Here is an 87,585-nt window from a genome sequence, read left to right on the forward strand (position 1 = left end):
TGGCGGGCCTGCCCAAGGCGCCGGCCTACTACTCGCCCCGCCGCTACCCCGAGGCCGCCCGCAAGCGGCGCAGCTACGTGCTCGGGCGGATGGCGGCGGCCGGCTTCATCAGCGAGGGGGAGGCGAAGATCGCAGACGCGATCCCCATCCACGTCGCGCCCCTGCCGCCGCCGCAGGCCGGCGCCTCCTACCTGGAGGAGGTGCGCCGGCAGCTGATCGAGGTCCTGGGCGAGGAGGCGCTCCTCGAGGGTGGCCTGGAGATCCACCTGGCGATGAACGCCCGGATGCAGCAGGCCGCCGAGGACGGAGTGCGTGACGCCCTCCACGCCGTCGACCGCCGCCAGGGCTTCCGCGGCCCCCTCGTCCGCGTCTCGGCCGAGACCCGGGCGACGCTCGAGGAGAGCTTCGCCGAGGAGCTCCAGCGCCGCCGCGAGCGCGGCCAGCGGATGGAGCCCTGGATCTGGAACCTCGAGGAGCTGGCCCGCTGGGACGCCGGCGGCGAGACCCCTCCCCCCTTCGAGCTCACCCTCCCCGAGCCCGGCGAGCTGGTGGCCGGGCTGGTGATCGAGCTGCCCGACGAGAAGACCGCGCGGATCTCCCTCGGCTCCGGGAGCGGTACGGTCCGCCTCGAGGACCTGCGCTGGGCCCGCCCCTTCGACCTCGAGAAGGACACCGAGGCGCCCACGCGGATCAGCCAGGTGCTCGCCCCCCTCGACGTGGTCTGGGTGCGGCTGGACGCGGAGGCGCCCGCGACCCCGGGCGAGGACTCCACCGAGATCGCCCTGCACCTCTCGCAGCTGCCGGAGGTGCAGGGCGCCCTGGTGGCCATCGACCCCCGCACCCGGGGCGTGGTGGCGATGGTGGGGGGCTACGACGCCACCCGGGACGCCTTCAACCGGGCCACCCAGGCCCGGCGGCAGCCCGGCTCCTCCTTCAAGCCCTTCGTCTACGGCGCCGCCATCGACACCGGCCTCTTCACCGCCGCCTCCCGGGTGCTGGACGCCCCGGAGGTCTTCCACGATCCCTGGACCGGCAAGGTCTGGAAGCCCCAGAACTACTCCCTGCGCTTCGACGGCGAGATGTCCCTTCGCCAGGCGCTGGCGCGCTCGAAGAACATCGTGGCCGTGCGCCTCATCGACAAGGTCGGCGTGGACACGGTCGTGGACTTCGCCCGGCGCGCCGGGATCGAGAGCAAGCTGCCCCGGGTGCTGCCCCTGGCCCTCGGCGCCGGCGAGGTGACCCCCCTGGAGCACGTCAACGCCTTCACCACCCTGGCGGCGATGGGCGTCCACGACCAGCCCCGGATGGTGCTGGAGGTGAAGAACCGCAACAAGGAGGTGATCCACCGCAGCGAGGCGCGGCCCGAGACCACCCTGCGGCCGGCGGTCACCTTCGTCCTCGCCGACCTGATGACCTCGGTGATGAAGGAGGGCACGGGGAAGCGGCTGAACCGGCTGGGCCGCACGGTGGCGGCCAAGACCGGCACCGCCAACGATCAGCGCGACGCCTGGTTCGTGGGCTTCACGCCGCAGATGGTCTGCGGCACCTGGGTGGGCTTCGACGTGCCGAAGATCCTCGGTCAGAACGAGTACGGCTCGAAGGCCGCCGGGCCGGCCTGGCTCGACTTCATGAAGGTGGCCCTCGAGGGCGAGCCCATCGACTGGTTCGATCCGCCGGAGGGCATCCGCTACCTGCGGGTCGACCCCGAGAGCGGCCTGCTCGCCCACCCCGACGGGCTGGGCGTCTTCGAGCCCTTCGTCGCCGGCACCGAGCCCCTCGAGACGGCCCCGCCGCCCGACACGCTCCTCTCCGAGGATTTCCTCACCCTCGATCCGCGGGGTATTCCGTGAAGGTGCGCTGCAGACTCCGAGCGATCGTCGCGCTGGCGGCCCTTCTCCTTCTCTCCCTGGCTCCGGCGCTCGCTCGCGCGGCGCGGGAGTCCACCCCGATCTCCGCGATCGATCGGCTGGTGGACGACTTCGGGGCTCGGCTGGACGAGGCCCTGCCGGCCGTGGAACCCCGGAACCTCGCGCTGGTCTTCCGGGCCCGGGGCCCCGAGGACGGCCCCGCGGCGGGCGGCGAGCTCGGGCGCGTGGTCGAGGCCGCCCTGCCCGCCGCGCTTCGTGGCGCTGCCGGGATCACCCACGTCCACCTGCTCCCCCCTTCGGACCACGAGACCCACCTGCGCCAGGCCGCGCGGGCGGGCGCCACCCACCTCCTGGAGGTCAGCCTGCACCTGGTGGGCAGCGAGCTGCTCCTCACCGGTGAGCTCGCCCCGACCTGGGAGAACCTCTGGACCGGCGAGATCGTCGGCGAGACCACCACCTTCAGCGTGCGGACCCGGGCCGACCGCGCCGCCCTCCTCCTGGCCCGGGCAGCCACCGCCGCCGCCCCGAGCAGCACCCACCTGCGCCTCGTGCCCCTCGGCGAGCTCCCCGGTGAGGTCGTGGCCCTCTCCATCGGCGACGCCCGGGGGGACGGACAGCAGCTCCTGGCGGCCCTCGATCTGGAGGCGGTCACGCTCCACCGCCTCCACGACGGGCGCCTGGAGGAGCTCGCCCGCCACGAGCTCTCGGATCGGGGGCGGGCCCTCGTCCGCCCGCGCTCCCCGACCGGCGGCGTGGCCATCGCCAAGGTGGCCTTCGCCCCGGCCCTCACCTTCCGGCACGAGCGCCACAGCGCCGGCGCCGTCCTGCGCTTCAAGCGAGGCCGCCTGGAGCACCTGGCGGAGGCCCAGGACGTGCCCCTCTCCGCCACCGACGAGCTGCTCCTCTTCGGGGAGCTCGTCCCCGGCCAGAGCCGCTTCGGCCCCCGCCTGCGCCTCCAGGGCCCGGGGATGGTGGCCAACCTCGAGGTGGGCGGCGAGCTCCTCGAGGCCGCGCTCTCCCCGGCGGGAGACGAGCTGATGATCCTGCGCCCCGACCACACCCTCGAGCGCTTCGCCCTGCGCCGGGACAAGAGCAGCGCCCGCCTCGAGCGCCTGCCGCTGCGCGCGCCCCCCGCGGGCCTCGGCCTGGCGATCGCCGACCTCGACGGGGACGGCAGCCCCGAGCGCATCGCCTCGGCGGCCGAGCCCCCGGGCCTCGAGGATCGCCTGCAGATCGCCGAGCTCGCCGGCGAGGTGCGCGAGCTGCGCCCGATCCCCGGCGCCGTGCGCTGCGCCGCCACCGGGGACCTCGACGCCGACGGCCGCGACGACGTGGTGGTGGCGTCGATCCTGGGCGGCACCACCTACCTCTACCTGCTCACGGGGGCCCCATGAGCCACCGGACGAAGCTCGCCGCGCTCCTCTCCCTCACCCTCGGGTTGCTCGCGCCGGGCGCGGCCGGGGCCGCCGTGCGGCCGACCACCGGCGGGACCCTGCGCCTGGCCGTGCAGACGCCGGGGGCCACCGCCCCCGAGGCGCGGAGCCTCCCGGGGCGGATCCGCGCCAGCCTGGACGAGTGCACCCTCGGCGACCTCCTCGCCGGGCCGCCCCAGGTGGACGAGGAGGAGGACCGCCTCATCCTGCTGCTGGAGGAGGGGCTGGTCTTCCAGGACGGCAGCAAGCTCGACGCGGCGGCGGTGGTGGAGAGCCTCTCGGCCCACGCCCGGGGCAGCGGCGGCGTGGAGGCCTGGCGCCTGCTGGTGCTCGCCGGCGCGGCCGAGCGCATGAGCGGCGCCGAGGGCGAGCTGGGCCTGAAGGCCATCGGCGCGCGCCGCCTGGAGCTGCGCCTCTCCTGGCCCCTGGGCGCCGGCGCGGTGGAGCTCCTCTCCCACCCCGGCCTGCCCCTGCGCAGCAAGGGGGGCGCCCCCTGCGGCCCCTTCCAGGCGCGAGAGGGCGGCCGGGACGGAGTGCTGGTGCCCTTCGATCGCCACCCCCGGGGGCGCCCCTACTTCGACCGGGTCCAGCTCTTCTCGACCCGGGAGGGAAGCCGCCAGGGCAAGGCCGACCTGCGCCTCGAGGCCTCGGTCGACACCCCCCGGGAGCTCCCGCTGACGACCCGCAGCCTGACCTTCCTCCAGGTGAACGCCTCCCCCGCCCTCCGGGAGCAGATCGACGGCTCCCTCGATCGGAAGGCCATCGTCCGCTACCTGGTCGGCGGCCGGGCCCGGCAGGTCTCCACCCTGCTGCCGGACGCGCCGCCGGGCGCCTCCCGCAGCAGCGGTGAGGCGCCGCCCCGCCGCGCCCTCACCCTGGCCTTCGACGGGGAGGACCCCGTCCACCGCCGGATCGCCGAGCGGATCCAGGTGCGCCTCCACGACGGGGGCCTCGAGGTCGCCCTCCAGCCCCTCCCGGCGCGGGAGCGCGGCGCGCTGCTCACCGGCGCCACCGAGCTGGCCCTGATCACCCTCCCCGGCCTCCCCCGGGATCCGGCCCGGGGCCTGGCCGCGGTCAGCCACGCCGTCCTCGGCGCCCGGGCCGCCCAGGAGGTCCTCGAGACCGCCGCCGCCGCCGAGCGGGCGGGCGGCGGGCTGGGGGCGGCCCTCGGCGAGCTCGAGGCCCGGCTGCCGGTCGTCTTCCTCTACGGGGAGGACGAGGTGGTCTGGATCGGAGATTCCCTGCAGGGCGCCGAGCCCTCGGGTACCCTACCCTTCGATCCCGGCGACCTCTGGCGCTGGGAGTCCTCGACCCGCTGACCTCCCTGGGCCCACGAGAAGCCTTGAAGCTCCGAACCCGCCTCTCCCTCGCCTTCACCCTCCTCTCGCTGATCCCCACCGCGGTGGTCGGCTGGGCGGCGCTGCGGACCGTGCAGCGCAGCTTCGGGACGATGACGGCCCAGCGCCTCGGGGAGGCCGAGGCCGCCGCCGGCGCCGCGCTCGAGGATCAGCGGCGCGAGCTTCGCCTGCGCGCCCGGGCCTTCGCCACCGACTCCCCGGCGGTGCACCGGGCGGCGAAGGATCTCTACCTGGGGCAGGCCGAGCTGCCGGCCCTCCTGCCCCTGGCCGAGAGCCTGATGAGCGGCACCGGGCTGACCGCCCTCTACCTCCTCGACGCCGAGGGGAGCGTCGTCTCCTCCGGCCACCTGCCCGGCCGCTTCGGCTACCCGGAGCCCGAGCTCCTCGCCCTGGCCCGGGCCGGCGCCGGCGCCGGCGAGGGGACCACCTTCCAGATCCGGGAGATCGAGGTGAGGCGCGGCGGCCGGATCGAGACGGTGGTCGCCGCCCTGGTCGGCGCCCCGGTCCTGCCCTTCCCCCGCTCCGAGCCCTCCCTCCACGTGGTGGTGGGACGGGCCATCGACGACGGCCTCGCCGAGCGCCTGCGAGAGGTCAGCGGCGCCTCGGTGCGGATCGTCGACGCCGGGGGCCGCACCCTGGGCTCGGCGCTGCAGCCGAGCGAGAAGCCCATCGGCCCGGACTGGCTCGACACCCTGGTGGAGGCCGCCGGCGGCGCGGGCGGCGCCCGCCTGCGCAGCATCGAGGTGCGCGACGGCCGGGGTGAGATCGTGGAGGTCCAGCTGCGGATCGGCACCGCCCTGCTGGCGCAGGCCCGGGGGAGGATCCTCCTGGGCGTGCTCGTCGCCGCCTTCCTGGTCCTCATCGCCTCGGTGCTGCTGGGCGGCGCGGTCTCGGCGCGGATCACCCGCCCGGTGACGGCGCTGGCCGAGTCCGCCGAGGCCCTCGGCCGGGGTGAGTACGACCGGCCCACGAGCATCGACGCCTCGGGGGAGGTGAAGGCGCTGGTCGAGGCCTTCGAGGCCATGCGCCTGGAGATCCGCGCCTCCCACGACCGCATCGCCGCTGCGGAGCGGGTCGCGGCCTGGCAGGAGATCGCCCGGCGCCTCGCCCATGAGATCAAGAACCCCCTGACCCCCATCTCGATGGCCATCGAGACCCTGCGCCGGGCGAGGGAGAAGAACCACGCGGCCTTCGACGAGATCTTCGACGAGAGCAGCGCGGCCATCCTGGAGGAGGTCGCGGCGCTGCGGCGGATCGTGGACGAGTTCGCCCGCTTCGCCCGCCTGCCGGCGCCACAGCCCCAGCCGACCACGGTCCGGGAGCTCTTCGAGACCACCACCGGCCTCTTCCCCGAGGCCCCCGAGGGCATCGTCATCGCCACCGAGATCCCGGAGGCCCTCCCCCCCCTGGAGATCGACCGGGGCCAGCTCCAGCAGGTGCTGCTGAACCTGGTGAAGAACGCCCTCGAGGCCCTCCAGGGCCGCGACGACGGCAAGATGGGCGGGCGGGTGCGCCTGCGGGCCGAGGCCGTCACCCAAGGCGTCGCGCTGCGGGTCGAGGACGACGGGCCGGGCATCCCCGAGGAGAGCCTGGCCGACGTCTTCACCCCCTACTTCACCACCAAGGAGAGCGGCACCGGGCTGGGGCTCGCGATCTGCCACCGGATCGCCACGGAGCATGGCGGGCACCTGGCCGTGGAGAGCGAGGTGGGCTCGGGCACGACCTTCGTGCTCACGCTGCCCGTGGCGGAGTCGTGATCGGCTTCGAGCTGTGAGCTGCGAGCCATGAGCCTGGCCGAAGCCGGGAGTCCATTCCGGCACTTCCTTCGACGGTGGATCGGTCTCAGGAAGTGGACCGAGCACGGCAAAGCTCGCAGCTCATAGCTCGCAGCTCGTAGCTCGTAGCCCAAAAAGAAAGCGACCCCACCGAGCAAGCTCGACGGGGTCGCTTCTACAGCTCGCTAGCTACTGGTTTCAGAAGCTGGCGCAGGCCGCCGCCACCTCGGTGGTGGTGTCGGCCGTGACGGTCTGATTTGCGGCCACCGCGGTCAGAACGACCTGGAAGACGTCGTCGTCGGTCTCGTTGGTGCAAGCCGCGTCGGCGTTGATGTCCACGTAGATGTCGACGGTGTAGTCGCCGCCATCGGGGAGGATGTCGTTCCAGGTGAAGGCGAAGGGACCGGCGCCGACACCGATGGTATCGGTGCCGGAGGCGATCTCTGTGCCCGCGGCGTCACGCACGGAGGCGTAGACCATGTCGCCGTTGGTGCCGTTGGTGTTGCTGCCGTCGACGGTCAGGTTCCACATCTGGGTGGCGACGCAGAAGCCGAGGCTGACGTCGCAGACGCCCGGGCCGCAGTCGGCGTCGGTGGTGCAGCCCGCCACGCAGCGGTCCTCACCCATGGGGCCGGCGCCGGCCTCGCAGGTGCCGTGCCAGCAGTCGGTGCCGGCGGCGCAGGTGGCCTCGCACTGGCCGGTGGGGCCGTTGCAGAGGTAGGTGCCGCGCTCGCAGAAGCCGACGGCCGGAGCCGCCGCGGCGTTCGCCACGCAGGCCAGGCCGCCGCCGCACTCGAGGTCCGAGTCGCAGGGGGAGGCGCAGCCACCGGCGGTGGCGGGGTTACCGCCAGCGTCGAGGACGTTGATGGAGCCGGCCCAGTAGACCTGACCGCTGTTGCAGTACTGGTTGACCTCGGCGACGCCGCTCAGCGGCATCACGCAGGTGTTGGTGGCCAGATCGCAGCGCTCCTGGCGGGTCACGCCCTGGGAGATCGTCTGGACCGGGCAGTCGGCGTCGACCTGGCAGTAGCCGCAGTCGGCGTTGGTCTCGCAGCCCATGAAGCAGAAGGCGCCGGCCGAGTCGTAGAGGCAGAGGTCCATGGCGTCGCCGGTGAGGAACTCGAGGCGCGAGCAGGCGCCGCCCACGGTCGCGGCGTTGCAGTCGGCGTCGGCGGTGCAGCCCTCGTAGCAGATGAGCGCCACGTCGGTGCCGAGGTTCAGCTCCATGCAGTCGCGGGCGCCGCAGGGGGCCGGGGTGTCGGCGCAGGAGTTGCCCTCGACCACGTTGTAGTTCATGCAGGCGTTGAAGGTCGCCACGTCGCCGGAGACGAAGGCCACCTCGGCCGGATCGCAGAACTGGCCGGCGTCGCAGTCGGCGTCGACGGTGCAGCCGTTGTAGCAGATGAAGACGTCGGTCCCGCCGATGTTCACCGAGGTGCTGTCGGCCATGTTGGTGCCGGCGCAGCCCGCGGCGGAGGCGGCGATGAAGAAGGCGTCGTAGTTGCTCTCGATCTGCGGCGAGGGGGCGCAGGTCGCGGTGCCGTCGGCGTTGGTGAGGGTCTGGCAGGCGTTGACGTCGGCCGGATCGCAGTCGGTCATGCAGCCGGTCAGGCCGATGCCGAGGCCCTGGCAGGTCTCACCGGCGTCGCAGGCCAGCACGGTGTTGCCGGTGGCGTCGAAGGGATCGAGGCCGAGGTGGCAGGAGAGGGACATGCACATGGCGCCGCCGGAGAAGTCCACGCAGGCGGAGCCGGCCTCGCACTGATCGGCGACGTCCGGATCGCAGGGGGCGCCGTTGGCGCGGCAGCCGGTGGTGCACTCGGACTGGTCGAAGATCGGGAAGCAGTAGTCGGCCGGCGCGCCCGAGGAGCTGATGCACTGCTGGTCGGTCGGGCAGTCGCCGATGTTGACGTCGCAGGCGTCCACGCACACCCCGTCGCAGAAGGAGCCGGTGGGGCACTCGGAGTCGCTGTTGCATCCCTTGGTGCAGTAGCCGCCGCGGATGCCGTAGCGGGCCTCGTCGAAGCACTCGAGGCCAGCGCCCACGGCGCAGTCGCTGTTCACGGTGCAGGGAGAGCCCGTCTCACCCGCGATGGGCAGGCGGATGATGCACTCGCCGGTGGTCTCGTCGCAGTTCTCGTTGAACTCGGGGCAGCCGTCGGTGATGCAGGCGGCCTCGCAGGAGGGCGGATCGGCGAGCTGGTTGCAGTTGAAGTCCACCGGGCAGCCGTCGGGCTGGGTGGTGTCGTTGGTGCAGACCTTCTGCACGCAGGCGCCGGTGCCCGCGCCGGCCTGGCACTGGGTCTCGTCGCAGGTGGTCCGGGGGTCCGGGCAGGTGGCCGCGGTGCAGCACACGCCGGTGCACTCACCGGTGGCGGGATCGCAGGTCATGCCGCCCTGGCAGGGGGTGGTCCGGGCCAGGCAGAGGTCGGCGATGTCCTCGCACTCGTTAGTGTCCAAGTTGCAGGTCTGGTTGGTGCCGCAGTCGGCGTTGGCTTCGCACTCCTTACCCGGACAGCCAGACAGGACGACGACCGCGAAGAGCGCGATCGTGGCCTGGAAGAACGTGGTGAACCTCATTTGAACCCCTCCTTCAGGGTGTGTTGAGCGGGCCCCGCCGTAGGGGTGCCCTCGAAGACTCCGAAAAACCGATTCGTTTGGGTGCGGGGAAGCCCGCGGCCCCGAGCCAGTCGGGGATCCGCGGGCCTTTTACCCCAATTGCGGCCAGATCTGTACGGATCCGGCCGCTACTGTCACTGGGTCGCGTATCCCAGCTGGCCGAGGAAGTCCAAGGCCATGCGGAGGAAGGACTCCTCCGACCTCAGCTTGGACTCCACGCGGTCCGTGAGCTCGAGCAGGCACTCGTCGTCGGCGCCCGGATCCGCGGGGTCGATCCCGTAGACCTTGCCGCAGACCTGGTTGGCGGCGGCGAAGCCGGCCGGGGCGCCGCCGTTGCTGGCGTAGCCACGGTAGGTCTCCAGCTTGGCTGCCAGGTCCGCGGCCTTGGCGACGACCGGCCAGAACACCGAGCGCTGATCCCCGGTCTGGGGCACGACGTAGGTCATGTCGAGGTCGGGGCTGGTGAAGGCGATGAGGTCGCCGTTCGCCACGCCGTCGTCGATGGCCTGCTGGTCGCGGGGGGAGGGCCGACCGTAGGCGTAGAGCTGCACGTAGGCCGGGAAGGTGGCGTCGAAGAAGACCGAGAAGTCGAGGAGCGCGTAGAGCAGCGCGTAGATCCGGACGTTGATCGAGCCGCCCGCGTCCATGTACTCGCCCTGGTAGCGCTGATCGTAGGGGATCGGCGAGCCGGCCAGCATCTCGAGGCCCGGGAAGTCGGCGGTGTCGGAGCCGAAGAAGCCGCCCTGCCAGTAGTCGCGGAACTCGACATCCGAGACGCTGACCACGTTGGTGTCCGGATCGACGTCGACGCCCCGGATGACGGGCCCGTAGGAGCTCATGTCCTCGGCCACCATGCCGGTGAAGAGGGTGAGCAGCTCGTCCTGGAAGCCGTCGTAGTAGTTGACCGGGAAGGTCTCGTCGTTCGCCGAGGGCTGACCCCAGTCACGGGTGGTCAGGGCCTCGATGGCGAAGAGCTTGTCGAAGAAGTTGCCGATCCGGGCGTAGCGGTAGATCTCGCCGTAGTAGCCCTGCTCGAAGCGCGAGTAGAGGTGCTTGCCGATGCCCACGGGCACGTAGAGGTCGGCCCAGGACTCGGGGGTCTCGGTGTAGGCGCCCTCGTAGAAGACATCGGAGGGATCCCACTTGATGTAGGTGCCGACGTCCGGGGTCGCCAGGACCTTGGCGAAGAAGTTCATACCCATCCGCGACGCCAGGAAGGTGTCGAGGAAGCCGCCGTTGCCGATGTTCTCGGCGAAGCCGTCCTTGTAGTAGTAGCCGTAGAGCAGCGACTGGTAGAGCTTGCCGATGGGGAAGAAGTAGGAGCCCCAGATCCGGCGGTAGTGGTAGTAGGGCTGGAAGGTGTCGCCCTTGTAGCGCCGGAAGTTGTTGAAGATGTAGGAGCGCTCGTAGCTCTCCACGAGGTTCTCCACCAACTCCTGGGCCGACTTGCCCTCGTCGTAGACGTTGCAGAAGGGCCGGTCGTCCCGCCGCTCGTCCGAGCAGAAGTGGTAGTCGGCGTAGATCTTGGTGCTCGGGGAGTTCTTCTGCTTGATCTTCATCTCGTCGTAGATCGAGGAGCAGACGCCGAGGTAGTGCGGCTCACCGCCGACCTCGCCGTTGACGACCACCGGGTTGCCGACCTCGGAGTCTCCCAGGTTGGCGCGGCACTTCTGGGGCACCGAGACGTGACCGGCGGCCGGGCACTCGGAGGAGTCCATGCAGCGCTCGCCGCCGAGGTAGTAGTCGACGTCGACGCGGTTCAGGCGGCGGAACTGGAAGTTGGCCCAGCCGCCGGCGGCGGCGACCTCGGCCGGATCGAAGTCGCTCTCGGTGTTCGAGTAGAGCTCGACCTTGTTGGCATAGCCGAACTTGAGGGCGGCGTGATCGTAGCGGCCGATGCCGAGCACGTCGTTGTAATAGAAGTGCCGGGAGTAATCCATGATGGAGCTGGTCATGTGCATGTCGATGCCAGCCCGCTCCTGCTCCAGCTTCCGGGCCTTGTGATCGGCCTCGTAGACCGCGAGCTCGGCGCCATCGAGGATGTTGTCGCCGTTGGCGTCGTAGGTCGAGGTGATGCCGTCGCCGGTCTGGTTGATCGAGCCGAACTCGATGTCCGGGAAGATCTCCTGGATCTTCCAGTAGTCCTCCGGGTAGTTCTCCTCATCGAAGGAGCCCTGGAAGTTGTGGCGCAGGCCGACGGTGTGGCCGACCTCGTGGGCCTCCACGCCGCGGAAGGTCTGGCGGAGGATGAAGTCCACCACGGTGCGGCGGTTGGGGGTGATGTTCTGCGCGGTGAGGCTCTCCTCGGCCCACTCGATCAGGCGGTCGAGAGCGGCGTCGCTGAAGATGGCCTCGGCCTCGGCCCGCAGGACGTTGTTCTTCATCCAGAACGTGTTCCACTCCTGGGCGTGGCGCTCGAACTTCGAGGAGTCACGCAGGGGGGAGACGCGCTTCAGGACGTCCTCGGAGAGCTCCACGTCCGGCGCGAAGCCGTGGAAGGTGAGCATCTCGGGGGTGATGAGGGCCTTCTCCATCGGGGTGCCGATGAGCCTGGCGCGGCGCTCGGCGTCGCGGGGCATCATCAGCTGCATCTCCTCGAGCTTGTTCTTCCGCTCGAGCTCCTGGAAGGAGAGGTTGGCGTTGCGAGTCTTGTCGAGGAGACCCTGCTTGGCCGCTTTGAGCACGGCCTCCATGCCCTCGAGGCCCACCTGCGGGATCCGCGGCGGGAGCATCTGGTGCTCCATGTTCTCGTAGTACTCGCGGATGTCCTCGCCGGTCATGACCTCGATCTCGGTCACGTTGCCCTTGGAGAGGTCGTAGAGGTCGCCGAGGAAGCCGCTCATCCGGCGCAGGGAGCCGCCGTAGAAGTTGGCGTTGGCCGCGATGATCTCGCCGGTCTCGGGATCGGCGAAGGAGGGGCCGTAGCCCAGCGGGGAGCCGCCGACCTCCTTGTCGTGGTTGTACATGAAGGAGTAGCGCAGGTCGCCGATGTCCTGGCAGGCGCGCTCGCCCGAGACGCCGCAGTTGTACTCGATCGGGGCGGCCTGGAAGACGACGGCGTCGTCGGCGTCGGCGCGGCCGAGGCTGCGCAGCACGTCGCGGTAGGCCTCGTTCCAGTCGTTGGCGACCACGTCGTAGAGGTCGTCGTTGATGTAGTCGATGCAGGCCTCACCGGTGGCCAGGCAGGCCTGGGTCGAGGGGAGCCGCTCGGTCGGGATGTAGTAGTAGGTGATCGGCTTGATCGTCCACTGATCGGCCGGGCGCTCGGAACCGTCCGCGTTGTAGCGGTTCTCGAAGATGTTCCAGATGGAGGCGTAGTAGTCGAGGTAGTCGGTGATGCCGCGCTCGGGGTCGAGGACCTCGCGCTCGATGCGGAAGAAGCCGAACCTCTCGAAGCTCTTGTCCTCGTGGGGCACCGGCTTGAACTCGCTCGGGGCCTTCTTGAGGAAGGAGCGGCGGTAGGTGATCTGCTGACCGCCGCCGAAGGCGATGGTCGGGTAAGAGGTGCAGTTGGTGTTGGGATCGCCGAAGAGCCAGGGGCCGATGTTGATGCTCACGACCTCACGGTTGATCACGTCGATGTAGTCGAAGCCGTTGGTGTCGCTGAGGTACTCGATGCGATCCCAGCCATAGGCGTTGCACCACTCACCGACCTGGGTGCAGAACTCGGCGCCGTCGAACTCCTCCTGGAAGTCCTCGTACCAATCCTGGGCCTGCATGTCGGCCTCGGTGCCGCGCACGGCGACGTAGAACTGGTCGGGGTCGCCCGGGTTGGTCGGGAAGTAGGTCACCGGGCTGGTGATGATGCTTCCGTCCATCTTGCAGAACTCGGAGAACATCCAGTTGAAGCCGCCGACGTAGTTGGAGGACCAGTCGACCCGGATCCACTCACGCTCCCACCAGGGACGCTCCATGGCCTCGTAGAGGACGGGCATCTCCTCGCCGGTCACCGAGTTGTACTGCTTCCACACGTCGAAGTGCTTCTCGATCCGGTAGGCCGCCACGGGCTCACCGAGGAAGTTCTCGCGGGAGTCGGCGAACTCGCTGTCCCGCACGAACTCGTGGGTGCGGAAGGCGTAGAGGTAGTCCTGCTCGATGACCCAGCGGATCTTCTCCATCTCACCGGCCTCACCGGGGAAGGTGAAGCCCGCCTCGTAGGGCGAGTCGATGACCGTGGACAGCATGTACCAGTCGTCATCGGTCTCGAGGGCCGACTTCTTGAACTTCATCGGCTGGGTGGTGTCGCGCAGAGGCTGGTAGACGCTGCAGCCGGCGCCGAAGGCGGCGAGGGCCAGCAGGGTGATGAGAGACCGCTTCATGGTGTCCTCCGAAGAGAGGTTGGGATCGAGCGAAGATCTAGAAAGAGTAGGAGACGTCGAGGCTCATCGCGGCGAAGCGAGAGTCGAAGACCATGCCGACCCCGTGGGAGAAGTCGACGATGGCGAGGGTCTGTCCGTCGGTCCGCCAGGGGCGGGCGTTGGAGAAGGTGAGTCCGGCGGAGAGGCCCTCGATGGGCGTGGTGTAGGTGCCGGAGAGGCTGAAGCCGAAGCTCTCACGCCGGTTGGTGGGATCGCCCAGCAGGGTGCTGGTGTACTGATCAGCCTTCGTCGAGGCGAAGGAGCGCGCGGCGTTCCACATGAAGGAGGCGGAGAGGGAGAGCTCCTCGAGGGGCGAGTAGTTCGCAGAGACCGAGTTGGAGATCGCCCAGGCATTGGCGTAGCCACCGATGCAGTAGAGGGGGTCACCCCGGTCCTCGGCACAGTCGGAGGAGCGCGGCGTGGCGTCCACCGGGAAGAAGCGGTTGAAGCCCAGCCCGTAGGAGAGGCCGACCGGGCCCACCTTGCGGGAGAGGCCCACCCGGGCGCCCAGGGTCGGGCCGCGGCCCACCTTCAGGGTGCCCATCCCGAGGGACTGGGAGAAGGAGACGCCGCCGTTCAGGTTCAGCCCGGTGAAGTCCTCGTCATTGTAGAGGGAGGCATGGTTCAGGCCCAGGCTGATCGCCCCGAGGTCCGCCCGCACGCCGTCGTTGGGGGTGCCGTCCAGGGTGTAGCGCATCCCGACGCTGGCCGAGGCGACCACCTTGTCGATCACCTTGTAGGTGCCGCTGGCGGCGAGGGAGCCGTCGGAGTAGGAGATGGCGTCGTCGGTCTGGAGGCCCCAGCCGAAGGAGTGGCTGATCGTGGCCGACCAGGGCTTCGCGGGCGCCTCCGGCTCGGCCGAGGCGGTCTCGGCGGCCTCGCCCTCGGCGGCGGGCGGCACGTCCACGGTGGCCTCGATGGTCTCGACGGCGACGGCCTCGCCCTCGCTCGTCTCGGAGGCCGCGGCGGCGGCGCCCTCGATCGGAGCTGGCTCGGCGGCGCCCTCGGCGGAGGGGATCTCCGGCGTCTCCTCCGGCTCGGCCTCAGCTTCCGCGTCCGCGTCCGCGTCAGCCTCCGCCTCGGCCTCGGCCTCCGCGGGCGCCGCCTCGGGGGCGGACGCCGCCTCCGGGGCGGGTGCCTCCTCGGCGGGAGTGGCCTCGGCCTCGGCGGCCTCGCCCTCGGCGAGGAGGGGCGCCGGCAGGGCGGTCAAGACCAGGAATGCGGACAGAACGACTCCGAGGGGACGCAGCATCGCCTCGTACCTCCATTAAAGGGGCGGCGGGAGCGGGTGTGTGTAGCGAATGCCGTGCCAGTGATCAAGCTCACAGGAGCCAGGTAAGGTCCGAACCCGGGAAAGCCCAAGAGCCCGGCAACTCTCGGGAATCTCCGCGGCCTCCCCGAGCGCGGATCCTCCGGCCAGCGCCGGGACTCCCGCAGGGCAGGGATCGTCCAGAGACTGTGCAGCCGCGCCAGCGCGCTGCCAGCCTCCGCGTCAGTTCGCTAACGGCCGAAACCGCCGCAGGATCAGGAGTTATCCGGCCCCTGGTCGTCGCTCGAGGGGGCGGGCCCCTCGGGCTGCGCGAGGCCCAGGGCCAGCAGGCCCGCGACGACCTCGCGGGGGAGGCACTCGCCCTCGAAGGCGGCGAAGCCGTCCTCGCAGTCGCTGCGGGAGCCGTCGCCCGTGATCTCCGGCGCGGGATCGGGCGAGGTGCCCGAGACCAGGCCCCGGCGATCGTCGGCGGCGTTCGGGTCGAGGGGCTCGTCCACCCCACCCCCGCGATCGCCCTTGTCGCGCGGATCGGAGCCGAGGTGATCGGTCGGGTCGCCGTCCACGACGACCCGGTCGCGCAGGCCCGCGCCGAAGATGGCGAGGAGGAGGTCACCGGCCCCCGCCTCTGCGCCCTCGTCGATCTCGGCGTTGCGCTCGTCGATGGCCTCGGCGATCAGCGCCGCGCCCGTCGGATCGTCCATGCCGCAGCCGGAGCCGAAGCCGAGGAGTACCGCTAAAAACGGGGCCAGGAAGGCCCTCGAGGCCGGGGGAGTCGTTCGTCTTTCAGATGCCACCGGTGAGCTCCTTCAGACGGGGATCCGCGTTGACGATCTGGGAGAGGCGGGAGCGCTTCATGCCGAGCAGGCGCGCCGCCTCGGAGATGTTGCCGTCCGCCTCGGCGAGGGCCTGCTCGATGCAGGTGCGCTCGACCTCGGCCTTCAGCTCCTTCAGGGAGAGGCCACGGGCCTTCACCTCGCCGAAGAAGTCGACGGGACCACCGCCGCTCGTGACGGCGGGCGCCGCGCTCGGGGAGGCGGGCGAGAGCTCGACGCCGGCGGCGCCGAGGGCGGCGAGGAGGTCGGGGTGGTGCTCCAGCGCGGCGAGATCGATGGTCTCGCCCTCGGCGAAGAGCGCCAGGCTGCGGACCACGTTCTCGAGCTCCCGGATGTTGCCGGGCCAGGGATGGGCGCTGATCGCGTTCATGACCTCTGGAGCCACCTGAAGGACGGGCTCACCTCTCTCGCGGGCCAGCTTTTGCAGGAAGTGGGCCACCAGCGCCGGGAGGTCCCCGCTGCGCTCCCGCAGGGAGGGGAGCTCGAGCATCGCGCCCTTGAGGCGGTAGTAGAGATCCTCGCGGAACTCGCCCCGGGCCATCATGCCCTCGAGATCCCGGTGGGTGGCGCAGACCAGCCGCACGTCCACGGTGATCGTCTCGGTGCCGCCCACCCGCTGCAGCTCTCCGCTCTGGAGCACCCGCAGGAGGGCCACCTGGGCCTTGGGGGAGATGTCGCCGATCTCGTCGAGGAAGAGGGTGCCGCCGTGGGCCTGCTCGAAGCGGCCCTTGCGCTGGCGCACCGCGCCGGTGAAGGCGCCCTTCTCGTGCCCGAAGAGCTCGGAGAGGAGCAGCTCCTCGTGCATCGCGGCGCAGTTCATCTTCACGAAGGGGCCCTGCGCCCGCGCGGAGTGGCGGTGCATCAGGTCGGCGATCAGCTCCTTGCCGGTGCCCGACTCGCCGCGCACCAGCACCGTGGTCTCGGCGCCCGCCAGGCGGTGCGCCAGCTCGACGACGCGGCGCAGGCGGGGATCGCCGCCGACGATGCGAGGATCGCTGCGGCCCCCGGGCTCGCTCGCGGCGGCGGGGCGGCGACCACGATCGAGGGAGAGGGCCTCCCGCAGGCGCTCGGGGGTGATCTCCCGGCCCACCAGGGCGTCCTGCAGGCCCCGCCAGCGGGGCTGCCCGAGGAAGAGGGTCCGGTGGCTCACCGGCACCTCGAGGGCGAGCGCGTCGAGGAGCTCCCGGGCCCGGCCGTAGGCGGTCGAGGCGGCCTCGTCCTGGCCGAGGAGGGACTTCAGGCGGCCCTCCAGGAAGTAGAGCTCCACCGGGCCGTCGGGCTCGGGGTGGGAGAGGAGGGCGTCCTTCGCCCGGGCCAGGGCCCGGATGGCGTCCTCGATGCCCCCTTCCGCGGCGAGGGCCACCTCGGCCACGCGCAGGGCCCAGGCGGAGGTGAGGCCGGGCAGCCGGCGCTCCGCGAGGAGCGCCTCGACCTCGGAGAGGAGCTTGCGGGCGGCGGCGAGATCGCCGGTGCGCTGCAGCTCTCCCGCCAGGGAGAGGCGGGCCTCCGCCGCGTAGCGCGGGGCGGAGATCCGGTCGAAGCCCTCGATGGCGGCGTCGTAGGCCTCGCGGGCCGGGCGGCTCTCACCGGCGGCGCGGGCGGCGTCGCCGCGGACCACCTCGGCGTAGGCCAGCAGGTAGGCGTCCCCGGCGCGCTCGGCGCTCGCGTGGGCGTGCTCGGCCAGGCCCCGGGCCCGCTCGACGTCCCCGAGGAAGGCGTAGAGGTTGCCGAGGTTCGCGGCGACCCGGGCGATCTGCCCGAGGCTCCCGATGCGGGTGAAGGCGGTGAGCGCCCGGTGGTAGTGCTCGAGGGCCGCCTCGTAGGCGCCGCGCTCGTGGTGGAGCGAGGCGATGTTCTGCAGGGCGAAGGCCTCCCGCGAGCGATCGGCGGGCCCGAGCTTCGAGGCCAGGGAGGCCTCGTAGTGGGCCAGCGCCGCCGGACGATCGCCGGCCCGCTGGGCGGTGACACCGAGGTTGTTGAGGGCCTTGGCCCGCTCCCCCGCCAGGTCCGCGGCCTCGGCCTCCCGGGCGTTCTGCCCGAAGGCAGCCTCGGCCGCCTCGTAGGCGGCGCGGTGCAGGTGCACCTTGCCCAGGGTGTTGCGCAGCCCGAGGCGGGCGACGATCGGCCCCTCGAGGGCCAGGCCCCCGGCCGCGACGGTCTGGGCCTCGTCGAGCTCACCCAGGAGCCAGTGGGCCTCGGCGAGGTGAGCGTGCAGCTCCAGGCCATCGGGATCGCCGGCGGCGAGGGCCCGGCGGCAGACCCCGCGGGCCGCGGCCCCGCGCCCGAGGCGCAGGCAGAGCGCGGCGGCCTTCAGGCGGCGAGGCGCTCCCTCGAGGCCGCCGAGGCGAGCGCGCCCGAGGGCGCGCAGGGCGGCCGCGTAGGCGCCGCGCGCCTCGTGCAGCTCGACCAGGAGGCCGAAGAGCTCGCCCTGCCCAGCGCGAGCCTCGCGCGGCAGGGCCTGCACCACCCGCTCCAGGAGGGAGGCGGCGCGGTGCCAGTCGAGGCGGGTGTGGAGCTCGCGGGCGGCGTCGAGGGCGAAGCTCGCCGCGGCGCCGGCCTCGCCGGCGGCCACCAGGTGCTCGGCGATCTCCTCGCTGGCGTCGGAGTCCGCCTCCCGCAGCGCCCGGGCGAGCTCGTGATGGAGGGCCGGCAGCTCGTCCTCGCCGAGGGTGCCGATCAGCTCCTCGCGGGTGCGCTCGAGGCCAAGGGAGACCTCGCGCAGCGGCGCGCGGCCGAGCTGGGGCGCGAGGGCGGCGGGCAGCGCCTGGAGGAGGCGCTCCACCTCGGCGCGCGGCTCGCCGGCGGCCGAGGCCAGCAGGTCCAGGGAGAGGGGGCGTCCGGCCAGGGCGAGGAGCGAGAGGATCCGCCGGACCTCGGGCTCGAGGCGCGCGATCCGCGCGCCGCCCAGCGAGTGGATCCCCGCACCCTCACCGAGGCGGGCGAGGGCGTCGTCGATGCGCTCCGGGACACCGCCGGTGGCCTCCAGGAGCGAGGCGAGGACCTCGCCGCGCTGCAGGTAGGCGCGCAGATCCTCGAGGTCGAGGCCCCCGAGGGGGTAGCGCTCGAGGGGCAGCCCGGCGAGGAGCGCGTCGAGCGCACCGGCGCCGGCGATCCCCTCGCCCGTGCTGCGGGCCAGCAGCCAGAGGCCCCGGGGGACGGCCGAGAGGTCCCGGGCCGCGTGGGTGCTCCCGGGCGCGACCAGGGTGGCCAGGAGGTAGCGCAGCAGATCGAGAGAGGCGGCGTCAGCCTGCTCGAGCTCGTCGATCACCACCAGCGGCGCGCGCTCGCGGCCGATCAGGAGGACGAGCTCGGCGGCCGCCTCGAAGGCGGCGAGGCGGCGGGCGCTGGCGTCGGTACCGCTCGCAGCCGGCGCGCGCTGGGGTGCGCCCGGCAGCAGGGGCGCGAGCGCCTCCTCGAGCGCCTTGCGCAGCGCCGGGGAGACGCCCAGCTCGGAGAGGGAGGCCAGCATCGCGGGCAGCGCCTCGGCGAAGAGGCCGAAGGGGCCGTCGCCCGCCCGCCCACGCAGCAGGTAGTGCGGCAGGACCTCTGCCTCGGTCTGCGCCACGAGCGCGGAGAGCAGGTGGCTCTTCCCGATCCCGGGCGCGCCCTCGAGCACGCAGAGGCCGACGGTCGCGCCGAGGCGGCGGCTGGAGAGGAAGCGCTCCGTCAGCGCGACGAGATCCCTCTCGCGCCCACCCCGCACCTCTTTCACCGTCTCTCTGCTGTGCATCGAACGCCTACAACCTCTTCGCAGAAACGGACGCTCCACCCGGTGCCGTGGCTCCCCGGACGCCTCGCGCTGGAATGTAGGAGATCCGGAGGCGATCCAGCAAGGCCGGACTTGCCCCCGCTGAGGGAGAGCCTGGGCCCTAAACCCCTGGAATCAGGGGAAACAGGATCCCAGGCCGGCCCGTTGTAAGGACCGCCGGGCGCCCCGGAGGCGCCCCTACTTGACCGGAGTGGCCTTCAGGGCGGCCTTGCCGGCCTTCACGTAGACCTGGAAGCGGACCGAGCGCGCGCCGTGCTTTCCCTTGATCGCGTCCCGGTTCTTGCGCAGCTTGGCGGCGAACTTGTCGAAGGTCAGGCCGTCGGCGCCCTCGCCGCACTGGCGGCGGGTGGCCACGAAGTCCTGGAAGACCTGCTTGAAGTGCTCCTCGTCCGGGTCTCGCGCGGCGCCGCCCTGGGCGCGAGCGGTCGCGGCGAGCAGGGCGTCGGGGACCTTGGCGACCACGGTGGCGTCGGGGCCCTCGTGGCCGTCGTCCATGCCGTCCTCGCCGTAGGCCGCGGCGAAGGGATCGGCCGCCGCCTGGGCGAAGGGATCGGGCGCCGCCGCCGGGGCCGGAGCCGAGGACGCGGAGGCCGCGGCCTGCTCCTGGGCGGCGAGGTCGTTGAGGTTCACCACCCGGGTCGAGTCCGAGAAGTAGTCGCCCTGATCCGCGGAGGACTCCATCTCCGTGGCGAAGGGATCGTCGCTGGCGGGCGCGGGCGCGGCCGGAGGCGGCGCGGGCGGCGTGTAGGCCGCCGGGGCGGCGGCCGGGGCGGGATCGGCGAAGGGATCGAAGCCCCCGGGGTCCGCGGCGGCGGCCGGCGCCGCGGGAGGCGCAGCCGCGGGCGCGGAGAAGGGATCGAAGCCGCCGTCCGCCGGGGGCGGCGCGGGCGGATCGAGGGAGGCGGCCGGCGCGGGCGCGTCGGAGAAGGGGTCGAAGCCACCGGCGTCGGGCGCCCCGCCTGCCCCCGGGAAATCGCCCGGCATGATCGGCGCGATCTCATCGTCCCCGCCGAACGCGGCCGCCGGAGCGGGAGCGTCACCGAAGCCGAAGTCGTCGTGGTCCGCCTCGGGCGTCTCGGCCGGGTGATCGCCGAGCACGCTGCCGATGTCCGCGTCGCGGTGGACCATCACCTGATCGGCCAGCCCCGGGGCGCGGCTCGCCGCCCCCTCGAGCGCGGCGTTGATCGCCTCGGCCACCGGCCGGAAGGCGCGGGAGTAGCGGCGCGGCTCCAGGCGATGGGCGGTGTCACCCGAGACCGAGCGCTCGATGTCGGCCACCAGGCGCTTCGCCCACTTGCCGCCGGCACCCGAGGCGACGAAGAAGGCCCAGATCAGGGAGAGGGCCAGGAGGCCGCCGGCGCCGCCCATCCAGTAGAGGGCGATCTCGTCGAAGGCGGCCACCGAGTCGTGCACGCTCACGGTGGCGATCAGCACCGCGTCGGCGACGCCGGGGAGCGGCACCTTGCGGGCGTAGCCCTCCGGAACGGTGAGGCCGACCACCTGCACCAGGTAGGGCATGATCAGCAGCTGATCGCTCTCCCCCCATGGCACGGCGTCGTCGGGGCTGGCGCTCTTCGTGGCGAGGGCGACCGCGCCGGCGTCGTTGAGCTCGCCGGAGGAGGCCACGATGGCCTGCCCCCGGGCGACGGTCACCTCGACCCCGACCTGCGAGCGCAGCGCGGTGAGGAGGCCGGCGTCCACCGGGAAGAAGAGGGTGATCGCGCCGAGGGGCTCGCCGCCGTCTGCTGCGACCGGCGCGGAGGCCACGGCCAGCACGTTGCCCTCGCCCACCGGGTACATCGTCGAGCGGGCATCCCCGGCGTGCACCGCGGTGAGCCAGGCGAAGTCCTCGGTGCTCGCGCCCTCCTCCACGCTCTCGCCCACCCGGGCCCGGCTCGCGCCGCTGGGCGTGGAGAGCACCACCTCCAGCGCCGGACGGACGCCGGCCGGGAGGATGACCTCGGCGATCGCCTCCTGGGCGCGGGTGACGTTGGAGGTCGGCGGGTTGCCGGCGAGGCGGCGCGCGGCCTGGATGGCCTCGAGGACCGCCGGGTCCCGGGCGAGGGTGCGGGCATAGTCGAGCTCGGCGGCCTGCCGCTGGGTCTGGGCCTGAGCCAGCCTCACCACGGCTCGCTCCAGTCTCGCCGAGGAGCCCCGCTCGAGGTCGGCCAGGAAGAACTTCGCCGTGAAGGCGAAGAGCGCCCCGATCAGAACGACCGCCAGGAGCGAGTAGATCCAGAACTTGAGCTTGATCATCGATGCACCGTCGCCGCGGACCCCGTGTGAAAGGATCGACGGAACCAGGGTCTTCGTTCCGCCCCCATCATCGCGCCCCATGGTAGCGCACAGGCCGCTTCAGGAAAAAGAACCCGTTCCGCCACGGCGCCAGGAGAAGCGGCCCCGGGGCTCGCCCACCGCGCTCCCGGGTGCTGTCGAATCCCGGACACGAAGGGGTGTTCCCGGACCCTCACCTCGGAGGACGCCGGCCGGGAGAGACCCCGGGAAGAGCCTCCTTTCGGGCGGCTCGCGTGCTCGCCGGCCGCGCGCGGGGACCTGGCACGAGATGTGATCTCTCCTCCCTCCAGATCCGATCGCCTCCGCCCGCCCCTCACCCACGAGAGAGAGGAGAACCCTCCATGACCCGCTCCGACTTCCTCACCTGCGAGACCTGGGAGACCACCCTGCTGCTCGGCCGCGTCGCCGAGGCCGCCAGCCGCGACGCGGCCGCCCTGGGGGTCCCGACCGAGTCCCTGATCTTCAACGGAGACGACGAGGCCGAGGGCAACCCCTGGCTGCGGCATCGCCTCTCGAGCTTCGAGCGCTGATCAGCTCATCGGCGACTCGAGGAGACGCTCCACCGTCTTCTCGATCCGCCGGGCGCGGGTCTCGGGGCGCTTGGCCTCCTCGATCCACTCGACGTACTCGCGCTGGTGCGAGAAGGCTAGGCGCTCGAAGGCCTTGCGCGCCGCGTCGGCGTCCGCGAGCGCTCGCTGCAGATCCTCGGGGACCTCGACCTTCTCCGGCTGCCGGGCGATCTGCAGGACCACCTTGACGTTGCTCCCCACCGAGACGCCGGCGAGGCGCTGCAGCTCGGGGGGCACCATCATGAAGTGGCCGCCGTCGTCGGTCGGGAAGACGCTGGTGTCGATGGGGAAGGTGTTCAGGGTCCCGGTGACGGGCACCCGGCCCTTGTGGCCAAGGGCATCACTCGCCTCAGCGGGCAAATCGAGGCAGAGTTGCTGACGACGACGGACCAACTCTGCCTTGAAACGAACGAGCGGCATGCTCCCTCCGAACGACTGGACTTCTGATCTCCGGCACCGGCCAGATTCGGGGACTCTACCCCAACTGGACCGGAAAATGGGGCCCAGAGCCTTTTTTCGCCATGGACCGAGCGCCCTCCTCCTGACCCTGTTGGCGGGGTGCAGCCTCCACACCACCCCGCCGGGCGTCCCGGAGCCGACGCTCCAGCGGGAGGCGGAGGAGCTGGACCTCCTGATCGTCAGCGGCGGAGAGGGTGAGGCGGCGACCTTGCTGGTCGGCAGCGGCGGCGAGGTGGCGGCGATCGACGGCGGCCCCCTGGGGGGCCCCCTGGCCGTGCTCCTCGATCTCTGCCAGCGCTGGGGAGCCTGCGAGCCGGACCACGTGATCGCCACCCCCGCCCCACCCCGGGGCTCCCCGGGGCTGCTCTTCCTCCTGGCCGGCGAGGATCGCCAGCCGGGGACCGACGACGATCGAGTGCCGGCCGGCGCGCGCCTGGAGATCGACTCGGAGCGCCCCTGCCCGGCCCTCGCCTGCCATGCCCTGCGGGACCTGCTCGGCCCCGAGCGGGCCGCGCGAGACGGCGACACCCTCCTGCTGGGCGAGGGCCACCGCCTGCGCCTCACCCTCGAGGGCCCCTCCCCTCGCCTCTCGATCTGGCGCGGCGGCGAGGCTTCCCGGGTCGAGGCGGGCGCCCTCCTCTGGGGACCCGCGCCCTGCCGCCTGCCCGCCGGCAGCGAGGGTTGGGCCTTCGCCGACCTCACCCGCTGCCCGGGCGGCACGCTGGAGCTGGAGGCCCCCGATCGGGCCCCGCCCCTGGTCGTGCTGAGCCGTGGCGCGGGGGACTGCGAGGCCCTCGAGCGGGACCACGACCTCCTGCAGGCCGCGGGCAGCCGGGTGCTGGTGGTGGGCGAGCCGGCCGAGGGCGCCCGCTGCCGCCTGCCCGGCCCCCGGGTCGGCCGTCACCTGATCCTCCGGGTCGGCGGCGGGGAGGCCCGCCCCTTGCGCCTCGAGCCCGACGGCGCCCTCCGGCCCCTGCCCACGCCCCCCTCCCCCTGACCCTCCCCCGCGCGGCGAGCCCGGGGGTAGGATGGGCGCGCCGGGCGCTGCACGCCCGAGCGGGAGGAGGCAGACGATGGGAAGCAAGCCCCTTAAGATCGCGCTCTCGACCGGTGGGGGCGACGCCCCCGGCCTCAACGCCGTGATCCGGGCGGTGGTGCTCGCGGCCGACAGCCGCAGCTGGGACGTCTACGGGATCCGCAACGGCTACGAGGGGCTGCTCGACACCGACGAGATCGTGCGGCTCACCCCCGAGACCGTCTTCGGCATCCACCCCCTCGGCGGGACGATCCTGGGCACCACCAACCGGGGCAACCCCTTCGAGTTCCCGGTCGAGAACATGGCCGGCGAGGTCGAGGTCCGCGATCTCTCGGCGAGGGTGATGGAGAACTTCCGGCGGCTGCGCTTCGACGCCTTCATCGCGGTGGGCGGAGACGGCTCCCTCGGCATCGCCCAGCGCTTCGGTGAGCTGGGGATGCCGGTGATCGGCGTGCCCAAGACGATCGACAACGACCTCTCGGGCACGACGGTGACCTTCGGCCTGGACACCGCCTGCGTCACCGCCACCGAGGCCCTCGACAAGCTGATCACCACCGCCCGCTCCCACGAGCGGGTCTTCGTGGTGGAGGCCATGGGCCGCTACGCCGGCTGGATCGCGCTCGAGAGCGGGATCGCCGGCGGGGCCGACGCCATCCTGATCCCCGAGATCCCGTACGACATCCAGAAGGTCGCCGACAAGATCCTGGACATCGACGTCAACGGGAAGAAGTTCGCCATCGTCGTGGTCGCCGAGGGCGCGAAGCCCATCGGTGGCGAGAGGGTGATCAAGGGCGGCGCCGAGGGCGGCCGGCAGGAGGTCGTGCTCGGCGGCATCGCCGAGCGGATCGCCCGGCAGCTCGCGGAGCTGACCAAGAAGGACACCCGCCACCTCGTCCTCGGTCACCTCCAGCGCGGGGGCTCGCCCACCCGCTTCGACCGCCTGCTCGGCACCCGCTTCGGGGCCGCCGCCATCCGCTTCATCGAGGAGGGCCGCTTCGGCAACATGGTCGCCCTCGATCCCCCGGAGGTGAAGGCCGTCCCCCTCACCGAGGCGATCTCGCGGATGAAGAGCGTGCCGCTGGATGGGGATACCATCCAGACCGCGCGCGACCTCTCGATCTGCCTGGGCGACTGAGGGCCTCTCTCGGCCCCCGAGGAAAGGCCGTGTACGTGCACGTGCACGTACACGAGCACGGCTTTTCCTCTGGCTACCGGGTGCGGACCCCGGTCCCGAAGGCCAGCACCTCGATCCCCGCCGTCCCCTTCCCATCGGACCGGGACGAGGCGAGGCGCGAGGTCTCGAGGCGGACGTTGATCACGGCGTCGTAGCCCGCCGCCTGCGCCTCCTGCTTCAGCCGCAGGATCGCCTCCCGGCGCGCCCGCTGCATCAGGGACTCGTAGGCGTCGATCCGCCCACCGACGATCCCGATCAGCCCGGCGACGATCCGCTTGAAGTAGTCGATCGAGATCACGACGCTCCCGGAGAGCAGCTCACCCCCGGTCGCCTCGCCGAAGGAGGCCGGCAGGCGCTTCAGGGTGATGGCGGGCAGGTGCCGCAGCCTCACCTCGCCCACGTTCAGCTCCCGGAGGTGCCGGCGCTCCTGGGCCGAGCCGACCAGCCAGCCGATCAGCAGCAGGGCGACGAAGCTCCCGACCTGCAAGAGGAAGCCGATGAGGTTCTCCATGATCAGCCGTCCGCCAGCTTCACGGCCGTGCCGTAGGCGAAGAGCTCGGCGGCCCCCTGCGCCACCGAGGAGGTCGAGAAGCGCACGTTGATGACGGCGTGGGCGCCGAGGGACAGGGCCTCGGCCTTCATCCGCTCCAGCGCCTCGACGCGGGCCTCCTGGAGCAGCTCGGTGTAGCCCACGAGCTCACCCCCGACGAGGTTCTTGAGGCCGGCCATGATGTCCCGCCCGATGTGCTTGGCCCGGACGGTGCTGCCGGTGACGATTCCCAGGTGCTCGGTGATCGAGCGGCCGGGGACCTCTTCCACGTTGGTGATGATCATCTCTTCGGGGTCTCCTTGCCGGGGCGGGGCCCCGGGCTGTGGTAGAAAGACGGGAGTGGGCGACGCCTGGGGGGCTAGCCATCTGACGGGAACCACACTCCCCTGAGTTTCTGGGTGTGGAGGACACCTCGGTGATCGGCATCGACTTCGGAACCAGCACCACGGAGGTCGCCGTCGTCGTCGACGGCCAGCCGGTGCTGCTGCCCGGCCCCCGGGAGGACCGCGTGATCCCCTCGATCGTGGCCTACCCCCCGGCGGGCAGGACCATCGTCGGCAGCGAGGCCGAGGCCCGCTGGAGGATCGACCTCGAGAACACCATCCACTCGGTCAAGCGCATCGTCGGCCGCCGCTGGTTCGACCAGGAGGTCGCCGAGTTCCGGTCGACCTGCGGCTACGCCCTCGAACGGGGGCAGAACCACGAGATCCTCATCGACTGCCGGGGCGGGAAGCTCACCCCGACGACGGTGGCCACCACCCTCCTCGAGCGCATCCTCGGCACGATGAACCTGCCGGTGGACGTGCCCGTCACCCTCGGCGTGCCGCCCTCCTTCGGCTCCGACCAGCGCCTGGCCCTGGTGGAGATCGCCAACGCCGCCGGCCTGGAGCGGGTGACCACCATGGACGAGCCCTACCTGGCCGTCCTCCCCTACCTGCGCCGGGAGGAGCAGCAGAAGAAGGTCGCGGTCTTCGACCTCGGCGGCGGCACCTTCGACCTCGCCGTCCTCGATGTCCGCGGCCGGGTGCACCGCCTGCTGGCCTGTGACGGAGATCCCTACCTCGGCGGCAACGACATCGATCTGGGGATGGCCGACTGGGTCCGCAGCCAGGTGCTGGTGCAGAAGCACTGGGATCTGCGCTCCCGCCCGGAGAGCTGGACCGCCCTGATCGGGGTCTGCCGGGAGGCCAAGAAGCGCCTCTCCGTGCTGCCGCAGACCACGATCTCCCTGGGGCTGGTGGACCCGGTGGTGGCCGACGTGACCGTCCCCATCTCCCGGCACGACCTCAACCCCACCCTGCACGAGGCCATGGGGCGCTGCTTCGCGATCTGCGACCACGTGCTGCGCGAGGCGGGCCTGCGGGCCAGCGACATCGACGAGGTGGTGCTGGCCGGCGGGTCCACCTACCTGCCGCAGGTGCGGGAGGCGGTGGCGACCTACTTCGGAGCGCCGCCCCGCAGCGAGCTACCCGCCGACCACCTGGTCGCGATGGGCGCCGCGCTGGCCTCCGCCGCGCGCGACTCGAGGGGACGCTAGCCCGCTTCTGGCGGAAGCGCTCAGGCCGCGCAGCACTTCTTGTACTTCTTGCCGCTCCCGCAGGGGCAGGGATCGTTCCGGCCGATCTTGGGACCCTCGCGCCGGATGGGCTTGGGCTTCACCGCGTCGCCGTCGAGGAAGTACCACCCGTCCTCGAGCTTCACGAAGGTGGAGAGCTCGTGGTGGGTCATGCTCTGGCCGTCGATCGAGTAGCGGGCGATGAACTCGAGCTCGGCGCGCTCGCCGCCCTCGTCCATCTGGCTGTCGACGATCTCGAAGCCCTCCCACTCGGCCTTCTTCGCCCACTGCTTGGTGGCCTCGAGATCCACGTCCTCGGAGGTCTCGGGGGCGTTGCTCGTCAGGATGTACTGGGTCTCGTTGGTCGCGTAGGCCGTGTAGCGCGCCCGCATCACCGCCTCGGGCGTCGGGGGCTTCTTCTTTCCCTTGATGTAGGGCTTGCAGCAATCGGCCAGGGGTTGTCCGGACCCACAGGGGCAATTCACGTCGTCAGACCTCCGGGAGGGTTGAAGGCGCGCATCCTAGTGGTGGGACGAGGGCGAGGCAAACTCGCTGGGGTGCTTCCCGCTTGCTATGCTGACCGGGACTCTGCCAGCGAAGGCGAAGATGCAACCAGGGGGTAGCCACAGCAACGGCCCGGACGCGGCCGCGAGCCTACGGGCCCGCCTGCGCACGGCCCTCGAGCCCACCGTCTGGGCCGTGGGCGGAGGCAAGGGGGGGGTCGGCAAGACCCTCTTCAGCGTGAACCTCGCGGTGGCGATGGCCCGGCGGGGAGAGCGGGTGGTCCTGGTGGACGCCGATCTGGGGGGGGCGAACTGCCACACCGTCCTGGGGCTCGCGAGCCCGCAGCGCTGCCTGGCCGACTTCATCTCGCGGAAGGTCGAGCGCCTGGACGAGGTGCTGGTACCGACGACCATCCCCAACCTCTGGCTGGCCAGCGGCTCCCGGGGGCTGGAGGCGGCGAACCCCCGGCACGTCCAGAAGCTGAAGCTCCTGCGCCACGTGCGGCAGCTGGACGTCGATCACGTCCTGATGGACCTGGGCGCGGGCTCGGCCTTCAACGTCCTGGACTTCTTCCTGGCCGCCGACGAGCGCATCGTCGTGGTGGCGCCCGAGCCCACCTCGATCGAGAACGCCTACCACTTCCTGAAGTCGGCCTTCTATCGCTCCCTGCGGGACACGGCGAAGAAGGGGCAGCGCAAGACCCTGATCCAGAACCTCCTCGAGGAGCGGATGAAGCGGGGCATCCGCTCGCCCCGGGCCCTGGTCGCGGCGGTGACCGAGGTCGACGCCGAGGCCGGCGAGGTGCTGGCCGAGCGGGTCCAGCGCTTCAGCGCTCACCTCGTGGTGAACCAGGCCCGCCGGGCCGAGCACCAGCGCCTGGGCGCCGAGATGGAGCTGGCCTGCCAGGAGTACTTCGGGGCGCGCATCACCCACCTCGCCACCCTGCCCCGGGAGGACGAGGTCCTCGACGCCATCGCCGAGCGGGCGGTGGTCTACGAGCGCTCCCCCAACGCCGACTTCTCCCGCGCCATCCGGGGCCTGGCCGAGCACCTGGGATCCCGAGAGCCGTGAGCCAGCCCACTCCCCGCGAAGAGGCCCTGCGCCTCCTGGGCCTCGATCCCGAGACCGAGCCGGACACCCGCGAGATCGATCGCGCCTACCACGGGCGGGTCGCGGTCTACCGGGAGGGCGCGCTGGCCAGCTACGCCCTGATGGACGAGAGCGAGCGCCGCGAGCGCCTCGCGCAGGTGGAGGCGGCCTACAAGCTCCTCTCCGAGCCGGAGCGGGAGGCCTTCAGCGAGGCCCTCCCGCCGACCTCGAAGCCCCCGCCCTACGACCCCGCGTCTCCGGGGGCTTCCCTGAAGCGGGTGCGCGAGCACCTGCGCCTGACCCTCGACGACTGCGCCGGCCGCACCCGGATCATGCGGGCCCACCTCGAGTCCCTCGAGGAGGAGCGCTGGGAGAGCCTGCCCCCGGCGGCCTACGTCCGGGGCTTCGCCCTCCAGTACGCCAAGAGCCTGGGCATCACCGAGGCCGAGGCGCTGGCCAACGAGCTGGTGGCCCGCAGCAAGACCGCGGACTGACCCCCGGAACGAAGACGCCCGCCCCCACCTCGTGCAGTGAGGTGAGGACGGGCGGAGATACTACAGGGTCAACCTTTCCGATCAGTCCACGCCGCGGCGCAGGTAGGTCGGGATGTCGAACTCGTCCTCGACCTCGGAGACCTCACCGCCGGTGGCGGCCGGGGAGCCGTAGGCCCCGACCCGGGACTGCTGGGCCCGGACGTAGGCCGGCACGTCGGTGTCGGCCTCGGAGGGCGCGGGGGCCGGCGGCGCGATGGCCGAGGCGGCCCGGGGGTCGATGGTCGCGGGCTTGGTGGCCGGCGCGGGTGCCGGCGGGCTGCGCCGCGAGATCGACGAGGTGTGGCGATCGATCGGCCGCACGGTGGCGGTGACCGGAGCCCGGCGGGTGGCGGTCCGCCCCGCGGAGGCGCCCGGGGTGACCCGCTGCACGCGGCGCTCGTCCTCGGGGGAGAAGCCGGTGGCGATGACGGTGATCTTCATCTCGTCACCCATCCGCTCCTCGATCACCGAGCCGAAGATGATGTGGCAGTCCTCGTCGGCCGCCTCCTGCACGGTGTAGAGGGCCTCGTTCACCTCGTGCAGGGTCAGGCCCGGCCCGGCGGTGATGTTGATGAGGATGCCGCGGGCGCCCTCGATGCTGACCTCCTCGAGGAGCGGCGAGTTGATGGCCTGGTAGGCCGCCTCGTTCGCCCGATCGGGTCCGATCCCGTAGCCCGAGCCCATCAGCGCCATGCCCTGCGCGCTCATGATGGTCTTCACGTCGGCGAAGTCGACGTTGACCAGGCCGGTCGTGGTGATCAGATCGGAGATGCCCTGCACCGCGTTGTAGAGGACCTCGTCGGCCTTCTTGAACGCGTCGAGGAGCGTCGTGCTCTCGTCCGCGATGGAGAGGAGGCGCTGGTTGGGGATGGTGATCAGCGTGTCCACCGCCTCCTTCAGCTCGAGGATGCCCTCCTCCGCCTGGCGCCGGCGCCGCTTCCCCTCGAAGGCGAAGGGCTTGGTCACCACGCCGACCGTCAGCGCGCCGGCCGACTTCGCGATGTCCGCGATGATCGGCGCCGCGCCGGTGCCCGTGCCACCACCCATGCCGGCGGTGACGAAGACCATGTCCGCGCCGGCCAGGCTGTCGGCCAGCTGCTCCTTGTCCTCGAGGGCCGAGGAGCGCCCCACCTCGGGGTTCGCCCCGGCGCCGAGGCCGCGGGTGGTGGTCTCGCCCAGCTGGATCTTGATGGACGCCCGGTTGTTCCGCAGCGCCTGCAGATCGGTGTTGGCGGCGATGAAGTCCACCCCGTCGAGGCCACCCTCGATCATGGTGTTCACCGCGTTCCCGCCACCGCCGCCGACGCCAACGACCTTCAGCCTCGCTCCACTGTCGTTTCTACGCTCGAATTCCAACATTGTTTCTTTCTCCCTTTCGCTTCATCCGCTCTCGCGTCTGCGTGTCCCCTCTCGGGGCGGAGTTGTTCCCTAGAAAAAATCGGCCAGCCACGCGCGCATCCGCCCGCGAACCTTGCCGTAGACGTTCTCGTCCCTCACCCGGAAGTGCTTCGCATCCTGGTGCTGGGCGCCGTAGAGGACGAGCCCGACGCCGGTGGCGTACATGGGGCTCCTCACCACGTCGACCAGGCCGCTGATGCCTCGGGGCGTACCCCGTCGCACCGGCAAGCTGGTCACGTCCTCGGCGAGCTCCACCATGCCCTCGAGCAGGGTCGAGCCACCCGTGATCACCAGCCCGCTGGCGAGCAGCTCCTCGTAGCCGGACTTCTGGATCTCCCGGTGGACGAGCATGAAGATCTCCTCCACCCGCGGCTCGATGATCTCGCAGAGGATCTGCCGCGAGAGCACCCGGGGAGAGCGTCCGCCCACGCTGGGCACCTCGATGGTCTCCTCTCGGTCGACCATCGACGCCATCGCGCAGCCGTACTTCAGCTTGATCTTCTCGGCCTCGTGGGTCGGCGTCCGCAGGCCCACCGCGATGTCGTTGGTGAGGTGGTGGCCGCCCACCGCCAGCACGCTGGTGTGGACGATGGCCCCCTCCGAGAAGATGGCCAGGTCGGTCGTGCCACCGCCGATGTCGATCAGCGCGACGCCCAGCTCCTTCTCGTCCTCGGTGAGGACCGACTCGCTGGAGGCCAGCTGCTCGAGCACGATGTCGGCGACGTTGAGGCCCGTCCGGTTGGCGCACTTCACGATGTTCTGGGCCGAGGAGACCGCACCGGTGACGATGTGGACCTGCGCCTCGAGGCGCACGCCGCTCATCCCGATGGGCTCCCGGATGCCGTCCTGCTCGTCGACGATGTACTCCTGCGGCAGGATGTGGATGACCTCTCGATCCAGCGGGATCGCGATGGCCTTCGCCGCGTCGATCACCCGCTCCACGTCCGGCTGCCGGATCTCCTTGTCCTTCACCGCGACCACACCGTGGCTGTTGAAGCCCTTGATGTGACCACCAGCGATGCCTGCATAGACCGTCGAGATCTCGCAGCCGGCCATGAGCTCGGCTTCCTCGATGGCTCTCTTGATCGAGGCCACGGTGGACTCGATGTTGATGACCACGCCCTTGCGTAGTCCCTTGGAGGGGTGACTGCCGATGCCGATGATGTCGATACCGCTCTCGGTGACCTCACCGACGATCGCGCAGATCTTGGTCGTGCCGATGTCGAGACCGACGATCAGCTCTCCTTTCTTCGCCATGTATCCTCCCTCACGACCTTCGAGGCACTGCTTCGACTCCGGCTTTGGATCTCTCCCCACCGGGGTCCGGGGCTCTCACCCCACCTGTTCAGCCGCTACGGAAATTGTGGGTGCCGCTTCTATTCCACCCGCGCCACCACCCACTGTGGGCGCGTGTGACCTTCCACAAAGACCTCCCTTGGCGCCTCTCCCCTCTCGGAGAGAAGCAGGAGGAGATGATCGAGGCGCTTCATCCGCGCCCCGAGCTCGTTCCGGCCGAGGTGCGCCACCAGCGGCGGCGCAGCGTCGGACTCGGCGAGGGTGAGGCTGGTCCCGCGGACGGGATCCCGGTGGATCTCCGCCAGGGGCCGCCGGCCCTCGATCTCGTTCCAGGCCGCGAGCACGGCGAGGGCCTGCCGGAGCGGCTCTCGCAGCTCGGCGGCGCTCGCCTCGGTGTCGAGGCCGGTGATCACCGGCAGGCCCCGTGGGTCGCTGCCGGGATCGAAGTTCTTGAAGATCGTCCCCTCCCCGTCGACGAGGTAGAGGCCCCCCTGCACCGCGATGGCCTTCGCCACGTGCTCCTCGACCTCGATCGAGAGGCCCGCGGGCCAGTCCTTCCGGACGTGGGCGTGCCGGATCCAGGGGTGGCTCTCGAGGCGCGCCTCGATCTCGTCACCGTCGATCCGCCACAGGTTCGTGCCCGGGCGGATGCGGGCGAGGTCGGCCAGCTGGTCGAGCCGGGCCCGGTGGTTGCCGGCGAAGCGCACGTCCCGCACGGCGAGGTGAGGCGTGGAGGTCAGCCAGAGGTAGCCGGCGATGACCCCCCCGAAGGTGAGGGTGACCACCGTGAGGGCGGCCAGGAGGCGCGCCGCCGAGAGGACGACGGCGCGGAACACACCACGGCGCCTGGCCTTCTTGACCTCGGCCGGCTGCACTCGCCGGTTGCCGGTGCTGGTGCGCGCCATCAGCCCTCGCGCTCCTTCTCCAGGCCCGCCCCCAGGAGGAGGCGCTCGCAGAGCTCCGCGAAGGAGATGCCACGGCCGGCGGCGATCTTGGGGACCAGGCTGGTGCCGGTCATCCCGGGCAGGGTGTTGAGCTCGAGGAGCTGGGGGACGTCGTCCTCGGGCACGATGAAATCCGAGCGGGTGACGCCCTTGCAGCCCAGCGCCACGTGCGCCCGTCGGGCGAAGCCGTGGACGGCCTGCGCCACCTCCTCGGAGAGGGGCGCGGGCACGAGGTACTGGGTGCCGCTCTGCTTGTCGTACTTGGCGGTGTAGTCGTACCACTCCCGGGCGGGGCGGATCTCGACGGTGCCCAGCGCCTCGCCGTCGAGGACGGCCACCGAGATCTCGCGGCCGGCCACGAAGCGCTCGATGAGAAGGTCGCCGGGGAAGGCAGCGGCGGCCTCGAGAGCGGCGGCGAGCTCACCCTCGCTCTTGACGATGGTGATCCCCACGCTCGAGCCCTCGCAGTCGGGCTTCACCACGCAGGGCAGGGGCAGCTCGAGATCCTCGGGGCCGAAGCCCGCGATCTCGGAGGCGAGGACGACCTGGTACTCGGCGGTGGGGAGGCCCGAGGCGTGGAAGACCCGCTTCGAGGCGACCTTGGACATCGCCAGCGCCGAGGCGAGCACGCCGGAGCCGGTGTAGGGCAGGCCGAGGCACTCGAGGAGGCCCTGCACGCAGCCGTCCTCACCCCAGCGCCCGTGGAGGGCGTTGAAGACCGCGAGAGGCTCGAGGCGGGTGAGCTGCCCGGCGAGATCCTCCCGGGCGTCGACCCGCTCGACGGTATAGCCCAGCGACTCGAGCGCGGCGGCGCAGGCCTCGCCGGTGTTGAGGGAGACCTCTCGCTCGGAGGAGTCCCCTCCGAGGAGGACGGCGACCTTGCCCGCCTTCAGTGCCTCTGCGTTCGCGACCACTAGAACTCTCCGAGCAAGCGGACCTCGAGCTCGAGGCCGATGCCGCTGCGGGCTCGCACCTCGCGCCGGCAGAGCTCGATGAGCTTCAGCACCTGCGCCGAGGTGGCCTTGCCACGGTTGATGATGAAGTTGGCGTGGACCTCGCTGACCTGGGCGTCGCCGACGGTGCGCCCCTTGAGGCCCGCCTCCTCGATGAGGCGCCCCGCGTAGTCCCCGGGGGGGTTCTTGAAGACCGAGCCGGCGCTCCGGCCGCGGGGCTGGGTGCGGCGGCGGCGGCCGAGCTCTTCCTCGGCCTCGGCCTGGGCCGCCGCGACCTCCTCGGGGCCGGCCCGGTGGAAGGCGAGGGTCACCGAGGTGACGATCCCGCCCGGCGGCAGGGTGGCCTCGCGGTAGGCGAAGCGCAGGTCGGCGGCGGGGATGGTCAGCAGCCCCTCGGGGTGCGCCACCTGGGCGTGGACCACGACGTCGACCATCTCGCCGAGGCGGGTGCCGGCGTTCATCTGGAGGGCCCCGCCGAGGGAGCCCGGGATGCCGATGAGGAACTCGGGGCCGACCACCCCCTCCTCGCGGGCGAAGCGCCGCACCTCGCCGGTGGGCGTGCCCGCGGGGAAGGTGACCTCGAGCGTGTCCTTGCCCCGGTGGCGAACGACGCGCTCACCGAACTCGGGAGAGAGGTGGAGGGTGAGGCCGCGGATGCCGCCGTCGCCGACCAGCAGGTTCGAGCCGCCCCCGACCACCGTGTAGGGGATGCGCTCCCGGCGGATCACCGAGAGGACCTCGACGAGGGTCTCCGGGCCGTCCGGCTCGTAGAAGAGGTCGGCGGGGCCGCCCACCCCGAGGGTGGTCCGCCGCGCCATGGGCTCGGCCCAGGAGAGCTTGCCCCGGGCCACCGCCTCGATGGCCCCGGCCCAGGGGGGGCGCTCGGAGATCGCGGTCCGGCCGCGCACCTTGCTCGCCGCGTTCATGCCTCTTCCTCCGTGCCAGCCCCGGCGCCCACGGCGCGCAGGGTCTCCAGCAGAGCCTCGCTGAGCTTCCAGACGTCACCGGCCCCGAAGCAGATCACCAGGTCACCCTCCGCGAGCTCGGGCGCCAGCCGCTCGCAGACCGCGTCGAAGCTCGGGGCGAAGCGGGCGTCGTGGTGGCCGTGCCGGGAGATCGCCCGGGTGAGGAGCTCGGCGTCGATCCCCTCGAGGGGGGCCTCGCCGGCCTCGTAGATCGGCGTGAGCAGCACGGTGTCCGCGTCGTTGAAGGCGCGGGTGAACTCCTCCCAGCAGTCACGGGTGCGGGTGTAGCGGTGGGGTTGGAAGACCGCGATGAGGCGCCGGTCCATCGCCTTGCGGGCGCCGTCGAGCACGGCCGCGATCTCGGCGGGGTGGTGACCGTAGTCGTCGACCACGGTCACGCCGCCCACCTCGCCCCGGACGGTGAAGCGCCGCTGCACGCCCCCGAAGGAGGCGAGGGCCTCGCGGCTCACCGTGGCCGGCACCCCCATCTCGTCGGCGATCGCCAGGCTGGCCAGGGCGTTGAGGACGTTGTGCTGCCCGACCATGGGCAGGGAGAACTCGCCGTAGTGCTCGCCACGGTGGACGACCTCGAAGTGGGTCGTCAGCCCCTCGGGCCGCACCGCCCGGGCGTGCCAGTCGGCCTGCGAGGAGAAGCCGTAGGTGGTGAAGCGCTTCTCCACCTGCGGCAGCAGCGCCTGGATCACGGGGTGATCGAGGCAGAGCACCGCCAGGCCGTAGAAGGGCAGGCGGTTGATGAAGGTGAGGAAGGCCTCGTGGAGCGCCTCGAGGGTGCCGTAGTGCTCCATGTGCTCGGGGTCGATGTTCGTGACCACCGCCAGGGCCGGCGCATAGAAGAGGAAGGAGCCGTCGGACTCGTCGGCCTCGGCGACGAGGTAGTCGCCCTGCCCGAGGCGGGCGTTGGTCCCCAGGGTGTTGATCTTGCCGCCGACCACCACCGTGGGATCGAGGCCCCCGGCCTGGAGGAGGTGCGCGACCAGGGAGGTGGTCGTGGTCTTGCCGTGGGAGCCGGCGATGGCGACGCCGTACTTCAGGCGCATCAGCTCGGCCAGCATCTCGGCCCGGGGGATCACGGGGATCGCCGCCTCGCGAGCGGCGACCACCTCGGGGTTGGTGGCCGGCACCGCCGAGGAGACCACGACCACGTCGGCCCCCTCGATGTGCCCGGCCTCGTGCCCGAGGTGGGTGCGGGCGCCGAGGGCGTGGAGGCGCCCGGTGACCTCGGAGGCCCGCAGGTCGGAGCCCGAGACCCGGTAGCCGAGGTTGAGGAGCAGCTCGGCGATGCCGCTCATGCCGATGCCGCCGATGCCCACGAAGTGGATCTGGCTCGCCTTGCCCCGGAACATCGTCATGACTTCGACTCCTTCCGGGCGCGCTCGTCGGCCTCGCGGTTCTCGCGCTCGAAGCCGCCGTCCGCCATCCAGAGCTCGACGCAGGTGTCGGCGATCTCCCGGGCGGCCTCGGGGTGACCGAGGAGCCCCGCGGCCGTCTCCATCTTCTTGAGGCGCTCCGGATCGGAGAGCAGCTCCAGGATCTCCCGGGCGAGGCGCTCGGGGGTGAGTTCGCCCTCGGGCAGCAGCACCGCCGCGCCCTTGTCGGAGAGCGCCCGGGCATTCAGCGTCTGGTGATCGTCGGTCGCGAAGGGGAAGGGCACGAGGATCGCGGCCCGCCGGCAGATGGTCAGCTCCGCGATGGTGGTCGCGCCCGCCCGGCAGACGACCACCAGCGAGCCGGCGTAGGCGCCGGACATGTCGTGGATGAAGTCCTGCACCTCGACGACCGCCGGGCTGCCGGCCGCCTCGTAGGCCGCCCTCACCTCGTCCACCGCATTCTTGCCGGTCTGGTGGATCACCCGAAGGGTCGGGATGGACTCGGCGATGATCGGCACCGCGCCGACCACGGCCTCGTTGAGGGCCCGCGCCCCCTGGGAGCCACCGAAGACCAGCACCTGGGGCCGCTCGCGGTCGCGGTGCGGCGCTGGCCGCAGGAAGTTCTCCATCAGGGCCTGGCGGATGGGGTTGCCGGTGATGATCACCTTGGAGGCCCGGAAGAAGGGGATGGCCTCCTCGAAGGAGAGGAAGACCCGCCGGGCGAACTTGCCCACCGTGCGGGTGGTGAAGCCCGGCAGGGCGTTCTGCTCCTGCACCACCACCGGGATCCGCCGCAGCCAGGCGGCCAGCGCCACCGGTCCGCTGGCGTAGCCGCCCACGGCGACCACCACCCCCGGCCGGTAGCGGCGCAGGATCTTCCAGGACTGCCAGATCGCCTTGGGCACCTGCAGGAGGCTGCCCAGGAAGGAGGCGAGCCCCACCCGCTTCAACCCCTGGACCTCGATGAACTCGATCGGGAAGCCGGCCCGGGGGACCGCGTCCTTCTCGATGCCCCGGCGGGTGCCGACGAAGAGCACGTCGTTCTCGCTGTGCCGGGTCATGAACTCCTCGGCCAGGGCGATGCCCGGGAAGAGGTGTCCGCCCGTGCCGCCGCCGGCGATGACGATCCGCAGGGTCATCGGCGCACCCCCGGGCTCGGACGCAGGAAGCCGCCCTCCTCGGCCGAGAGGCCGAGGAGCACCCCGGCCATGGCCAGGGAGATGACGAGGCTGCTGCCGCCGTAGGAGAGGAAGGGAAGGGCCAGGCCCTTGGTGGGCAGGAGCCCCATGGCCACGGCCATGTTGAGCACGGCCTGCAGGGCCAGCAGGGTGGTCAGCCCCAGGGCGAGGTAGGCGCCGAAGCGGGTCTCGGCCCGGTAGGCGGCCCGCAGGCCCCGCCAGACGATCAGCCCGAAGAGGAGGAGCACGGCCACGACGCCGAGCAGGCCCAGCTCCTCACCCAGGATCGAGAAGATGAAGTCGGTGTGGGCCTCGGGCAGGAAGAAGAGCTTCTGTCTTCCGTCGCCCAGGCCCAGGCCGGTGACGCCCCCGGCCCCGATGGAGATCAGGGACTCGGCCACCTGGTAGCCGGCGTCGTCGCGGGTGGCCCAGGGATCGAGGAAGGCCAGCACCCGCCGCATCCGGTACGGGGTGGCGACCACGAGGTAGACCGCCGCGGGCACGGCCATCATCGCCGCGAGGCCGAGGTAGCGCATCCGGGTGCCGGCGAGGAAGAGGAGCACGCCCACCACGAAGGAGAGGGTGACGGCGGTGCCGAAGTCGGGCTGCATCAGGATCAGGAGGATCGGGATGCCGGCGAGGAGCCCGGGGCCCAGGAAGCCGCCGCCGAGGGAGCGCACCTTGTCGTCCCCCTTTCGGGAGAGGGTCCAGGCCAGGTAGAGGACCACGGCCGGCTTGGCCACCTCGGAGGGCTGGAAGGAGAGCACGCCCAGCCGCACCCAGCGGGTGGCGCCGTTGGCGGTGACGCCGATCCCCGGCAGGAAGACCAGGCAGAGCAGCGCGATGGCGACGAGGAGGGCGAGGGGTGCCAGGTGCCGCAGGCGCTCGCTGCCGAGCTGGATGCAGGCCAGCATGGCCATCAGGCCGATGCCCGCGGCGCCCAGCTGCGCGAGGAGGTAGCGCAGCGGCTCGCCGGTGCGGTGCTCCGCCGCGACCGCGCTGGCGGAGTAGACCATCACCAGCCCGATGCCGGTGAGGAGCAGGAACGCCCAGAGGAGGACGGGATCGACGCGGCGGGTGCTCATGGGAGGGCCTCCACCAGCTCGCGGAAGCGCTGACCCCGGACCTCGTAGTTCGGGAACTGATCGTAGGAGGCGCAGGCCGGGGAGAGCAGGACGGTCTCCCCCGCGCCCGAGAGCTCGCGGGCTCGCTCCACCGCCGCCTCGAGGGTGCCGACGATCTCCGCCGGGCCGTGGGTCACCTCGCGCAGGGCCTCGACCAGGGCAGGCCCCTCCTCGCCGATGCCGAGCACCGCCTTGAGGCGCCCGCGCCCGGCCGCCGCCAGGGGGGCGTAGGAGGCGCCCTTGCCCCGCCCGCCGGCCACGAGGATCACGCCCGCGGCGAAGGCCGAGAGGCCGGTGACGGCGCTGTCGACGTTGGTGGCCTTGGAGTCGTTCACCCACTCCACGCCGCCGTGCGTGCGGACGGACTCGAGGCGGTGGGGCAGCCCGCCGAAGCGCTGCAGGCCCAGCTCGATCGCGCCGGGGCGCAGGCCCATCAGGCGCCCGGCCAGCACCGCCGCGGCGGCGTTGGCCTCGTTGTGGGGTCCGCGCAGGGCGGGGTTCTCCAGCCGGTAGCGCTCGACGGCGCCGTCCCCGGCCTGGAAGACCACCCTGCCCTCCTCGATCGAGGCGCTGGCGGGGCGGCCGGCCCCGTGGACGAAGAGGTGGGTGGCGCAGGGCGCCGCCTCCGCCATGGCGGCGGTGTGGGCGTCGTCGCCGTTCAGCACGAGGGCGTCGCCCGCCTCGGCGCTGCAGCGCTCGAAGATGCGGGCCTTGGCCGCCGCGTAGCCCTCCATGTCGCCGTGACGATCGAGGTGATCGGGCGTCAGGTTGAGGACCACCGCCACCCTCGGATGGAAGTGCCGGACGGTCTCGAGCTGGAAGCTGGAGACCTCCAGGACGATGGCGTCGAAGCGCTGCCCGCAGAGGGTGGCCTCGCTGGCCGGCCGGCCGAGGTTGCCACCGACGAAGACCTTCTGGCCGGCCGCGGTGAAGAGCTCCCCGAGGAGGGCCGTGGTCGTCGACTTGCCGTTGGTCCCCGTGAGGGCGACCACCGGCGTGCCGGTGAAGAAGGAGGCCGCCAGCTCGAGCTCGCCGAGGATGGGCACGCCGGCCTCGCCGGCGGCGCGAAGCTCGGGGATGCCCGAGGGGACGCCGGGAGAGACGACGATCAGATCCGCCTGCCGGAAGTCCTCGACCTCGTGCCGGCCGAGGACGAGCTCGACCGCCGCCAGCGCCGGATCGGCGGGCGCGTCGCTCTCTCTCGCGTCGGTCGCCTTCACGCTGGCGCCCTCGCGCAGGCAGAGCTTCGCCGCAGCCTGGCCGGAGCGGCCCCAGCCGACCACCAGCACCTTCAGGCCCTCGAGGGCGTAGGGCGGCCCGTAGTGGAGGGTCGTCGTCACCGCAGCTTCAACCCCGCGAGCGCGATCAGCGCGAACATGATGGAGATGACCCAGGCCCGGACGATGATCTTGGGCTCCTGCCACCCCTTGAGCTCGAAGTGGTGGTGGATGGGCGCCATCCGGAAGACCCGCTTGCCGGTGAGCTTGAAGGAGCCCACCTGCACGATCACCGAGAGGGCCTCGAGCAGGAAGAGGCCGTGGACGATGGCGCTCACCAGCTCGTTCTTGGTGAGGATGGCCAGCGTGCCCAGCCCGCCGCCGAGGGCCAGGGAGCCCACGTCGCCCATGAAGACCGAGGCGGGATAGGTGTTGTACCAGAGGAAGCCGATGCCAGCGCCGGCCAGGGCCGCGCAGTAGACCGAGAGCTCGGAGGCGCCGTCGATGTGCGGGATGTAGAGGTACTCGGCGAGGTTGAAGCCCGAGAGCACGGTGCCCGCGACGTAGGCCAGCACCAGCCAGGTCATGGCGGCGACGATCGAGGGGCCGATGGCCAGGCCGTCGAGGCCGTCGGTGAGGTTCGTGCCGTTGGCGGTGCCGACGATCACCCCGAGGGCGAGGAAGGGGTAGAGCCAGCCGAGGTCCGGGTTGAAGAGGTGCGTGCCGACGAAGGGCAACGCCACGTGGGTGTCGATCCCGTAGCCGACCAGCACCCAGGGGAACTCGGAGACCACCGTCAGATCGAGGTCGGTGTTGAAGATCAGGAGGAAGAGCCCGGCGAGGCCGAACTCCAGCGCCAGCCGCATCTTCCCCGAGAGGCCCTTGGACTTGTTGCGGAACTTGGTCCAGTCGTCGAGGAAGCCGATGACCCCGAAGGAGAAGGTCACCATCACCACCGTCCAGACCAGCCGCGAGCGGAGGTCGGCCCAGAGCAGGGTCCCCAGGAGGAGGGAGATGAGGATGAGCACGCCGCCCATCGAGGGGGTGCCCTGCTTCTCCTGGTGCGACTCGGGGGTGTCCTCGCGGACCGTGTCCTTGCCGTGCTGAGCGACCCGCAGCTGCCGGATGAACCAGGGGCCCAGGAAGAGGGAGACCATCAGGGCGGTGAGGCCGGCCATGGTGATCCGGAAGGAGGGGTAGCGCAGGACGTTCAGGAGCGGCCAGGCGTCCACGTAGGGGTAGAGGAGGTTGTAGATCATGCGCTCACCTCCTCCTCGAGCAGCGCGACGATGCGCTCCATCCGCATCCCGCGGCTCCCCTTGACCAGGACCACGTCGCCCTCTCGCGCCGCGCCGAGCGCGGCGGCGGCCTCCGCGGGCTCCTCGGTGTGTTGGCAGGCCTCGAGCCCGCCCTCCCGGGCGGCCGCGGCGGTGGAGGCCGAGAGGGGACCGAAGGCGACCAGCCCCTCCAGCCCGGCCCGGGCGGCGAGCGCGCCCAGCTCACGGTGGTGGGCCTCGGCGTGCGGGCCCAGCTCGAGCATGTCGCCGAGGGCGGCGAAGACCCGACCCCCGCCGCCGGGCGTGAGCGCGGCCAGCGCGGTGGCGGTCTGGAGGGCGGCGCCCATCGAGACGAGGTTCGCGTTGTAGCAGTCGTCCAGCAGGATGGCCCCGCCGCGGGTGGTGGTCCGTCGCAGCCGGCGCCCCACCGGCTCGACCGCGCCGAGCGCCACCGCCGCAGCGGCGAGGTCGGCGCCGAGCGCCCGGGCCACGGCCAGGGCGGCGCAGGCGTTGAGGGCGTTGTGGCTGCCGAGGAGGCCGAGCTCGAAGGTGAGGGTCTCGGCGCCGCCGACGCGGACGGTCACCCGCTGGCGGCCGCCGGCGAGGGTCTCCACCTCCAGGAGGCGCAGGTCGGCGTCCGCGGCCCGGCCGAAGGTCTGGAGCGCGAGCCCGCGCGTCCGCGCGGCCTCCCGGGCCAGGGGCAGGAGCAGGGCGTCGTCGGCGTTGGCGAGGGCCACCGCGCCTGCGGGCAGGCCCTGGTAGAGCTCGGCCTTGGCCCGGGCCACGCCCTCGAGGCTGCCGAGCCCCTCGAGGTGCACGCCCGCGGCGTTGGTGACCAGGCCCAGGGTGGGCTCGGCGATCTCGGTGAGCCGGGCGATCTCCCCGGGCGCGTTCATCCCCATCTCCACGACCGAGAAGGCGTGCGCCTCGCCGAGGGAGAAGAGGGTGAGGGGGACGCCGATGAGGTTGTTGAGGTTGCCGGTGGTGGCGTGCCCCGCCCCCAGGCTGGCGCCGAGGGCGGCCGCCGTGAGGGCCCGGGTGGTTGTCTTGCCGTTGCTGCCGGTGATGGCCACCAGGGGGAGGCCGGCGAAGCGCCGCCGGTGGTGGCGGGCCAGGTCACCCAGCGCCCGCTCGGTGTCGGGGACGAGGAAGAGGGAGAGGGCGGAGGGGGCGTCGGCGAGCTTCGGGTGCCCCGCGCGCACCACGGCGCCGGTGGCGCCCCCTTGCGCGGCCGTCGCGAGGAAGTCGTGACCGTCGAAGCGCTCGCCCTCGAGGGCGACGAAGAGCTGGCCTTCCGAGAGGCTGCGGGTGTCGGTGGAGACCGCGGCGAAGGTCGCGGGCGCAGCGCTGCCCTCGCCCGCCCGGTGGCTGGCCCCGGTGGCGTCGATCACCTCGCTCGTCGTGAAACCGTCTCGCTTCAATCCGTTGCTTCCTGTTGCACCCCTGGGTGTCATCTCCTCGTTCGACTGCATGTGCACTTCGCGTTCCGGGCCCGGGATCTCGCGGATCCGCCCGGATCTTCAGCCCTCCGCGCCTCCTCCGCGTGTCCCCGGCGCCACAGGGCTGCGGCTCTCGGGGGCCACGGTGAGGAGGGCCGAGGCCGCCACCTTCGCGTCGTCGAAGGGGAGCTTCCGGTCTCCGATCAGCTGATAGGTCTCGTGCCCCTTGCCGGCGATGAGCAGGACGTCGCCCGGCCCGGCCAGGCCCGCGGCCTGCTCGATGGCGCGGCGGCGGTCGGCCTCGACCTGGTGCTCGCAGCCGACCGGCAGGCCCGGCAGGATCTCGGCGATGATCGCCTCGGGGTCCTCGCTGCGGGGGTTGTCGGAGGTGACGACCACCCGGTCGGCGCGCGCGGCGGCGGCGGCCATGAGGGGGCGCTTGCCCCGGTCCCGGTCGCCGCCGCAGCCGAAGACCACCACGATCCGGGCGGAGGGCGGCGAGAGGAGGCGCAGCCCCTCGATGACGCGGAGGAGGGCGTCGTCGGTGTGGGCGTAGTCGACGAAGGTGTGGCGGGGCGCGGTGCCGGCCCGGGGGTCGGCGACCCGCTGCAGGCGCCCGGGCGGGCCGGGGAACGCGGCGATGCCCTCGCGGATCTGCTCGCCGCTGATCCCCAGGGCCTCGGCGGTGGCGGCGGCCGAGAGGAGGTTGGCGAGGTTGTGGCGGCCGACCATCTCGGAGCGGATCGGCAGGGCGCCCGTGCGCGGCAGGTGGAGGGTGGCGCGGATGCCCTCGAGGCCGAGGCGGATCTCGGAGGCGAAGGCCGCCGCGCCCTCGGCGGGCTCGTCGGTCGCGCTGGTGCCGACGGGCTCGAGCCCGCGCTCGGCGAGCTCGGTGTGGAGGCGGCGGCCCCACTCACCGTCGAGGGAGACGACGGCGGCGGCCCCCGGCTCCAGGTGCTCGTGGAAGAGCCGCGCCTTGGCCTGGAAGTAGCTCTCGAGATCCGGGTGGTAGTCGAGGTGATCGCGGGAGAGGCCGGTGAAGACCGCGGCCCGGAAGCGGCAGCCCTCGACCCGGCGCTGATCCAGGGCGTGGGAGGAGACCTCGAGCACGGCCAGCTCGGTGCCCGCCTCGACCATCTCGGCCAGGAGGGGCTGGAGGATCTCGGGCCCCGGGGTGGTGTGGGTCGCGGGGCGCTCGATCCCGGCGAAGCGGAAGGCGACCGTCCCGACCAGCCCGCTGGGCCGACCCGCGGCCCGGGCGATGGACTCGAGGATCCAGCTGACCGTGGTCTTGCCGTTGGTGCCGGTGATGCCCACCAGGGGCAGGCGCTCGGCGGGGCGGCCCGCCAGGTTCGCCGCGGCCTCGGCCAGCGCCGCCCGGCCGTCCTCGACCCGCAGCACCGCGACCCCCTCGGCCTGATCGGGGGAGAGGGCCGGCGCCGCCTCCTCCCGCTCGAGGGCGAGGAGGGTGGCGCCGCGGGCGAGGGCGTCGGCGAGGAAGTCGTGGCCGTCGGCCTGGCTGCCGGGGACCGCGAAGAAGCCCACGCCGGGGCCGGCGGCCCGCGAGTCGGTGGTCACCTTCCCGATCTCCAGGCCAGCGAGGACGGAGCCCTCCGCCCCGGCCAGCCGCCGGTGCTCGATTCCCTGCATGAGATCGGGGAGCAGCACGTCAGCCTCGGGGTGCAAGCACGAGCTCCACGGGGGTGCCCGGTCCGGCCACGGTGCCCGGAAGGGGGTTCTGGTTCAGGACGATGCCCGAGCCGCTGGGGCGCGGCTCGAGCTTGCGCTCGGCCAGGAGGTCGATGGCCCGCAGCAGATCCATCCCCCGGGCGTCGGGCACGAGGGTCTTGCCCTCGGGCGGCGCGACCAGGCCCATGGGCAGGAGCGCGGTCATGGTCTCGGGGGCCTCCTCGGCGGGCTCCGGGGCGGCCTCGGCCACCGCCGGGAGGGGCTCGGTGGCCGGCACGCCGAGGTAGCGCAGGCTGTCCTCGGCGATCTCGCGGAAGGCCGGGCCGGCGACGACGCCGCCGTACTTCACGCCCTGCGGCTCGTCGATGACCACCAGGATGGTCAGGCGCGGCGCCTTCGAGGGGACGAAGCCGACGAAGGAGCCCACCCGGGCGTCGGGGGAGTAGCCGCCGATCAGGGGGTCGGGCTTCTGGGAGGTGCCGGTCTTGCCCGCGACCGTGAAGCCGGGCACCGCGGCCCGCGGGCCGGTGCCGCCGGGCCGGGCGACGTCCTCCATCATCCGGGTCAGGGCCTGGGTGGTGGCCTCGGAGAAGACCCGGCGCTCGAGGCGCGGGCCGCTCTCGATGACCTCGCCGTCGGCGGTCTCGATCCGCGAGACCAGGTAGGGCCGGAAGTAGTTGCCGCCGTTGGCGACCACCGAGGCCGCCGTCACCACCTGCAGGGGGGTGACCGCCGGGCCCTGGCCGAAGGACATGGTCGCCAGCTCGACCGGGCCGATCTTCCCGCGCTGGAACATGATGCCGGTCTGCTCGCCGGGGAGCTCGATCCCGCTGCGCCGGCCGAAGCCGAGGGACTCGAGGGTGTCGAGGAGGCGGTCGGGCCCGAGCATCGCGCCGATCTTCGCCGCGCCGATGTTCGAGGAGGTCGAGAGGATCTCGGAGACGGTGAGGGTCTTCTCGGGGTGGCTGTCGTGGATCGTCCGGCCGGCGAGCCGCATCGCCCCGCCCTCGGTGTCGATGACCGTGCGCGGTCCCACCAGGCCCGCCTCGAGGGCCGCGCCGAGGGTGAAGATCTTGAAGGTGGAGCCCGGCTCGTAGACGTCGGTGATGGTCCGGTTCCGGCGGCTGTCGCGGCTCGAGGCGCCGGCGTCGTTGGGGTTGTAGGTGGGGTAGCTGGCCATCGCCAGGAGCGCGCCGGTCTGCGGATCCATCACCAGGGCCATGCCCGCCTTGGCCTCGGCCTCCTTCACCGCCCGCTGCAGCGCCCGCTCGGTGATCCACTGGATGGTGCGATCGAGGGTGAGGGTCACCCTGCCGACCGAGGCGGTGGCCTCGTCGAAGGGATCGTCCTGGAGCAGGCGGCGGCCCCGGGCGTCCCGCAGCGCCGAGGCCGAGGCGCGCTGGCCGCGGAGGCGCCCGTCGAGGGAGAGCTCGAGCCCCTCGAGGCCCTTGCCGTCGATCCCGACGAAGCCCAGGACCTGCGCGGCCAGCTCCCGGTGAGGCGCGAAGCGCCGCGACTCGCCGACCAGGCGAACGCCCGGCAGCCCGAGGGCCTCGACGGCGCGGGCCTCGGCCGGCGGGATGCGCCGCTTCACCCAGGAGAAGTAGCGCCCCTTCGAGAGGCGCGCCTCGACCCGGGAGGGATCGAGGTGGAGCGCCCGGGCCAGCTGGCGGGCCGCGGCCGGGAGGTCGGGGAGCTTGCTCGGATCGACCGCCACCGACTCGACGTCCACCGAGAGGGCGAGGGCCTCGCCGTTGCGATCCTCGATCCGGGCACGCTGGTTCTGGACCACGACCTCGCGCAGCGTCTGGCTGCGCGCCATCTCGGAGAGGCGCTCGTGCTGGAGGACCTGCAGGTCCACCGCCCGCCAGGCCAGGGCGATCAGGCCGAGGCTCAGCACGACCCCCACGATCGCGACCCTCGCCCGCATCCAGGAGAGGGCCACCCGGTTGTCGGCCTTCTTCCGCCCGTCCCTGGAGCGGCTCTTCCCGGCGGGCCTAGCCATCCCCTCGGGCCTCGACGGCCGCCGGGGTGTCGCGGCGGGCGACCTTGGTGGGCGCGTTCGCCGGCTCGCGCACGACGGTGACCTCGCTGGCGCCCGGGGCGCGCATGCCCAGCTCCTGGCGGGCGATGCGCTCGATCCGGGCCGGCGCCTCGAGGGTCGCGACCTCCAGGTGCAGGCGCTCGTTCTCTCGCTGGAGGACCCGCTGCTCGCTGGTGGCCTGGGAGATGGCGTAGCCGATCCGCAGCCCCTCGATCCGCAGCCAGGTGTGGAAGAGGCCGGCCGCCGAGAAGGAGGCGACGATGAGGATCGCCGCGATCACCGGCAGGAGCTCGATGCGGCGCCGGGGCTCAGACATCGCTCACCTCCAGCCACTCGAGGGCGCGCAGGTGGGCCGAGCGGGCCCGGGGGTTGCGGGCGATCTCGTCCGCGTCGGGCTCGAGGCCCTTGCGGGTGAGCAGGCGGCCGCGGGCGACCTTGCCGCAGGCGCAGACCGGGAAGTCGGGGGGGCAGGTGCAGCCCCGGGCCAGCTCCCGCAGGGCCTGCTTCACCGGCCGGTCCTCGAGGGAGTGGAAGGAGAGGAAGGCCGCCCGCCCGCCGGTGCGCAGCACCGAGGGGAGGCTCGCCAGGAGGGCCTCGAGCTCGGCGAGCTCGTCGTTGACCCAGATCCGCAGGGCCTGGAAGGTGCGGGTGGCCGGGTGGATCCGGCGGCCCCGCTTGCCCCCGGAGCGCCCGGGGGGCACGAGGCCGGCGACGAGCTCGGCGAGGCGCCGGGTGCCGGTGAGCTCACCCTCCTCGAGGGCGGCGAGGATGGCCCGGGCGATCTTCCGGGAGGCCTTCTCGTCGCCGTAGCGCCAGAGCACGCCGGCCAGGGTGTCGGTGTCGACCGCGGCGAGGCGCTCGGCGAGGGAGGCGCTGCGGGTCTGGTCCATCCGCATGTCGAGGGGCCCGTTCTCCTGGAAGGAGAAGCCGCGGGCGGCGACGTCGAGCTGCGGGGAGGAGACCCCCAGGTCGGCGAAGAGGGCGTCGACCCGCCCTCCCCGTCCGGCGAGGATCGCCCCGGCCTCGGAGAAGGGGGCGTGCACGAGGGTGAGGCGGGGCTCGTCACCGAAGCGGGCGCGGGCCGCCTCGATCGCGTCGCGATCGCGATCGAGGGCGATGACCTCGGCGCCGGTGGCCAGGAGCAGGGCGGTGTGCCCGCCGCGGCCGAGGGTGCAGTCGAGGGCGCGCTTGCCCGGGCCGAGGACCGGCTCGAGCAGCGCGCGCACCTCGGCCTCCATCACCGGATGGTGTCCGTGAGGTGCGTTTGCGCTCGATGCCATCAGCTCGGTTACAGCAACAGCGGGCATGTCTCGATCAAGTGAGAGAAAGGCGCCCCGGATCGGTCCACACCCGGAGACGCCCACCGGTTCAGTTCATCTGCGGGACCCAGCTTCCACTCGCGCCGGCAACAAGATCGTAGGAGCGTTGCATTCGCTGTGCGCCGTGCGCCACGCAAGCGAGCTCCGGGGTGTCGAAGATCTGGAAGAGCTCGTCGACACCGGTGAAGCGCAGGATCTTCTCGAGGTAGCCCGAGAGCCCCGCCAGGAAGAGCGCGCCGCCGCTGCGGTGCAGCCGGCCCGCGCGCTCCACCAGGACCCCGAGGGTCATGTAGTTGATGTGATCGACCTCGGTGAGATCGAGGACGAAGCGCGTCTGACCCTGGCGCAGGCTCTCCGAGATGACGTTCTTCACGCGCACCATCTCGGAGTGGTTGATGTCGCCCTCGGGGGTGATGACCACCACACCAGTTCGGGTCTCGATTCTCGGCATGAGCTTTCCTCGCTTCAGATCTCGAGGTCGAGATCGGCGATGGCGGCCTGAACCTCGGCCGGGTCGAAGGACTGCGCGTCGGGAGTCCACTTGTCGCGGGCCCAGAGCTCGATGAAGGAGAGCTGGCCCACGAAGACGATCTCGCGCTCGAAGCCCGCGTAGGACCGGAGCGGAGGGGGGATGAGGATGCGGCCGTGGCGGTCGGCCGAGATCTCGTGGGCCCGGCCGATCAGGGCGCGCTTGACGGTCCGGACCCGCTGGTCCATCGAGGGCAGGGCGGCGAGCTTGCGCTCGAGCTCCTCCCAGGCCTGCAGGGGGTAGAGCAGGAGGCAGGCGTCGAGGCCTGCGGTCGCCACCAGCCGGTCCGATCCCCCCGTCGAGAGCTGCTCTCGGAAGGACGCCGGGAGGCTGGTCCGCCCCTTCGGGTCGATGGCGTGCTCGAATTCCCCCCTGAACATGCGGAATTCCTTGACCTCTTTGCTCCCCGGGAGGCGCTCACCGCTCCGCTCCCGATCCCATCTATGACACTTGATCCCACTTCATACCACTCTAGGCCGCGATACTGCCCGCGGGGGGGGACCCGGTCAAGCTTTTTTCCAAGTTTTTCCGGGCGTTTGCGCCTCTCGAACAGGATCACCACGGGTTGGGGTCCCGTGATACAGGTTCCACAATATGTAGTGCCACAAGATGTAGGGAGATACCCGATGGTGCGTACCCTCTCCGACACCTGAATGGGTCATTTAACCCATTTTCGGGTCTCCGGCGTCCCGGCGCTTGACCCGGCCCCGGGGGATGATGACCATGCCGCCCATGGACGAGCTTCCGGTCGCTCTGCTCACGGCTCGCGCTCGCGCCAGCGAGGCGGCCCCCGAGCCCTTCGATCTGGAGGCGGCCGAGGGTCTGCGCCGGGTGCTGGGGGACCTCTTCCTCGAGACCCGCCCCCTCCTCCTGCGCCTGCCGGCACGGGGGAGCATCGAGCCCTCCCTGAAGACGGTCCTGGAGGAGGCCCTGGGCCGGGTGGCCCGCTCCTACGAGGCCCTCTGCGCCCACCGCGAGGAGAGCCCCTCCCTCCTGCCGGTGCTGCAGGCCCTGAAGCGCTCGCTGGAGCTGGAGGCCCGGGCGCTGGAGGCCGGGCTGGCCGGTGACCGGAGCGCGGCCCTCGAGCACGAGGCCGGGGCCCGGGAGCTGCTCGAGCGGGCCCGCAGCGGCTCCGAGGCCGAGGCCGGCGAGCCCGCCCGCTCGGTCGTCTTCGACCGGGTCACCGGGCGCTCCCGCTACGACGCCAGCGAGGAGCCGGATCTCACCTACCCCCTGCGCTGCCCGCAGGAGAGCTGCGGCGAGCCCGGCCGCTACCCCCTCGCCGCCTCGGTCTCCACTCACCGGCTGACCTGCCGGGCCTGCGAGCTGCCGATGACCGCCTACGTCGGGGTGGTCGAGTCGGCGAAGGCCGAGCGCAGCACCCAGTCCACCGCGCACGAGGTGCGGACCAGCGACTTCGACGGCACCGGCCGCACCCTGCGCTTCGAGGAGGCGTCGGGTCCGGCGCCCCTCGAGCTGGGCGAGAAGGACCTGGTCGTCGTCCTCTACGACGACGACGATCGCCTCTGCATCGTGAAGAACATGACCCGGGGCGGCGAGGTCTGGGTGGCCCCCCGCTCCCGCTGCTTCGTCGTCGCCGCGGCCACCTCCCCCGACGCCCCCGAGGTGCGCACCCTGCGCGCCTTCCGCGAGGCCCGCCTGCGCCCCCACCCCGCCGGCCGCGCCCTCATCGCCCTCTACGAGCGCCTGGCGCCCCCCGCCGCCCTCTGGATCCGCCGCGGCCCCCGCCGCCGCGCCCTCGCCCGCCACCTCGTCCGCGCCGCCGCCCACCTCGCCCGGCGGCGGTGTGACTCACCGGCAAGGCCGCGCCGGGAGGGGAGCGTCCCCCGGCCGGGCAGCTCCCCCTCGGCCCGCGGTGGCCGCGAGGGAAGCGCGCGCGTTTTCGGGCGAAGCCCGAAGAGGTGCCCGAAAGCGAAGGGTTCGCGTTAGCGGGCGAGGTAGCGTTCGGCGAGGTCGAGCTGGCGGGTGCGGAGGGAGCGCTCGCGGCCGTCGATGAGGACGGTCTCGGCGACGGTGGAGAGCTCGAGGGGGTCGCCACTCCAGACGACGAGGGTGGCGCGCTTGCCGGGAGAGAGGGAGCCGAGCTCGGCGCCCTTGCCCATCAGCTCGGCGGGCGTGAGGGTGATGGCCCGCAGGGCCTCGGCCCGGGGCAGGCCCTGAGCGACGGCGAGGCCGGCCTCCTGGCGCAGGCGGCCGGGCGCCATGGTCCAGCCCGCGCCGGTGATCACCAGCCGCACCCCGGCCGCGTGGAGGCGGGTCGCCGCGTCGTCCACGGCCTTGAGGGTCTCGAAGCGGGTCGGCCGCTGCTGGCTCGGCCGCAGGATCACCGGCACCCCGGCCGCCTTCAGCTCGGCCGCCACCCGCCAGGCCTCGGCCCCGCCGGTGATCACCAGCCGGAGCTTCTCCTCCCGGGCGAGGTCCAGGGCGGCGAGGATGTCGCTGGCCCGGTCGGCCTCCAGCACCAGGGGCAGCGCTCCCGCGAGCACCGGGAGGAGGGCCCGCAGGTGCAGGGGGGAGAGGGAGAGGGGACGCGAGGCGCCGCGCTCGAAGGCCTTGCGATCCTTGCCGTAGGCCCGGGCGTCCTCGAAGTGCTGGCGCAGGCGCAGCCAGACCCCGCCCCGGCTGCCCCCGACCGAGGCGGCCGCGCCCTCCCCCACCGCGCCGAAGGCGGCCGCGGGCCGGGTGGGATCGGGGCGGTCGGCGAGCTCACCGCTCAGGTCGACCCACACGCCCTCGCCGTGGAGCAGGGCGCCGGTGGGCCGGATCACGGTCCCGGTGATCCCCTCGCTGCGCGCCAGGGGGATGCGCATGCTCTCCGGGTTGAAGGCCGGCGCCACCCGGAAGCCCGGCGCCGCGACCTCCCCGCCGAGGGCGTGGTCGCTGGTGCTCTGCACCGCCGAGACCTCCGAGAGGCCGAAGAGGGAGTGCACCTCCACCAGGCCCGGGGTGATCGTCTTTCCCGAGACGTCGATCCGCCGCGTGCCCTCGGGGAGCGCCAGGCGCGGACCCACGGCGACGATCTTCCCGTCCCGCAGGAGCACCGTGGCGCGCTCGTGGACGGTGCCGTCGCCCACCTCCACCCGGGCGCCCACCAGGGCGCAGGGGTCGGCGAGGCAGAGCAGGGGCGCGGCGACCAGGAGCCAGCTCATCTCGCCCCCTGACCCAGCTCGAAGTCCGAGGCCGGAGAGGTGGAGGGCGCCGCCCGATCGTGGAGCTTGCGCCCACCGACCCAGACCTGGTCGACGCGGGTGTAGACGCTGAAGGGATCGCCGCTCCAGACCACCAGGTCCGCGAGCTTGCCCACCTCGAGGGTGCCGACCCGATCCTCGAGCCCGAGGACCCAGGCGGGGTTGGCGGTGATCCAGCGCAGCACCCGGTCCTCGTCGAAGCGCAGCCCGATGCGGCGGCCGGCGGTCGCGGCCTTGGCCGCCTCCTGGTTCAGGTAGCGGATCTCCGAGGCCGAGTCGCTGTGGAGCACGGCGAGGGCGCCGGCGTCCTCGAGCAGGGCGAGGTTCTGGGGCACTCCGTCGAGCGCCTCCATCTTGAAGCCCCACCAGTCGGTCCAGGTCGCCGCCGCGACCTTCTCCCGGGCGAGGCGGTGGCGCAGCTTGTAGGCGCCGGTGGCGTGGTGGAAGGCCCGGACCTCGAAGCCGAACTCGGCGGCCAGATCCAGCTGCTTCTCCATCTCGTCGGCGCGATAGCAGTGGTTCTGGACCAGGATCCGGCCCTCGAGGACCTCGACCAGGGTCTCGAGGCCGAGGTTGCGCGGCGGCGGATCCGGCGGGCTCTTGCCCTTGGGCTCCCCCTCGCGCCGCCAGGTCTCGAGCTCGAGGCGGTAGCGCGCGAGCTTGCGCTGGTACTCCCGGGCCCGCTGGAAGAGCGCCCGCAGCCGCGCGGTGTTGCCCATCCGGGTCTTCGGCCCACCCTTGTTGCCGTAGGTGACCTTGGGGTTCTCGCCGCAGGCCATCTTCAGGCCCTGGGGCGCGCCCGGGAAGCGCATCGCGCGCGCCGAGGTCGGCCCCGGCTCGAGGCGCAAGACGAAGCTCCGCCCGCCGACCAGGTTCGCCGAGCCCGGCAGGACCTGCACGGTGGTGACCCCACCCTGCAGCGCCCGCTCGAGGTCGGGATCCTGGGGCCAGAAGCCGTGCTCGGCCCAGACCTCGGGGGTCGTCGGGCTCACCATCTCGTTCCCGTCGGCGTTCGCCTCGACCCCGGGGCTCGGGTAGACGCCGAGGTGCGAGTGCACGTCGATGAGGCCCGGGGTGATCACCCGCCCCGAGAGGTCGATCACCTCGACGCCCTCGGGCAGCGCGCCGGGCCCCTCGCCCACCGCCGCGATGCGCCCCTCCTCGAGCAGGAGGTGGCCCCGCTCGAAGATCTCCCCGGCGGCGGTGAGGATCCGGGCGCCGCGCAGGAGCACCTTCCCCTTCGCCAGGCGCAGCGCGGGATCGGCCGGCGCCGCCCGATCCTCGAAGACCGGGAGGGGCTCGACCCCCGGGGTGGCGCCCTCCGGCGGGGCCGCCTCGGGGGTGGAGGCACAGGCAAGGGAGAGGAGCAGCGGAAGCAGGAGGGCCGTCTCCCTCGCGCGCCGCCGCCTCGCTCTGCGCTCCCCGCTCATCCGATCCGATCTCCTATCACCAAAGCCACCCTCGCGGCGGCGTGGTAGAGAGTCACCATGCGCCGGCCCCTCGCCAGCCTCCTCCTCCTCACCCTCCTCGGGACACCGACCCTCGCCCTCGCCGCACCGGTGGACCGCGCGCTGGTGCTCCAGCGGGGCGGCGCGAAGGTGGAGACCCCGCTGGGCGAGGCGGTCCGCTACCGGCTGGAGGGCGCCCCGGAGGGGGGCACCCTGGTGACGCTGGAGCAGACGGAGGATCACCGCCTCGTCGTCTCCTCCGCCGGGCTCGAGGGCAACGCCCGGATCGTGCTGGCCACCGACCGGCAGTTTGCCGTCTGGTCGGTGAGGGTGGAGGGCGAGGCGCTGCTGCCGAGCCCCGAGGCCGAGGCCGCGGCCCGGGCCGCCTGCCCGGACCTCGAGCTCGACGCCGCTCGCCTCTCGGCCTCGGTGAAGGACGCCCCCTGCCTCGAGGCCCTCCTGCCCCTGACCGCCCTGCGCGAGGCCTCCGGCGTCCGCCTCTCCTGGAACGAGGCCGGCCTGCGCGCGCAGCTCTCCCGCTACGAGCAGGCCCTCGCCGCCCTCCCCGACGCCGCCTCCCTGCGGCTGCGCTACGTCGGCGCCGAGCTGCGGGTGGAGGGCGTGCTCACGAACGCCGCCTCCCTCGACGCCCTGCGCCTCGCGCTCTTCGACGCCAGCGCGGGGCCGCTGCGCCTGGATCTCTCGAAGCTCGAGCTGGCCCGCTGACCTTCAGCGGCGCCGGCGACCGAAGAGCGCGAGGCCGAGGAGGAAGAGGAGCCCCAGGGCTCCGCCGGGCGTGGTCCCCGCCGGGCTGCTGCAGCTGCAGCCGCCCTCGCCGGCGTTCGGATCGCCGTCGATCGGGGTGCCCGCCTCGACGATGTTCACCAGGCCCAGGCCGATGGCGATCTCGGTGCCGGTGGTGACGGTGACGTCCCGCGGGCCCAGCTCGGCGAGGGGCGAGGCCCGCACCCGGGCCCGCAGCTCCTCGGCGCTCACCACGGTGAGCTCGGCGATGGCGGTGCCCTCTCCGAAGTCGACGATCGAGAGGTCGGCGTCGAAGGAGGTGCGGTCGCCCAGGAGGGTCACCTCCACCGTCTCGCCCTGCGGGATCGAGGCGGGGGTGGCGGTGAGGATGCTCGCCCGCCCCTCGACCCGGAAGCCGTCGGCGGCGACGAGATCGCCGGCGTCGCTGGTGCGCACGATGACGTCGCGCGGCCCGGCCGCGGCGGTGAGGTCGACGATGAGGTTGGCGGTGATCGAGCGCAGGTCGGCGGCGAGCTGCAGGCCGCCGACCGTGATCCCCGGCCCGAAGTCCAGGGCGTCGCTGGTGCCCGCGATGAGGGCCCCGGAGATGACCACCGTGACCACCAGGCCCTCGCCCTGGACGGCGTGGTCCGGGAAGATCGCGTCGATCTGCGCCTTGGGCAGGACATCGAAGAGGCCGAAGCCCTGCGCGGTCTGGCCCTGGGTGATCACGGTGACGTCCCGCAGCCCCAGCCGCGCCAGGGGCTCGATGGTGAGGGTGGCGGTGCAGGTGGTGGCGGCCGGGCAGGCCACGTTGCTGACGGTGATGCCGTCACCGAAGACGGCGCCGCTGCCCGAGCCCCAGCTCGTGTTCACGCCGGTGAGGGTCACGTCCACCACGTCCTCGCGGCGGGCGGACGCCGGGCTCACCGACGCGACCCGGGAGAGGGCGTTGACGGTGAAGCCGTCGGCGAGGGTCAGGGTCTGGCCGCCGGTGGTCACGACCACGTCGCGCAGCCCCGGGGGGGCGTCGAGATCGAGGTTGACCTCGGCGACGAAGCGCAGGGTGCCGGCGACGCTCAGGTTCGAGACGTTGGCGCCGGCGCCCAGATCCAGGGTGACGTCTCCCTCGACGAAGCTGGTCCCCTGGCCCTCGACCTCGATGATCACCAGGTCGCCCTGCACGCCGCTGGCGGGGGTGATCCGCCGCAGGCGCGGCTGCAGGAGGACGGTGAAGGCGTCCAGGGCGATGGCCTGCTCCCCGCCGGTGGTCACGGTCACGTCACGCAGGCCGGGCGCGGCCTTTCCGCTCACGGCGATGCTGGCGGTGAGCACCGTCGCGGAGGTGACGGTCACCGTGGTCACCCCGATCCCGGGGCCGAAGTCGACCGCGGTGATCCCGGGGGCGAAGTGGGTCGCGAGCCCGACGACGGCCACGTCGAGGACGTCACCGGTGGCGGCGGCGTCCGGCGTGACGCTGATGATCTCGGGCGCCTGGATCACCTCGAAGAGGCCGGCGCCCGCGGCGATCTCGGTGCCGGTGAAGACGGTCACGTCCCGCACCCCCGGGGGGGCGTCGATGGCGATGGCCAGCTCGACGGTGAGCGCGGTCGGCCCGGCGGCGCTCTGGCCGACCACCGCCACGCCGGTGCCGAAGCTGGCGAAGGAGCCGGCGTCGAAGCTGGTGTTCACGCCGCCGAGGTCCACCGAGAGGCGCGTGCCCTGGACGCCGCTGCCCGGGCTCACGCTGCTCACGTAGGGCAGCGGATCCACCGTGAAGAGGGCGGTGCCCACCGCCACGGTGCCGCCGGTGTCGACCACCACGTCCCGGCTGCCGAGGGCGGCCGCCGGATCCACGACGAGGTCGGCGGTGAGGCGGCTGGGCGAGGTGACCGAGAGATTGGAGACGGCGATCCCGGGTCCCAGGTCGAGGGTGCTCACGCCGCCGGTGAAGGCGGTGTTGGCGCCCATCACCTCGAGGGTGAGGCTCTGCCCCTGGGTCGCCCGGGGCGGGCTGACCGCGCTGATGTAGGCCAGGGCGGTCACCCGGAGCCCGCCGGTGGCCAGGGCGACCTCGCTGCCGGTCGTGCAGAGGACGTCGCGCAGCCCCAGGGGCGCGTTGCCCGCCACGTCGAGGGTGAGGGTGAGGGAGGTCGGGCTCGTCACCGAGACGTTGGAGACCGACAGCCCGAGGTCGGAGAAGGAGACCGTGGTGGTCGCGTCCCAGCTCGTGTACTCGCCCGTGAGCGCCAGGGAGAGGCCGCTGGCCCCCTGCTGCACGCTGGCCGGGGTGATGCCGGTGACCCGCGGGCGGCCGACGACCTCGAAGGCGCTCGGGAGCCCGGCGAGCTCGGTGCCGGTCGTCACCGCGACGTCCCGGCTGCCCGGGCTCGCGGCCGGATCGATGGCGATCTGGGCCACCGCGGAGGCGGGCCCGTTCACGGTGAGCGAGCGGACGGTGACCCCCGCGCCGAAGCTGGCGGTGGAGATGCCGGCCAGCCAGCTGGTGTTGATCCCCTCGAGGGTGACGTAGAGGGTGTCGCCCTGGAAGGCGGTGGCCGGGGTGACGGTGACGATCGCCGGCCGGGGCAGCACCTCGAAGACGGGCGCGGCGCTGGGCGCCACCTCGGCGCCGGTGGTGACCGTGACGCCCCGCGGCCCGAGGGTGGCGAAGGGGCCGATGTCGAGGGTGGCGGTGAGGGTGGTCGCGCCGAGCGCCGAGACGTTCGAGACCGTGATGTCGGGACCGAAGTCGACCGAGGGCGCGGCCGCCAGGAAGTCGGTGTAGAGGCCGCTGAGCGTGACCCCCAGCGTCTGGCCCTGGTTGCCGGTGGCCGGGTTCACCGCCTCCACCCGCGGCAAGGGGCGGACCTCCAGCAGGCCGGTCCCCACCGCCGACTCGGAGAAGGCCGCGGTGGAGACCCGCACGTCCCAGAGACCCGGGGTCGCGTTGAGGAGGAAGGTGACGGTCACCTGCAGGCTGGTGAGGCTGGTGACGCTGATCGCCTCGATGGCGTAGCCGGTGCCGTCGCCGAGGAGCACCTGCGAGTCGCCGGCGGTGAAGTGGGTGTTCACGCCGGTGAGATCGAGCACCACCGAGGTGTCGCCCTGGAAGACGCTGGCCGGGCTGACCACCGTGAGCAGGGGCAAGGGCAGGGTCACCCGGAAGCCGCCGGGCAAGGTCCCCTGGTAGCCGCCGGGGTTGGTCACCCGGACGTCGCGCAGGGAGACGGGCGCGGTGGGGTCGATGTCGATCACGACCTCGATCTGGTTCTCCGAGATCACGGTGGTGGACCAGTAGGTGATGCCCGCGTCGGTGATGGTCACCGTGGCGGTGGGGGCGAAGTTGCGCCCGTCGATGGTGAGGGTGACCCCGGTGGTCCCCTGCTCGGCGGAGGGCGGGCTGACCGAGGTGAGGATGGGGATGGCCTGGAGGCCGCCGGTCTCGGGGCCCTCGCCCAGGTCGCTCACCTGCGCGGTGGGCAGGCGGTCGGATGTCTCGAAGGCCTCGACGAAGCGCTCGTTGAGCGCCCCGCCCTGCTCGTCGCCCTGATCGGCCCGCTCGACCCGGTAGACGCTCTCCCCGGTGGCGGGCGCGTAGGGCAGCGCGTGGGTCAGGTCCGAGGCCGGCGGCTGGCTGCCCCAGGCCACGGCGTCCACCAGGAGCCCCACCTCGTCCCGCAGGTAGACGCGGCCGCCGCTGTCGAGGAGCTCGAAGCTCCCTGCGCTCTCCACCACCGGCCAGGCGGTGGTCGCCCCGGGGGCGATGGCGAAGTCGGGATCGACCCCGTGGGTGCTGCGGAAGAGATCGGCGTCCCGGGCCAGGACCACCGAGGCCGCCGGGACGAAGATCAGATCGGGCTGCCCGGCCACCGGATCGGGCAGGGTGAGGGTGGCGGTGCCGTCGGAGAGGGTCCAGCCGTCGAGGGAGACGAAGGTGCCGGTGGGGTTGAAGAGCTCCAGCCACTCCCCGGCGGTGCCGCCGCCGGTGGGCGCGGGCAGCAGCTCGGAGATCACGACCTCGGTGGCCGGCACGATCGCGTGCGCGGTCACGGTGAAGGCCGCGGCCACCGTGTCGCCGTAGCCGCTCGGCTGGCTGACCGTGACGTCCCGGGCGCCCGGGGTGGCCGAGGGGCGCAGGTCGATCACGACCCGGATCGCCTCGGAGGAGACCCACTGGGACTGCCGGACCAGGATGCCGGTGCCGCCGAAGGAGACGGTCGCGCCCGGCTCGAAGGCCTCACCCTGCACGATCAGCTCGACGCCGCCGGTGCCGGCCGCCGCCGAGGAGACGGTGAGGGCGCTGATGTAGGGGAAGCGGATCAGCCCGCCGGTGGTCGGGCCGGCGTGGGCGTAGAGGGAGATGTCCGGATCGCAGTTGCTCACGCCGGCGGTGAAGGTCGCCGTGCGGACGTGGGTCCACAGCCCGCCGGAGGAGGTGCCGTCGTGGGCATCGGCGACGTCGAGGGGCAGCACCTCGCTGACCTCTCCGGCGGGCTCGTCGCCCTCCTGCGCCGGATCGGTCCGGATGGCGCTCTTGAAGGCCGCGGAGGTGGAGAGCAGCGGCGTCTGCAGCGCGTTGCTGTCGGTCCCGCAGGGTGAGCTGCTGCTGGACTTCTGGCAGCCCCAGCCGACGGCGTCGACGACGGTGCCGGTCCCGTCGCGCAGGATCACCTGATCGTCGGTATTGGAGAGCAGGAAGGCCTGGGTCGTCTGGGGCTCGAGGCCCGCCGCCGTGCTCGCGCCGACGATCATGGCGAAGTCGGGCTGGAAGCAGTGGTTGGCGGCGAAGGTGCTCGCGCGCTGGGCGAGGACCACCGACCCGCCGGGCATGATCCCGAAGTTCGGGCCCAGGTGGGTGGAGACGATCTTGAGCATCCCCTCGTTGTCGCCGTCGTCGATCGTCCAGCCGTCGATGACCACGGCGGAGGCCGTGGGGTTGTGGAGCTCGATCCACTCGTTGTCGTTGCTGTCGTTGTAGAAGACCTCGGAGATCACCACGCCGTCCGCCGGCTTGGCCGCCAGCGCGGGCAGGAGGTAGGTCAGGGCGAGGCTGGCCACGAGTAGGGCTCGGATCGGCTGCATGGGCTTCTTCCCTCCGGGACGCCGGACCCCGGCTCCGCTGGCCGATCGGGCGCCCCGTTCCAAGCTATCAACGTCCCCTCAGTCTGTCCCCCGATCCGCGACCTTACGAGCACGGGGACGCGCCGGGGGAATCCTTTCGGGTAAGCTGACGCTCCGACCCCGGGAAACACCAAGACGATGAAGAAGCTCACACCGGACCAGTGGATGGGAGTCATCCTCGCCCTGATGGCAGTGGGCATCCTCGCCCTCTCGGTCCTCGACATGCGGGGCGGCAGCGCCGCGGGCCTGCGGGTGGCCGAGGGCGAGCCGATGCTGGCCCTCGAGGGACCGGACCTCGAGGGCGAGACCCTCCGCTTCGCCGCCGGCGACAGCGGGGGCAAGGTCCTGCTGATCGACTTCTGGGCCACCTGGTGTCCCCCCTGCGTCGCCGAGATGCCGATCCTGGCCTCCATCCACCGGGAGCTGCAGGCCGAGGGGGTCGAGGTGATCGCCGTGAACGCCGACACCGCCGGCGGCCGGGAGGGCCAGGCCCGGCTGGTGCGCGGGTTCCTGAAGCAGCAGCAGATCGATCTGCCCGTCCTCCTCGACGACGGCCGCAACCAGGCCGTCTACGGGATCCGCTCCTTCCCGACCCTCATCGTCGTGGGGGTGGACGGAAAGGTGAGCAAGATCTTCGGGGGGCTGACCTCGCGGGATCACCTGCTGAAGGCGATCGAGCGGGCGAAGATGCCGGCCAGCTGACGCGGATCGTCGACGTACACGTCCACGTCCACGTACACGGATTCTCCCTCGGGCCCAGGACCCATCCGTGCATCCCCAGGAAAGACCGTGGACGTGGAGGTGTACGTGAACGTGTACGGAGGTCAGCCCGGGATCAGCTGCAGCAGCTCGGAGGGCTGATGCAGGAGACGATCCGGCCCCGACACCTCGATCGCCCCCTCCTCGGCCAGACCCCAGGTCACCGCCACCGACTGGCAACCAGCGGCCTTCGCCACCTCCACGTCGATGGGCATATCCCCCACATAGATCGCCCTCCCCGGCTCGACCCCCATCCTCCCGAGCAGGTTCAGCAGCCCCACCGGATCGGGCTTGAGGGAGCCGGCGTCGTCGGGCCCCATCACGAAGCGGAAGGCCCCATCCCAGCCGAGCCCTTCGATGATCCGCCGGGCCATCTCGCCGGGCTTGTTGGTGAGCACCGCCAGCGGCACCGCCGCCGAGAGCTCCTCGACGACCTCCCTCAGCCCCTCGAAGGGGCGGGTGTGATCGAGGAGGTGCTCCAGATAGTGGGCGCGGAAGGCCCCGATCACCCGATCGAGGGAGGCCTCGTCCCAGTCGTTCTCGGGCATCAGGACCTTCACCAGGTGACGGGCGCCGTGGCCCACCGAGGCGATCACCGCGTCGAAGTCGGGGACGGGCAGCTCGAGCTCCTCGAAGGCCACCTGCACCGAGAGCGCCAGATCCTGGCGGCTGTCCACCAGGGTTCCATCGAGGTCGAAGAGGATCGCATCCACGCTCATGGGTCTGCTCTATACGCTCCTGGCCCCGGGGAGGTAGGGTCCCCTGGCTTTTTCGATCCCGTGGAGGAGGACCGACCATGTCGCTGCGAGCCGCACTGGAAGCCCAGATCCCTCACACCCTCGAGAACACCGAGCTGCCGGGCCTCGGCCCCGTCGAGCGCGGCAAGGTGCGGGACATCTACCGCAGGGACGATCAGCTGATCCTGGTCGCCTCGGATCGCCTCTCGGCCTTCGACCGGGTGCTGACGACGGTCCCCTTCAAGGGAGAGCTCCTCACCCGCACGGCGACCTACTGGTTCGAGCAGACCGCCGACATCGTCCCCAACCACATCGTGTCGATCCCCGATCCTTCGGTGATGGTCGTGCGGCGCTGCGAGCCGATCCCGGTCGAGATCATCGTCCGCGGCTACATCACCGGCTCCCTCTGGCGCGACTACCAGGACGGCAGCGCCGCGGCCTACGGCCTCGACTTCCCCGCCGATCTGCGCCGCGACCAGGCCTTCCCCGAGGCCATCCTCACCCCGACCACCAAGGCCGAGCGAGGGGAGCACGACCTGCCGATCTCCCGGGAGGAGATCCTCTCCCGCGGGCTGGTCGACGAGGCCCTCTACGCCGAGGCCGAGAGCGTGGCCCTGAAGCTCTTCGCCCGGGGCGTGGAGCTGGCGGCGAAGCGCGGGCTGATCCTGGTCGACACCAAGTACGAGTTCGGCCTCCTCGACGGCAAGGTCGTGCTGATGGACGAGATCCACACCCCCGACTCCAGCCGCTACTGGGTCGCGGAGGGCTACGCCGAGCGCTTCGAGGCCGGCGAGGCCCAGCAGATGCTGGACAAGGAGAACATCCGGCAGTGGCTGATCCAGACCCACGGCTACAAGGGGGACGGCCCGATCCCGGAGATCCCCGCCGAGGTGCGAGCGGACCTGGCCCAGAAGTACGTGACGGCCTACGAGACCCTCACCGGCCGGAGCTTCGACGCGAAGCCCGGCAACGTCCACGCGCGGATCGAGAAGAACCTCGCCGAGGCCGGCCTGCTCTAGCTCCTACTCGCCGAAGACGCGGGCGAAGATGTCGTCGACGTGCCCGAGCTGCCGCTCGAGGTCGAAGGCGGCCTCGATCTCCCGCTCGGAGAGGTACTCGAGGATCTCGGGGTCGGCCTGCACCGAGTCCAGCAGCGGCACGCCGCGATCCCACCAGGCCATGGCGTTGCGCTGCACCATGACGTAGGCCTCCTGACGCTTGAGCCCCTTCTTGGCCAGGGCGAGGAGGAGGGTCTGGGAGAAGACCATCCCGCCGGTGGACTCGAGGTTCTTCATCATCCGATCGGGGTGGACGACGAGGTCGCTCATCAGGCGCAGGAGGCGGTGGAGGGCGAAGTCGAGCACGATCGTCGCGTCGGGGGCGATGACCCGCTCGACCGAGGAGTGCGAGATGTCGCGCTGGTGCCAGAGGGCGACGTTCTCGAGGGCCGCGCCCGCGTAGGAGCGCAGGAGCCGCGCCAGCCCGGTGAGGTTCTCGGAGAGGATCGGGTTGCGCTTGTGGGGCATCGCCGAGGAGCCCTTCTGGCCCTTGCGGAAGGGCTCCTGGGCCTCGCCCACCTCGGTGCGCTGCAGGTGGCGAATCTCCACCGCGACCCGCTCGATGCTCGAGCCGATGCCGGCGAGGGCCGAGAAGAGCTCGGCGTGTCGATCGCGAGCCACGACCTGGGTGGCGGCGGGCTCACCGACCAGGCCCAGCTCGCGGCAGACGTGATCCTCCACCGCCGGAGAGAGGTGGGCGAAGGTGCCCACCGCGCCGCTGACCTTGCCCACGGCGATGTGGGCGCGCGCGCCCTTCAGGCGCATCCGGTGACGCCGGAACTCCTCGTAGAAGCCCGCCACCACCAGGCCGAAGGTGGTCGGCTCGGCGTGGATGCCATGCGAGCGCCCGATCATCGGCGTCATCCGGTGGGCCTTGGCCAGCCGCTCCAGGGCCTCGAGGACCAGATCGAGGTCGGCGAGGAGCAGGTCCGCCGCCCGGCAGAGCTGCACCGCGAACGCGGTGTCGAGGACGTCGGAGGAGGTCATGCCGAGGTGGAGCCAGCGGCTCTCCTCGCCGATCTGCTCCTCGACGTAGGTGAGGAAGGCGATGACGTCGTGGCGGGTCGTCTCCTCGATCTCGAAGATGCGGGCGACCGCGGCGTCGTCGAAGGTGGGGCGCCGCTCGACGCAGGCCCGGTAGTCCGCCTCGGGCACCTCACCCAGCCCCACCATGGCCTCGGTGGCCAGCCGCTCGACCTCGAACCACAGCTCGAAGCGGGCCGCGTCGGTCCAGAGCCTCTTCATCTCCTCGCGGGAGTAGCGCTCGATCATCTCGTCTCTCCTCTCCGGCTCACCCTAGGAGGCGCTCAGCCGAAGGACAGGGGGAGCCCCAGCTGGCCCCCCCGGGGAATCTCCAGGTCGACCCGCTCGCCGGGCGCACCTTGCCGGGCCACGGTCAGCGTGGGCCGCCCCCGCGCCCCGACCACCGAGCGGGCCGCCGAGAGGGCGTGCTCGGGCAGGTTGTTGGTCTCGGAGAGGTGGGCCAGGGTCACCTGCTGCAGGCCGGGGTGGAGGAGCCGGGCGAGGAGCGCGGCGCCCTCGGCGTTGGAGAGGTGCCCCAGGTCGCTGCGGATCCTGCGCTTGAGCGGCTCGGGGTAGGGGCCGTAGAGGAGCATCTCCTCGTCGTGGTTCATCTCCAGCACCAGCCCGGTGAGCCCGGAGAAGGCGCGGATCAACCCCTCGCTCGGCAGGCCGAGGTCGGTGATCACCCCGAGGGAGGCCCCGGCGACCTCGAGGCGCACGGCGAAGGAGCCGGGCGCGTCGTGGAGGGTGGGCACCGTCTGCACGGTCAGGTCACCCAGGGCGAAGCGCCCCTCGCGGGGGACCTCGACCAGCGAGGCCTCGGGAGGCGAGCCGGGCAGCCGGGCGAGAGTCTCGACCGTGCCGTGGATCCTCAGGCCGTGCTTGCGCGCGAGGACGGCGGCCCCCGCCACGTGATCGCCGTGGCCGTGGGTGCAGATCACGGCGCTCACCTCGGCGAGGGACTCCCCGATGGCCTCGAGGCGGCGGCGGATCGCGAGCGCCGAGAGGCCGCAGTCGACCAGCACGGCGGTGTCCCCCGCGCGCACCCAGGTGCAGTTCCCCTTCGAGCCCGAGGCCAGGACGGCATAGGCGATCGCCATGGCGCACTCTTGTAGCACGCCCCTCCGACCTTGGTTGGGGTCAGACCCTGACAATTGACACTTGGACTCGCGAGCACGCCCACGTCCCGACAAGTGTCAATTGTCGGGGTCTGACCCCATCACTCCCATCACTCGGCCCGCCCTACTGGGGCCTGGCGCAGCAGCGGAAGCCCAGGAAGTCGTCCTTGCTGTTGGGCTTGCGGTTGCCGCGGGTGGCGCAGCGGGTGTCCCAGTCGGGCCGGTTGGCCGCCCCGCCCTTGATCGTGCGGTAGGCCGCGCCGGTCTGGAAGGTCGAGGAGGTCCACTCGGCGGCGTTGCCGGCCATGTCGTAGACGCCATAGCCCGAGCGGCAGCGGCGGAAGGCGCCCGACTTCACGAGCTCACGGTCGTTGCCCTCGGCGTCCTCGGTGTTGCAGGCCTCGGCGTCGAAGCTGTTGCCGTAGGGGAAGCGGCGGCCCTGCGGACCCTTGCAGGCCTTCTCCCACTCCTCCTCGGTGCACAGACGCTTGCTGCGCCGCTCGCAGAGCTCCTTGGCCCTGAACCAGGAGACCGCGGTGCTCGGCTTCTGCCCGCCGTACTCGAAGCGATCGATGCAGAAGCCCACCACCTGCACCTGCTGGAGGGTCTTCTCGGCGAAGTTGCGCATGGGATCGTTGGCGGCCGAGCCGAAGGGGAAGCCCCCGCCCGGGACGTAGACCATGCCCTTGGGGCAGCGCGCGTCGTCGGCCTCGGCGGGAGGCTCGGCGGAGGCCACGAGGGGCCGGGCCGGGCTGATCGCCTCGTCGAGGGGCTCGGAGGTCTTCTCGGGGGGCGGATCCGGCTCGGGCCCCACCTTGCGCACGGGCATCTCGCGGTCGACGGTGTCGAAGGAGAAGGGCGAGCTGCTCCCACCGCTGGGGCTCCCACCGCTGGTGCTCCCGCCGCTGGGGCTCTCGCCGGTGCGGCGGGCGCGCTCGGCCTCCTGCCGGCGCCGCTCCTGCTCGATGATCTGAGCCATCTGGGCGTCCTGCTCGGCCTTCTTGCGGACGTCCTCGGCCTCCCGTGCCTCGGCCGCCCGGCGGCGCTCCTCGGCCTCGGCCTGCCGGCGCGCCTCGGCCTCGGCCCGGCGCTCGGCCTTCGCCGCCGCCGCGGCTTCCCGCCGCTCGCGGGCGGTCCGGCCCGCGCTCTCGCCGCCACCCCGCGAGGGCTCGGCCCGCATCCCGGGCCCCTCGTCGGCGTCGGCGCCCGGGACGGGGGCCAGGCGGGGCTCCACCGCGGGGGCCTCTGGCTTCTCCGGCGTCGGATCGGTCGCCAGCACCGCCCCGGAGCGGGCGGCGGGATCACTGAAGCCCGAGGGTCCCGTCTCGGGCAGCGCCGGCCCGGTGTCGGGCTCGTCGGCCGCGATCGGCTGCTTGGCCATCCCCGACCAGAGGGAGCGCCCCTGCTCGGTGAAGGCCACCAGGAGCCCCAGCCCGACGATCACGCCGACGGCGACCAGGGCCGGGGTCACCCAGCTCTTCTCCCGCTTGCGCGGGCCGATCGCCGCCGTCGAGGCGGTGGAGGGCCGGGCGCCGCGGGCGCCCGGGCGCGCCCCCGGGCGGGCCGGCGGGGGGCTGCCGATCTGGATCGGACCGGTCTGCTCGATGGGCGGCCCGAGGGAGCGGGCCTGGGGGTCGGTGTCGTTCGGGCCGGCCTCGGGGAGATCGTGGGCGGCGGCGAGCAGATCGTCGAGGACCGGGGGCGCGTCGACCGAGTCGTCCGAGAGCAGGGTCTCGATGGAGGCGGCCTTCGGCATCGTCGCCGGCTCGTCTCGGTCCTCGAGGGCCGCGGGGCCGCCCGCGGCGCGCTTCTGGAGGATCAGCTCCAGGCCGGGGGCGGCGGGCCGGGTCGCCGGCTCGGGGTAGGCCTGCCCCTCTCCGGTGGGCAGCTCCTCCTCGAGGATGTCCTCGTCCCCGAGGGCCTCCTCCTCGTCCATCGCCACCGGCGGCGCCTGCATGGTGGGCGCCGCGTCCTCCTCGTACTCGTCCTCTTCGTACTCGTCGTCCTCGTACTCGTCGTCCGAGAAGGCCTCGTCGTCGTCGAGGAGCTCCTCCTCGAGCACGTCGTCCTCACCGAGGAGCTCCTCCTCCTCGTCCGCCCCGCCCTGCTTGCGGCGGCGCGGGTCGGAGATGCCGCGGGAGCGGCCGAGCACGACCTCGTCGTCCTCGATCTCCTCGTCCTCGAGGGGCGGCGCCTCGGCGGGCATCCCCGCGGGGGTCTCGAGCCCGAAGGACTCCCGCCGGCGCCCGGGGGGCGGCTGGGGCATCTCCTTGGGCTCGGAGCCGTCGAGGGCCTCGAACTCACCGGTGTGGAGGACCTGCAGCTGGTCGCTGTCGACCCGCTCGGCCCGGGTCACCTGCGCCCGGAAGGCGCCCACGTGCTTGGGCGCCTGACCGTCGGCGGCCAGGGCCAGGTCGGTGAGCAGGTGGGGGATCTTCGAGTAGCGGTCGCGGGGCTTGTCCGCGGTCAGCCGCTTGAAGATGGAGGTGAAGGCGACGGGCACCTCGTCGTTCTCGACGTGCAGCTCGAGCCCCACCGTGGGGTCGTAGATGCGCCCGGTGAGCATCTCACCGAGGAGCACGCCGACGCTGTAGAAGTCGGCCGCCGGGGTCACCGGCTCGCCCGCCACGACCTCGGGGGCGAGGTAGCCCGCGTCCGCCCCCCGCACCTTCTGGGCCGCCACGAAGGGCACCCGCGGCACCATCAGCGCCTGGCGGAAGTCGGCGACCTTGAGCAGGTCGGGCAGGACGATGACGTTCGAGGGCCGCAGGTCGGTGTGGGCCACCGGCTGGCCGTCGGTGCCCCGCTGGTCGTGGGCGTAGTCGAGGGCGTCGAGGAGCTGGTGGAGGATCGGCTCGATCTCGCCGATGGGGAAGGTCCCCCCCTTGTCCACCCGCAGGTCGATGATCTTCCGGAGGGTCAGGCCCTCGAGGTACTGCGTCACCACGTAGGGGTGCGGCCCGTCGAAGCCCTCGTCGTAGAGGCGGATGACGTTCTTGTGGGAGAGCGCCCGGGCGATCCGCGCCTCGCGCTGGAAGATCTTCTTCTCCTCAGGGGCCTGGAGCAGCTTCGAGTTGAGGACCTTCACCGCGACCTGGACGTCCACCTCCCGGTCCCGGGCCCGGTAGACCACGCCCACCGGCCCCTCGCCGATGACGCTCTTGACCTCGTAGCGCCCGGCGATGAGGTCTCCGGGGCCGTAGGCCCCCGCGGCCAACGGCGCGCGCCGCGTCCGGCTGGTCATCCCGGAGCCCTTGCGCTGCTTCCCGCTCTTGGCGAACGCCTGCCCGCAGGTCCCGCACTCGGGGGAACCGTCGGGCACATGGCTGCCGCAGCGGTAACAGAGCAAGTCGCCGATCTCCGCGAAAAAAGGAAAGTTTCGAGTAGCCGGGAAGGCTAGCACCACTCTTCCGGCCTTATCAACGCACGGCCGGCCCGGACGATCTGTGCGATCGAAGGCTCCGGTGCGCGCGGATCAGTGCCCGGTGTGCCCGAAGCCCCCCTCCCCGCGCTCGGTCGCGTCGAGCGCCTCGACCTCCCGCAGGGTGGCGCGGGTCACCGGAGCGATGACCAGCTGGGCGATCCGCATCCCCCGCTCGAGGGTGATGGGCTCGCGGCCGGCGTTGAGCAGGATCACCTGCAACTCACCCCGATAGTCGGCGTCGATGGTCCCCGGGGCGTTGGGCACCAGCAGGCCCTGCTTGAGGGCCAGCCCCGAGCGGGGGCGGACCTGCCCCTCGTAGCCCGGCGGGATCGCCACCTTCAGGCCCGTGGGCACCAGGATCCGCTCTCCCGGGGCGAGCTGCCGGGGCTCCTCGAGGTCGGCCAGGAGGTCCATCCCGGCGCTCTGGGGGGTCTGGTAGGTCGGCAGGGGCAGGGGGGGCTGGCGGCCACCGGTCCGGGCGACCTCGACCACCACTCCGGGCGCGTCGGTCTTGTCAGGCATGCCGGCGGGTCTATCACAGCCCTCCTGCTGGATGTTATGGGACGTACCCTGAAGATTCCCCCAGACCCGCGCGAAACGAGGTCCACCATGCCCAAGCTCTTCCTCTCCTGCGCCCTGGCGCTCGGCCTGCTCCTCCCGGGAGCGGCACTGGCCGGGGACGACGAAGCCCTCCAGATCCCCTACGAGGCCTACGAGCTCGACAACGGCTTGCAGGTCATCCTCCACGAGGACCACCGCCTGCCCCTGGTCGCGGTGAACGTCTGGTACCACGTCGCCGCCTTCCACGAGGTGGCGGGCCGCTCCGGCTTCGCCCACCTCTTCGAGCACATGATGTTCCAGGGCAGCAAGCACGTCGGCGACGACCAGCACTTCAAGATCCTGGAGCGGATCGGCGCCACCGGGATGAACGGCACCACCAGCTTCGATCGCACCAACTACTTCGAGACCGTGCCGGCCCATCACCTCGAGACCGGCCTCTGGCTCGAGTCGGATCGCATGGGCTACCTGCTGCCCTCGATGGACGAGACCAAGCTGAAGAACCAGCAGGAGGTCGTGAAGAACGAGCGGCGCCAGTCCTACGAGACCCGCCCCTACGGCCTGGCCGAGGAGGCCCTCTGGAAGGCCCTCTTCCCGGCCCCCCACCCCTACAACGGCATGGTCATCGGCTCCATGGACGAACTGGCCGCCGCCACCCTGGAGGACGTCTCCGACTTCTTCCGCACCTGGTACGCCCCCAGCAACGCCACCCTGGTCCTGGCCGGTGACTTCGATCCGGCGCAGGCCAAGGCCCTCATCGAGAAGTACTTCGGCTCCTTCCCGAAGGTCCCGAAGCCCGAGGCGCCGGTGGTGGCCCCGGTCGCGATCGAGAAGGAGACCGTGATCGAGTTCGTCGAGCCCATCGCGCCCCTGCCCAAGGTCGAGATCGCCTGGCTCACCCCGAGCTTCTTCCAGCCCGGCGACGCCGAGGCCGACGTCCTCTCCAGCGTGCTCGCCACCGGCGAGAGCAGCCTGCTCCAGCGCCGCCTGGTCCGCGAGCTCCAGATCGCCCAGAGCGTGATGGCCTACCAGTACTCGATGGGCGCCCAGAGCACCTTCTTCATCGAGGCCGTCGCCCGCCCGGGCGTCGACGCGAAGCAGCTCCTCACCGAGATCGACAAGGTCCTCGAGGAGGTCCAGGGCGGCGCCGTCACCGCCGACCAGCTGCGCCGCGCGGTGAACCGCTACGAGACCCAGTTCTTCAGCCGCCTCCAGCAGCTCGGCGGCTTCGGAGGCCGGGCCGATCTGCTCCAGACCTACAACCACTTCCTCGCCGATCCCGGCTTCCTGCCCAAGGACATCGCCCGCTACCGGGCGGTCACCCCCGAGGCGGTCACCGCCTTCTCCAAGGACTACCTCGCCAAGAACAAGCGGGTGGTGCTCTTCGCGGTCCCGGCGGCCGCGGCCGCGCCCGAGGCGAACGCGACCGCCGCCGCCAAGGAGGCCAACTGATGCGTCTCTCCAGCAAGCTCCTCTCCCTCTCCCTGGGCCTCGCCCTCACCGCCTTCGGCGCCGCCTGCGGCGCCAAGCAGACCCCCGAGCCCGAGCTCCCGCCCCCGGTGGAGGAGGCCGTCGCCGAGCCCGAGCCCGCCCCGCCGCCCAGCGCGCCGGACGAGCCCTGGCGGGCCGAGCAGCCGAAGCCCGGTGAGCCGGCCAAGATCGTGCCGCCCACCTTCGAGTCGGCCAAGCTGAAGAACGGCCTGACCGTGATCCTGAGCCGGCGCGAGGGCCTGCCCCTGGTGGCCGTCCACCTCACCCAGCAGGTGGGCAGCGGCTCCGAGCCGGCGGCCAAGGCCGGCCTCGCCTACCTCACCTACGAGATGCTGCTGCAGGGCGCCGGCAAGCGCGACGCCCTCGCCCTCGCCGACGCCTTCGCGGACCTCGGCACGACGGCGACGCCCAGCGTCTCCGACGACGGCGGGACCGTCGGCCTCTCGGTGCTCAAGCGGAACCTCGGCGGCGCCCTGGCCCTCCTCTCGGACGTCATCCAGCGGCCCACCTTCCCGGCCAAGGAGTTCGAGCGCCAGAAGAAGGCGCGCCTGGCCGACCTGGCCCGGATGGCGGGCAACCCGCAGTACCTCTCCAAGGAGGCCACCGCCGAGGCCATCTTCGGCGCGCAGCACCCCTACGGACACCTCGCCATCGGCAAGACCGAGACGGTGGAAAAGCTGCAGCTCAAGGACGTGAAGGGCTTCGCCAAGGCCAACTTCGGCCCGAAGGCCGCCGCCCTCGTCTTCGCCGGTGACCTGACCCTCGAGGAGGCGAAGGCGCTGGCCCAGGAGCACTTCGGCAAGTGGAAGGGCAAGGGCCGCGCCTTCAAGGCCCCCAAGGCCCCGAAGGCCAGCCCCCGCACGGCCGTCACCGTGGTCCCCAAGGAGGGCCTCGGCCAGACCGTGATCACCATCGGCAAGCCGGGCCTCGCCGCCGGTCACCCCGACGAGTGGGCCCTGCGGATCGCCTCCTCGGTCTTCGGCGGGCTCTTCTCGAGCCGGCTGAACATGAACCTGCGCGAGGACAAGGGCTACACCTACGGTGCCCGCGCCTACGCCGACACCCGCCTGGGCGCCGGTCCGGTGATGGCCGCCTCCGCGGTGCGGGCCGACGTGACCGGCCCCTCGGTGAAGGAGTTCTTCGCCGAGCTCGAGGGCCTGGCCTCCCGCCCCATCGAGGAGAAGGAGTTCTCCGACGCGGTGGAGGGCGCCCGTCGCTCCCTGCCCGGCTGGTTCGAGTCCGTCGAGGCCCTCGCGGGCAGCGCCGACTCGCTCTTCCTCGAGCGCCAGCCCCTCGACCGCTACGGCCGGATGCTCGCCGCCTACGACACCCTCACCCTCGAGCAGGTGCGCGAGGTGGCGAAGAAGGTCTTCGTGCCGGGCGAGATGCAGATCATCCTCGTGGGTGATCCGACGATCATCGCCGAGCAGGTCGGCCCGCTGGGCCTCGGTGAGGTGCCGGCGGCGCCGGCCAAGGCCGAGCCCGAGGCCAAGAAGGCCGAGTAGCGCGAAGACCGTTCTCACGGGAGAAGCCGCCGGGGCCTCAGGCCGCGGCGGCTTTTCCTTTGGTTCCTTCCGCTCCTCACCGGCTGGCCTCCTCGGCCGGAGCCCGCGCCTTCGGGATGCCGCCCGCCGGCCGGCACCCCTAGGGTGCAGGCGCGAGGAGGCACCCCATGCGGGGAAGTTCGACCGACAGCAGCCCACGTCCCCGGCGCGCCGTCACGGGGCTGCTCGTGCTCCTGGGCACCCTCTCCTGCGGCGGGCCTCCCTACGCCATCGAGGAGACCCGCCTCCCCCTCGCCCTCGGGGATGGCACGGTCGATCTGGTGCGCTTCGACGCCGAGGCGGAGGGCCGCACCTTCCTGAACCTGCACGACGACGAGCAGACCTCGGTCGAGGCGGCGCTCGACCTCCTCGCCCGGGAAGGGGGGACGGTCTTCGAGCTCCAGCACGGGGGAGAGCGGAACCTCCGCTTCGCGCTGGCTGGCGCCGAGTACGTCTTCGATCCGAACCGGATGTTCTCGGACGGCGGCGCCATGGTCTCCCTCGCGGCGCTCGGCACCTCCACCCCCGAGGCCTTCGCGGCGGTCAGGGCCTTCGCGGACGAGGTCCTCGAGCAGTGGGACCTCGCCGGTCACGGCACCGTGATCGCGCTCCACAACAACGCGGGCGAGAGCTACCGGATCGACGTCTACCAGCCCGGCGGCGCCCACGAGGCGGACGCGGCCGAGGTCTTCGTCGGGAGCCGGCAGGCCTCCTCGGAGTTCTTCTTCGTCACGGACCCCGCCCTCTTCGAGGGCCTGCGTGCGCTGGACTTCAACGTGGTCCTCCAGGACAACGCGGGGGCCCCCGATGACGGCTCCCTCTCGATCCACTGCGCCCGCCAGGGCCTCCCCTACGCCAACTCCGAGGCCCTCCAGGGGCACCGCCCGGAGCAGCTCGAGATGCTCTCCGGACTCCAGGCGGTCCTCGAGGACCTAGGGCGCTGACCCGCTCACTCGAGGATCAGGAAGCGGTTGCTCTGGGCCTGGGCGACGTAGGCCTGCTCACCGTCCGGGCCGAAGGCCACGCCGCCGGGCAGGATGTCCAGCCGGAAGTACTGCTCGGCGCGCACGGGCTGCCCGGGCTCGAGGAGCGAGTACCCCACCCGGGCGAAGTCCCCCCAGAGGAAGGCGGACCCCCCGGGCGCCACGGTGAGGAACTGCGTGCCGGAGTGGACGACCGAGGACACCGTCTCCTCGAGCGAACCATCGAGCCCGGCCCGGAGCGCCACGTAGTCCTCACCGCTCTGGGTCGTGCCGAAGAGGATCAGGTCCCCGTCCAGCCACTCGGCCGCGTGGGCCATCCCGCGGCCCTCGTTGAATCGCGTCGGGTGGATCTCGGTGGGCGCGCCCCCGGGCGAGGCCAGGGCCTCGCTCTCCCAGAGCGCGAGGATCGGACCCTCCCAGCCGCTGCTCACCGCCAGCACCCTGCCGTCGTCCAGCACCTTCAGGAGCAGGACGCCGAAGTCGTTGCTGCCCTCGGGCTGGTGGGTGGCGAGCGGGGCGCCGGGCTGCTCGGGATCGACGGTGACGATCCCGCTGCGCTCGGCGAAGTGCACCAGGCCGGTGGGGCCGATGGCGAGATCATGGGGGTCCTCGCCGATCGCCCAGCTGCGCCGCTCGATCGAGGTGGGACCGAAGCTCAGCCGGTGCAGCCGCCACTCGGAGAGCACCCAGAGCGTGTTGGGCCCCTCGGCCACCACCTCTTCGGCCTCGTAGGAATCGAGGGGGTCCACGAGGGAGGGATCGACCCGGTAGCCGACGGCCTCGCTGGGATCCGAGAGGGAGACCAGGACGAGGGCCTCGGCCGCCAGCCAGCCCGGGCGCCCGACGTGCGACATGCGGGGCGTCTGGGGAATCACGAGGTAGCGCTCGTCGTGATACTCGAGCTGGTGCTGGAGGAGCGCGACCCCCCGGTCCGACCCGGTGTCGATGCCCAGATAGAGGGGCAGGCCCTGCCGGCCGAGCGAGCGCCCGTCCGACACCCGCAGCACCTCCAGGGTGTTGCTGGCCTCGTCGGCGACGTAGAGGCGGTCCATCGCGGCGTCGTAGGCGAGCTGAGAGGGGCGCACTCCGACCTGCTCGCTCCAGAGGACCTGGTAGCCCGTGGTGTCCAGGGCCACCACCCTCCCGGCCGAGGGGACGCTCGCGATCAACAGCCCGGGGTGGACCCCCGCGAAGGGCTCGATGTGGAGGAGGTCGGCCACGGCCCCCCGGATCATCAGGTCGGCGGGCTGCAGGGCAGTGTTCTGATCGGCGTCCAGGATGAGCAGCCGCCCGTCCCAGAGGTAGACCGCCACCCGCCCGTCGGCGCCCGAGCGCCAGGCGGTCATCGTGTCCGGCGCGTAGGTGAAGCTGGCGCCCGGATGAGCTCCGGTGGTGAGGTCGAGGACGTCGGTGCCCTGGAAGCTGGAGAGGAAGAGGGTCGTCTCGTCGACGATCTCCACGGCCGTCGGGGCGATGAGGCCGGTCCACGGCTGCAGGGTGTAGCTGCCGGTGGCGGGGTCGTAGAGCCCGACCCGGGCGAAGTGGTCCTGGTTGGTGATGTCCTCCTCGAAGACCCAGACCTGCAGGCCGGCGGCCGCCTCGATCGCGACGACCTGGGCGAAGCTCCAGCCGGTCTCCAGGGGGACGCTCTCCTCTCGCCGGCTGCCGTCGGTGGGATCCAGGGAGAAGAGCTGCTCCTGATCGCTGACCCAGATCCTCCCTCCGCCCACGGAGATGCTCGGCGGCCTCCAGCTGCCGTAGGCATCGACGATCAGGGGCCGCTCGCGCAGGCCGCTGCGCCAGAGGTCCGGCCCCGACACGAACTCGTTGAAGAGGCTGGAGTAGACGACGGGCTCCTGGTCGAAGACGAGGACGCGCCCGGGCCGGTGGAAGACGGCGTGCTCCCTGGCCACCGCCCCGCTGCGGAGCCGACCGCGACCGAGGAAGGTGAGGGAGTCGGCGCTCGGCGTGCTGGCGCCGGCCCGGGTCACCACGCTCACCGGACCGTCGATCAGGTCGGGGGGCACCCGGACCTGGAGGCGGCCCTCGGCGTCGAAGCCGTGGGCGGTCGCCGAACCGCCGGTGAAGCGCACCTCGTTGCCGGAGGCCTCCGGATCGAAGCCCTGGCCGGAGATCGTCAGGGTCGAGAAGGCGTAGGCCGCCGCGGGCGTGAAGCCCTCGAGGGTGGGCGCGTGCCCCGTGGCGTCGGCCGGGAGCGCGAAGTCCCGGCTGCAGGCCCCGATCAGGGACGAGAGGAGGAGCAGAGACGAGAGCAGGACCCCACCACGCGACGCGGTTCTCATCCCCCGAGACTAGACCAGAACGCACGCCTCCTGGTCACCTCTGGCCCGCCCTACTCCTCCCGGGCCGGCTCCATCGTCGGTGCCAGGCACGTGGGGCAGTAGCCCTCCTCCTCGCCGGTCAGGCCGCAGACGCGGCAGGTGAAGCGGGGAGGATCCCCGCTCTCCTGGGCCTCGGCCGCCTCACGCTCGGCCTTGCGGCGCTGCTCCTCGCGCCGGGCTGCGTTCGGATCGACCAGCTTCTTGAGGGTGTGGATGAAGGACACGTCCTCAAGGTAGCGACGCGAGCCGGGAGGGCAAGGTGCTCCGCCTCTAGCGGCGGTCCATCGTGCCCAGGCTGCCCTCGGGCAGGACGATCTCCGGGCCCGAGGCGGCGGCCACGCCTCCGGCGGCGCCGAGGGCGACCACCCCCACCGCGGCCCAGAACCACCAGCGCGCGATGATGGGCTTGCCGCCCCGATCGACGGGCGGCGGCTCGTCCGGCGGCGCGACCAGGGCCGCGTCGTCCGGGACGGCGCTCCCCTCCTCGGGCTCCGGGCGCTCCTCGCCCGCCGGCTTTCCCTCTTCGTCTCCCGAGAGATCGATCGCGTCGAAGCTGAAGCCCCCGCTCTCGGCCGGGGGCTCCTCGGCCGAGTCGTCGAGGGGCACCAGGTCGGGCAGCTCGAAGTCGTCGGCCGACTGCAGGGCCAGCACGAGGCGCCCGGGCGAGAGCGCCCGGGCCGCCGTCCGCCGGAAGGCGCGGGCGTCACGCTCGAGGAGCTGGGGCAGGAGGCCGGAGGCGCTCGGGCTGGGCTTCACCCCCGGTGGGCCCTCCGCCGCCTGCGCCGGCCCGGAGGCCGCGAGCACGAGGAGGGCGCAGAGCGCCAGTCGAAGACCGATCCCCCTGCAAGAGGGCACCACCCTGTCAGGTTCTAGCCGTCTCACCCCTCGACGGTAGCGCAGGGGAGACCACGGTGTCGATAGAGACCCGAACCCGTCGGCATTTCCGAGGAGAAGACGGAAACGAGAACGGGGACGGGAACGGGAACGGCCCTCGTGCCCGAGAGCCTCCCGTCACCGTCCCCGTCTTTCCCGGGGAGGAGGAAGGACTAGGCGCTGGCCTCCTCGGTCTTCGCCTCCTCCTCCTTCTCCTTCTTGGCGTCGTCGAGCGCCGCCCGGCGGGAGAGGCGGATCTTGCCGCCGCGGTCGATGGAGAGGACCTTCACCATCACCTCGTCACCCTCGTGCAGCACGTCCTCGACCTTCTCGATGCGCTTGTGGGCGATCTCGGAGATGTGGAGGAGGCCGTCGGTCCCCGGGAGGATCTCGACGAAGGCGCCGAAGTCCATGATCCGGCGGACGGTGCCCAGGTAGACCTTGTCGATCTCGGGCTCCTGGGTCAGCTCGCGCACGATCTTGATCGCAGCCTCGACGTCCTCGGCCACCGCGGAGGCGATCTTCACGGTGCCGTCGTCCTCGACGTTGATCTGGGTGTTGGTCCGGGCGCTGATGTCGCGGATGATCTTGCCGCCGGGGCCGATGACGTCCTTGATGCGCTCGACCTTGATCTTGATGGTCTCGATCCGGGGCGCCCAACGCGAGAGCTCGGGGCGAGGCGCGGCGAGGGTCTTGGCCATCTCCTTCAGGATGTGCAGCCGACCGTCCTTGGCCTGCATCAGGGCCTTGGCCATGATCTCGAAGGTCAGGCCCGGGCACTTGATGTCCATCTGGATGGCGGTGATGCCCTTCTCGGTACCGCAGACCTTGAAGTCCATGTCGCCGAGGTGGTCCTCGTCGCCGAGGATGTCGGAGAGCACGACCCAGTCGTCCCCCTCCATGATGAGGCCCATGGCGATGCCGGCCACCGGGGCCTTCAGGGGCACGCCGCAGTCCTGGAGCGCCAGGGTGCTGCCGCAGACCGTGGCCATCGAGGAGGAGCCGTTGGACTCCATGATCTCGGACACGAGCCGGATGGTGTAGGGGAAGGCGTCATCCGTGTTCGGCAGCAGGCCCTCGATGGCCCGCTGGGCCAGGGTGCCGTGGCCGATCTCGCGCCGGCTGGTGCCGCCGAGGCGCTTCACCTCGCCCACCGAGTAGGGGGGGAAGTTGTAGTGGAGCATGAAGTTCTTGAAGAACATGCCCGAGAGGCCCTCGATGCGCTGCTCGTCGCGCTCGGTGCCGAGGGTGCAGCTCACCCAGGCCTGGGTCTCGCCGCGGGTGAAGCAGGCGGAGCCGTGGTTGCGGGGCAGCATGCCCACCTCGCACCAGATCTCGCGGATGTCGGCCGGGCCGCGGCCGCCGATGCGCTTCTTGGTCTCCAGGATCTGCCGGCGCATGAAGCCGCTCTTGGCCTCGCCGAAGGCGGCCTTGTAGAAGGCGCGCTCCGCCTCCCACTTCTCCTCGCCGAGCTCCTCGGCGAAGGCGGCCATCAGCTCCTCCTTCACGGCGTCGAGGGCGGCGTAGCGAGCGTGCTTCTCGTTGACGCCGAAGGCCTCGGCCAGGCGGGGCGCGGCGCGCTCGACGACGGTGGCCTTGATGGCCTCGGGGATCTCGACCTTCTCGACGCTGCGCTTGGGCTTGCCGAGGTCGGCGATCATCTTCTCCTGCATCTCGATGAGGGGCAGGCAGGCGTCCTTGGCGGCCTCGAGGACCTTCACCATGGTGGCCTCGTCGACCTCCTTGGCGCCGCCCTCGACCATGAGGATGGCGTCCTTGGAGGCCGCCACGAAGACGTCGATGTCGCCCGTCTCACGCTGCTCGATCGTGGGGTTCACGATGAGCTCGCCGCCGTCGACCCGGCCGATGCGCACGCCGGCGATGGGGCCGTCGAAGGGGATGTCGCTGATGCAGAGGGCCGCCGAGGTGGCGGTCAGCGCGGTGGCGTCCGGGTCGTTCTCACCGTCGAAGGAGAAGACCTGGGGGATGACCTGGGTCTCGCAGCGCCAGTCCTCGTCGAAGAGGGGGCGGATCGAGCGGTCGATGATGCGGCAGAGCAGGGTCTCCCGCTCGGTGGGCCGCCCCTCCCGCCGGAAGAACGAGCCGGGGATCCGCCCGCCGCCGGCGAGCTTCTCCTCGTAGTTCACGGTCAGGGGGAGGAAGGGAAGGTCGCGGGACTCGGCCTGGGCGTTGGCGTTGACGAGCACGAGGGTCTCGCCGAACTGCGCCATCACGGAGCCGGCCGACTGCTTGGCGTAGCGGCCGGTGGAGAGGGTGAGCTCATGCGCGCCGACCTTGGCGCTGTAGGACTTGCCGGAAGGGCCAGCCATGGGGATCTCCTTTGCGGGCGCTCCCGTTCATCGGGAGGGAACCCACGTTCTTGGGGTACTGCGGATGACCCGGATCCCGACGGATGACCCCCTCTGACGACAGTGGCTGTCGCGTCGCGGGGTCGTGACGAGGAAGTGAATCAGTTCCTCTTCTTCGGTGGGCCCGAGGAGCTATCGCCCTCGAAGCCAACCGGAACAGAAACCGAAAGCGCTTCCTTGATGAGTCCCCACGACCGACACCCCCTCGAGACAGGGCTCCGAAGGACCGGGCCGGGACGGACTGAATGTATTTTGGCTTTTGCCTAGCGGCGGATGCCGAGGTCCTGGATCAGGCTGCGGTAGGCGTCCAGGTCGTTCCTCTTGAGGTAGTCGAGGAGGTGGCGCCGCTTGGAGACGAGCTTGAGCAGACCACGGCGAGAGTGGTGGTCGTGCTTGTGAGTCTTGAAGTGCTCGGTCAGGTAGGTGATCCGAGCGGAGAGGAGAGCGATCTGCACCTGCGGAGAGCCGGTGTCGCCGTCCTTCTGAGCGTACTTCGAGATGATCTCGGACTTCTGGGTCGGATGAAGCGCCATGATTTCCTCCAGGACTTCTGGGACTTGCCCACGGACCTGCGCTTCCTCTTTCGGGCGGGAGGCCCTCTTTCGGAAGGTCCGGGGTGCGGATGACTTGCAGGGGGCGGAGATCTACGGCCTCGGGAGCGGGAAGTCAATGGCGCTCCAGGGGCCTTAAACGGCTGAGCCCCGCCCGAAAGGAGGCGAGGCCCAGTTCCATCCCGTCGTCGCGAGGACTAGGGGATCATGATGTCGTGGCCGCGGACGGTCTTGCGACCGTTGGCCTCGGCGCGCTTCGCAGCCTGCTCCACGAGCCAGTTCACGTAGGCGTTGATCGCGTCGACGGCGTCCCCGCCCGTGTTGCATCCCGCCGCCTTGATGGCAGCCTTGATCTTGCTAGCGACGACCAGACTCTCGAGTTCCTTGGCCATGCGTGGCCTCCCTTCCGGCTTGATGGTGGAGGAAGCCGAATAGCGCTGGATCCGGCCGTACGTCAATCGTTCAAGGCAAAGAAAGGCCGAAGAGGCGGGCCGCCCCGGTCCCGGCCAGGGCCCGGCAGGCGGCCGGGGAGAGCCCGGCGCCCCGGGCCTGCTCCAGGGTCCGGCGCCCGGCCAGGAGGTCCGCCGGGCCGGCCCCGAGCCCGCTCCCGAGGCCCAGGGAGGCCGCCCCGAGGCGGGAGGAGAGGGCGGCCGCGGCCTCCGGGGCGAGGGCGTCCAGGACGCAGAAGAAGCCCAGAGAGTGCAAGATCTTGATGCTGGGGGCCGATCCGTGGAGGACCGCCACCCGCTCGGGGGGCAGGCCGCTCTCCCGCACCGCCTCCACCACCCCCGGGATGACCCGGGCCTGCTCCCGCAGCGGCAGGGCCAGCAGCACCGGCAGGCGCAGGGAGAGGGCCAGTTCCAGCTGGTAGAGGAGGACCCGCCGCCGGACGGCCTCGCTGGCACCCTCGCCGGGCTCTCCCGGGCCCACCGGCCCCAGGCCCAGCACCCCCCGACGGCCCAGGAACTCGGGGAGGCGCGAGAGGAGCCGCTCCCGCCCGGTCTCGGGGATCTGCCCCGGGCCGATCCCCAGGCAGAGCCCACCGGCGAGCCCCGCGGCCTCCAGGCGCTCGCTCCCGAGGGAGGCCGCCTGCTCCAGGCGCTCCTCCTGCGGCCGGGGCAGCTCCCCCCGCAGCGGGTCGCCCCAGCTCCCGACCACGGCCAGGGTCCCCAGGCGCTTCAGGGTCGTGAGATCCCGGGGGTCGGCGTGGCGCAGGTCGACCCGCAGGTCGACGATGGGCGTGGCTTCAGGCGCCGACCCGGGGCTCATCGACGATCCACTCCACCTCGACCGGGGTCCCGGCGGGCAGCGCTCGATCCGGCGGCGCGATCACGAAGCCCTCGCCCCCGGCGGCCCGGGCCGTCCGGTGGGAGGCCTGCCCGGAGAGCGGCTCCACCTGCAGCAGCCCCTCGGCGCTGCGGCCCCGGCACCGCACGAAGCTCACCTGGGCCCGGCCGCGGGCGCAGGGCGCCTCGGCCGTCAGGAGCGCTGGGGTGGTCTCCCGGAGGCTCTCGAGGCCCCGCAGGCGGCGCAGGAGGGGCCGCACCAGGAGGTAGAAGCCCACCAGGGCCGAGACCGGGTTGCCCGGGAGCCCGAAGACCGGGCGGCCGTCCAGGCGTCCGAAGAGGATGGGCTTGCCCGGCTTGGTGGCGACCTTCCAGAAGTCCTCCTCGAAGCCGGCCTCGAGGAGCACGCCCCGGACGTGGTCGTGGTCGCCCACGCTCACCCCGCCGCTGGAGAGGATCAGGTCGTGGCCCCGGGCCCGCTCGACGAGGCCGGCGATGGCCTCCGGCGTGTCCCGGGCGACCCCCAGGACCGAGGCCTCCGCGCCGGCCTGCCGGCAGGCGGCGGCGAGGGCCAGGCTGTTGGAGCTGACGATCTGGCCGGGGCCGGGCTCGCGATCCGCCTCCACCAGCTCGTCCCCGGAGGTGAAGATGGCCACCCGCGGGCGGCGGTGGACGAAGAAGAGGCTGCGGCCCTGGGAGAGCGCCGCCGAGAGCTCCAGCGGGCCGAGGTGGCTGCCGGCGGGCAGCAGGACCTCCCCCGCCTCGATCTCGTCGCCCCGGGGGCGGATGTTCTGGCCCACGCTGGCGGCCTGCCCCACCCGCACGCCTTGCGGGGCCGCCTCGCAGCGCTCCTGCATCACGACGGCGTCGGCGCCGGGGGGCAGGGGCGCCCCGGTGAAGATCCTCGCCGCGTGGCCCGGCGGCAGGGCCTCGAGGGCCTCGCCGGCCGGCGCGCCGGCGGCGATCTCCCGGGCCAGGGGCAGCAGGACCGGCGCCGCCTCGCTGGCCCCGGCGGTGTCCGCCGCTCTCAGGGCGTAGCCGTCCATGGCGGAGTTGTCGAAGGGCGGGAGGGTGCGGCGGGCCACCACGGGCTCGGAGAGGATCCGGCCGAGGGCAGCCTCGGGGCCGGCCTGCTCGCCGGGCAAGGGCGAGAGGCCCTCGAGGACGCGCTTCCGGGCTTCGGCGAGGCTGATCATGCCCCCCTTATTGCCCCCCCTCGGCGCCGGCGCAACGGCCCGATCTCCCACCCGCAGGATCGGGCCGGATCCGGGGCATCTGCGGGCCTTCCGTGGTATGAACGCGCATGGCCGAGCACAAGATCGACGAGGCGTTCCTCCACCGGCTGCCCAAGACCGACCTCCACTGTCACCTGGACGGCTCCCTGCGCCTCTCGACCATCATCGACGAGGCGCAACGGCGGGGGGTCGAGCTCCCGGCGACCAACGAGGAGGAGCTCCGGCGGGCCATCCACCTCGGAGAGACCTGCGACGATCTCGTCGACTACCTCAAGGCCTTCGACGTGACCCTGAGCGTCCTGCAGGACGCCGACGCCCTCGAGCGCGCCGCCTACGAGCTGGGCGTGGACTGCGCCGCCGAGAACGTGCGCTGGCTGGAGGTGCGCTACGCCCCGGTGCTGCATCAGCAGAAGGGACTGAAGCTCACCGCGATCGTCGAGGCCGTCCTCGCGGGGCTGCGCGCGGCCGAGCGCGAGGCAGGGATCCGCAGCGGCGTCATCATCTGCGGGATGCGCAACATCTCGCCGGCGGTCTCGCTGACCCTGGCCGAGCTGGCGGTGGCCTACAAGAACCAGGGCGTCCTGGGCTTCGACCTCGCCGGCGCCGAGCACAACTACCCGGCCAAGGACCACGTCCGGGCCTTCCAGCTCATCCTCAACAACAACGTCAACTGCACGGCCCACGCCGGCGAGGCCTTCGGCCCCGAGTCGATCCACCAGGCCATCCACTACTGCGGCGCCCACCGCATCGGCCACGGCACGCGCCTGCGCGAGGACGGCGACCTCCTCAACTACGTGGCCGACCACCGCATCCCCCTCGAGGTCTGCCTCTCCTCGAACGTGCAGACCCGGGCGGTGCCCCGGCTCGCGGCCCACCCCCTCCCCTTCTATCTGCACTACGGTCTGCGGGTGACCCTCAACACCGACAACCGCCTCATCACCGACACCACGGTCACCAAGGAGCTGCTCCTCGCCCACGAGGAGCTGGGCCTGGACATCGAGGACATCCGTAACATCGTCATCTCCGGCTTCAAGAGCGCCTTCCTCCCCTTCCACCAGCGCAAGGCGATGCTGCGGGAGGCGATGGCCGAGCTCGACGAGGTCTGCAAGGGCTTCTGCGACTAGGGAAGGACCTGGAGCGCTCGTGAGCGGCCACGTCGACCTCGTCTTCCTCTGGCACCTGCACCAGCCCGACTATCGGGATCCGGTGGGCGTGGGTGACATGGCGCTGCCCTGGGTGCGCCTGCACGCGACGCGGGCCTACACCGACCTGGCCGCGGTGCTGGAGGCCCACGAGGGGATCCGGGCGACGGTGAACCTCTCGAGCTCGCTGCTCTCCCAGCTCGACGATCTCTCCCGGGGCCTCTGCGGAGACCGCTTCCTCGATCTCTCCTGCCGCCCGGCCCAGGAGCTGGGGCTCCACGATCGGATGGAGATCCTCCAGTACTTCTTCATGGCGGACTGGGAGATCAGCATCCGCCCCCTGCCCCGCTACTGGGAGCTGCTCCACAAGCGGGGCCGCGACCTGCGGGCGGTGAACCTCGAGCGGGTCGCCGACGCCTTCTCCGTCGACGAGATGCGCGACCTGCAGGTCTTCTTCAACCTGGTCTGGATGGGCTTCACCGCCCGCGAGGCCGAGCCGGTGGTGAGGAACCTCCTCGCCAAGGGCGGCGGCTTCACCGAGGTCGAGAAGGACGTCCTCCTCGACGCGCAGATGCGCCTGGTGCAGGGGGTGATCCCCCGCTGGAAGGCGCTGGCCGAGTCCGGCCGGGTCGAGCTCACCTGCTCGCCGCTGAACCACCCCATCCTCCCCCTCCTGATCGATCCGGGCTCGCTGCGCGAGGCGAGCCCCCGGGCGCCGCTGCCCGCCGGCGAGGGCCGCCCCGGCGACGCCCTGGAGCAGCTGCGCCGCGCCCGGGAGCTCCACCTCCGGCTCTTCGGGGCCGAGCCGCGCGGCCTCTGGCCCTCGGAGGCCGCCCTCTCCGACGAGGTCTGCGCCCTGGCCTCCGAGGCCGGCTTCACCTGGCTGGGGAGCGACGAGCAGGTCTTCCTCTCGGCCACCCTCCCGGAGGACGCCGAGCCGAGCCGCACCGACATCCACTCCGTGTGGGCGCACACCGGCGGCGAGACCGACGCCGCGCCCCGCCTGCTCTTCCGCGATCGCCACCTCTCGGATCGGGTGGGCTTCACCTACGCCCACAACCCCCCCGACGAGTCGGTGCCCGACTTCATCGAGCACGCCCGCCACGTGGCCTCGGTGCACGGCAAGCTCGAGCCCGCCGTCCTCCTGGTGGCCCTCGACGGCGAGAACCCCTGGGAGCACTACCCCGACAGCGGCCAGGCCTTCCTCGAGTCGCTCCACGGGGCGCTCGAGGCCGCCCAGGTCGAGGGCTGGCTCTCCACCCGCACTGGCGAGGAGGTCTGCCGGGACCACAACCCGCGCATCCTGCACCACCTGGGCGCCGGCTCCTGGATCGAGGGCAAGCTGGAGATCTGGGCCGGCCACGCGGAGACCAACGCCGCCTGGGCGGCGCTCGACGCCGCGGCCCGGGCCCTCGAGGGGCGGCGGGAGACGATGGCGCCCGAGAACTTCGAGGAGGCCTACCAGCACCTGCTCATCGCGGAGGGCTCGGACTGGTTCTGGTGGTACGGCGACGACTTCCTCACCGAGACCCCCGAGATCTTCGACGAGCTCTTCCGGGCCCACCTCTCGGCCATCTACAAGCTCACCGGCGAGCAGACCCCCCGCGAGCTGCGCCACCCCCTCTCGGCGGCCGCCGAGGGCGCCTCCTCCCGGCAGGTGGTGCGCCAGCCCACCGGCCCCATCACCCCGATCATCGACGGCATCGCCGCCCCCCACGTCGACTGGTACGGCGCCGGCGCCTACCGGGCGCCGCCCCTGGCGGGCAGCATGTACCGGGCGACCCAGTGGGTGGACGTGATGTACTTCGGGGCCGACACCACCGAGCTCTACCTGCGCCTGGACGTCCGGGACCTCGAGGCCGCGGACCGCAGCGGGGTGCGGCTGGAGGTGCAGGTCCTCTCCGGCGACCGGGACGCCCGGGTGGCCTTCGTCCTCGAGCGGGGGACCCGCTGCCCCGGCCAACCGATCCAGGGCTGCGCCCGCGGTGGGGCCATGGGCCGGCTCTTCTTCGATGGTATAGTCGAGGCATCGCTACCCCTGGAGGGGCTGGGATTGGGTCCGGGACAGAAGGTGCTCTTCGCCGTCCACGTGTTGGCGGGCGGGGTGGAGCTGGAACGCCTTCCTCGCTACGGTCACCTGACCCTGGACCTCCCACGCCGGGGGCCGAGGTCGAGCGAGATCGCATGAAGAAAGTCCAGGAAACCAGGGTCACCCGCGTCTCGGAGATGAAGAACATCGACGCTCCGGGAGATGCGCACCTGGTGTGCATCTACGGACCCGACCTGGGCAAGAAGTGGCAGCTCAAGCCGGGCAACTTCTCGGTGGGGCGCGGCCCGCAGAACGACATCGTCCTCGACCTCGACAACGTCTCCCGCCGGCACTGCGAGTTCACCTCGGTGGCCGGCTCGGTCAGCGTCCGGGATCTGGGCTCGACCAACGGCACCTACCTCAACGACCTGGAGGTCACCGAGCACCTGCTCAACAACGGCGACCACGTGAAGGTGGGCGGCGCGATCTTCAAGTTCCTCGCGGGAGGCGACGTCGAGAGCCTCTACCACGAGGAGATCTACCGGATGACCATCATGGATGGTCTGACCCAGACCCACAACAAGCGCTACTTCCTCGAGTCCCTCGAGCGCGAGATGGCCCGCTGCGCTCGCTTCGCCCGCCCGCTGCACCTGATCATGATGGACATCGATCACTTCAAGGGAGTGAACGACGAGTACGGTCACATCGCCGGCGACTACGTGCTGCGCGAGTTCGCCAAGATCGTCCGGGAGCGGGTGCGCACCGAGGAGATCTTCGCCCGCTACGGGGGCGAGGAGTTCGCGCTGCTCGTCCCCGAGGCCCCCACCGAGAAGGTGGGCGCCTACGCCGAGAAGCTGCGGGCGCTCGTCGAGGAGCACCGCTTCGTCTTCGAGAACCGGGAGATCCCGGTGACCATCTCCATGGGCGTCGCCCAGATGCCCGGCAAGGGGGGCGACTCGCAGCACTTCATCCAGCTGGCGGACGACGAGCTCTACAACGCCAAGCGCTCGGGCCGGAACCGCGTCTGCGGCCTGGGCAAGAAGGCCGGCTAGGACGATGACCCTCTCCGGCCTCGACACCGATCTCGGCGACCTCACCCTCGAGGACCGGCTCGCGATGGGCGGGATGGCGGAGATCTTCACCGCCGCTCCCCACGATCCGGCCCAGTTCGGCGGCCAGTCGCGGGTGATCGTCAAGCGGCTGATGGCTCGCTTCCGGGCCGAGCCCGAGTTCGTGAAGCTCTTCACGACCGAGGCCAAGCTCTGCGTGAAGCTCAAGCACCCGCACATCGTGCGGACCTACCGGGCCTTCAAGAAGGACCTGGACTGGTACATGGTGCAGGAGTGGGTCGACGGCGGCAGCCTCGGCTTCGTCACCGGCCGGCTGAAGTCCGGCGGCCTGCGCATCCCCCCGGCGGGCACCGTGGCCGTGATGATCGGGCTGCTCAAGGCGCTGGGCTACGTGCACAAGGCCCGGCTCGGCGACCAGCACGTGCGCCTGGTCCACCGCGACGTGAACCCCGGCAACCTCCTCTGCTCGGTCGACGGTGAGGTGAAGCTGACCGACTTCGGCGTGGCCGAGGGCGAGGGCGTGGGCGCCGCGCGGGTCGAGGGTGTCCTGCGGGGCACCCCGGCCTACATGGCGCCCGAGCAGGTGGCCGGCGAGATGGTCGATCCGCGCACCGACCTCTTCTCGGCGGGGATCGTCATGTGGGAGCTGCTCACCGGGCGGGAGCTCTTCGCCGCCGAGAGCGACTTCGAGGTCCTGCGCAAGGTGAAGGAGCACGGCGCGGCGCCCCCGAGCGTCTACGCCGACATCCCCGAGAGCCTCGACGCGGTCTGCCTGAAGGCCCTGGAGAAGGACCCCGACGCCCGCTTCCAGTCCTCCACCGATTTCGGCCGGGCCCTGGTGAGCGCCGCCAAGGGGGCCGGGCTCGGCTCCGGCGACACGCAGGTCCTCGCCGCGGCGGTGCGCCACGCCCGGGAGCTCAAGCCCCGCCTCCCCGAGGTATGAGCGAGCCGGAGCGACGGCTCGTCCTCCCCGATGACGCCCGCGGCCGCCTCGACAGCCTGCTGGCCCGGCTGCTGCCGGAGGTCTCCCGCCGCCGCCTCAAGGCCGCCTTCAAGGCCGGCGCGGTGCGCCAGGGGGGCCGCCGGGCCGCGGCCAGCGATCCCGCCCGCCCGGGCGCCGAGGTGATCGTCGCCGGCCTGGGCGGCACCCCGCCCGCCGGGCTCGAGCTGGAGCTCGTCGGCGAGGCCGAGGGGCTGCTGGTGATCGAGAAGCCCGCCGGCATCCCCAGCGCCCCCTCCGCGACCGGCGGCGACCCCTCGGTGGCCGAGGCCATGCTGGCCCGCTACCCCGCCCTGGAGGGCGTCGGCGATCTGCCCGGCGCGCCGGGCCTCTGTCATCGCCTGGACCGCGAGACCTCCGGCCTCCTCCTCTTCTGCACCGACGCCGGCCTCTTCCCCGGGATCCGGGCCGCCTTCGAGCGCCGGGAGGTCGAGAAGCTCTACCTCGCGGTCGTGCAGGGCGAGCCCCCCGTCGAGGGCGGCTGCGAGCTGCCCCTGGGCCGCCGCAAGGGGCGCGCCCGCCGGGTCGAGGTCGACCTCGGCGACGAGGGCCGCGAGCTGGAGCGGAGCTGGCCGGCCCAGACCACCTTCCGGCGCCTCGAGCAGCGAGGCGCGCGCGCCCTGCTGGAGGTGCGGATCACCACCGGCGTGACCCACCAGATCCGGGCGCACCTCGCCCACCTGGGCTTCCCGGTGGTCGGTGATCCCCTCTACGGCGACGCCGGCGAGGCTCCCCGCCTCGGGCTGCACGCCTGGCGCCTGGCCCTCACCCATCCCCGCACGGGTGAGCGCCTCGAGTGGGAGAGCCCCCACCCGGAGGCCCTCCGCGCGCTCCTCTAGAGGAGCCGCTACTTCTTCTTGCCCCCGGTGAAGATGTCGAGGACGGCGGACATCACGCCCTCCTTCTCCTCGCCGGCGAGGATCTCGAGCTCACCGTCGTCGAGGCCGGTGTAGCCGCAGGCGAAGCAGCGATCGATCTCGACGTTGCGGAAGGTGAGCACGTCCATATTCTGCCCGCACTTGGGGCAGTGCATGTAGTGCAGCTCCTTGAGCTTCTGCTTCTCTTCTTCCTCGAGGCGATGGGCTCGCTCGAGGGCCAGCTTCTTGAGCTTCTCCGCCTCTTCCCGGGCGAAGTACTCCTGCTCGGAGCTCTGGGGCTTTCCGTCGGGCATCTATCTCTTCTCCTTTTCGGGGAGCTTCGGTTCAGTTGTTGGCGAGGTAGGTCTTGGCCACGTTGGACTCGGGGCCGTTCGGCAGCACGTCCAGGTACTTCTGGTAGTACTCCTTCGCCTTATCCGTCTTGTTCCGGTACTTGTAGGCCTCGGCCATGCCGATGAGGGCGTCGCCGTAGCGGGGGTTGTACTTGAGGGCCTGCTCGAAGGAGCTCTGCGCCGCCGCCCAGGCCCGCATCTCCAGATAGCATAGCCCCTGCCCGGTGTAGGGCTCGGCCCGGTCGGGCTTCAGATCGCGGGCCTTGCCGTAGAGGTCGAGGGCCTGCTCGATCTGCCCGCGATCCCGCAGGCGGAAGGCCTTGGCGAGGAGCCCGTCGAAGCCCAGCGGCTTGGGCTTGGCCTCCGGCTCGGGCTCCGGCTCGGGTTCGGGCTCCGGCTCCGGCTCGGGCTCCGGCGCCGGCTCGGGCGGCTCGAGGGTGGCCTCGATGCGGGCGGCCAGGCGCTGGCCCCGCTCGTGCCCGGGGCTCGCCTCGAGCACCTTCTTCGCGTGGACCTGCGCCTTCTGGGGCTCGCCCTGCTTCAGGTAGGCGACGGCCAGGTGGTAGCGGGCCCGCACCAGGCCGGCGTCGCGCTCCACCGCGCTCTGGAGGTGGCGGATCGCCGAGTCGAGGCTGGCGTCGTCACCCAGGAAGGCGAAGCCCTGAGCCCAGGCCAGGCCCGCGTCCTTGTCGGCGCCGGGCAGGGCCTTGGCCTGATCCATGAGGGGGCCGAGCTTGTCCGGGCTGCCCATGGCGGCGTAGTAGCCGGCCATCGCCCGCAGGGCGGGCAGGGAGCTGCCGTCGGCCTGCATGGCGGCCTTGGCGGCGGCGAAGGCCGCCTCGAGCTGCTTCTTCGACTCGGCGAGCTTCTCGGGATCGGGGGCCGGCGCGGCGGCCTCCTCGGGCGCGGGGGCGGCCTCGTCCTTCGCCGCGTCGCCGCCCGCGGGCGCCTCCTCCTTCGCGCCCTCCTCCTTCGCGGGCGCCGCCGCGTCCGCGACCGCCAGCTCGCGCAGGGCCACCCCCCAGGCCAGGTGCGCCTCGGCCAGCCCGGCCTTCGCCTCCACCGGCACCGAGTCGCCGGCCAGCTCGGCCGCCTTCTCGAACTGGGTCTTCGCCTCGGCGAAGCCCTTCAGGGTGTCGGAGGCCAGGGCCTTTCTGCCCGAGTCCAGGTGGGAGAGGACCAGCTCGTTCATCGCCGGGTCCCCGCCGAGGTTCTTCACCATCGTGAGGACCTCCTGGAACTTCGCCGGCGCCAGGAAGTAGAAGGCCCCCACCCCGCCGCCGATGAGCAGGAGGAGGATCACGATCCACTTGCCCGCTCCGCCGCTCTGGCGGAACTCGGCGAAGTCGTCGTCACCGGCCTCGTAGTCGTAGAAGGAGGCCTCGGCGCCGGCGGGCTCACCGAAGCTCGCCTCGGCCGCCGGTGCCACCGTGGCCATCGGGGAGGGGGCG

General features: G+C 72.1%; 67 protein-coding genes (1 of these 67 cut by a window edge). 22 read left to right on the forward strand and 45 right to left on the reverse strand.

The features are described 5' to 3' along the window. The 4 genes in view from P1V51_12185 to P1V51_12200 are tightly spaced (at most 23 nt apart) and all read left to right on the forward strand, a layout consistent with a single transcriptional unit that may run on beyond the window. Positions 1 to 1,850, forward strand: the 3' portion of a protein-coding gene (locus P1V51_12185; protein MDF1563797.1) for a PBP1A family penicillin-binding protein. The gene continues 658 nt to the left of window position 1, outside the view; the window shows 1,850 of its 2,508 coding nt (coding positions 659-2,508); its start codon lies off the left edge, out of view; its stop codon occupies positions 1,848 to 1,850. A 2-nt stretch (positions 1,851 to 1,852) separates the two neighbouring features. Then, positions 1,853 to 3,262, forward strand: coding sequence for a VCBS repeat-containing protein (locus P1V51_12190; GenBank protein MDF1563798.1), 1,410 nt, complete (start codon positions 1,853 to 1,855; stop codon positions 3,260 to 3,262). Further along, entirely contained in the window at positions 3,259 to 4,620 is a 1,362-nt protein-coding gene (locus tag P1V51_12195; GenBank protein ID MDF1563799.1) for a hypothetical protein, read from the forward strand. Before P1V51_12190 ends, P1V51_12195 begins: the two co-directional genes overlap by 4 nt. A 23-nt stretch (positions 4,621 to 4,643) precedes the next feature. After that, on the forward strand, positions 4,644 to 6,416 hold the full coding sequence (locus tag P1V51_12200) for an ATP-binding protein (protein ID MDF1563800.1): 1,773 nt from the start codon (positions 4,644 to 4,646) through the stop codon (positions 6,414 to 6,416). 216 nt (positions 6,417 to 6,632) lie between these two features. On the opposite strand, the gene P1V51_12205 is transcribed toward P1V51_12200, so the two are convergent. From P1V51_12205 to P1V51_12230, 6 genes are all read right to left on the reverse strand, one after another. Continuing rightward, complete coding sequence (locus P1V51_12205; protein ID MDF1563801.1) at positions 6,633 to 9,014, reverse strand: hypothetical protein; 2,382 nt, start codon at positions 9,012 to 9,014, stop codon at positions 6,633 to 6,635. Between the two features lie 173 nt (positions 9,015 to 9,187). After that, positions 9,188 to 13,372: a zinc-dependent metalloprotease gene (locus P1V51_12210; protein MDF1563802.1), complete on the reverse strand. Its 4,185-nt coding sequence runs from the start codon at positions 13,370 to 13,372 to the stop codon at positions 9,188 to 9,190. Between the two features lie 37 nt (positions 13,373 to 13,409). Then, on the reverse strand, positions 13,410 to 14,663 hold the full coding sequence (locus P1V51_12215; GenBank protein MDF1563803.1) for a hypothetical protein: 1,254 nt from the start codon (positions 14,661 to 14,663) through the stop codon (positions 13,410 to 13,412). Positions 14,664 to 14,935: 272 nt separating this feature from the next. Further along, complete coding sequence (locus P1V51_12220; GenBank protein ID MDF1563804.1) at positions 14,936 to 15,382, reverse strand: hypothetical protein; 447 nt, start codon at positions 15,380 to 15,382, stop codon at positions 14,936 to 14,938. A gap of 82 nt (positions 15,383 to 15,464) precedes the next feature. Further along, entirely contained in the window at positions 15,465 to 19,244 is a 3,780-nt protein-coding gene (locus tag P1V51_12225; GenBank protein ID MDF1563805.1) for a sigma 54-interacting transcriptional regulator, read from the reverse strand. Between the two features lie 216 nt (positions 19,245 to 19,460). Continuing rightward, the gene (locus P1V51_12230; GenBank protein MDF1563806.1) at positions 19,461 to 21,539 is read right to left on the reverse strand and encodes a cache domain-containing protein; all 2,079 of its coding nucleotides are present in this window, start codon (positions 21,537 to 21,539) and stop codon (positions 19,461 to 19,463) included. A gap of 380 nt (positions 21,540 to 21,919) precedes the next feature. On the opposite strand from P1V51_12230, the gene P1V51_12235 reads away from it, so the two are divergent. Then, entirely contained in the window at positions 21,920 to 22,108 is a 189-nt protein-coding gene (locus tag P1V51_12235) for a hypothetical protein (GenBank protein ID MDF1563807.1), read from the forward strand. Here P1V51_12235 and P1V51_12240 read toward each other — a convergent pair whose 3' ends face one another. Further along, on the reverse strand, positions 22,109 to 22,567 hold the full coding sequence (locus P1V51_12240) for a YdeI/OmpD-associated family protein (GenBank protein ID MDF1563808.1): 459 nt from the start codon (positions 22,565 to 22,567) through the stop codon (positions 22,109 to 22,111). A gap of 130 nt (positions 22,568 to 22,697) precedes the next feature. On the opposite strand from P1V51_12240, the gene P1V51_12245 reads away from it, so the two are divergent. Further along, positions 22,698 to 23,603, forward strand: a complete 906-nt coding sequence (locus tag P1V51_12245; GenBank protein MDF1563809.1) for a hypothetical protein — start codon at positions 22,698 to 22,700, stop codon at positions 23,601 to 23,603. A gap of 76 nt (positions 23,604 to 23,679) precedes the next feature. Further along, on the forward strand, positions 23,680 to 24,777 hold the full coding sequence (locus tag P1V51_12250) for an ATP-dependent 6-phosphofructokinase (GenBank protein ID MDF1563810.1): 1,098 nt from the start codon (positions 23,680 to 23,682) through the stop codon (positions 24,775 to 24,777). A gap of 73 nt (positions 24,778 to 24,850) precedes the next feature. Here the strand turns inward: P1V51_12250 and P1V51_12255 are convergent, their stop codons facing one another. After that, positions 24,851 to 25,327, reverse strand: a complete 477-nt coding sequence (locus P1V51_12255; GenBank protein ID MDF1563811.1) for a heavy metal-binding domain-containing protein — start codon at positions 25,325 to 25,327, stop codon at positions 24,851 to 24,853. Between the two features lie 2 nt (positions 25,328 to 25,329). After that, a complete protein-coding gene (locus P1V51_12260; protein ID MDF1563812.1) occupies positions 25,330 to 25,650 on the reverse strand; it encodes a YbjQ family protein in 321 nt (106 codons plus the stop codon). A 131-nt stretch (positions 25,651 to 25,781) separates the two neighbouring features. Between P1V51_12260 and P1V51_12265 the strand changes: the two genes are divergently transcribed. Further along, positions 25,782 to 26,903, forward strand: a complete 1,122-nt coding sequence (locus P1V51_12265; GenBank protein ID MDF1563813.1) for an Hsp70 family protein — start codon at positions 25,782 to 25,784, stop codon at positions 26,901 to 26,903. A 20-nt stretch (positions 26,904 to 26,923) separates the two neighbouring features. On the opposite strand, the gene P1V51_12270 is transcribed toward P1V51_12265, so the two are convergent. Further along, entirely contained in the window at positions 26,924 to 27,406 is a 483-nt protein-coding gene (locus tag P1V51_12270) for a YchJ family protein (GenBank protein MDF1563814.1), read from the reverse strand. 121 nt (positions 27,407 to 27,527) lie between these two features. On the opposite strand from P1V51_12270, the gene P1V51_12275 reads away from it, so the two are divergent. Next, on the forward strand, positions 27,528 to 28,496 hold the full coding sequence (locus P1V51_12275) for a P-loop NTPase (GenBank protein ID MDF1563815.1): 969 nt from the start codon (positions 27,528 to 27,530) through the stop codon (positions 28,494 to 28,496). Continuing rightward, complete coding sequence (locus P1V51_12280; GenBank protein ID MDF1563816.1) at positions 28,493 to 29,008, forward strand: helix-turn-helix transcriptional regulator; 516 nt, start codon at positions 28,493 to 28,495, stop codon at positions 29,006 to 29,008. The genes P1V51_12275 and P1V51_12280 overlap by 4 nt, the downstream gene beginning before the upstream one ends. An 81-nt stretch (positions 29,009 to 29,089) precedes the next feature. Here P1V51_12280 and ftsZ read toward each other — a convergent pair whose 3' ends face one another. The 17 genes from ftsZ to mraZ all read right to left on the reverse strand — a co-directional run bounded on the left by ftsZ (position 29,090) and on the right by mraZ (position 48,187). Continuing rightward, positions 29,090 to 30,406 carry a cell division protein FtsZ gene (gene ftsZ / locus P1V51_12285; GenBank protein ID MDF1563817.1) on the reverse strand — a complete coding sequence of 439 codons (1,317 nt, stop codon included), beginning with the start codon at positions 30,404 to 30,406 and terminating at the stop codon, positions 29,090 to 29,092. Between the two features lie 69 nt (positions 30,407 to 30,475). Continuing rightward, on the reverse strand, positions 30,476 to 31,702 hold the full coding sequence (ftsA, locus tag P1V51_12290; protein MDF1563818.1) for a cell division protein FtsA: 1,227 nt from the start codon (positions 31,700 to 31,702) through the stop codon (positions 30,476 to 30,478). A gap of 119 nt (positions 31,703 to 31,821) precedes the next feature. Continuing rightward, complete coding sequence (locus P1V51_12295; GenBank protein ID MDF1563819.1) at positions 31,822 to 32,646, reverse strand: FtsQ-type POTRA domain-containing protein; 825 nt, start codon at positions 32,644 to 32,646, stop codon at positions 31,822 to 31,824. Beyond that, positions 32,646 to 33,599 (reverse strand): D-alanine--D-alanine ligase, encoded by a 954-nt coding sequence (locus P1V51_12300; protein ID MDF1563820.1) that lies wholly within the window; start codon positions 33,597 to 33,599, stop codon positions 32,646 to 32,648. Before P1V51_12300 ends, P1V51_12295 begins: the two co-directional genes overlap by 1 nt. Then, a complete protein-coding gene (gene murB, locus P1V51_12305; protein ID MDF1563821.1) occupies positions 33,599 to 34,564 on the reverse strand; it encodes a UDP-N-acetylmuramate dehydrogenase in 966 nt (321 codons plus the stop codon). Before murB ends, P1V51_12300 begins: the two co-directional genes overlap by 1 nt. Beyond that, positions 34,561 to 35,973, reverse strand: a complete 1,413-nt coding sequence (gene murC, locus P1V51_12310) for a UDP-N-acetylmuramate--L-alanine ligase (GenBank protein ID MDF1563822.1) — start codon at positions 35,971 to 35,973, stop codon at positions 34,561 to 34,563. Before murC ends, murB begins: the two co-directional genes overlap by 4 nt. Next, entirely contained in the window at positions 35,970 to 37,130 is a 1,161-nt protein-coding gene (gene murG / locus P1V51_12315; protein MDF1563823.1) for an undecaprenyldiphospho-muramoylpentapeptide beta-N-acetylglucosaminyltransferase, read from the reverse strand. The genes murC and murG overlap by 4 nt, the downstream gene beginning before the upstream one ends. Continuing rightward, positions 37,127 to 38,254, reverse strand: a complete 1,128-nt coding sequence (gene ftsW, locus P1V51_12320; GenBank protein ID MDF1563824.1) for a putative lipid II flippase FtsW — start codon at positions 38,252 to 38,254, stop codon at positions 37,127 to 37,129. Before ftsW ends, murG begins: the two co-directional genes overlap by 4 nt. Beyond that, positions 38,251 to 39,633 (reverse strand): UDP-N-acetylmuramoyl-L-alanine--D-glutamate ligase, encoded by a 1,383-nt coding sequence (gene murD, locus P1V51_12325; GenBank protein ID MDF1563825.1) that lies wholly within the window; start codon positions 39,631 to 39,633, stop codon positions 38,251 to 38,253. The genes ftsW and murD overlap by 4 nt, the downstream gene beginning before the upstream one ends. Next, complete coding sequence (gene mraY / locus P1V51_12330) at positions 39,630 to 40,769, reverse strand: phospho-N-acetylmuramoyl-pentapeptide-transferase (protein ID MDF1563826.1); 1,140 nt, start codon at positions 40,767 to 40,769, stop codon at positions 39,630 to 39,632. The genes murD and mraY overlap by 4 nt, the downstream gene beginning before the upstream one ends. Further along, the gene (locus P1V51_12335; protein MDF1563827.1) at positions 40,766 to 42,208 is read right to left on the reverse strand and encodes a UDP-N-acetylmuramoyl-tripeptide--D-alanyl-D-alanine ligase; all 1,443 of its coding nucleotides are present in this window, start codon (positions 42,206 to 42,208) and stop codon (positions 40,766 to 40,768) included. The genes mraY and P1V51_12335 overlap by 4 nt, the downstream gene beginning before the upstream one ends. 99 nt (positions 42,209 to 42,307) lie before the next feature. Then, a complete protein-coding gene (locus P1V51_12340; protein ID MDF1563828.1) occupies positions 42,308 to 43,894 on the reverse strand; it encodes a UDP-N-acetylmuramoyl-L-alanyl-D-glutamate--2,6-diaminopimelate ligase in 1,587 nt (528 codons plus the stop codon). Between the two features lies 1 nt (position 43,895). Then, positions 43,896 to 45,920, reverse strand: coding sequence for a penicillin-binding transpeptidase domain-containing protein (locus tag P1V51_12345; protein ID MDF1563829.1), 2,025 nt, complete (start codon positions 45,918 to 45,920; stop codon positions 43,896 to 43,898). After that, the gene (ftsL, locus tag P1V51_12350; protein ID MDF1563830.1) at positions 45,913 to 46,275 is read right to left on the reverse strand and encodes a cell division protein FtsL; all 363 of its coding nucleotides are present in this window, start codon (positions 46,273 to 46,275) and stop codon (positions 45,913 to 45,915) included. Before ftsL ends, P1V51_12345 begins: the two co-directional genes overlap by 8 nt. Next, positions 46,268 to 47,239, reverse strand: coding sequence for a 16S rRNA (cytosine(1402)-N(4))-methyltransferase RsmH (gene rsmH / locus P1V51_12355; protein ID MDF1563831.1), 972 nt, complete (start codon positions 47,237 to 47,239; stop codon positions 46,268 to 46,270). Before rsmH ends, ftsL begins: the two co-directional genes overlap by 8 nt. A gap of 88 nt (positions 47,240 to 47,327) precedes the next feature. Continuing rightward, entirely contained in the window at positions 47,328 to 47,729 is a 402-nt protein-coding gene (locus P1V51_12360; protein ID MDF1563832.1) for an STAS domain-containing protein, read from the reverse strand. Between the two features lie 14 nt (positions 47,730 to 47,743). Next, positions 47,744 to 48,187, reverse strand: a complete 444-nt coding sequence (gene mraZ, locus P1V51_12365) for a division/cell wall cluster transcriptional repressor MraZ (GenBank protein ID MDF1563833.1) — start codon at positions 48,185 to 48,187, stop codon at positions 47,744 to 47,746. 352 nt (positions 48,188 to 48,539) lie between these two features. Here mraZ and P1V51_12370 point away from each other — a divergent pair, with 352 nt between their 5' ends. Next, the gene (locus P1V51_12370) at positions 48,540 to 49,757 is read left to right on the forward strand and encodes a hypothetical protein (GenBank protein MDF1563834.1); all 1,218 of its coding nucleotides are present in this window, start codon (positions 48,540 to 48,542) and stop codon (positions 49,755 to 49,757) included. Here the strand turns inward: P1V51_12370 and P1V51_12375 are convergent. Continuing rightward, positions 49,754 to 50,977, reverse strand: coding sequence for an amidohydrolase family protein (locus P1V51_12375; GenBank protein ID MDF1563835.1), 1,224 nt, complete (start codon positions 50,975 to 50,977; stop codon positions 49,754 to 49,756). The genes P1V51_12370 and P1V51_12375 overlap by 4 nt on opposite strands. Next, positions 50,974 to 52,446: an amidohydrolase family protein gene (locus tag P1V51_12380; protein MDF1563836.1), complete on the reverse strand. Its 1,473-nt coding sequence runs from the start codon at positions 52,444 to 52,446 to the stop codon at positions 50,974 to 50,976. The genes P1V51_12375 and P1V51_12380 overlap by 4 nt, the downstream gene beginning before the upstream one ends. A 57-nt stretch (positions 52,447 to 52,503) precedes the next feature. Here P1V51_12380 and P1V51_12385 point away from each other — a divergent pair, with 57 nt between their 5' ends. Beyond that, positions 52,504 to 53,190, forward strand: a complete 687-nt coding sequence (locus tag P1V51_12385) for a hypothetical protein (protein MDF1563837.1) — start codon at positions 52,504 to 52,506, stop codon at positions 53,188 to 53,190. Positions 53,191 to 53,193: 3 nt separating this feature from the next. Here P1V51_12385 and P1V51_12390 read toward each other — a convergent pair whose 3' ends face one another. Next, positions 53,194 to 58,293, reverse strand: a complete 5,100-nt coding sequence (locus tag P1V51_12390; protein MDF1563838.1) for a lamin tail domain-containing protein — start codon at positions 58,291 to 58,293, stop codon at positions 53,194 to 53,196. Positions 58,294 to 58,470: 177 nt separating this feature from the next. Here P1V51_12390 and P1V51_12395 point away from each other — a divergent pair, with 177 nt between their 5' ends. Further along, complete coding sequence (locus tag P1V51_12395) at positions 58,471 to 59,034, forward strand: TlpA disulfide reductase family protein (GenBank protein ID MDF1563839.1); 564 nt, start codon at positions 58,471 to 58,473, stop codon at positions 59,032 to 59,034. 122 nt (positions 59,035 to 59,156) lie between these two features. Here the strand turns inward: P1V51_12395 and P1V51_12400 are convergent, their stop codons facing one another. Continuing rightward, positions 59,157 to 59,810: an HAD-IA family hydrolase gene (locus tag P1V51_12400; protein MDF1563840.1), complete on the reverse strand. Its 654-nt coding sequence runs from the start codon at positions 59,808 to 59,810 to the stop codon at positions 59,157 to 59,159. A 77-nt stretch (positions 59,811 to 59,887) separates the two neighbouring features. On the opposite strand from P1V51_12400, the gene P1V51_12405 reads away from it, so the two are divergent. Further along, positions 59,888 to 60,847 (forward strand): phosphoribosylaminoimidazolesuccinocarboxamide synthase, encoded by a 960-nt coding sequence (locus P1V51_12405; GenBank protein ID MDF1563841.1) that lies wholly within the window; start codon positions 59,888 to 59,890, stop codon positions 60,845 to 60,847. A 3-nt stretch (positions 60,848 to 60,850) separates the two neighbouring features. Here P1V51_12405 and purB read toward each other — a convergent pair whose 3' ends face one another. The 4 genes from purB to dut form a co-directional block, all read right to left on the reverse strand. Continuing rightward, positions 60,851 to 62,158 (reverse strand): adenylosuccinate lyase, encoded by a 1,308-nt coding sequence (gene purB / locus P1V51_12410; GenBank protein MDF1563842.1) that lies wholly within the window; start codon positions 62,156 to 62,158, stop codon positions 60,851 to 60,853. A gap of 35 nt (positions 62,159 to 62,193) precedes the next feature. Further along, positions 62,194 to 63,009 carry an MBL fold metallo-hydrolase gene (locus P1V51_12415; protein ID MDF1563843.1) on the reverse strand — a complete coding sequence of 272 codons (816 nt, stop codon included), beginning with the start codon at positions 63,007 to 63,009 and terminating at the stop codon, positions 62,194 to 62,196. Between the two features lie 142 nt (positions 63,010 to 63,151). Further along, a complete protein-coding gene (locus tag P1V51_12420; protein ID MDF1563844.1) occupies positions 63,152 to 66,271 on the reverse strand; it encodes an SUMF1/EgtB/PvdO family nonheme iron enzyme in 3,120 nt (1,039 codons plus the stop codon). 231 nt (positions 66,272 to 66,502) lie between these two features. Continuing rightward, positions 66,503 to 66,973, reverse strand: a complete 471-nt coding sequence (dut, locus tag P1V51_12425) for a dUTP diphosphatase (GenBank protein MDF1563845.1) — start codon at positions 66,971 to 66,973, stop codon at positions 66,503 to 66,505. Positions 66,974 to 67,060: 87 nt separating this feature from the next. Between dut and P1V51_12430 the strand changes: the two genes are divergently transcribed. The 3 genes from P1V51_12430 to P1V51_12440 all read left to right on the forward strand — a co-directional run bounded on the left by P1V51_12430 (position 67,061) and on the right by P1V51_12440 (position 70,988). Further along, positions 67,061 to 68,461, forward strand: a complete 1,401-nt coding sequence (locus tag P1V51_12430) for a pitrilysin family protein (GenBank protein ID MDF1563846.1) — start codon at positions 67,061 to 67,063, stop codon at positions 68,459 to 68,461. Next, the gene (locus P1V51_12435) at positions 68,461 to 70,005 is read left to right on the forward strand and encodes a pitrilysin family protein (GenBank protein ID MDF1563847.1); all 1,545 of its coding nucleotides are present in this window, start codon (positions 68,461 to 68,463) and stop codon (positions 70,003 to 70,005) included. Before P1V51_12430 ends, P1V51_12435 begins: the two co-directional genes overlap by 1 nt. Before the next feature lie 167 nt (positions 70,006 to 70,172). Beyond that, positions 70,173 to 70,988: a hypothetical protein gene (locus tag P1V51_12440; protein MDF1563848.1), complete on the forward strand. Its 816-nt coding sequence runs from the start codon at positions 70,173 to 70,175 to the stop codon at positions 70,986 to 70,988. A 5-nt stretch (positions 70,989 to 70,993) separates the two neighbouring features. On the opposite strand, the gene P1V51_12445 is transcribed toward P1V51_12440, so the two are convergent. The 8 genes from P1V51_12445 to P1V51_12480 form a co-directional block, all read right to left on the reverse strand. Continuing rightward, entirely contained in the window at positions 70,994 to 73,330 is a 2,337-nt protein-coding gene (locus P1V51_12445) for an IPT/TIG domain-containing protein (protein ID MDF1563849.1), read from the reverse strand. A gap of 50 nt (positions 73,331 to 73,380) precedes the next feature. Further along, positions 73,381 to 73,593, reverse strand: a complete 213-nt coding sequence (locus P1V51_12450) for a hypothetical protein (protein ID MDF1563850.1) — start codon at positions 73,591 to 73,593, stop codon at positions 73,381 to 73,383. A gap of 46 nt (positions 73,594 to 73,639) precedes the next feature. Continuing rightward, entirely contained in the window at positions 73,640 to 74,125 is a 486-nt protein-coding gene (locus P1V51_12455) for a hypothetical protein (protein ID MDF1563851.1), read from the reverse strand. A 290-nt stretch (positions 74,126 to 74,415) separates the two neighbouring features. Then, a complete protein-coding gene (pnp, locus tag P1V51_12460) occupies positions 74,416 to 76,572 on the reverse strand; it encodes a polyribonucleotide nucleotidyltransferase (GenBank protein MDF1563852.1) in 2,157 nt (718 codons plus the stop codon). Between the two features lie 302 nt (positions 76,573 to 76,874). Further along, complete coding sequence (gene rpsO, locus P1V51_12465; protein ID MDF1563853.1) at positions 76,875 to 77,144, reverse strand: 30S ribosomal protein S15; 270 nt, start codon at positions 77,142 to 77,144, stop codon at positions 76,875 to 76,877. 215 nt (positions 77,145 to 77,359) lie between these two features. Next, positions 77,360 to 77,554, reverse strand: coding sequence for a hypothetical protein (locus P1V51_12470; GenBank protein MDF1563854.1), 195 nt, complete (start codon positions 77,552 to 77,554; stop codon positions 77,360 to 77,362). A gap of 70 nt (positions 77,555 to 77,624) precedes the next feature. Further along, entirely contained in the window at positions 77,625 to 78,431 is an 807-nt protein-coding gene (locus tag P1V51_12475; GenBank protein MDF1563855.1) for a hypothetical protein, read from the reverse strand. Beyond that, positions 78,409 to 79,644, reverse strand: coding sequence for a molybdopterin molybdotransferase MoeA (locus P1V51_12480; protein MDF1563856.1), 1,236 nt, complete (start codon positions 79,642 to 79,644; stop codon positions 78,409 to 78,411). Before P1V51_12480 ends, P1V51_12475 begins: the two co-directional genes overlap by 23 nt. Before the next feature lie 107 nt (positions 79,645 to 79,751). On the opposite strand from P1V51_12480, the gene add reads away from it, so the two are divergent. From add to P1V51_12505, 5 genes are read left to right on the forward strand one after another with little or no spacing between them, the layout of a single operon-like run. Next, positions 79,752 to 80,807, forward strand: a complete 1,056-nt coding sequence (gene add, locus P1V51_12485) for an adenosine deaminase (GenBank protein ID MDF1563857.1) — start codon at positions 79,752 to 79,754, stop codon at positions 80,805 to 80,807. Between the two features lie 19 nt (positions 80,808 to 80,826). Continuing rightward, positions 80,827 to 83,013, forward strand: coding sequence for a glycoside hydrolase family 57 protein (locus P1V51_12490; protein ID MDF1563858.1), 2,187 nt, complete (start codon positions 80,827 to 80,829; stop codon positions 83,011 to 83,013). Beyond that, on the forward strand, positions 83,010 to 83,906 hold the full coding sequence (locus tag P1V51_12495) for a GGDEF domain-containing protein (protein ID MDF1563859.1): 897 nt from the start codon (positions 83,010 to 83,012) through the stop codon (positions 83,904 to 83,906). The genes P1V51_12490 and P1V51_12495 overlap by 4 nt, the downstream gene beginning before the upstream one ends. 4 nt (positions 83,907 to 83,910) lie before the next feature. Further along, positions 83,911 to 84,867 carry a serine/threonine-protein kinase gene (locus tag P1V51_12500; protein ID MDF1563860.1) on the forward strand — a complete coding sequence of 319 codons (957 nt, stop codon included), beginning with the start codon at positions 83,911 to 83,913 and terminating at the stop codon, positions 84,865 to 84,867. Further along, on the forward strand, positions 84,864 to 85,763 hold the full coding sequence (locus tag P1V51_12505) for an RluA family pseudouridine synthase (GenBank protein MDF1563861.1): 900 nt from the start codon (positions 84,864 to 84,866) through the stop codon (positions 85,761 to 85,763). The genes P1V51_12500 and P1V51_12505 overlap by 4 nt, the downstream gene beginning before the upstream one ends. 8 nt (positions 85,764 to 85,771) lie before the next feature. Here P1V51_12505 and P1V51_12510 read toward each other — a convergent pair whose 3' ends face one another. Both P1V51_12510 and P1V51_12515 read right to left on the reverse strand, forming a co-directional pair. Further along, positions 85,772 to 86,095, reverse strand: a complete 324-nt coding sequence (locus P1V51_12510) for a zf-TFIIB domain-containing protein (GenBank protein ID MDF1563862.1) — start codon at positions 86,093 to 86,095, stop codon at positions 85,772 to 85,774. 31 nt (positions 86,096 to 86,126) lie between these two features. Continuing rightward, on the reverse strand, positions 86,127 to 87,585 hold a 1,459-nt coding region (locus P1V51_12515; protein MDF1563863.1), incomplete at its 5' end, for a tetratricopeptide repeat protein.

Source organism: Deltaproteobacteria bacterium (genome assembly GCA_029210625.1).
Lineage (GTDB): Bacteria > Myxococcota > Myxococcia > SLRQ01 > SLRQ01 > JARGFU01.

Excerpts from the sequence above, each read along its gene's own strand:
- P1V51_12195 (MDF1563799.1), top strand. The coding sequence starts at position 3,259 with ATGAGCCACCGGACGAAGCTCGCCGCGCTCCTCTCCCTCACCCTCGGG.
- P1V51_12205 (MDF1563801.1), bottom strand. The coding sequence starts at position 9,014 with ATGAGGTTCACCACGTTCTTCCAGGCCACGATCGCGCTCTTCGCGGTC.
- P1V51_12210 (MDF1563802.1), bottom strand. The coding sequence starts at position 13,372 with ATGAAGCGGTCTCTCATCACCCTGCTGGCCCTCGCCGCCTTCGGCGCC.
- P1V51_12215 (MDF1563803.1), bottom strand. The coding sequence starts at position 14,663 with ATGCTGCGTCCCCTCGGAGTCGTTCTGTCCGCATTCCTGGTCTTGACC.
- P1V51_12220 (MDF1563804.1), bottom strand. The coding sequence starts at position 15,382 with ATGGACGATCCGACGGGCGCGGCGCTGATCGCCGAGGCCATCGACGAG.
- P1V51_12225 (MDF1563805.1), bottom strand. The coding sequence starts at position 19,244 with ATGCACAGCAGAGAGACGGTGAAAGAGGTGCGGGGTGGGCGCGAGAGG.
- P1V51_12230 (MDF1563806.1), bottom strand. The coding sequence starts at position 21,539 with ATGATCAAGCTCAAGTTCTGGATCTACTCGCTCCTGGCGGTCGTTCTG.
- P1V51_12235 (MDF1563807.1), top strand. The coding sequence starts at position 21,920 with ATGACCCGCTCCGACTTCCTCACCTGCGAGACCTGGGAGACCACCCTG.
- P1V51_12240 (MDF1563808.1), bottom strand. The coding sequence starts at position 22,567 with ATGCCGCTCGTTCGTTTCAAGGCAGAGTTGGTCCGTCGTCGTCAGCAA.
- P1V51_12250 (MDF1563810.1), top strand. The coding sequence starts at position 23,680 with ATGGGAAGCAAGCCCCTTAAGATCGCGCTCTCGACCGGTGGGGGCGAC.
- P1V51_12255 (MDF1563811.1), bottom strand. The coding sequence starts at position 25,327 with ATGGAGAACCTCATCGGCTTCCTCTTGCAGGTCGGGAGCTTCGTCGCC.
- P1V51_12260 (MDF1563812.1), bottom strand. The coding sequence starts at position 25,650 with ATGATCATCACCAACGTGGAAGAGGTCCCCGGCCGCTCGATCACCGAG.
- P1V51_12275 (MDF1563815.1), top strand. The coding sequence starts at position 27,528 with ATGCAACCAGGGGGTAGCCACAGCAACGGCCCGGACGCGGCCGCGAGC.
- ftsZ (MDF1563817.1), bottom strand. The coding sequence starts at position 30,406 with ATGTTGGAATTCGAGCGTAGAAACGACAGTGGAGCGAGGCTGAAGGTC.
- ftsA (MDF1563818.1), bottom strand. The coding sequence starts at position 31,702 with ATGGCGAAGAAAGGAGAGCTGATCGTCGGTCTCGACATCGGCACGACC.
- P1V51_12295 (MDF1563819.1), bottom strand. The coding sequence starts at position 32,646 with ATGGCGCGCACCAGCACCGGCAACCGGCGAGTGCAGCCGGCCGAGGTC.
- murB (MDF1563821.1), bottom strand. The coding sequence starts at position 34,564 with ATGAACGCGGCGAGCAAGGTGCGCGGCCGGACCGCGATCTCCGAGCGC.
- murC (MDF1563822.1), bottom strand. The coding sequence starts at position 35,973 with ATGACGATGTTCCGGGGCAAGGCGAGCCAGATCCACTTCGTGGGCATC.
- murG (MDF1563823.1), bottom strand. The coding sequence starts at position 37,130 with ATGACCCTGCGGATCGTCATCGCCGGCGGCGGCACGGGCGGACACCTC.
- ftsW (MDF1563824.1), bottom strand. The coding sequence starts at position 38,254 with ATGAGCACCCGCCGCGTCGATCCCGTCCTCCTCTGGGCGTTCCTGCTC.
- mraY (MDF1563826.1), bottom strand. The coding sequence starts at position 40,769 with ATGATCTACAACCTCCTCTACCCCTACGTGGACGCCTGGCCGCTCCTG.
- P1V51_12345 (MDF1563829.1), bottom strand. The coding sequence starts at position 45,920 with ATGGCTAGGCCCGCCGGGAAGAGCCGCTCCAGGGACGGGCGGAAGAAG.
- ftsL (MDF1563830.1), bottom strand. The coding sequence starts at position 46,275 with ATGTCTGAGCCCCGGCGCCGCATCGAGCTCCTGCCGGTGATCGCGGCG.
- rsmH (MDF1563831.1), bottom strand. The coding sequence starts at position 47,239 with ATGGCATCGAGCGCAAACGCACCTCACGGACACCATCCGGTGATGGAG.
- P1V51_12360 (MDF1563832.1), bottom strand. The coding sequence starts at position 47,729 with ATGCCGAGAATCGAGACCCGAACTGGTGTGGTGGTCATCACCCCCGAG.
- mraZ (MDF1563833.1), bottom strand. The coding sequence starts at position 48,187 with ATGTTCAGGGGGGAATTCGAGCACGCCATCGACCCGAAGGGGCGGACC.
- P1V51_12370 (MDF1563834.1), top strand. The coding sequence starts at position 48,540 with ATGGACGAGCTTCCGGTCGCTCTGCTCACGGCTCGCGCTCGCGCCAGC.
- P1V51_12375 (MDF1563835.1), bottom strand. The coding sequence starts at position 50,977 with ATGAGCTGGCTCCTGGTCGCCGCGCCCCTGCTCTGCCTCGCCGACCCC.
- P1V51_12380 (MDF1563836.1), bottom strand. The coding sequence starts at position 52,446 with ATGAGCGGGGAGCGCAGAGCGAGGCGGCGGCGCGCGAGGGAGACGGCC.
- P1V51_12385 (MDF1563837.1), top strand. The coding sequence starts at position 52,504 with ATGCGCCGGCCCCTCGCCAGCCTCCTCCTCCTCACCCTCCTCGGGACA.
- P1V51_12390 (MDF1563838.1), bottom strand. The coding sequence starts at position 58,293 with ATGCAGCCGATCCGAGCCCTACTCGTGGCCAGCCTCGCCCTGACCTAC.
- P1V51_12395 (MDF1563839.1), top strand. The coding sequence starts at position 58,471 with ATGAAGAAGCTCACACCGGACCAGTGGATGGGAGTCATCCTCGCCCTG.
- P1V51_12400 (MDF1563840.1), bottom strand. The coding sequence starts at position 59,810 with ATGAGCGTGGATGCGATCCTCTTCGACCTCGATGGAACCCTGGTGGAC.
- P1V51_12405 (MDF1563841.1), top strand. The coding sequence starts at position 59,888 with ATGTCGCTGCGAGCCGCACTGGAAGCCCAGATCCCTCACACCCTCGAG.
- purB (MDF1563842.1), bottom strand. The coding sequence starts at position 62,158 with ATGATCGAGCGCTACTCCCGCGAGGAGATGAAGAGGCTCTGGACCGAC.
- P1V51_12415 (MDF1563843.1), bottom strand. The coding sequence starts at position 63,009 with ATGGCGATCGCCTATGCCGTCCTGGCCTCGGGCTCGAAGGGGAACTGC.
- P1V51_12420 (MDF1563844.1), bottom strand. The coding sequence starts at position 66,271 with ATGACCAGCCGGACGCGGCGCGCGCCGTTGGCCGCGGGGGCCTACGGC.
- dut (MDF1563845.1), bottom strand. The coding sequence starts at position 66,973 with ATGCCTGACAAGACCGACGCGCCCGGAGTGGTGGTCGAGGTCGCCCGG.
- P1V51_12430 (MDF1563846.1), top strand. The coding sequence starts at position 67,061 with ATGCCCAAGCTCTTCCTCTCCTGCGCCCTGGCGCTCGGCCTGCTCCTC.
- P1V51_12435 (MDF1563847.1), top strand. The coding sequence starts at position 68,461 with ATGCGTCTCTCCAGCAAGCTCCTCTCCCTCTCCCTGGGCCTCGCCCTC.
- P1V51_12440 (MDF1563848.1), top strand. The coding sequence starts at position 70,173 with ATGCGGGGAAGTTCGACCGACAGCAGCCCACGTCCCCGGCGCGCCGTC.
- P1V51_12445 (MDF1563849.1), bottom strand. The coding sequence starts at position 73,330 with ATGAGAACCGCGTCGCGTGGTGGGGTCCTGCTCTCGTCTCTGCTCCTC.
- pnp (MDF1563852.1), bottom strand. The coding sequence starts at position 76,572 with ATGGCTGGCCCTTCCGGCAAGTCCTACAGCGCCAAGGTCGGCGCGCAT.
- rpsO (MDF1563853.1), bottom strand. The coding sequence starts at position 77,144 with ATGGCGCTTCATCCGACCCAGAAGTCCGAGATCATCTCGAAGTACGCT.
- P1V51_12470 (MDF1563854.1), bottom strand. The coding sequence starts at position 77,554 with ATGGCCAAGGAACTCGAGAGTCTGGTCGTCGCTAGCAAGATCAAGGCT.
- P1V51_12475 (MDF1563855.1), bottom strand. The coding sequence starts at position 78,431 with ATGAGCCCCGGGTCGGCGCCTGAAGCCACGCCCATCGTCGACCTGCGG.
- P1V51_12480 (MDF1563856.1), bottom strand. The coding sequence starts at position 79,644 with ATGATCAGCCTCGCCGAAGCCCGGAAGCGCGTCCTCGAGGGCCTCTCG.
- add (MDF1563857.1), top strand. The coding sequence starts at position 79,752 with ATGGCCGAGCACAAGATCGACGAGGCGTTCCTCCACCGGCTGCCCAAG.
- P1V51_12495 (MDF1563859.1), top strand. The coding sequence starts at position 83,010 with ATGAAGAAAGTCCAGGAAACCAGGGTCACCCGCGTCTCGGAGATGAAG.
- P1V51_12500 (MDF1563860.1), top strand. The coding sequence starts at position 83,911 with ATGACCCTCTCCGGCCTCGACACCGATCTCGGCGACCTCACCCTCGAG.
- P1V51_12505 (MDF1563861.1), top strand. The coding sequence starts at position 84,864 with ATGAGCGAGCCGGAGCGACGGCTCGTCCTCCCCGATGACGCCCGCGGC.
- P1V51_12510 (MDF1563862.1), bottom strand. The coding sequence starts at position 86,095 with ATGCCCGACGGAAAGCCCCAGAGCTCCGAGCAGGAGTACTTCGCCCGG.